At 58.7% G+C, this 102,475-nt stretch carries 76 protein-coding genes and 2 pseudogenes (1 of these 78 running past the window's edge); 37 read left to right on the forward strand and 41 right to left on the reverse strand.

The genetic code is table 11. From position 1 onward, the window contains the following. From SOP97_RS16235 to SOP97_RS16260, 6 genes are all read left to right on the forward strand, one after another. Nucleotides 1-1,264, forward strand: the 3' portion of a protein-coding gene (locus SOP97_RS16235) for an alanine/glycine:cation symporter family protein (protein WP_274086594.1). Its footprint begins 80 nt before the window's first position; 1,264 of the gene's 1,344 nt are visible here — the last part of the coding sequence; its start codon lies beyond the left edge, outside the window; its stop codon occupies nucleotides 1,262-1,264. A 143-nt stretch (nucleotides 1,265-1,407) separates the two neighbouring features. Beyond that, nucleotides 1,408-1,908 (forward strand): thiol peroxidase, encoded by a 501-nt coding sequence (gene tpx, locus SOP97_RS16240; RefSeq protein WP_274086593.1) that lies wholly within the window; start codon nucleotides 1,408-1,410, stop codon nucleotides 1,906-1,908. Nucleotides 1,909-2,132: 224 nt separating this feature from the next. Beyond that, nucleotides 2,133-3,362: an MdtA/MuxA family multidrug efflux RND transporter periplasmic adaptor subunit gene (locus SOP97_RS16245; protein WP_274086592.1), complete on the forward strand. Its 1,230-nt coding sequence runs from the start codon at nucleotides 2,133-2,135 to the stop codon at nucleotides 3,360-3,362. Continuing rightward, the gene (locus SOP97_RS16250; protein ID WP_274086591.1) at nucleotides 3,359-6,457 is read left to right on the forward strand and encodes an MdtB/MuxB family multidrug efflux RND transporter permease subunit; all 3,099 of its coding nucleotides are present in this window, start codon (nucleotides 3,359-3,361) and stop codon (nucleotides 6,455-6,457) included. Before SOP97_RS16245 ends, SOP97_RS16250 begins: the two co-directional genes overlap by 4 nt. After that, nucleotides 6,454-9,561, forward strand: coding sequence for an efflux RND transporter permease subunit (locus SOP97_RS16255; protein ID WP_322950145.1), 3,108 nt, complete (start codon nucleotides 6,454-6,456; stop codon nucleotides 9,559-9,561). Before SOP97_RS16250 ends, SOP97_RS16255 begins: the two co-directional genes overlap by 4 nt. Then, the gene (locus tag SOP97_RS16260; RefSeq protein WP_322950146.1) at nucleotides 9,558-11,057 is read left to right on the forward strand and encodes an efflux transporter outer membrane subunit; all 1,500 of its coding nucleotides are present in this window, start codon (nucleotides 9,558-9,560) and stop codon (nucleotides 11,055-11,057) included. The genes SOP97_RS16255 and SOP97_RS16260 overlap by 4 nt, the downstream gene beginning before the upstream one ends. Here SOP97_RS16260 and SOP97_RS16265 read toward each other — a convergent pair. Further along, nucleotides 11,005-11,856 (reverse strand): annotated as a pseudogene (locus SOP97_RS16265) (LysR family transcriptional regulator). The gene SOP97_RS16260 and the pseudogene SOP97_RS16265 overlap by 53 nt on opposite strands. Nucleotides 11,857-11,964: 108 nt before the next feature. Here SOP97_RS16265 and SOP97_RS16270 point away from each other — a divergent pair. After that, on the forward strand, nucleotides 11,965-12,423 hold the full coding sequence (locus tag SOP97_RS16270) for a nucleoside deaminase (RefSeq protein WP_322950147.1): 459 nt from the start codon (nucleotides 11,965-11,967) through the stop codon (nucleotides 12,421-12,423). After that, entirely contained in the window at nucleotides 12,416-13,648 is a 1,233-nt protein-coding gene (locus SOP97_RS16275; protein ID WP_322950148.1) for a CynX/NimT family MFS transporter, read from the forward strand. Before SOP97_RS16270 ends, SOP97_RS16275 begins: the two co-directional genes overlap by 8 nt. 35 nt (nucleotides 13,649-13,683) lie before the next feature. Here SOP97_RS16275 and SOP97_RS16280 read toward each other — a convergent pair whose 3' ends face one another. Together SOP97_RS16280 and SOP97_RS16285 are read right to left on the reverse strand one after the other, a co-directional pair. Continuing rightward, nucleotides 13,684-14,184 carry a disulfide bond formation protein B gene (locus SOP97_RS16280; protein WP_322950149.1) on the reverse strand — a complete coding sequence of 167 codons (501 nt, stop codon included), beginning with the start codon at nucleotides 14,182-14,184 and terminating at the stop codon, nucleotides 13,684-13,686. A 182-nt stretch (nucleotides 14,185-14,366) separates the two neighbouring features. Beyond that, nucleotides 14,367-14,555: a hypothetical protein gene (locus tag SOP97_RS16285; RefSeq protein WP_322950150.1), complete on the reverse strand. Its 189-nt coding sequence runs from the start codon at nucleotides 14,553-14,555 to the stop codon at nucleotides 14,367-14,369. Between the two features lie 233 nt (nucleotides 14,556-14,788). On the opposite strand from SOP97_RS16285, the gene katG reads away from it, so the two are divergent. Both katG and SOP97_RS16295 read left to right on the forward strand, forming a co-directional pair. Then, complete coding sequence (katG, locus tag SOP97_RS16290) at nucleotides 14,789-16,999, forward strand: catalase/peroxidase HPI (protein WP_322950151.1); 2,211 nt, start codon at nucleotides 14,789-14,791, stop codon at nucleotides 16,997-16,999. A gap of 156 nt (nucleotides 17,000-17,155) precedes the next feature. Further along, complete coding sequence (locus SOP97_RS16295; protein WP_411912078.1) at nucleotides 17,156-17,707, forward strand: ATP-dependent zinc protease family protein; 552 nt, start codon at nucleotides 17,156-17,158, stop codon at nucleotides 17,705-17,707. A 216-nt stretch (nucleotides 17,708-17,923) separates the two neighbouring features. Here SOP97_RS16295 and SOP97_RS16300 read toward each other — a convergent pair whose 3' ends face one another. The 3 genes from SOP97_RS16300 to SOP97_RS16310 form a co-directional block, all read right to left on the reverse strand. Further along, the gene (locus tag SOP97_RS16300) at nucleotides 17,924-19,159 is read right to left on the reverse strand and encodes an OmpP1/FadL family transporter (protein ID WP_322950152.1); all 1,236 of its coding nucleotides are present in this window, start codon (nucleotides 19,157-19,159) and stop codon (nucleotides 17,924-17,926) included. A 164-nt stretch (nucleotides 19,160-19,323) separates the two neighbouring features. Beyond that, on the reverse strand, nucleotides 19,324-19,803 hold the full coding sequence (locus SOP97_RS16305; RefSeq protein ID WP_274086573.1) for a hypothetical protein: 480 nt from the start codon (nucleotides 19,801-19,803) through the stop codon (nucleotides 19,324-19,326). A gap of 230 nt (nucleotides 19,804-20,033) precedes the next feature. Further along, on the reverse strand, nucleotides 20,034-20,888 hold the full coding sequence (locus SOP97_RS16310; RefSeq protein ID WP_322950153.1) for a sulfurtransferase: 855 nt from the start codon (nucleotides 20,886-20,888) through the stop codon (nucleotides 20,034-20,036). 162 nt (nucleotides 20,889-21,050) lie between these two features. Here SOP97_RS16310 and SOP97_RS16315 point away from each other — a divergent pair, with 162 nt between their 5' ends. Next, nucleotides 21,051-21,734, forward strand: a complete 684-nt coding sequence (locus SOP97_RS16315) for a spermidine synthase (protein ID WP_274086571.1) — start codon at nucleotides 21,051-21,053, stop codon at nucleotides 21,732-21,734. Nucleotides 21,735-21,921: 187 nt separating this feature from the next. Here the strand turns inward: SOP97_RS16315 and SOP97_RS16320 are convergent, their stop codons facing one another. Next, nucleotides 21,922-22,983: an SMP-30/gluconolactonase/LRE family protein gene (locus SOP97_RS16320; RefSeq protein WP_322950154.1), complete on the reverse strand. Its 1,062-nt coding sequence runs from the start codon at nucleotides 22,981-22,983 to the stop codon at nucleotides 21,922-21,924. 140 nt (nucleotides 22,984-23,123) lie between these two features. Between SOP97_RS16320 and rnd the strand changes: the two genes are divergently transcribed. The 5 genes from rnd (at nucleotide 23,124) to SOP97_RS16345 (ending at nucleotide 27,336) form a co-directional block, all read left to right on the forward strand. Beyond that, nucleotides 23,124-24,257, forward strand: a complete 1,134-nt coding sequence (gene rnd / locus SOP97_RS16325; protein ID WP_322950155.1) for a ribonuclease D — start codon at nucleotides 23,124-23,126, stop codon at nucleotides 24,255-24,257. After that, nucleotides 24,254-24,547 (forward strand): YcgL domain-containing protein, encoded by a 294-nt coding sequence (locus SOP97_RS16330; RefSeq protein WP_090253148.1) that lies wholly within the window; start codon nucleotides 24,254-24,256, stop codon nucleotides 24,545-24,547. The genes rnd and SOP97_RS16330 overlap by 4 nt, the downstream gene beginning before the upstream one ends. A 29-nt stretch (nucleotides 24,548-24,576) precedes the next feature. Next, entirely contained in the window at nucleotides 24,577-25,509 is a 933-nt protein-coding gene (locus tag SOP97_RS16335) for a D-2-hydroxyacid dehydrogenase (RefSeq protein WP_322950196.1), read from the forward strand. 87 nt (nucleotides 25,510-25,596) lie between these two features. Then, the gene (locus tag SOP97_RS16340) at nucleotides 25,597-26,046 is read left to right on the forward strand and encodes a YcgN family cysteine cluster protein (RefSeq protein WP_322950156.1); all 450 of its coding nucleotides are present in this window, start codon (nucleotides 25,597-25,599) and stop codon (nucleotides 26,044-26,046) included. A gap of 63 nt (nucleotides 26,047-26,109) precedes the next feature. Then, nucleotides 26,110-27,336 carry a hypothetical protein gene (locus tag SOP97_RS16345; RefSeq protein WP_322950157.1) on the forward strand — a complete coding sequence of 409 codons (1,227 nt, stop codon included), beginning with the start codon at nucleotides 26,110-26,112 and terminating at the stop codon, nucleotides 27,334-27,336. Here SOP97_RS16345 and SOP97_RS16350 read toward each other — a convergent pair whose 3' ends face one another. Together SOP97_RS16350 and SOP97_RS16355 are read right to left on the reverse strand one after the other, a co-directional pair. Then, nucleotides 27,337-27,807 carry an RNA methyltransferase gene (locus SOP97_RS16350; protein WP_090241884.1) on the reverse strand — a complete coding sequence of 157 codons (471 nt, stop codon included), beginning with the start codon at nucleotides 27,805-27,807 and terminating at the stop codon, nucleotides 27,337-27,339. It lies immediately after the preceding gene. Nucleotides 27,808-27,882: 75 nt separating this feature from the next. Beyond that, nucleotides 27,883-28,254, reverse strand: a complete 372-nt coding sequence (locus SOP97_RS16355) for a YajD family HNH nuclease (RefSeq protein WP_090241885.1) — start codon at nucleotides 28,252-28,254, stop codon at nucleotides 27,883-27,885. 125 nt (nucleotides 28,255-28,379) lie between these two features. On the opposite strand from SOP97_RS16355, the gene SOP97_RS16360 reads away from it, so the two are divergent. Next, nucleotides 28,380-28,682, forward strand: a complete 303-nt coding sequence (locus SOP97_RS16360; RefSeq protein WP_274086565.1) for a hypothetical protein — start codon at nucleotides 28,380-28,382, stop codon at nucleotides 28,680-28,682. A gap of 34 nt (nucleotides 28,683-28,716) precedes the next feature. Here SOP97_RS16360 and SOP97_RS16365 read toward each other — a convergent pair whose 3' ends face one another. Next, complete coding sequence (locus tag SOP97_RS16365) at nucleotides 28,717-30,747, reverse strand: S9 family peptidase (protein ID WP_322950158.1); 2,031 nt, start codon at nucleotides 30,745-30,747, stop codon at nucleotides 28,717-28,719. A 153-nt stretch (nucleotides 30,748-30,900) separates the two neighbouring features. On the opposite strand from SOP97_RS16365, the gene SOP97_RS16370 reads away from it, so the two are divergent. The 3 genes from SOP97_RS16370 to SOP97_RS16380 all read left to right on the forward strand — a co-directional run bounded on the left by SOP97_RS16370 (nucleotide 30,901) and on the right by SOP97_RS16380 (nucleotide 32,911). Then, nucleotides 30,901-31,374: an MFS transporter gene (locus tag SOP97_RS16370; protein WP_322950159.1), complete on the forward strand. Its 474-nt coding sequence runs from the start codon at nucleotides 30,901-30,903 to the stop codon at nucleotides 31,372-31,374. Nucleotides 31,375-31,567: 193 nt separating this feature from the next. Further along, nucleotides 31,568-32,344, forward strand: coding sequence for a class II glutamine amidotransferase (locus SOP97_RS16375; protein ID WP_322950160.1), 777 nt, complete (start codon nucleotides 31,568-31,570; stop codon nucleotides 32,342-32,344). A 42-nt stretch (nucleotides 32,345-32,386) separates the two neighbouring features. Beyond that, a complete protein-coding gene (locus SOP97_RS16380; RefSeq protein ID WP_322950161.1) occupies nucleotides 32,387-32,911 on the forward strand; it encodes a DUF2937 family protein in 525 nt (174 codons plus the stop codon). 5 nt (nucleotides 32,912-32,916) lie between these two features. Here SOP97_RS16380 and SOP97_RS16385 read toward each other — a convergent pair whose 3' ends face one another. The 3 genes from SOP97_RS16385 to SOP97_RS16395 are packed head-to-tail and all read right to left on the reverse strand — an operon-like array spanning nucleotide 32,917 to nucleotide 37,351. Further along, on the reverse strand, nucleotides 32,917-34,257 hold the full coding sequence (locus tag SOP97_RS16385) for a TolC family outer membrane protein (protein WP_274086561.1): 1,341 nt from the start codon (nucleotides 34,255-34,257) through the stop codon (nucleotides 32,917-32,919). A gap of 1 nt (nucleotide 34,258) precedes the next feature. After that, nucleotides 34,259-35,605 (reverse strand): HlyD family type I secretion periplasmic adaptor subunit, encoded by a 1,347-nt coding sequence (locus SOP97_RS16390; RefSeq protein ID WP_274086560.1) that lies wholly within the window; start codon nucleotides 35,603-35,605, stop codon nucleotides 34,259-34,261. A 6-nt stretch (nucleotides 35,606-35,611) separates the two neighbouring features. After that, on the reverse strand, nucleotides 35,612-37,351 hold the full coding sequence (locus tag SOP97_RS16395) for a type I secretion system permease/ATPase (protein WP_322950162.1): 1,740 nt from the start codon (nucleotides 37,349-37,351) through the stop codon (nucleotides 35,612-35,614). A gap of 645 nt (nucleotides 37,352-37,996) precedes the next feature. On the opposite strand from SOP97_RS16395, the gene SOP97_RS16400 reads away from it, so the two are divergent. After that, on the forward strand, nucleotides 37,997-43,948 hold the full coding sequence (locus SOP97_RS16400) for a peroxidase family protein (protein ID WP_322950163.1): 5,952 nt from the start codon (nucleotides 37,997-37,999) through the stop codon (nucleotides 43,946-43,948). Nucleotides 43,949-44,045: 97 nt separating this feature from the next. On the opposite strand, the gene SOP97_RS16405 is transcribed toward SOP97_RS16400, so the two are convergent. Together SOP97_RS16405 and SOP97_RS16410 are read right to left on the reverse strand one after the other, a co-directional pair. Next, nucleotides 44,046-45,224, reverse strand: a complete 1,179-nt coding sequence (locus SOP97_RS16405; protein ID WP_274086557.1) for a vWA domain-containing protein — start codon at nucleotides 45,222-45,224, stop codon at nucleotides 44,046-44,048. Between the two features lie 250 nt (nucleotides 45,225-45,474). Then, a complete protein-coding gene (locus SOP97_RS16410) occupies nucleotides 45,475-46,320 on the reverse strand; it encodes an AAA family ATPase (RefSeq protein WP_274086556.1) in 846 nt (281 codons plus the stop codon). A 214-nt stretch (nucleotides 46,321-46,534) separates the two neighbouring features. Between SOP97_RS16410 and cysK the strand changes: the two genes are divergently transcribed. The 4 genes from cysK to SOP97_RS16430 all read left to right on the forward strand — a co-directional run bounded on the left by cysK (nucleotide 46,535) and on the right by SOP97_RS16430 (nucleotide 50,203). Continuing rightward, a complete protein-coding gene (gene cysK, locus SOP97_RS16415; protein WP_322950164.1) occupies nucleotides 46,535-47,509 on the forward strand; it encodes a cysteine synthase A in 975 nt (324 codons plus the stop codon). A gap of 420 nt (nucleotides 47,510-47,929) precedes the next feature. Continuing rightward, nucleotides 47,930-48,346 (forward strand): hypothetical protein, encoded by a 417-nt coding sequence (locus SOP97_RS16420; RefSeq protein ID WP_322950165.1) that lies wholly within the window; start codon nucleotides 47,930-47,932, stop codon nucleotides 48,344-48,346. Between the two features lie 37 nt (nucleotides 48,347-48,383). After that, complete coding sequence (locus SOP97_RS16425) at nucleotides 48,384-49,412, forward strand: IS30 family transposase (protein WP_017246483.1); 1,029 nt, start codon at nucleotides 48,384-48,386, stop codon at nucleotides 49,410-49,412. Nucleotides 49,413-49,603: 191 nt separating this feature from the next. Next, nucleotides 49,604-50,203, forward strand: a complete 600-nt coding sequence (locus SOP97_RS16430; protein ID WP_322950166.1) for a hypothetical protein — start codon at nucleotides 49,604-49,606, stop codon at nucleotides 50,201-50,203. Nucleotides 50,204-50,382: 179 nt separating this feature from the next. Here SOP97_RS16430 and SOP97_RS16435 read toward each other — a convergent pair whose 3' ends face one another. After that, a complete protein-coding gene (locus SOP97_RS16435; protein ID WP_322950167.1) occupies nucleotides 50,383-51,708 on the reverse strand; it encodes a leucine-rich repeat-containing protein kinase family protein in 1,326 nt (441 codons plus the stop codon). Nucleotides 51,709-51,832: 124 nt separating this feature from the next. Next, nucleotides 51,833-55,549, reverse strand: coding sequence for a methionine synthase (gene metH / locus SOP97_RS16440; RefSeq protein ID WP_322950168.1), 3,717 nt, complete (start codon nucleotides 55,547-55,549; stop codon nucleotides 51,833-51,835). A gap of 201 nt (nucleotides 55,550-55,750) precedes the next feature. Between metH and SOP97_RS16445 the strand changes: the two genes are divergently transcribed. After that, complete coding sequence (locus tag SOP97_RS16445; RefSeq protein WP_322950169.1) at nucleotides 55,751-57,997, forward strand: fatty acid cis/trans isomerase; 2,247 nt, start codon at nucleotides 55,751-55,753, stop codon at nucleotides 57,995-57,997. A gap of 42 nt (nucleotides 57,998-58,039) precedes the next feature. Here SOP97_RS16445 and SOP97_RS16450 read toward each other — a convergent pair whose 3' ends face one another. Further along, nucleotides 58,040-59,605 (reverse strand): methyl-accepting chemotaxis protein, encoded by a 1,566-nt coding sequence (locus SOP97_RS16450; RefSeq protein WP_322950170.1) that lies wholly within the window; start codon nucleotides 59,603-59,605, stop codon nucleotides 58,040-58,042. Between the two features lie 175 nt (nucleotides 59,606-59,780). Continuing rightward, complete coding sequence (gene acnA / locus SOP97_RS16455) at nucleotides 59,781-62,525, reverse strand: aconitate hydratase AcnA (RefSeq protein ID WP_322950171.1); 2,745 nt, start codon at nucleotides 62,523-62,525, stop codon at nucleotides 59,781-59,783. 232 nt (nucleotides 62,526-62,757) lie between these two features. On the opposite strand from acnA, the gene rlmM reads away from it, so the two are divergent. The 3 genes from rlmM to SOP97_RS16470 all read left to right on the forward strand — a co-directional run bounded on the left by rlmM (nucleotide 62,758) and on the right by SOP97_RS16470 (nucleotide 64,612). Then, nucleotides 62,758-63,813: a 23S rRNA (cytidine(2498)-2'-O)-methyltransferase RlmM gene (rlmM, locus tag SOP97_RS16460; protein ID WP_322950197.1), complete on the forward strand. Its 1,056-nt coding sequence runs from the start codon at nucleotides 62,758-62,760 to the stop codon at nucleotides 63,811-63,813. An 86-nt stretch (nucleotides 63,814-63,899) separates the two neighbouring features. Further along, on the forward strand, nucleotides 63,900-64,151 hold the full coding sequence (tusA, locus tag SOP97_RS16465; RefSeq protein WP_274086548.1) for a sulfurtransferase TusA: 252 nt from the start codon (nucleotides 63,900-63,902) through the stop codon (nucleotides 64,149-64,151). After that, entirely contained in the window at nucleotides 64,151-64,612 is a 462-nt protein-coding gene (locus SOP97_RS16470) for a gamma-glutamylcyclotransferase family protein (RefSeq protein ID WP_274086547.1), read from the forward strand. Before tusA ends, SOP97_RS16470 begins: the two co-directional genes overlap by 1 nt. On the opposite strand, the gene SOP97_RS16475 is transcribed toward SOP97_RS16470, so the two are convergent. Both SOP97_RS16475 and SOP97_RS16480 read right to left on the reverse strand, forming a co-directional pair. Next, complete coding sequence (locus SOP97_RS16475; RefSeq protein WP_322950172.1) at nucleotides 64,570-65,652, reverse strand: DUF3080 family protein; 1,083 nt, start codon at nucleotides 65,650-65,652, stop codon at nucleotides 64,570-64,572. The genes SOP97_RS16470 and SOP97_RS16475 overlap by 43 nt on opposite strands. Continuing rightward, a complete protein-coding gene (locus SOP97_RS16480) occupies nucleotides 65,652-67,031 on the reverse strand; it encodes an MATE family efflux transporter (RefSeq protein WP_322950173.1) in 1,380 nt (459 codons plus the stop codon). Before SOP97_RS16480 ends, SOP97_RS16475 begins: the two co-directional genes overlap by 1 nt. A 154-nt stretch (nucleotides 67,032-67,185) precedes the next feature. Between SOP97_RS16480 and pdxB the strand changes: the two genes are divergently transcribed. Beyond that, nucleotides 67,186-68,334 (forward strand): 4-phosphoerythronate dehydrogenase PdxB, encoded by a 1,149-nt coding sequence (gene pdxB, locus SOP97_RS16485; protein WP_274086544.1) that lies wholly within the window; start codon nucleotides 67,186-67,188, stop codon nucleotides 68,332-68,334. A gap of 33 nt (nucleotides 68,335-68,367) precedes the next feature. On the opposite strand, the gene SOP97_RS16490 is transcribed toward pdxB, so the two are convergent. Next, nucleotides 68,368-68,544, reverse strand: a complete 177-nt coding sequence (locus SOP97_RS16490; protein ID WP_337993291.1) for a PA1571 family protein — start codon at nucleotides 68,542-68,544, stop codon at nucleotides 68,368-68,370. Between the two features lie 139 nt (nucleotides 68,545-68,683). Here SOP97_RS16490 and SOP97_RS16495 point away from each other — a divergent pair, with 139 nt between their 5' ends. The 4 genes from SOP97_RS16495 (at nucleotide 68,684) to SOP97_RS16510 (ending at nucleotide 73,818) form a co-directional block, all read left to right on the forward strand. Beyond that, nucleotides 68,684-69,799, forward strand: coding sequence for an ATP-NAD kinase family protein (locus SOP97_RS16495; protein ID WP_274086542.1), 1,116 nt, complete (start codon nucleotides 68,684-68,686; stop codon nucleotides 69,797-69,799). A 27-nt stretch (nucleotides 69,800-69,826) separates the two neighbouring features. After that, nucleotides 69,827-70,261: a thiol-disulfide oxidoreductase DCC family protein gene (locus SOP97_RS16500; RefSeq protein ID WP_274086541.1), complete on the forward strand. Its 435-nt coding sequence runs from the start codon at nucleotides 69,827-69,829 to the stop codon at nucleotides 70,259-70,261. A 147-nt stretch (nucleotides 70,262-70,408) separates the two neighbouring features. After that, nucleotides 70,409-72,181 carry an ABC transporter transmembrane domain-containing protein gene (locus SOP97_RS16505; protein WP_322950174.1) on the forward strand — a complete coding sequence of 591 codons (1,773 nt, stop codon included), beginning with the start codon at nucleotides 70,409-70,411 and terminating at the stop codon, nucleotides 72,179-72,181. Nucleotides 72,182-72,264: 83 nt separating this feature from the next. Then, a complete protein-coding gene (locus SOP97_RS16510) occupies nucleotides 72,265-73,818 on the forward strand; it encodes a phospholipase D family protein (protein ID WP_322950175.1) in 1,554 nt (517 codons plus the stop codon). Nucleotides 73,819-73,875: 57 nt separating this feature from the next. On the opposite strand, the gene rhtA is transcribed toward SOP97_RS16510, so the two are convergent. The 10 genes from rhtA to puuE form a co-directional block, all read right to left on the reverse strand. After that, nucleotides 73,876-74,748 carry a threonine/homoserine exporter RhtA gene (gene rhtA / locus SOP97_RS16515; RefSeq protein WP_322950176.1) on the reverse strand — a complete coding sequence of 291 codons (873 nt, stop codon included), beginning with the start codon at nucleotides 74,746-74,748 and terminating at the stop codon, nucleotides 73,876-73,878. A gap of 276 nt (nucleotides 74,749-75,024) precedes the next feature. Next, nucleotides 75,025-75,792 carry an SDR family oxidoreductase gene (locus SOP97_RS16520; RefSeq protein ID WP_322950177.1) on the reverse strand — a complete coding sequence of 256 codons (768 nt, stop codon included), beginning with the start codon at nucleotides 75,790-75,792 and terminating at the stop codon, nucleotides 75,025-75,027. 38 nt (nucleotides 75,793-75,830) lie between these two features. Continuing rightward, nucleotides 75,831-76,898, reverse strand: coding sequence for a phosphotransferase family protein (locus SOP97_RS16525; protein ID WP_322950178.1), 1,068 nt, complete (start codon nucleotides 76,896-76,898; stop codon nucleotides 75,831-75,833). 256 nt (nucleotides 76,899-77,154) lie between these two features. Beyond that, nucleotides 77,155-78,006, reverse strand: a complete 852-nt coding sequence (locus SOP97_RS16530) for an outer membrane protein OmpK (RefSeq protein WP_322950179.1) — start codon at nucleotides 78,004-78,006, stop codon at nucleotides 77,155-77,157. 85 nt (nucleotides 78,007-78,091) lie between these two features. Then, on the reverse strand, nucleotides 78,092-79,588 hold the full coding sequence (locus SOP97_RS16535) for a nucleobase:cation symporter-2 family protein (RefSeq protein ID WP_322950180.1): 1,497 nt from the start codon (nucleotides 79,586-79,588) through the stop codon (nucleotides 78,092-78,094). A gap of 295 nt (nucleotides 79,589-79,883) precedes the next feature. Further along, entirely contained in the window at nucleotides 79,884-81,233 is a 1,350-nt protein-coding gene (locus SOP97_RS16540) for a nucleobase:cation symporter-2 family protein (RefSeq protein ID WP_322950181.1), read from the reverse strand. A 142-nt stretch (nucleotides 81,234-81,375) separates the two neighbouring features. Beyond that, the gene (locus SOP97_RS16545) at nucleotides 81,376-82,674 is read right to left on the reverse strand and encodes a urate hydroxylase PuuD (protein ID WP_322950182.1); all 1,299 of its coding nucleotides are present in this window, start codon (nucleotides 82,672-82,674) and stop codon (nucleotides 81,376-81,378) included. 48 nt (nucleotides 82,675-82,722) lie between these two features. Next, a complete protein-coding gene (locus SOP97_RS16550) occupies nucleotides 82,723-83,226 on the reverse strand; it encodes an ureidoglycolate lyase (protein ID WP_274086531.1) in 504 nt (167 codons plus the stop codon). Between the two features lie 145 nt (nucleotides 83,227-83,371). Then, nucleotides 83,372-83,887 carry a 2-oxo-4-hydroxy-4-carboxy-5-ureidoimidazoline decarboxylase gene (gene uraD / locus SOP97_RS16555; protein WP_274086530.1) on the reverse strand — a complete coding sequence of 172 codons (516 nt, stop codon included), beginning with the start codon at nucleotides 83,885-83,887 and terminating at the stop codon, nucleotides 83,372-83,374. Further along, nucleotides 83,884-84,828, reverse strand: a complete 945-nt coding sequence (gene puuE / locus SOP97_RS16560; RefSeq protein ID WP_274086529.1) for an allantoinase PuuE — start codon at nucleotides 84,826-84,828, stop codon at nucleotides 83,884-83,886. The genes uraD and puuE overlap by 4 nt, the downstream gene beginning before the upstream one ends. A 411-nt stretch (nucleotides 84,829-85,239) precedes the next feature. On the opposite strand from puuE, the gene uraH reads away from it, so the two are divergent. Next, complete coding sequence (uraH, locus tag SOP97_RS16565) at nucleotides 85,240-85,593, forward strand: hydroxyisourate hydrolase (protein ID WP_322950183.1); 354 nt, start codon at nucleotides 85,240-85,242, stop codon at nucleotides 85,591-85,593. 144 nt (nucleotides 85,594-85,737) lie between these two features. Here uraH and SOP97_RS16570 read toward each other — a convergent pair whose 3' ends face one another. Both SOP97_RS16570 and SOP97_RS16575 read right to left on the reverse strand, forming a co-directional pair. Further along, nucleotides 85,738-86,364 (reverse strand): LysE family translocator, encoded by a 627-nt coding sequence (locus SOP97_RS16570; RefSeq protein ID WP_322950184.1) that lies wholly within the window; start codon nucleotides 86,362-86,364, stop codon nucleotides 85,738-85,740. Nucleotides 86,365-86,432: 68 nt separating this feature from the next. Beyond that, the gene (locus tag SOP97_RS16575) at nucleotides 86,433-87,797 is read right to left on the reverse strand and encodes an NCS2 family permease (protein ID WP_411912079.1); all 1,365 of its coding nucleotides are present in this window, start codon (nucleotides 87,795-87,797) and stop codon (nucleotides 86,433-86,435) included. 592 nt (nucleotides 87,798-88,389) lie between these two features. Here SOP97_RS16575 and SOP97_RS16580 point away from each other — a divergent pair. Further along, nucleotides 88,390-89,148 (forward strand): GntR family transcriptional regulator, encoded by a 759-nt coding sequence (locus SOP97_RS16580; protein WP_274086525.1) that lies wholly within the window; start codon nucleotides 88,390-88,392, stop codon nucleotides 89,146-89,148. A 166-nt stretch (nucleotides 89,149-89,314) separates the two neighbouring features. On the opposite strand, the gene SOP97_RS16585 is transcribed toward SOP97_RS16580, so the two are convergent. From SOP97_RS16585 to SOP97_RS16600, 4 genes are all read right to left on the reverse strand, one after another. Continuing rightward, nucleotides 89,315-90,718, reverse strand: a complete 1,404-nt coding sequence (locus SOP97_RS16585; RefSeq protein WP_322950185.1) for an efflux transporter outer membrane subunit — start codon at nucleotides 90,716-90,718, stop codon at nucleotides 89,315-89,317. Beyond that, entirely contained in the window at nucleotides 90,715-93,894 is a 3,180-nt protein-coding gene (locus tag SOP97_RS16590) for an efflux RND transporter permease subunit (protein ID WP_322950186.1), read from the reverse strand. Before SOP97_RS16590 ends, SOP97_RS16585 begins: the two co-directional genes overlap by 4 nt. Nucleotides 93,895-93,920: 26 nt before the next feature. Beyond that, on the reverse strand, nucleotides 93,921-95,162 hold the full coding sequence (gene mexE / locus SOP97_RS16595) for a multidrug efflux RND transporter periplasmic adaptor subunit MexE (protein ID WP_322950188.1): 1,242 nt from the start codon (nucleotides 95,160-95,162) through the stop codon (nucleotides 93,921-93,923). Between the two features lie 164 nt (nucleotides 95,163-95,326). Beyond that, nucleotides 95,327-96,244: a LysR family transcriptional regulator gene (locus SOP97_RS16600; RefSeq protein ID WP_322950189.1), complete on the reverse strand. Its 918-nt coding sequence runs from the start codon at nucleotides 96,242-96,244 to the stop codon at nucleotides 95,327-95,329. 262 nt (nucleotides 96,245-96,506) lie between these two features. Here SOP97_RS16600 and SOP97_RS16605 point away from each other — a divergent pair, with 262 nt between their 5' ends. After that, the gene (locus tag SOP97_RS16605) at nucleotides 96,507-97,520 is read left to right on the forward strand and encodes a zinc-dependent alcohol dehydrogenase family protein (RefSeq protein WP_322950190.1); all 1,014 of its coding nucleotides are present in this window, start codon (nucleotides 96,507-96,509) and stop codon (nucleotides 97,518-97,520) included. Between the two features lie 141 nt (nucleotides 97,521-97,661). On the opposite strand, the gene SOP97_RS16610 is transcribed toward SOP97_RS16605, so the two are convergent. The 3 genes and pseudogenes from SOP97_RS16610 to SOP97_RS16625 form a co-directional block, all read right to left on the reverse strand. Continuing rightward, the gene (locus SOP97_RS16610) at nucleotides 97,662-98,912 is read right to left on the reverse strand and encodes a dicarboxylate/amino acid:cation symporter (RefSeq protein WP_322950191.1); all 1,251 of its coding nucleotides are present in this window, start codon (nucleotides 98,910-98,912) and stop codon (nucleotides 97,662-97,664) included. A gap of 1,086 nt (nucleotides 98,913-99,998) precedes the next feature. After that, complete coding sequence (locus SOP97_RS16620; RefSeq protein WP_322950192.1) at nucleotides 99,999-100,985, reverse strand: DUF3644 domain-containing protein; 987 nt, start codon at nucleotides 100,983-100,985, stop codon at nucleotides 99,999-100,001. A gap of 109 nt (nucleotides 100,986-101,094) precedes the next feature. Then, nucleotides 101,095-102,240, reverse strand: a pseudogene (locus SOP97_RS16625) (type I restriction-modification enzyme R subunit C-terminal domain-containing protein); the annotation flags it as partial. Nucleotides 102,241-102,475: the final 235 nt, after the last annotated feature.

A 102,475-nucleotide genomic window follows, 5' to 3' on the forward strand; every position in this document is an offset into this window, starting at 1 on the left:
CGGCCTGTTCCTCATGCTGCGCCTTAAATTTATGCCGCTGAGCAAGATCGGCGCTGGCTTCAAACTGATGTGGCAAGGCCGCAAGAAAGGCGATGAGGAAAGCGGCGAAATCAGCCCCTTCCAGGCGCTGATGACCTGCCTGGCTGCCACTGTGGGTACCGGTAACATCGCCGGTGTGGCCACCGCGATCTTCCTCGGTGGTCCGGGCGCACTGTTCTGGATGTGGTGCACCGCATTGGTCGGCATGGCCACCAAGTACTGCGAAGTGGTACTGGCGGTGCACTACCGTGAGAAGGACAAGCGCGGCGAGCACGTTGGCGGGCCGATGTACGCGATCAAAAACGGCCTGGGCAAAAAGTGGCTGTGGCTGGGTACGGCATTCGCCATTTTCGGCGGCTTTGCTGGTTTCGGTATCGGCAACATGGTGCAGGTCAACAGCATGGCCGCGGCCCTGCAAACCACCTTCAACGTACCGTTGTGGGCCACCGGTTTGGTCACCATGGTCTTTGTTGGCCTGGTGATCCTTGGCGGTATCAAGCGCATCGGTAAGGTCGCTGCGACCCTGGTGCCGTTTATGTGCGTGGCCTACATCATTGCCGCGTTCGTGGTGCTTGTGGTGAACGCCTCTGAGATTCCAGCAGCCTTCGAAATGATCTTCACCTATGCCTTTAGCCCAGCCGCTGCCACCGGTGGTTTTGCCGGTGCAGCAGTTATGGCGGCGATTCGCTTCGGTGTGGCACGCGGTATCTTCTCCAACGAAGCGGGCCTGGGTACTGCTGGTATCGCGCAGGCGGCCGGTACCACCAACAGCCCGGTGCGTTCGGGGATGATCGGCATGCTCGGGACCTTTATCGACACCATCATCATCTGCTCGATGACCGGTCTGGCGATCATCACCTCCGGTGTATGGACCAGCGGTGAAAGCGGTGCGGCACTCTCGGCGGCGGCCTTTGAATCGGCCATGCCGGGCGTCGGTGGCTACATTCTGACCATTGCTCTGGTGGTGTTTGCCTTTACCACCATTCTCGGTTGGAGCTACTTCGGCGAGAAGTGCTGGGAATACATGGTTGGCACCAAGTCGATCATGCCGTTTCGCATTCTCTGGGTGCTGGCGGTGCCGTTCGGTGCGATTGCCCAGCTGGATTTCGCCTGGTTGGTGGCCGATACCCTCAACGGCCTGATGGCGATTCCTAACCTGTTGTCGCTGATACTGCTGAGCCCGATCGTGGTCAAACTGACCAAGGATTATTTCGCTAAAAATTGATGTGCCGTATGACTGAGCAGGGTAGTCTGACTTTCTGGTCAGTTCTCCCTGCCCGTCTTCAAGAGGGCGCGGGCTTGCCATTTGGTGGGTTCGCGCCCTTACTTGTTAACCGTCTCCAATTTCGCTGAAAAAGGATTGTTCCAATGGCACAAGTCACCCTTAAAGGTTCCCCGGTTGAAGTCGCTGGTCAACTGCCACAGGTGGGCCAGCAAGCCCCCGCTTTCAGCCTGGTCGCCGGCGACCTGAGCGATGTGAGCCTGGCCAGTCTGGCCGGTAAGCGCAAAGTGCTGAATATTTTCCCAAGCGTCGATACCCCGACCTGCGCCACGTCCGTGCGTACGTTCAACGCCAATGCCAGCAAGCTGGCCAACACCGTGGTGTTGTGCATCTCCACCGACCTGCCGTTCGCCCAGGCGCGTTTCTGCGGTGCTGAAGGTCTGGAAAACGTGATCAACCTGTCGACCATGCGCGGCGCTGAGTTCCTCAAGGACTACGGCGTGGCCATTGCCAGCGGTCCACTGGTGGGCGTTGCTGCCCGTGCGGTCGTAGTGCTGGATGAAAACGACAAAGTGCTGCACAGCGAGCTGGTTGCTGAAATTGCTGACGAGCCGAACTACGAAGCTGCAATGGCTGTACTCAAGTAAGCGCACACTTCGCATCATCGACGGCCTGCTTTGCAGGCCGTTTTTATTTATGGCTTGTTATCCCGGCGGGTCGTTGCGATGCGAGGCTGAACGCCAATCCGACGATTTTCTATTCGGATCAGATATTTAGTTACGTAAGAGAAAGGTAAATAGGCGGTAAAGAACCTTTGCACGGGAGCTGATAGTCAATATCGTTCAGGCTCCCCAAGGAAGTGATCGTCGCCATGCCTGATACACAGCTCAGCAACCGTACCCGTAACCTGTCGCGCCAATGGCTGATTGGCCTGCTTGCGCTCGCCGCGCTGAGCCTGCTGCTCTGGTGGTTTTGGCCCAGTGCAGAACAAGGCCCGGAAATGGGCCGTGGCCGTTTTGGCGATATGGGCCCGGTACCGGTGCGCGTGGCCAGTGTGAGCCAGGGTGATTTCCCGGTTGAGCTCAAAGCCCTGGGCACGGTCACGGCCTATAACACGGTGAATGTGCGCGGCCGGGTAGATGGCCAATTGGTCAAACTGCTGTTTAAGGATGGTCAGCAGGTCAAGGCGGGTGAGCTGCTCGCGGTGATTGACCCGCGGCCCTATGAAATCGCCCTGCAGCAGGCGCAGGGCGCACTGCAAGAGCGCCAGGCGCAGCTGCGTAATGCCGAGCTGGACCTTAAGCGCTACCGCGGGCTATACGCCGAAGACTCAATAGCCAAGCAGGCGCTCGACACCCAGGAAGCGCTGGTTAACCAGTACCGCGGCAACCTCAAGAGCTTGCAGGCGGATGTCGCCACCGCGCGGCTTAACCTCGATTTCACTCAGGTGCGCGCACCGATCAGCGGCCGCCTGGGTATGCGTCAGGCGGATGTCGGTAACTTGGTTGGTTCCGGCGATACCCTGCCATTGGTAGTCATCACCCAGACCCTGCCCATTGCCGTGATGTTCACCCTGCCGGAAGCCGAACTGCCAGCGGTGGTGCAACAAATGCGTACCGGCAATACCTTGGCTGTCGAGGCCTGGGATCGCAGTGAAAAACTCAAACTGGCCGAAGGCGAGCTGGAAAGCCTCGACAACCTTATCGACACCGCCACCGGCACGATCAAACTCAAGGCGCGCTTCGCCAATGCCGAAGAGCAGCTCTTCCCCAATCAATTCGTCAACGTTCGCTTGCGGGTGAAAACCCTGCAAAACGTCACGCTGATGCCCGCCGCCGCGCTGCAGTTCGGCGCCAGTGGCACCTTCGCCTATGTTGTGGACGAAGAAGACAAGGTGCAGCTGACGCCAATCAGCGTCGGCCCCAGCGATGGTCAACTCAGCGTGGTGGAGCAGGGCCTCAAACCGGGCGATCGCCTGGTGCTGGAAGGCACTGACCGCCTGCGCTCCGGCAACAAGGTCGAGGTAATCGGCGATAAACCGGTTACTGCCCAGAAGGACGTGGCTACGCCTGAGCGCATGGGAGCGCCGCGCGCCCAATGAACGCCTCTCGCCTGTTTATCCTGCGCCCGGTCGCCACCACGCTGATCATGCTGGCGATATTCCTCAGCGGCCTGATCGCTTACCGGATGCTGCCTGTCTCGGCGCTGCCGGAAGTGGATTACCCGACCATTCGGGTGCTGACCCTGTATCCAGGCGCCAGCCCCGATGTGATGACCAGTGCGGTCACCGCGCCGCTTGAGCGCCAGTTCGGCCAGATGGCCGGGCTAAAGCAGATGTCCTCGACCAGCTCCGGCGGCGCCTCGGTGATCAGCCTGCGCTTCAACCTGGAGGTGAAGCTGGATGTCGCTGAGCAGGACGTGCAGGCCGCGATCAACGGCGCGAGTAACCTGCTGCCCAGCGATCTGCCGGCGCCGCCGGTGTACAACAAGGTCAACCCGGCTGACACCCCGGTGCTGACCCTGGCCATCAGCTCGAAAACCCTGCCATTGCCGCAAGTGTTTGACTTGGTCGACACCCGCCTGGCGCAAAAACTCGCGCAAACCAGCGGTGTTGGTCTGGTCACCCTGGCGGGTGGGCAGCGTCCGGCGGTGCGCCTGCGGGTCAACCCTGAGGCCTTGGCGTCCTACGGTTTGAACCTCAGCGATGTGCGCACGCTGATCACCGCCAGTAACGTCAACCAGCCCAAAGGCAACTTCGACGGGCCGACCCGGGTGTCGCAACTGGATGCCAACGACCAGCTGAAATCTGTCGATGAATACCGCGAGCTGATACTGGGCTACAAGGACGGCGCCACGCTGCGCCTGAAAGACGTCGCAGACATCATCGATGGCGCCGAGAACCAGCGCCTAGCCGCCTGGGCCAATCGCAACGAGGCCGTATTGGTTAACGTGCAGCGCCAGCCCGGCGCCAACGTGATTGATGTGGTTGACCGTATCCAAACGCTGCTGCCCCACCTGACCCAGGGCTTGCCGGCCAGTGTTGAGGTCAGCGTGCTGACCGACCGCACCGAGACCATCCGCGCCGCAGTCAAGGGCGTGCAGCATGAACTGCTGCTGGCCATCGCCCTGGTGGTGCTGGTGACCTTTCTGTTTCTGCGCAAGCTCTCGGCCACGCTGATTCCGTCCATTGTCGTGCCGCTGTCGCTGATTGGCACCTTCGGCGTGATGTACCTAGCGGGTTTCACCATCAACAACCTGACGCTGATGGCCCTGACCATCGCCACCGGCTTTGTGGTGGACGATGCCATCGTCATGCTGGAGAACATCGCCCGCCATCTGGAGGAGGGCGAAACGCCGCTGAATGCCGCGTTAAAAGGCGCCAAGCAAATCGGCTTTACCCTGGTGTCGCTGACCATCTCGCTGATTGCAGTGCTGATTCCACTGCTGTTTATGGCCGATGTGGTCGGGCGGCTGTTCCGTGAGTTCGCCATCACCCTGGCGGTGGCCATCCTGATCTCGCTGGTGATTTCCCTGACCCTGACGCCGATGATGTGCGCGCGCTTGCTTAAGGCCGAAAAGCCTGAGGAAGAAGGGCGCTTCTACCGTGCGGCCGGCGCCGTGATTGACCGCATGATCGCGCAATATGGCGTGTGGCTAACCTGGGTGCTCAAGCATCAACCGCTGACGCTTTTAGTCGCCATTGGCACGATGGCGTTGACCGTGCTGTTGTACCTGGCAGTGCCGAAGGGCTTCTTTCCGGTGCAGGACACGGGCGTTATCCAGGGCATTTCCGAGGCGCCGCAGTCGATTTCCTTCAAGGCCATGAGCGAGCGCCAACAGCGCCTGGCCGAGGTGGTTTTGCAGGATCCGGCCGTCGCCAGCCTGTCGTCCTACATCGGCGTAGATGGCGATAACCCCACGCTCAATAGCGGCCGCCTGTTAATCAACCTGACGCCACGGGCCGAGCGCGATGTCAGCGCCAGTCAGATCATCGAACGCCTGCGCCCCGAGTTGGCGCGGATTCCCGGTATCGAGCTGTATCTGCAGCCGGTGCAAGACCTGTCCATCGAGGATCGGGTCAGTCGCACGCAGTTCCAGTTCAGCATGGAGTCGCCGGATATCAGCCTGCTCGAAGAGTGGGTGCCCAAGCTGGTCAGCGCGCTGCGTGAGCAGCCGGAGCTGACTGACGTGGCCAGCGACCTGCAAAACCGTGGCCTGCAGATGTTTCTGCAGATCGATCGCGACATGGCCGGGCGCCTCGGGGTGAGTGTGGCGGACATCGATAACGCCCTGTACGACGCTTTCGGCCAGCGGCAGATCTCGACCATCTACACCCAGGCCAGCCAGTACCGCGTGGTGCTGGAAAGCGAAAACGCCGGCAGCATCGGCCCGGCGGCGCTGCGGCAGATTCACGTCAAGGCTGCTGATGGCCAACAGGTCGCTTTGTCGAGCCTGGCCCAGGTCGAGGAACGTGCGGCCAGCCTGCTGATCAACCATATCGGTCAATTCCCCGCGGCCACCCTGTCATTCAACCTGGCGAGTGGCGTATCGCTGGGTGAGGCGGTGGCGGTGATTGAGCGCATCAAGCAGGAGATCGGCATTCCAGCGGCGGTGCAGACGCGCTTTCAGGGCGCCGCCGAAGCCTTCCGCGCCTCGCTGTCGAGCACCTTGCTGCTGATTCTCGCGGCCATCATCACCATGTACATCGTGCTCGGTGTGCTCTACGAGAGCTATATCCACCCGATCACCATTCTCTCCACCTTGCCCTCGGCGGGAGTCGGCGCGCTGCTGGCGTTGCTGATCAGCGGTAACGAGCTGGGGTTGATTGCGATTATTGGCATCATCTTGCTGATCGGCATCGTCAAGAAGAACGCGATCATGATGATCGACTTCGCCCTCGACGCCGAACGCAACCAGGGCATGCAGCCGGAAGCGGCGATTTACCAGGCGGCGTTGCTGCGTTTCCGGCCGATTCTGATGACCACTCTGGCGGCGCTGTTTGGCGCGATCCCGCTGATGCTGGCGACCGGCTCCGGGGCGGAGCTGCGCCAGCCGCTGGGCTTGGTGATGGTCGGTGGGTTAATGCTGAGCCAGGTACTGACGCTGTTCACCACGCCAGTGATCTACCTGTATTTTGATCGGCTTTCGCGGCGTATCAGTGGTCGCAGCGCGGCCGGGCTTGTGGTCAGCCGATGAACCTTTCTGCGCCCTTTATCCGCCGGCCAGTCGCCACCTTGCTGCTGAGCCTGGCAATTCTGCTGCTCGGCGGCGTCAGCTTCGGCCTGCTGTCGGTAGCGCCGTTGCCGCAGATGGATTTCCCGACCATCACCGTGCAGGCCAGCCTGCCGGGCGCTAGCCCGCAAATCATGGCCTCCAGTGTGGCCACACCGTTGGAACGCTCACTCGGCACCATCGCCGGCATCAGCCAGATGAACAGCCGCAGCAGCCAGGGCAGCACGCGGATCATGATCCAGTTCGATCTGGATCGCGATATCAACGCCGCCGCCCGTGAGGTGCAGGCCGCCATCAACGCCTCGCGCGAGCTGTTGCCCAGCGGTATGCGCAGCATGCCCACCTACGCCAAGGTCAACCCGTCGCAAGCACCGATCATGGTGCTGTCGCTGTCCAGCGATGTACTCGATAAGGGCCAACTGTATGACGTGGCCTCGACCATCCTGGCGCAGAAACTCGCGCAGGTAACCGGCGTGGGTGAAGTGCAAATCGGCGGCAGCTCCTTGCCCGCCGTGCGCGTGGCCCTGGAGCCACGCCTGCTCGATCACTACGGCATTGCCCTGGATGAAGTACGCCAGAGCATCAGCGCGGCCAACGCCAAACGGCCGAAAGGTGCAGTGGAGGATGCCGAGCGGCACTGGCAGGTGCAGGCCAGTGATCAGCTGGAAAAAGCCGCCGATTACCTGCCGCTGATTATTCGCTACCAGGACGGCGCCGCGGTGCGCCTGGGCGATGTGGCGACCGTTACCGATGGCGTAGAGAACCGCTATAACAGCGGCTTTTTCAACGATGAGCAGGCGGTGCTGCTGGTGATTAACCGGCAGACCGGCGCCAATATCATTGAAACAATCGCCGGCATCCGCGAGCAGTTACCGGCGCTGCAAGCGGTGATCCCCGCCAGTATCACCTTGCAGGTGGCCATGGATCGCTCGCCGGTGATCACCGCGACCCTGCATGAGGCCGAGCAAACCCTGCTGATCGCCGTGGTGCTGGTGATTCTGGTGGTGTTCGCCTTCCTCGGGCGTTGGCGCGCCGCACTCATTCCCGCCCTGGCTGTGCCGGTGTCATTGGTCGGCACCTTTGCTGTGATGTACCTGCTGGATTTCTCCCTGAATAACCTGTCGCTGATGGCGCTGATCATCGCCACCGGCCTGGTGGTGGACGATGCCATCGTCGTGCTGGAGAACATCTCGCGGCATATCGAAGCTGGGGAAACGCCCATGGCTGCAGCCTTCAAGGGCGCGCGCGAGGTGGGCTTCACCTTGCTGGCGATGAACCTCTCCTTGGTCGCGGTGTTTATCTCGATCCTGTTTATGGGCGGCATCGTCGAGCGTTTGTTCCGCGAGTTTTCCATCACCCTGGCCGTGGCCATCGTGATTTCCCTGTTAGTGTCGCTGACCCTGACGCCGATGCTCTGCGCACGCTGGCTCAAGGCAGAAACTGCCGAACACCAGCCCAGCGCCATGCAGCGTTGGGGCGGGGCCGTGCAGACGCGCGTGCTGGGGTTCTATCAACGCAGCCTGGACTGGGCGCTAAAGCATTCCTTGCTGATGCTGTTCAGCCTGCTGGCGACCATTGCGCTGAATATCTTTCTGTTTGTCAGCGTGCCAAAGACCTTTATGCCGCAGCAGGACACTGGCCAGCTGATCGGCTTTATTCGCGGCGATGACGGCCTGTCATTCCAGGTCATGCAGCCGAAAATGGAAATCTACCGCCGCGCGGTGCTGGCAGACCCGGCGGTGGACAGCGTGGCGGGCTTTATTGGCGGCAGCGGCGGGATTAATAACGCCTTTATGATCGTGCGCCTCAAGCCCATCGCAGAGCGCAAGATCGGCGCCCAGGCGGTGATCAATCGTCTGCGCAAAGAGGTGCCGAAAGTGCCGGGTGGACGGTTGTTCCTGATGCCCGACCAGGACCTGCAGATCGGTGGCCGGGAAGGGCGCAGCTCGGAAAACGAGTTCATGCTGATGTCCGGTGATCTGGATGAGTTACGCAAGTGGCTGCCGCCCGTGCGCGAGGCGTTACGTGCCTTGCCGGAGCTGACCGACATTGATGCCACGGAGGTTGAAGGTACGCAGCAGATTCGTCTGGTGGTCGAGCGCGATGTGGCCAAGCGCCTGGGCGTGGACATGAACATGATCACCGCCGTGCTCAATAATGCGTTTAGCCAGCGGCAGATTTCGACCATCTATGACAGCCTCAATCAGTACAGCGTGGTCATGGAGATCAATCCGCAGTTTGCCCAGTACCCGGAAACCCTCGAGCAGATTCAGCTGATTACCGCCGACGGTGCGCGGGTGCCGCTGTCCAGTTTCGCCCGCTGGGAGCGCAGCCTGGAAGAAGACCGGGTGAGCCACCAAGGGCAGTTTGCCGTGGAAAACATTGGCTTTTCCCTGGCCGAAGGCGTCAGCCTGGATCAAGCCAGCCAGGCCATTGAACGTGCCATCGCGCGCATCGGGTTACCCACTGACGTACAAGGCGTGCTCGGCGGCACTGGCGGGGCCTTCCAGCAGACCCAGCAAAACCAGCCGTGGATGATTCTGCTGGCCTTGGTGGTGGTGTATATCGTCCTCGGCGTGCTCTACGAGAGCTATGTGCACCCGCTGACCATCCTCTCCACCTTGCCCTCGGCCGGGGTGGGCGCACTGCTGGCGTTGCAGCTGATGAGCATCGAGTTCAGCCTGATTTCGCTGCTCGGGTTATTCCTGCTGATCGGCATCGTTAAGAAGAATGCGATTCTGATGATCGACCTGGCCCTGCAGCTGGAGCGCCAGCAGCACCTGAGCCCGGCGGAGTCGATTCGCCAGGCCTGCCTGCTGCGTTTTCGCCCAATCATGATGACCACCCTGGCGGCGATCCTTGGCGCACTGCCGCTGATGCTCAGCAGCGCCGAAGGCTCGGAAATGCGCCAGCCGCTGGGCATCACCATCGTTGGTGGCTTGGTACTGAGCCAACTGCTGACCCTGTACACCACGCCGGTGATTTACCTGTATTTCGACCGCCTGCGCCACCGGGTTAACCGCTGGCGCGGTGTGCGCACTGACGCTGCTTTGGAAACCCCGTTATGAATGTGTTGACTGCCTACCGCTTACCCGCCTTGTTGGCATTAAGTTTGGCCCTGAGTGCCTGCGCCATCGGCCCGGACTACCAGCGCCCACAGCTGCAAACCCCGGCGCAGTTCAAACAGATTGAAGGCTGGACCCAGGCCCAGCCCGGCGATGTGCTGGCGCGCGGCAGTTGGTGGCAGCTGTATGGCGATGCCGAGCTGAATGCCCTGGTTGAGCGGCTGAATATTTCTAACCAGAACCTGGCCGCCAGCGAAGCGCAGTACCGCCAGGCCCGCGCCCTGGTGCGTGGCGCGCGTGCAGCGTTCTACCCGAGCCTGTCGAGCAGCGCCGGGGCCAGCCGCAGCGGGCAGGGCACTGGCAGCCAGAATGCATCCAGCGGCACCAGTTCGAGCAGCAGCGGTGTATCCACCAACTATGACCTCAGCCTGAATGCGGCCTGGGAGCTGGACATTTGGGGCAAGCTGCGCCGCTCGCTGGAATCCAGCCGCGCCGGTTTTGAGGCCAGTGCCGCCGATCTGGCTGCACTGAAACTCAGCCTGCAATCGGAGCTGGTGCAGAACTACCTGCAATTGCGCGTGCTGGATGATCAGCAGCGCCTGCTCGATGCCACTGTCGCGGCCTATGCGCGCTCGCTGAAGCTCACGGAAAACCAGTACAACGCCGGCATCGTGCCTAAATCCGATGTCAGCCAGGCGCTGACCCAGTTGAAAAGCACCCAAGCCCAGGCGATTGACCTGCAATGGCAGCGCGCCCAGCTGGAACATGCGATTGCCGTGCTGATCGGCGTACCGCCTAGCGAGCTGAGCATCGCCGTGCGTAAGCAATTGCCAGTGCTGCCAACAATCCCCGTGGCGCTGCCATCTCAACTGCTGGAGCGCCGCCCAGATGTGGCCGCCGCCGAACGCCGGGTAATGGCCGCCAACGCCGATATCGGCGTGGCTGAAGCAGCGTGGTACCCAGACCTGACTATCTCCGCCAGCGGCGGCTACCGGGGCAGCAGCTTTGCCGACTGGATTGATCTGCCCAATCGCTTCTGGTCGCTCGGCCCGCAGCTGGCATTGACCCTGTTTGATGGTGGCGCGCGCAGCGCCGAGCTGGAACGCACGGAGGCCGCTTACGATCAGACCGTGGCGCAATACCGCCAGTCCGTACTCGACAGCTTCCGCGAAGTGGAAGACTACCTGGTGCAGCTGCGCGTGCTGCAGCAAGAAGCCGGGGTGCAGCAAGAAGCGCTGGACGCCGCGCGCGAATCCTTGCGCTTGATCGAAAACCAGTACCGCGCCGGCACGGTTGACTTCAACAGCGTGGTCAACGTGCAGGCCACCGCGCTGAATAACGAGCGCAGCAACCTGACGCTGCTAGGCAGCCGCTTAACTGCCAGCGTGCAGCTGATTGCCGCGCTCGGTGGCGGTTGGCAGCAACAGCAGTTGATGGATGAGCCGCCTACGGCTGCGCAGCAGACTGTTCCTGACACAGTTGGTACAGCCGCTCCTTGAGTAGGCTGCCGGCCTGGCCCAGGTTGGGCCGGGCATACAGCACCAGGTGCATGCCCTCAATCGCCGGCAGGCTGTCGATGATCTGGTGGTCAGCCTGCAGGACGCGCCGTGGCAGCAAACTGATGCCCAGGCCTGCCGCCACCGCCGCACAAACGCTGGCCAGGCTGGTACTGGAATAGCCAATACGCCAGTTACGAGCCTGCATCTCCAGCGTCTGGATCATTTCCTGGCGATACAAGCCGCCGGGGGCAAAGACCGCCAGCGCCAACGGCTCACGCGGCCAGGCCGGGCGCTGCCGGCTGTCGACCCAGCACAGCGGCTCCGGCCAGGCGGCCAGGCAATCACTGCCGGGGTTCATTTGTTTACTCAGCAGCAGGTCAAACTGGCCTTCGCGGTATTGCCGCAGCAGCTCCGGGCTGAGCCCGCTGCTCACCTCTAAACGCACACTGGTTTGCGTGTCGGCAAAGTCGGCGAGCAGGGGCATCAGGCGTTCGGCGGCAAAATCCTCCGGAACGCCGAGGCGCAGTACGCCCTCACTTTGCTGATTGCGCAGTACATCGTCGGCCTCATCGTGCAGCGCCAGAATGCGCCGGGCATAGCTGCACAGTTGCTCGCCTTCGGCGGTCATCAGTATCTGCCGGGCGCTGCGATCCAGCAGACGTCAGCCGAGGTTGTCCTCCAGGCGGCGTATTTGCTGGCTAACGGTCGACTGGGTGAGGTGCAGGCGTTCAGCCGCACGGGTGAAATTACCGCAGTCGGCCACGGCAACAAAACTGCGCAAGAGCAGGTGGTCGAGCATTAAAGTATTCCTGAGCCAACTGATAAGCATGCTTATATTTAATTTCAGCATACTTTGCCAGCTCGGGATAATTAGCGGTTTATTGATCAAACTGATGAAGAGTGTGCAATGAGCTATGATCGCGATTTTCTTGAACAGGCCATCCGCCTCGCCGAAGCCAACGTGGCGCAAGGCGGCCGACCCTTTGGCGCGGTGTTGGTTCGTGAAGGCCAGCAGCTGACCGCAGCCAGTAACCAGATGCACGTGAGCTTTGATCCCTCGGCGCATGCCGAGTTGTTGTGTATCCGTCAGGCCAGTCAGCTACTGGCCAGCAACCGCCTGGAGGGCTGCGTGATTTATGCCAGCGGCCAGCCGTGCCCCATGTGCTTGAGCGCTATGCACCTGTGCGGTATCAGCCGGGTGGTGTTTGCCGCCACCAATGCCGAAGGTGAGCCTTTTGGTTTGTCCACGGCGGGGGTTTATCAGCAGCTGAGCTTGCCGTTGGCGCAACAGCGTCTGCGCATCGAGCATGTCGCACACAGCTCGATGACGCCGCTTTATCAACGCTGGTATGCCGAGCATGCTTAAGCAACTGTCGCAACATGCGGGCCCAGGACTGCGTACCTGCGCTTGGGTGGGGGTGTTGGTGATCTTGGCGCTTAACCTGCGGCCGAGCCTGACGTCGATCAGCCCGCTGCTGAATGACATTCGCAGCAGCGTTGGCATGGGGTTTCAGATGGCCGGCCTGCTCACCACCTTGCCGGTGGTGTGCATGGGCTTGGTGGCGCTGCTCAGTGCTCAGGTCGAGGCTCGTCTGGGTGAGGGCAGGGGCATTGCCCTGGGTTTGTTGTGCATCTTGTTGGCCTGTGCGGTTCGCGGTCTCATCGATCACAGCGTGCTGCTGGTGTGCTCGGCCTTGTTGGGCGGCTTGGGCATTGCGCTGATTCAGGTGCTGGTCCCGGGCTTGATCAAACGTCGGTTTGTCGGCCGCGTGGCCCTGGCGATGGGCATTTATTCGGCGGCATTGATGAGCGGCGGCGGCCTTGCCGCCTGGTTTAGCCCGCGCCTGGCGAATAGTTTTGGCCACTGGCATGCAGGGCTGGCGCTATGGGCGTTACCCGCGTTACTCGCCTTGCTGCTCTGGCTGCAAACACCTTGGCGCGCTGCGCAAAGCCTGTCTGTCGAGCAACGGCTTAGTCGGTTTGTCCGCAATAAACGCGCCTGGACCCTGGCGTTGTATTTCGGGTTCAGCAACTGCGGCTATATGGCTGTCGTGGCCTGGCTACCGGCCTATTACCAGCACTTGGGCTGGAGCAGCCAGAACAGTGGCGCGCTATTGGCCTGGATGACGCTGTTTCAGGTGCTGGCCGCGCTTGGCATGCCAGCGCTTGCCCAGCGCACGCGTGAGCGCCGTGGTTTGCTGAGCATTAGCCTGATGGCGCAATTACTCGGTTTTGCCGGGCTGCTGCTCGCGCCGGAACAGGCTGCGCTGCTGTGGGTAGCACTGATCGGTTTCGGTTTGGGCGCCTGCTTTGCCTTGAGCCTGATCCTCACCCTCGACCATTTGCAAGAGCCGAGTGCCGCCGGTCAGCTAGCGGCCTTTGTGCAGGGCTTTGGGTTTTTGATCAATGCGCTTGCGCCCGCCGCCGGTGGTTTGCTGCGCGAAATAACGGGCGGTTTTTCCACGACCTGGCTGTTGATGGTGGTGTGCATTGCATTGATGTTGGCGTTGACGCCGCGCTTTAGCCCATCCAGCTACTGGCGTATTACCACCAACGCGCAGCAACCACCCGCGATAGCCGCTTGCGGGTAAGCGGTTGCGCATGGCCGCTCAGTGCACAACCGCGATTAGCGGCGAATGGCACGCCAGGCCGTAAACAGGCACAGCGCCAATAGCAGGGCGACGCCAGCCAAGGTCCAGTAGGTGAACGAGAGGCCGAGAATGTTGTAGTCGTTCTCGCCACACACGCCGGCGCTCATAAAGACGCTGGGCAGCCACTCATGCAGCGGCAAGTAGAAGGCATAGAAGGGGAAGGGCGAGCAGCTGGAGCTTTCCAGTACGCCGGTTTCGATCAGCAGCAGATGCGTGTTGTCATACACCGCCATGCCGCTTGCAGCCAGTAGCAGCGGCCATAGCAGTAGGCTCAACCAACGCACGCCAAAGGCCTCCAGCGCCAGAATCAGCAAGCTGATAACCCCACCACAGAGCAGCCATAACCGAATCTGAATGCACAGGGTGCAAGGCTCCCAGCCAAGCAGGTGTTGCAGCAGCAGCGCGGCACCAAGCATGGCGAAGCAGGCGAGAGCAATCAGGGTGAGCAGGGGCGTGATTGACGTGGGGCGGGACATCGTAATCTCCGAAGGGAACGGGTGTGTCGGCTAACGCAGAGACGGCGCCGACAGCTCAAATAGTGTGCGCATGACCTGGATTGTCTTTCCATGTAGAGCGTCAGCAGCGCAAGGATGATCGTCAGCGAATAGGCAAACAAGCCTAGATTGATGCCCAGGACCATATTTTCCCTTCACCGAGTTCAGCGTTTCAGCAGTGATGAGTGCAACTGGTTAAAACACTGAACGATGCGCGCATGGCTGACATCGCTAAAGGCCTGCTGCGTGAGGCTGACCAGCACGCTGGGTTTGACCCGACCAGAACCCAACTGACGGTTCATATAGGCCAGCAGTTCCTCGTCGCTGACGTTGTTGGGAGGCAACTGTTCCATAGATCTACGGCCTTTGATGGGTAAACGCACAGGCTGCGTGGGCATCTTACATTTCATCCTATCGAGCTGATGCTCGCGACACATCCGCTTGCTGTTTGGCGAGCGCGACTATTCAGCGGGCGATGCCATACTCACTGAGGACTATAACGCTCATACCGAAATCCTATTGGCTCGTTGACTGCCCAGCCACGAAGCTATGTGCATCCGGTAGGTGAATACAACAGGAGTGAATCATGTCAAACGAAGCGAAGTGCCCATTCTCCAGTGGCGCAGGCAAAAATAGCGTATCTGGCGGCGCACCGAAGAACGCCGATTGGTGGCCGAACCAGCTCAACCTGAAAATTTTGCAGCAGCACTCTTCCAAGTCCGACCCTATGGGGGCTGACTTCAACTATGCCGAAGAATTCAAGAGCCTTGATCTGGATGCCGTGATCAAGGACCTGCACGCGTTTATGACCGACTCGCAAGACTGGTGGCCAGCCGACTGGGGTCACTACGGCGGTCTGATGATCCGCATGGCCTGGCACGCCGCCGGCACCTACCGTATTCATGACGGCCGTGGTGGTGCAGGTACCGGAAACCAGCGTTTTGCGCCCCTCAACAGCTGGCCGGATAACGGCAACCTGGACAAGGCGCGTCGCTTGCTCTGGCCGATCAAGCAGAAGTACGGCCGTAAGCTGTCCTGGGCCGACCTGTTCGTCCTGGCCGGTAACGTGGCACTGGAATCCATGGGCCTCAAGACCTTCGGTTTTGCCGGTGGCCGCGCGGATATCTGGGAGCCAGAAGAAGACACCTACTGGGGTGCGGAAAACGAATGGCTCGCCACCAGCGATAAACCCAACAGCCGTTACACCGGTGATCGCAACCTGGAAAACCCATTGGCGGCTGTGCAAATGGGCCTGATTTACGTCAACCCGGAAGGGCCGGACGGTAACCCTGACCCGCTGGGTTCGGGCCGCGATGTACGCGAAACCTTCGCACGCATGGCCATGAATGATGAAGAAACCGTGGCACTGGTAGCCGGTGGGCACACCTTCGGTAAAGCCCATGGTGCAGGCGACCCGTCGCTGGTGGGCCCGGAGCCGGAAGCGGCACCGATTGAAGAGCAAGGCTTGGGCTGGATCAACAAATTTGGCACTGGCAAAGGCGTACACACCACCACCAGCGGTATTGAAGGCGCCTGGAAGCCTAATCCGACTACTTGGGATAACGGCTATTTCGACATGCTGTTCGGTTATGAGTGGCAGCTGACTAAGAGCCCGGCTGGTGCGCATCAATGGACGCCGATCAACTGCAAGCCTGAGCACCTGATTCCTGATGCCCATGATCCTGCGCTAAAGCATCCGCCGATGATGACCACGGCTGATATGTCACTGCGTATGGACCCGGTCTACGAAAAAATCTCGCGGCACTACCACCAGAACCCGCAAGCGTTCGCCGATGCTTTCGCCCGCGCCTGGTTCAAGCTGACTCACCGTGACATGGGGCCACGTGCACGTTACCTCGGCCCGCTGGTGCCACAGGAAGAGTTGATCTGGCAGGACCCGGTGCCGGCTGTCGAGCACGCCCTGGTTGATGCGCAAGATATTGCCGGCCTCAAGGCCAAGGTACTGGCGTCCGGCCTTTCGATTGCACAGTTGGTCAACACTGCTTGGGCTTCGGCTTCCACCTTCCGTGGCAGCGACAAGCGCGGTGGTGCCAATGGTGCGCGTATTCGCCTCGCCCCGCAGAAAGACTGGGAAGTTAACCAGCCCGCTGAACTGGCTAAGGTACTGGCCAAGCTGGAAGCACTGCAGAAGGACTTCAATGCAACGGCAACCGGCGGTAAGCAAATCTCCCTGGCTGACTTGATTGTTCTGGGCGGTGCGGCAGCGGTTGAAGCGGCGGCGAAGAAGGCTGGTATTGAAGTTGATGTGCCGTTTACCCCAGGCCGTACAGATGCCACGCAGGAACAGACTGATGTCGAGTCCTTCGATGCGTTGGAGCCCAAGGCCGATGGCTTCCGTAACTATGCGAACAAGGGCTACGAAAGCGTTGCTGCCGAGATACTGATCGACAAGGCGCAACTGCTGGACCTGACCGCCCCAGAGATGACCGTGTTGATTGGTGGTCTGCGCGCACTGAATGCCAACGTGGGGCAATCCTCGCATGGGGTGTTGAGCAAGCGTCCAGAAACCCTGAGCAATGACTTCTTCGTCAATCTGCTCGACATGGCGACCAAATGGCAGCCGTCCGCCACCGCCGGCGTGCTGGAAGGTCGAGATCGCAATACCGGTGACTTGAAATGGACCGGCAGCCAGGTGGATCTGGTATTCGGTTCTAACTCGCAGTTGCGCGCTCTGGCTGAGGTCTATGCCACCCGCGACGCACAGGCGAAGTTCGTCAATGACTTCATCGCCGCCTGGGACAAGGTGATGAACCTGGATCGTTTCGACATCAAGTGACCCGTATAGAGGCCTAACCAGCCTCAGATGAAACCACTTCGCCCCGCCATGGTCAGCCATAGCGGGGCGAAGTTTTTTATAAGTGCTTGATTAAGCTTGAGTTCATCCAGCACCGGTAAACTAGCCCAACTTTCTAAACGTTTTTGGAGTCTACCTATGCCAAGCCTTGCCTGCGCACCACTCAAACAGGCTCCGGTCGCATTCGCACTCTGTGCAGCACTGTTCACCACTGGCGCGATGGCCAGCCAACCACAGATCTACGGGCTGCACGAGCAGGTTTCGTTGCATGAACTGGCCCTAGAGTTGCCCGCCAAGCTGGATACCGGCGCCGAAACCGCTTCGCTGAGCGCTAAGAATATTGAAATGTTCAAGCGCGATGGGGGCGAGTGGGTGCGCTTTCAGCTGGGTATGGAAAACGCCAAGCAAGCGCAGGTTATCGAAAAACCACTGGCGCGCATGAGCTACATCAAACGCCGTGCCGACGATCGCAAACCCGGCGACAAGCAGCTGTATACCGCGCGCCCGGTGATTGAGATGGAAGTCTGCGTGGGGGATGAGTTGAAGAACATTGAGGTCAACCTGACCGACCGCAGCGCCTTTGAATTCCCGTTGCTGATTGGCTCATCTGCGCTGAAAGCGTTCAACGCAGCCGTCAGCCCGGGTGTGCACTATTCAGCTGGGCAGCCAAATTGTATGCAAGCGAGCTAACGTGACTGTGGCCTTGCGTGCTTTTACAGGCAGCCTCGGCGTTACCCATATGTACAACAGTGCTGAGAGGCAGGGGCCTGCGAGAAATAGCTGATGCTTATTCGCCCGCAACAGGCTGAGGCGTTCGGGTAAAGGATGTGCAGAGTGCAGAAGTGTCTCGGCGGCATTTTTATTCTTGTGAGCGCCGCGCGAGTGTCACCTATACCAAGTGTTGAATTAGAAGCGGTAGGTCACTTGAGTGCCAAAGCCATGGGCAGTGTTTTTGTAGGTGGAGCTGTAGTCGCTCTTTTGAATCGAGGTATCGGCTTCCTTGAGGTAAGAATAGGCCACATCGATGGTCATATTATCGTTCGGGCTCCACGCAGCGCCTAGGCTGAAGGCTTTGCGATCGCCTGTAGGGATGCGCGGCGAACGATTGGTGTTGTTGGTTGGCGACTGATCCACGGCCAGGCCGGCGCGCAGGGTCCATTGGCGGTTCAACTTGTAGGCGGCGCCAACGGCGTGTGCCCAGGTGTCGTGCCAGTTTTGCGGCTCAACGATATTCCCGATGCGGTTGTTGAGCGGAGCCGGTACGCCTTTGTTGACCGCGCGAATTTCTTCCAGACGGCTCCAGCGTGTCCACGTGCTACCGGCGTACAGGGTCCAGTCGTCGCTCAGCTCGTGGGTGATGGAGAAATCCACCGACTCCGGTGTTTTCAGCGCCAGGGTGGTGTCGTACTTGCTGCCGGAGAAAGGGCCGAAACTACTGCCTTCAATCTGCGTATCACCTTTCAGGGTGTAATCGACCATTGAGTGGTAGGTCATGCCAATACGACTTTGTGGAGTGATCTCAAACAGCACGCCGAGGTTGAAGCCCAACGCAGTGTCATTGCCCTTGATCTTCACCTTACCGTCTGTGGCGCCCGGCGTTGCGGACGTCAGCTCACCGTCAATGCGGTTGATGGTTGGGCCGAACCCCACCGACAGTTGCTCATTGAAGCGATAGCTCAGGGTCGGCTGCAGGGTTATCACCCGTACTTCGCTGCGGTCGCCGTAATAACGCCCCTGGAAGTTGCGCTCATAATCGGTCACCAGACCGAATGGCACATACATGCCTAGGCCGAAGCTCCAGTTGTCGTTCAGCGGCTTGACGTAGTAGCCCATAGGCGCGCCGATAAACGGCACCATGTCGCCGTCATTGCTGCCTGGGAAGCTGCCGCTGGCGTTATCGATATCGGTTTTCGCGTAGATCAGCGCAAGACCGCCACTGACTTGTTCGCGCTTGATGCGTGCCATACCGGCCGGGTTGCCGAACACGGTGCTGGCGTCATCGGCAGAGGAGGAACGGCCGGCGAAGGCGGTGCCCATGCTGCTGATACTTTGTTCGTTGATGGCAAAGCCGCCGGCAACGCTATGGCTGGCGGCAGTTGCAAGGGCAAGAAACAGGCTGGTCTTGACGACTCTTTTGGACACGGAGGAATCCTAGGTTTTAGCGGGACGCGGAAATTAACAACTTTCCCTGACCCTTTCCAGCCTTTGAGGTTCCCGAGATCGAGCAGAACTATGCGTTCAATTAGCCGCTATCGTCGGCTAACTAGAGGCGGATTGTAGGACAACTGCTGTGGCGTGCTCAGGCTTTAGGCCACCTGACTGAGGCTGCCGATGCAGCGTTGCCAGGCGGCGATAAAGTCTTTATTGCGGCCGTGGGGTTTGAACACCCGGCGCCAGACTTGCGCCATGCCGAGCAGGTCGTCGGCTGCAGGCAGTTCGCGCTGTTCGGCCTCGATCAGCATCCAGGCAATGGCTGTGGCGTAGCGCAGGTTAACGGTCAGTTCCAGGTGCGGTGCGCTCAAAAAGGCATGTTGGCTGGCGAGGCCGCGTACCTGGCTGGCGAGTTCCGGGTCCAACGCCAAGTGTTTATCCCAGAGCTGCTGGTGGCGTTGTGCGGTGATGCGATAAAGGCCATGGCCGTGTTTGTCATCAAGGACCGAGCCGAGTTCTGATTGGCTGGCTGCGGCGCCGAGCAACAAGGCTTCGGCGGCGATGGAGTGGCGGCCCAAGTAGAGTAGGGTAGGGCGGATGATGTATTGGCTGATCTCGCAGGCGGCAATTCCCATAAAGCCCTCGATAGCAAATTACCGATGGGGCTGGGGCGCTGGCAGCTTTTGCTTGTTTTGATAAAGGCCCCACCGGAAGCGGGGTTAGCCGCTTAAGTTGAAGTCTAGTGTGAGGTTGTCGTTGTAAAAGACTGTTTTTAAATTGTTATCGGCTTTAGCTCGTTATCAATATTCCAGTTAATGCTAAGCAATGGCTGGCGCTGCCTCGGGGCACGGCCAGCCACAGGGCTTTAGTCGCCGGTAGCTACCGGGCGAGCAGGGTCGGTGATCCACTCACTCCAAGAGCCGGCATACAGAGGGGCCAGTGGATAGCCGGCTAAACACAAGGCGAACAGGTTATGGCAAGCGGTTACGCCTGAGCCGCAGTAGGCTACCAGGTCGTTGGCCGGGCGCTCGTTGAGGAGCGTGGCAAAGCGTTGGCGCAGTTGCGCTGCGCTGAGGAAGTGGCCGTCGCTGTCGAGGTTGTCAGTGAACACCGCACACTGCGCGCCAGGAATATGCCCGGCGACTGGGTCGATTGGCTCCACTTCGCCTTTGAAGCGCGGCAGGCCGCGGGCATCCAGCAAGGTCAGTTGGCTATCGCCCAAACGCTGTTGCAGCTGCGCCGCGCTGACCAGCATGCTGCTATCGGCGCTGCCGTTGAATGTGCCAGGCGCTGGCGTCGGCAGGTCCTGAGTCAACTCCCCGCCAGCCTCGCGCCAGGCTTTCAGGCCGCCGTCTAGCAGGTACACACCGTTACGTTTACCCAGCCAGGCCAGCAGCCACCAAGCCCGCGCAGCAAACGCACCGGGGCCGTCGTCATACAGCACCACCTCGCTGTGTGTATTCAGCCCCCATTCGCGCAGGCGTTGCAGCAGCTGTGCAGGTTCTGGCAGCGGATGGCGACCGGTGATGCCTTTATGGATCGGCCCGGACAGGTCGCGCTCCAAATCGGCGAACTGCGCACCGGGAATATGCCCTTCGGCGTAACTGCGCTGGCCGTAGGCCAGGTCATCCAGCGCAAAGCGGCAATCGAGAATCAGCAGATCGGGTTCAGCGAGGCGTTGTTGCAGTTGGGCGGCGCTGATCAGTTGGGCGAGGGGCATGTCAGTCATCCTGTGGGCAAAGGTGCTGTGCGCATCATAACCTTGGGTTTTAGCGGTCAAGATGGCTTGTGCAGAAGAATTTCTCTCAATAGACGCTGCATCGTGGCCCTTTTATGTGCATGCTGCCTGCCCGTTTTGTTCTGACCTAGGTTGCCGCGCCCCATGAAACGCTTTGTCTTGCTCGATACCGCCCCTATTCCTGATGGCTCTGGCGCACTGTGCCTGTTCGAGTATGGCGAGGACTTTGTGATCAAGATTGCCGGCGGCGATGGCGGTCAGTTGATGAATACACGCATGCACGGCTCCGAAGATGCGCTGGCGGCGATTCCCTGCAAAAAGGTCGCGGGCCGGCCGGATTCGCGGGTGCTGATCGGTGGTCTGGGCATGGGCTTTACCCTGGCTGCGGCGTTGCAGAACCTGGGCAAGACTGCCGAGGTGGAAGTGGCCGAGCTAGTGCCTGGCGTGGTGGAGTGGAACCGTGGTCCGCTGGGCGCCAAGGCCGGTTATCCGATCCTCGATCCGCGTACGCGGGTGATTCAGGACGATGTGGCCAATTGCCTGAAAAACGCCGATCAGCGTTATGACGCGATCATGCTGGATGTGGACAACGGCCCAGAAGGCCTAACCCAGAAGCGCAATAGCTGGCTGTATTCCGCCCAGGGCCTGCAGCGCTGCTACCAGGCTTTGCGTCCAAAGGGCGTATTGGCGGTGTGGTCTGCGAGTGCCGACCGGGTATTCAGCGACAAGGTGCGCAAGGCCGGTTTCAAGGTGGAAGAAGTGCAGGTCTATGCCCACGGCAACAAGGGCACTCGGCACACCATCTGGATCGCGGAAAAGAGCAAATAGGCAAGTCCCGAACATTAAAAAGCCCGCGCAACTAAGCAGTTACGCGGGCTTTTTTACGAGCTTAGAACCTAGTCAACGCTTCGCGAGCTAGGGCCATGCAAGGCAAAAACAGGCGAGGAAGCGGAGTGTACGAGTTGTACATGAGCATCCGAGCCTGTTTTTAACGCAGCAGGCGTTGGGCAGGTTCTTAGCGAATTTTCAGCTTGCCGATGCGGTCATTATCCAGGCTGCCGAAATACAGGTAGTCGCCCACCGGCTTGACCGAGGTGATCATGCGTAAATGCGTGCCGCTGGTGTCGTGCAGGCTCTGGGTGATTTCCCCCTGTTCGTTGAGTGCAATGGCAAAACCATAGGGTACGGCCTTGGGCCAAAGCGCACGCGGCAACTTAGCCATCTGCGTTTTCAGCCATGGATAACGGTGCAGGAAGTCAGCGTCAGCCTTACGCGGAGTTGGCAGGGCCACCCAGAAGGTGCCGTTGCGGTCGCCTTGGAGGTTGTCCGGCAGGCCGGGCAGGTTGTCGATAAAGATGTCGTGGGAGCCGGCCTTATCGCCGCTCAGCCAGTAGCGGGTGATGCGGTAGCGGTAGGTTTCGTTGACCAACACAAAGTCTTCAGCCGCGGACAGCGCCACGCCGTTGGCGAAATACAGATCCTTGAGCAGCACCTTCGTTTCGCCGTTGGCTGGGTTGTAGCTGAGCAGGCGACCATGGGGGCGGGCTTCGAGTAGGTCGAGCAGGTAGTCCGGCTGTTCAAAACGCGCTGAGGCATCGCTGAAATAAATGATGCCGTCGCGGGCAATATCCAGGTCATCGGTGAACTTGAAGGGCACGCCTTCGGCTTCTGTTGTAAGCACGGTGATCTTGCCCTGGCCATCGATACTGAGCAGGCCCTTATAAGCGTCAGCCACGATCAGGTTGCCGCTGGCGTCAAAGTCAATGCCCAGGGGCCGGCCTTGGGTGTTGGCGAAGGTTTCCACGCGGCCATCAAGCGTGATCCGCACGATACGGCCGTCATGCAAGCCGCTGTAGACCTGGCCCAGGGCGTCCACGGCAGTGTCTTCCGGGCCATGCACCTGGCCGCGGCCGAGCAGCTCGGCTTTCATCAACGTGTCGTTAGGCTCCAGCACGCCGGTCATCGCCGGAAGGGCCGGCGCGTCCCAGGCCAACGGGTCAATTGGGCTGGGCGTAATGACGAGGTAGATCGCCATTGCCGCGATCAGGGCCACAAGCAGGCCAAGCAGTTTCTTCATTGTTGTTATTCCCTGTAGTGAAGGTGCTCACATGTATGTGCCGGGCAGAATAACGCTTATGCGCTTTACCGCGCATCGTGAATGCCCGGCTATGGGGTGTGGCGATATATACTGCGCCGCATTCTTGATGGGAGAGCCGTGTGGCGATTGATATTCAGTGGATTGGTGATGACGCCAGCCTGGCGCAGCATTGTGCAACCTGGCGTACGCTGGCGTTTGTGGCGGTTGATACCGAGTTTATGCGGGTCGACACCTTTTACCCGATTGCCGGCTTGCTGCAGGTCAGCGAAGGCGAGCGGGCCTACCTGATTGATCCACTGCTGATCAGCGACTGGACCCCTTTTTCCGATTTGCTGCAAGACCCAGCGGTGGTCAAGGTGCTGCACGCCTGCAGTGAAGACCTGGAAGTCTTCCTACGCCTGACGGGCAGGCTGCCGGCGCCCTTGTTCGATACCCAGCTGGCGGCGGGTTACCTCAACCTCGGCTTCTCCATGGGCTATTCGCGCCTGGTACAGGCCGTGCTGAATATTGATCTGCCCAAAGGTGAGACCCGCTCCGACTGGTTACAGCGGCCGTTATCGGCCAACCAGGTGAGCTATGCGGCCGAAGACGTGGTGCATTTGGCCGAGGTGTATACCCGGCTCAAGGATCAGCTGTCCGCCGAGAAATATGCCTGGGTACTGGAAGACGGCGCTGAACTCGTCGCCAACCTCACCCGTGAGGTCGACCCCGAGTTGGCTTACCGCGAAGCCAAATTGGCCTGGAAACTCTCACGCCAACAGTTGGCCGTGCTTAAAGCGCTGTGCACCTGGCGCGAAGTCCAGGCGCGCCAGCGCAACCAGCCGCGTAACCGCATCCTTCGTGAGCATTCGCTGTGGCCATTGGCCCGTACCCAGCCGGATAACCTGGTGGCCCTGGCACGGATCGAGGACATGCACCCGAAAACCGTACGCCAGGACGGTGAGTTTATTCTGCAATTGATCAAGCAGGCTGCAGCCACGCCAGCCGCAGAATGGCCTGAGGCATTGCCTGAGCCGTTGCCGTTGGAGGTCTCGTCACTGCTGAAGAAGCTGCGGGCCATCGGTCAGCGCGAAGGTGAGCGCCTTAACATCGCCCCCGAACTGATGCTGCGCAAGAAAACCCTCGAAGCCCTGCTGAAAACCGGCTATCCCAATGGGCCCTACCAGTTGCCGGAGTCGCTGCGCGGCTGGCGGCGTGAATTGATGGGCCAGGCGTTGCTGGATTGCCTGGCTGCAAACGGAGAGTCCGCGTGAAACGTATTTGCTCAATCTACAAAAGCCCACGCAAGAACGAGATGTACCTCTACGTGCTGCGCAGCGATGGTCTTAAGCGCGTGCCAGAAAACCTGTTGCTGGCCTTCGGCCCGCCGGCCCTAGCATTTGAAATGGTGCTGACACCCGAGCGCGTCCTGGCCCGCGAAGACATCCACAAGGTGCTAGCCAACCTCGACGAGCAGGGCTATCACCTGCAAATGCCACCGCCGGAAGACGAGTACATCGAGCACCTGCCGGATGAACTGCTGCGCCGTAACGACCCGATGTAAACACCATGCATGCGACTGCGAAGGCCCCACTGCGTGTATTGATTGCTGAAGCGGAGCACGCGCTGTATGCCGAGCTGCTGCGCGAGCAGGCCCCCGAGCTTGAATTGCGTGGCAGTGATCAGCCGGACGCGCTGGCCGAATATGCCGCCGGCGGTGCAGTCTGGCTGGGCCAGCCCGACCTGCTTGTACCGTTACTTCGGCAGGGTTTTCAGCCGCAGTGGCTGCAATCGACCTGGGCCGGTATCACACCGCTGCTGGCGAGGGGCTTGCCGACAAATTATCCGCTGACCCGCGCCGTGGGCATTTTCGGTCAGGTGATGGCCGAGTATGTGCTCTGTCACGTGCTGGCCCATGAGCGCCAGCTGTTAGCCCGGCTGGCGGCGCAGGTCGAGCAGCGTTGGGGCAATCGCCAACCGCAGAGCCTTAATGGGTGTCGCGCATTGATCATCGGCACAGGTGATATTGGCCTGAGCGTGGCGCAGTTCCTCGCGCCATTCGGTATCGAACTGTGCGGCATCGCCAGCCAGCCACGGCATCTGCCACCGTTTCGCCAGGTGGCGGGGCTCGATGATCTGTCGCGCCTGGCGGGCGAGGCCGACTACTTGATCAATCTGCTACCGGACACCCCGGCTACCCGCGACATCTATGACAGGGCGTTCTTTGCCTGCTGCAAACCGAGCGCGCTGTTTATCAATGCCGGACGTGGCGTCGCGGTGGTCGATGCCGATCTGGTCGCAGCGCTGCACCAGGGCCAACTGGCCGGCGCAGTGATTGATGTCTGCCGTGAGGAGCCGCTGCCCGCAGGTCATCCGTTCTGGGATGCGCCGCGCCTGTTGCTGACCGGGCACAGCTCGGCACCCACTGACCCGCGCCTGCTGGTGCAGTTGTTTGTCGACAACCTGGGGCGCTGGCAGGGCGGTAACGCATTGCGCGGGCAGGTGGATTTTGCCCGCGGCTATTAACCCACCCTCCATTCGGCATGCCGCCCTTGGCCGCTGCTGGCCAAGCGGCTAGACTGCCGGCCTTTTCGCCCTTCACGTACCCTCGCCATGGCCGCCAAAGTCGAACCCTTCTGGAAACGCAAAACCCTCGAACAACTGAATCAGGACGAGTGGGAGTCTCTGTGCGATGGCTGCGGCCTGTGCTGCCTGCAAAAACTTGAGGATGAGGACGATGGCAGCATTTATTACACGCGCATCGCCTGCAAACTGCTCGACCTAGACACCTGCCGCTGCACCGACTACAGCAACCGGCGCAAATTTGTCGCCGACTGTATCCAGCTCACTCCAGCCCAGGCCGACCAGTTTCAGTGGCTGCCGCCCACCTGCGCGTATCGCTTGGTGAGCGAAGGTAAGGACCTGTTGCTCTGGCATCACCTCGTATGCGGCGACCCTGAACAGGTGCATAAACAGCGTATTTCCCAGGCCGGGCGCATGCTCAGCGAAAACAGCGTGGCCGAAGAAGATTGGGAAGACCACATGATCTTCCGCTCGGGCTGAACCGCACGTCAGTCACGCTGCCTAAACTCATCTGCGCCAATGAACAGCCTGTGGAGGCCTGCCATGTCGATTCGCCGTGTGTTGTTGTCTGTCGTTTTACTCAGCCTGAGCACACCGCTGTGGGCGAAGAAAGTCGACTTGGATTATCGCGTGCGCTTCCTGCCGGAGACCGAGCAGGCCGAAGTCAGCCTGACCCTGGCCGATGGCGCACCGGTGCTTAGCCTGGCGTTTAATTTAGGCCAGCAGGGCGTCTACAGCGATTTCAAGGCCGATGGCCAGTGGACCCAAGACAAGCCCGAACTCGGTACCTGGCAGCCGACCAAAGGTAAATCGACCCTAACCTATCGCGTGCGCGTCAACCACGAACGCAGCCCAGGCCGCTTCGATGCACGGATGACGAAAGACTGGGCCTTGCTGCGTGGTGACGATCTGGTGCCGGCAGTAACGCTGCGTCAGGAAGACAAAACCGAACTGGTTTCGCGCCTGCTATTCGATCTGCCCAAGGGCTGGAAAAGCGTCGAAACAGGCTGGCCACGTATCGGTAAGAATAAGTTTCGGGTTGATAATCCGCAGCGCAAGTTCGACCGGCCGACAGGCTGGATAGTTGCCGGCAAAGTGGGTACGCGCCGCGCCAAGCTGGGTGAGACTGATGTGGCAATTGCCGCACCCGTGGGCGAGGGCATGCGCCGCATGGACGTGCTGACCCTGTTGACCTTTGTGTGGCCACAAGCTCAGGAAGTGTTCCCGCGCGATCCCGGCAAGCTATTGATTGTCGGGGCTGGCGATCCGATGTGGCGGGGTGGTCTGTCGGCAGCCAACTCCTATTACATGCACAGCGCTCGTCCGCTGGTCAGCGAGAACGGCACCAGCTCCCTGGTGCATGAGCTTGTGCATGTGTTCAGCCGTATCCGTGCCCGTGATCGCAGTGACTGGATCACCGAAGGCATCGCCGAGTATTACGCCATCGAGCTGATGCGCCGCGCGGGCGGCTTGAGCGAGGAACGCTATCAGAAAATTCGCGAACAGCTGATTGGCTGGAGCAAGCCGGTAAAAAGCCTGCGCACCGACAACTCCAGCGGTCCGGTCACCGCACGCGCCGTTCTGTTGCTGCAGGAGCTGGATCGAGAAATCCGCCAAGCCACCAAAGACAGCACCCAGCCGCGCTCGTTAGATGACGTCACCCGCGGCCTTATGCGCCTGGATAAAGCCACTACCAAAGACTTTATCGAAATCAGCGAAAACGTTATGGGCGGCGCCTCCGAAGTGCTGGACAGCAAGCTGTTGCGCTAACTACTTGAGGCCCAATCCGGATTTGGTGTTGAGGCCCTTGGCCATGCGGTCGTAGAGCACCACATTGACGGTGGCCGCGAGGTTCATGCAGCCCTGGGTGGGGATGTAGATCACGTCCTCACACCAATCGAGGACTTCCTTGCTCAGCGAGCCGTCTTCGGGGCCGAAGATGTAGATGGCGCGGTCGGGGTGGGTGTACTGCGGCAATGGGCGTGCACCTTCGACCAGTTCCACTGCGACCGGTGTGCAGCCAATCGGAATGATTTGCTGCAGGTCTTCAACGCCGATCAGCGGAATATCCATATAGATGCGCTGGGTGTCGGTGACAAAGTCGCGGGCACGCGCATAGCGTTTGCCGCTGTAAAACACTGAGGCCGCGCTATAACAGCCTGCTGCACGCATGACCGAACCGACGTTCTCTGGGGATTTTGGGTTGAACAACCCGATGCAGCTGTATCGTTTGTTTGCCACGTGTCCGGCCTTTTCTGTGCCTTGCGGCAACCAAAATTAAAGGCCGGGGATTATACGGGCTGGTCAGGCTGGGGCCTATTCTTTGCTCTTCAACCGTGCCGCCAGGTCAGCAAAGGGGTTGTGCGTGGCCTGAGCCGTCTTCGGCGTGCTGAGCGAGCCTTCACTGAAGTACTGCTGATCGGTGTAGCGCGAATGCTCATTGTCATGGCAGAACAGGCACAGCAGCTCCCAGTTGGAACCGTCCTGCGGGTTGTTGTCATGGTTGTGGTCGCGGTGGTGTACGGTCAACTCGCTCAGGCGCTTACCGGCGAACTCACGGGCACAGCGGCCGCAGACGTGTGGGTACATTTTTAACGCTTTGTCGCGGTAGCCTTCCTCACGCGAGCGCTGGGCATCAGCAAGGATGCGGTCAAGCTTGGCGGTGGCGGGTGATTTATCGCTGCTCATTGGGAGTCTCGTGAATTGTGCCTGTGTGCGCAGTCTAGCCTTGCCGGCGATCAGTGAGAACTGCCAGTTCGGCACTTAAGCGCTTGCGCGTGGCCTAAGTGAATACCTGCTCATGGAGATGCCATATGCGCCCGATCATTTTGCTCGTTGCCCTGACTACCCTGACCAGTACGCCGTTGTTGGCTCAGCAACCTATTGGCAATCCGCTTCCAGAACCGGCGACAGGGGCGCCCGGTACGGCCACACCGCAACCTTATGGCATGCCCGCTGCGCCACGGCCACTGCCGAGCGCGCCGGCTAACAGTGTGCCGCTGCTTAAGCAGCCATCCTTGTTAGAGCCTTCGCAGAACCGCAGCGATCAAGACCTGCAGCTGTTGCGTGAGCAACGCGAGCGCAATGCACAACCGCTGAAAAAGCCTGCCGAGTGACCGTTCCTTGGCTGTGCGAGCACTTTTCGCGGCCTCAGTGCAGGCCGAGGACCTTGAAGATAAAGGCGTACTCCAGGGCGACATCCTTGAGCGCCTGATAGCGCCCGCTCATGCCGCCATGGCCGGCGTCCAGATCAGTCTTCAAAAGCAACAGGTGGCTGTCAGTCTTGTGCGCCCGCAGCTTGGCCACCCATTTGGCAGCTTCCCAATACTGCACGCGGCTGTCGTTGTAGCCGGCCACGGCGAGGACCGCCGGATAAGCCTGAGCCTGGATATTCTCGTAGGGCGCATAACGTTTGATTCGCTCGAATACTTCAGGCTCGCTCGGGTCGCCCCATTCGTCGTATTCGGTGACGGTCAGCGGCAGATCGGGGTTCTGCATGGTGTTGAGCACATCGACAAACGGCACCTCGGCGATGGCCGCAGCGAACAGTTCCGGGCGCTGGTTAAGCACGGCACCGATCAACAGGCCGCCGGCGCTGCCGCCGCTGATAACCAGTTGTTCGGCCTGGGTGTAACCGCTGTTGATCAGGTGTTCGGCGCAGGCAATAAAGTCGCTGAATGAATTGTGCTTGTGTTGCAGCTTGCCGGCGCGGTACCAGGCTTCGCCCAGTTCGCCGCCGCCGCGCACATGAGCAATGGCAAAGACAAAGCCACGTTCGAGCAGCGACAGGCGCGCGTGGGAAAACCACGGGTCGAGGCTTTCGCCGTATGCGCCGTAGCCATACAAGTAGAGCGGGGCGCTGCTGCCCAGTACCTCGCGCTTGGCCACCAGGCTGATCGGCACCTGAGTACCGTCTGCCGCTGTCGCCCACACGCGCTGGCTGACATAGCTGTCAGCATCAAACGGGCCGAGTACCGGGGTTTGCTTGAGCACCTGCTGCGCGCCGCTGGCCAGTTCCAGCTGACGCACTTGCGCCGGACGGTTGAGTGCTTCATAGCGCAGGCGAATCACCGGGCTGTCGAACTCCAGGCTGTCCTGCACATACAGGCTGTAAGCCGCGTCGGGTAACTGCACGCGGTAGGCCGTTTGCCCTTGCGGTTGTACCTCGATGATCGGCAGACCGTTTTCGCGCAGGCTAAGTACCAGCGCGCGCTGATTGAGGCTGACGCCTTCGAGCATCACCTGCGGATCATGCGCGCGCAGCAGGTGCCAGTGCTGGCGAACCGGGTTTGTAGCGGGGGCGCTGAATAGGGCGAAGTTGATCCCGTCTTGGTTACTGCGAATCAGCCAGCACCACTGACCATCGAGCATGCCGTGGTCGATGTCGTATTCATGGCCGTCTTCGCGCGGGGCTACGCAGCTGAAGCTGTCTTGCGGTGTGGCGGCATCCAGTACCCAGGTTTCGCTGGTGGTTTTGCTGCCTAGCTGCAATATCAGCTGACGCTCCGAGCTGCTGCGGTAGCAACTGAGGAAGAAACGCCCATCTGGCTCATTGAACACCAGCTCGGCCGCGTCAGTGCCCAGTGTGTGGCGATAGAGTTTGTGCGGGCGGTGGGTGTCGTCCAGCTCGCCGAAGAACAGGGTCTGGTTGTCATTGGCCCAGGTCATACTGCCGTCGCAGTCGGCGAACGGCAGCTCGATCAAGCTGTCGTCGGCCAGTTCCTTGACGAACAGCTGGTAGGTTTCCTCACCGCTGGTGTCCAGGCTGTAGGCCAGGCGCTGATGATCAGGGCTGATGCTAAATGCCCCCAACGAGATAAACCCGCCCTCGGCCAACGCATTGGGGTCGAGCAGCAATTGCTCGCTGTGTTCATCGACGTTCAGCGTGCCGTCAGCCGGTTTGCGGCAGCGATAATGCCTTGGGTATTCGTCCCCAGCGGTGGTGCGCTGGTAATACAGGTACGGCCCCCAGGGCGAAGGCAGGCTGAGATCCGTTTCACGGATGCGTGCCTTGATCTCCTCAAACAGTGCTTCACGCAGGGGTAGCTGTGCGCTGAGCTGCGCCTCTAAATAAGCGTTTTCAGCCTTGAGGTAATCGAGCACCTCGTCACTGTCGCGGTTTTCCAGCCAACGATAAGGATCAGCAGCGTTATCGGTGCGGGCCACAGGGGCGTGGTGCATGGGGTAACTCCATAGGCTAACAGCCACAGCGGGGACGCCGAAGCAGGCAAAAGCCGTTATCATAAGCGCCACTTCGCCCGTCGGCTGCTGAAATCTGCGCGCTTCTGTATCTGCCAGTCAGCGGCACCATTAATGCCAGAGAATTTGCGTTTTATGACTGAAAACGACTACCTGCTTGCCTGGGGTGCCTATCTAGTTGCAGCACTCGGCTGTCTGTTGGTGTGGTTTCGTCTGACCGGCTGGATGTGGCGCTACCTGCGCGAGCCGCTGCGCGTATTGGTTCTGGTGTTGTTGTTCAGCCCGACCATTGTTGACCCTGGCAAAGAACAGTTCGCCCCGGCGATCGCCATCACCGCCATGGACCTGCTGCTGGATGTGGGTAACAACGCCTGGCGTGCGGTGGCCGACCTGAGCATGTACGGCTTGATCGCGTTTGTCCTGTACCTGCTGTTTGTGGCCATTCGCTGGCCTGTGGAACGCTGGTGGCAGGCGCGTAAAGGCCCCGCGCCGATTGCCGATGACGAACCGACCCTGCGCGAGATGATGGCGCGCGATGCCGATACCCCAGAAGACACCCGCTACGATGCCCGCAGCGACCGCCGTATGCGCGTAGAGCCCCGTCTGTAAGCAGCGCCGTTGGCCTTGCATGTCAGCAGGCCTAATGCTCATACGCCCCGTCTCTGTGCAGCCGGCCCAAGGGCTGTTACGCGAGCGCGCCAATTGTTGTGGCGCGCTCTGATGGGGTTTTTATCATTGGTGCCTAAGCGCCCGGAGGCCAGATTGCGGCTAGATGCTCAACGACTGCGCGAGGCATTGCGCCATGTGTGAATTGCTGGGCATGAGTGCCAATGTGCCGACCGATATCGTCTTCAGCTTCACCGGCCTGATGCAGCGCGGCGGCCGTACCGGGCCGCACCGTGATGGCTGGGGCATCGGCTTCTATGAAGGGCGCGGCCTGCGCCTGTTCCAAGACCCTCGGGCGAGCAGCGAGTCTGAGGTGGCGCAATTGGTGCAACGCTACCCGATCAAGAGTGAAGTGGTGATCGGCCATATCCGGCAGGCCAATGTCGGCCGAGTCTGCCTGGCTAACACTCATCCTTTTATGCGCGAAATGTGGGGCCGCAATTGGTGCTTTGCGCACAACGGCCAGCTGGCCGATTTTGCCCCGCGTCTGGATATATACCGGCCGATTGGTGATACCGACAGCGAAGCAGCCTTTTGTGACCTGCTCAACCGCCTGCGCCACGCTTTTCCTGAGCCAGTTGCGGTAGAGGCGTTGCTGCCAGTCCTGGTCAATGCCTGTGCCGGTTATCGTCAGCAGGGGGTGTTCAACTGCTTGCTCAGCGATGGCGATTGGCTGTTCAGCTTTTGTTCGACCAAGTTGGCACATATCACTCGGCGTGCACCGTTTGGCCCGGCTCATTTGAAAGATGCTGATATGCAGGTGGATTTTCAATCGGAAACCACGCCCAATGATGTGGTCAGCGTACTGGCCACTGAGCCTTTGACCAATAACGAGAGCTGGACGTTGTACCAGCCGGGCGAGTGGCGTTTATGGCGCGGCGGTGAATGTGTCGCGCAGGGCGTGGCTGGCTGAGCAAATGCAGGTTTAGGACGGGTTTACTGGGGGAGGGGAGCAATGTTCAGAAGTTATCTGCGGTTAGCCTTGTTTGCACTGGGGCTGCTGGTCGGGGTCCAGGTGCCGGGCTTTATCGATGACTACAGTAAGCGCGTCGACGCCCATCGTATTGAGGCGGAGCAGGGGCTTAAGGGATTTCGGCAAACTGCTGAGCGGTTCTTTAAAGGCGATTTGGTCGCTTTGGTCGGCCATTACCAGGCCAGCGCTGATCCAGTCATGCGCAGCGATGCGCAGAGCCTCGGTACGTTGGTTGAACGCTCGGCATTTCTTGAGCGCGAAGCCAAGGCCATGCAGGGGGCTTGGTACGCCCAGGTCTGGCACCTGGCCACAGCTGCAGACCATGAATTAATGAAAGAAACCCTCGACGCCTACCGCTACCAAGTGCTGCTGGTGCCCGAAGCCATTGCCTGGGGCATCGCCTGCGCCATGCTGCTGGCCTGGCTGCTGGAAAGCCTGGCGCTGCTGATCGGTATGCTGCTTGGCGTAGGCCGCAGCCAGAAGGTGCAGCAGCGGCATTGGCGTTGATATGCCTAGAAGCTGATGACCAGTTCTGGGCCCAGGTAAGCGTTGGCTTGATTGATATCGTCATCACCGAGCAGGCCAACGGCCGCCGCTAATTGCAGGCGTGCCAGCAGGTAACGCAATTTGGCTTCGAGCAAGTCACGTCGTGCGATGAACACTTGTTCCTCGGCGTTGAGAATGTCGACGTTGGTGCTGGAGCCCGCGAGAAAGCCCTTCTTGGCTGAGTCCTGTGCACGCTTACTCGACGCTACGGCCGTTTCCAGTGCTTTGATGCGGGCCTGACCGCTTTGCACGCCGCGGAACTCGCGGGTGATCGAGGAGAAGACCTCCTCGCGTGCGGCATTCACTTCCTCGCTGGCTTGTTCACGGCTGGCCACTGCCTGGCGCACGCGGGCGCTGACGCCACCGCCGGCAAATAGCGGCATGTTGAACTCCAGCCCTGCGGATGCATAACGGTTTTGTTGATTGATGGTGGACAGTGAGTCGCTCTCACTGTTGGTGTAGCCCAGCACCAGGTCGAGGGTCGGCCAGTGGCCGCTTTTAGCCCGATTAACCTCTTCTTCCGCCACGCTATGGTTAAAGTTACGCGCCTTCAGGGCGGGGTTATGGACCTGCGCTTTGTCCAACCAAGCTTGTAAATTGCCGGGGTGCAGCAGTGTTGTGGTGAACCTGTCGTGCAGGGTCGCGACCTGTTGCGGCGTTTCACCGATCATCTCTTGCAGCAGGCGCAGGGCAACGACTAAGCGGTCCTGCGCTTCAATCAACTCGGCCATGGCCAAATCGCGGCGCGCCGTGGCTTGGTCAACATCGGTGATGGTGCCGTCGCCCAGATCGAAGCGCCGCTGTGAGGCGCTGACTTGTTGCTCGAAGGCCTTGAGTTTGGCGTTCGCTAAATCAATGGTTTCCCGCGCGAGCAACACGTCAAAGTAGCGATTGGCTAAGCGCACCGCGACATTTTGCGCCTTGGCATCAAACACCGCCTCGCTATAGTCAGCGCGGTATTTACCCTGGCGGTATTCAGCCATTTTCTGCCGATTGAACAATGGTTGCCGTAACTGCACAGCAAGGTTTTGCGAGTCGTAATCCAGATCGTTGCTCACGGAGTTGCCGACTATGTTGTCCTGTTCTTGGGTGCCATTAATTTTACTTTTATTGGCGCTGGCATTGATCCGCGGTAATAGGCCTGCTCGTCCCAGCGCGCGGTTTTCCAGGCCTGCATCACGTTCATAAACGGCAGCGCGGTAGGTAGGGCCTTGGAGTTGCATGATTGACCAGGCCTCTTGCAAGTCCAGGGCAACAGCGGGAAGGCTAGCGAGTCCAGCGAGGCACAGAAGCAGTCTGGCGGTCATGTCATTGCTCCTTGAAGGCACCATCAATGCGGTCAAACATCGGTTTCATCAGGTAGCTCATCAGGTTGCGCTCGCCGGTCTTGATGGTGACGGTGGCCGGCATTCCAGGGCGGATCATGCTGTTGCCGAGCTTATCCATGCCTGCGCTCGTCACCTCAACCTGCGCCAGGTAATAAGGTTGTTTGTTGGTTTCGTCGATCAAACGATCTGCCGAAATGGTCATTACCCGGCCGGGAATACTGGGTGTTTGCGCATGGTTGAAAGCGGGGAAGGTGATGTCCACCGGCAGGCCAGGGATCATTTTGTCGATCGCTTGCACCGGAATCATGGCATCCACCTGCAGCGGTTCGCCGGCGGGCACCACATCCATAACGGTTTGGCCGGCCTGAATGACGCCGCCAACCGTTGAGACATTCAAGCCCAGCACCACGCCGTCGATGGGTGAGCGGATCACTGTATTGGTGACTTCGTAATCCAGTGCGCGCAGCCGATCAGCCAGGGCCGTGGCCTCTTTTTGAGTGTCGCTGAGTTGCGATTGCACTTCCTTCTGATAGTCCTGCTCAAGTTGCAAAATTCGCAGCTTAAGTTCGGCAATCTGGTTACGAGTACGGCCTATGTCGGCAATATTTTGCGACAGCGCCGCATTCAAATCGGCGCCGTTGCGCTCCAGTTCCAACAAGCGATTGCGCGTCACATAACCCTCTGCCGCCAGGCTTCGAACGCCTACCATCTCCTGTTTTAAAAAGTTCACCTGGGCGCTACGCGAGCCTTGAATCTGCCGCAGGCCTTTGAGTTGCTCTTCGGCGCCGAGGATGTTTTCGCGCAAAATACCGGCTTCACCGAGCAGAGCCGCGCGACGGGTATTGAATAGGCGTTGCTGCAGTGTCATGGCCGAAATCAGGCGTGGGTCGTCGGCAAAGCGAGTGACCAGTTGCGGGTCAAAGCTGACGGAGCTGGCACCGTCACGTTCGGCCTGCAAACGGTTTTCGACGCTACGCAGCACCACATATTGAGAGCTGACCACGCCTTGCTCGGCGATTGCACGGGTTGAGTCGAGCTCAATCAGTGCTTGACCGCTTTTTACGTGGTCACCTTCACGAACCAGAATGGCTCGTATCGAGCCGCCGGTGAGGTGTTGGATCGTTTTGCGGGCATCGGTCACATTGACTGTGGCAGTGGCCACCACACCCGCATCCAGCGGTGCCAGGCTGGCCCACAACAGAAACCCACCAAAACCGGCAAATACTAACCAGAGGCCCCAGCGGCTGTGACGGCGATCGTCAATGTCGATCACCTGTTCAGGGTTCGCCAGAATGAGGCCCTTATGCTCGTGTTCAAGGTTGGACATGACGTATCACTCCTTGCTCTTGACGGACGCCAGAGTGGGAGCGGTGCCCTGGCTATGCGCGACATTGGCCTGACGCAGGCTGGCGAAGACTTCGTCACGGCTGCCGAATATCTGCACGGCGCCCTCATGTAGCATCAATAGCTTGTCCACCATGTTCAGTACAGCGGGCCGATGAGAGATCAGTACCAGGGTTTTGCCACGGCGTTTAAGGTCTTGCAGCGCCATCACCAGTGCTGCTTCGCCGACGTCATCCAAGCTGGCGTTGGGCTCATCAAGGACAACCAGTGCAGGGTCGCCGTACAGCGCGCGGGCCAGGCCTATACGCTGTTTTTGCCCTCCCGAAAGCGAGCCGCCATCGGTGCTGAGGTAGGTGTCGTAACCTTGCGGCAAATGCAAAATCATCTCGTGCACGCCGGCTTGCTTGGCGGCGAGAATCACCGCTTCGCTGTCGATCTCGCCGAAACGCGCAATATTTTCGGCGATGCTGCCTTCGAACAGCTCCACATCCTGTGGCAGATAGCCGAGCCAGGGGCCGAGCTCCTCTTTATTCCAGAGAAAAATGTCTGCGCCATCAAGACGAACCTTGCCGGCATAGGCAGGCCAGACGCCGACTAACAAGCGTGCGAGGGTCGATTTGCCGGCAGCCGAGGGGCCGATCACGCCGAGTGCCTCTCCTGGCTGCAGGTTAAAACTTACACCGCGCAGAGTCGCATTAGGTGAGCCTGGGGGGCTGGCAAATACCCCGTTTAGGCTGAGCAGGCCGGTCGGTTTGGGCAGCGACATCGAGATCGGTCGGGCAGGGAAGTCATTCAACAGCGTGTTGAGCCGCGCCCAGGCGCTGCGGCTGGAGAGTACTTGCTTCCAGGCAGCAATGACTTGTTCTACCGGGGCGAGTGCGCGCCCGGAAAGAATGGAGCAGGCGATCATCATGCCAGGCGTGATCACGCCTTGAATGGCCAGCAGCGCGCCAGCCCCAAGAATCAGCGATTGCAGGGTGACGCGGACAAAGCGCGTAGCCCCGTTTATATAGGCCGCCCGGTCAGAGGCGAGGGTTTGCATTTCAAGAATTCGCAAGTGATTGCCGAACCAGCGCTTACGGATGGCTGGAAGCATGCCCATGGCTTCAATGACTTCTGAATTGCGCAGGTTGTTGTTGGCAAAACTGCCCGACATTAAGGAGGCCTTATTGGCTTCGCCTAGAGGCTTGCGGGTGGTGACTTCGGTTAGGTAGGCAAGTGCAAACAGTAGTAGTGAGCCAATCAGGGTAATAAGCCCGAGTAGCGGGTGAACCAGGTAAATCACCAGCAGGTAGATGGGGGTCCAGGGGGCATCGAAGAACGCGAACAAACCATTGCCCGTGAGAAACTGCCGCACCATTGCCAAGTCTTGCAGGGCTTGTGCTGGGTTACCGCCGCTGCGCCTGAGGTTACGTTCAAAGGCTGCCGTGAAAACACGTCTGTTGAGCATCATGTCGAGCCGGTTACCGACCCGAATCAATACGCTCGAACGCACCACCTCAAGCAAGGCCATCAACACGTAAAGACCCAGCACCAGCAAGGTGAGCATCAAAAGAGTGGTGACGTTGCTGCTCACCAGGGCGCGGTCGTAAACCTGCAACATGTAAACCGCAGGGGTCAGCATCAATACATTGATCACCCCGCTGAAGGCGGCCAGTACGTAGAACGTTCGACGCAAGCGAAACAACACGTCGGCCAATTCAGTACGCTGGGACGGCAACATGTCCATATAGATTCTCCAATGCGCCGCAGTGTTGAGCAGGCTGACGGTAAGGAGCGTCGATCTGCTGTTTACTCTGGCCGGTAGATATCGCATGTGAAACAGCGCCCATGAACGCCGCTGATAAAAGCGACTTTCACGCTAGGTATAGATGGGGATTAGCAGTTTCTGCAAGGCCGTGGATTGAATGTTTAGTCGCCCTAAATGTTTATTTCAATTTGTTATTTGTTATTTGAACCAGTCACTTATGATTACTAAAGGATTTTTTATTTTAGATAAACGGTATGTTGACAGTTGTTCGTGCCGCGCCTTAAGTCTAAGTGTGGGCAGGGCCTGAAGCAGGCGACGAGACCGTAGAGTCTGCGGCTTCAGGGTATGGAACAGTCAATGCTAGGGAACGAATAATCATGGTCGTTTCACTTCACCTCGTTAGCCGCGTTGCAACGCAAGGGCACTTCCTGCTTGCACGTACATTCCATGGACCACCCGGGTTCGCTGGGTAACGTCAAGCCACAGGCTTGTGCATTGCCCCAAGGCGGCGTAACCGCCAAAAATGAATGTTTAATCAATCGCTAAACACGCGTTCGTCGTGTCGCGAGGGGGACTTTTGGTCTTTATCAGGTATGGGGGAATACTTCATTTGGAGCGTTCATCATGTCTAGCAGCCAATATGATTTCACCGTCACCCAGCAGGACCTCGAGTTCATCCTTAAGCAAATTAAGATATCTGAGGCCAGTACCAACCCGTTGACCGGAGCGGTAGAAAACCTGCCCGAACTGGTTGGCAGCCCCTTGTTGCCATATGGCTTGCGCACGGTGGACGGCTCTTGGAACAGCCTGTTACCCGGGCAAGAGGCCTTGGGCGCTGCCGATAACATCATGCCGCGCCTAGTTGAGGCCAGCTTGCGTGAAGCCGATCTCTCGCCTATCCAGTTCGGACCCCAGGTACAGACGTCTTACACCCAAACCAGTGGCTTCGTATTCGACTCCCAGCCGCGGATTGCCAGTAACTTAATTGTTGATCAAAGCGCCAATAACCCAGCCGCCGTGGCGGCAGCTTTGCAATTGGCGGGGCATGCAGATCCTTATGGCGAGGCCAGTGTTATCGCCACCTTTAATGCGCCGGTGCAAGCGGCCAATGTGCTGATTCAGGCCGCGCAAGCGAGCATCATCGCAGCAGGTAACGACCCCACTCTGTTGGCGGCAGCGCAACAACAGTTAGCTGATGCCAAGGCCGTGCATGCAGCGGCCTTTACGGCGTTGAGAGATGAAATGGAGAATGCGGGCCTGACCGTGTCGGACAACGGCACCATCGGCATCGAAAACCAATCTCCGGACATCGGGTTATCGCCAGCCTTCAACGGTTGGATGACGTTATTCGGCCAGTTTTTTGACCATGGTCTGGACCTGGTAACCAAGGGTGGTAATGGCACCGTGTTTGTTCCGCTGCTACCCGATGACCCGCTGTATGTAGAGGGCAGCCAGACCAACTTCATGGTACTGACCCGCGCCACTCAAGTGGATGGCCCTGGTGCTGACGGCATTATGGGAACCGCCGACGACACCACCCATGAAAGCATCAATACCACCACGCCGTTTGTCGACCAGAACCAAACCTATACCTCGCACCCTTCACATCAGGTCTTCCTGCGTGAATACGTCATGGTCGACGGTAAGCCCATGGCCACAGGGCACTTGCTGAGTGGCGCGCACGGCGCAGGCAACTGGGGTGAGGTCAAGGCTCAGGCCAGCTCGATGCTGGGCATTCAACTGGTGGACATGGATGTACACAACGTGCCTTTGCTGGCCACCGATGCTTATGGTGCGTTCCTGCGCGGCCCCAACGGTTTTGTGCAAATCGTTACGGTCAGTGGGTTGATCGAAGGCGATCCGAGTGCCAATGGTGGGCAGGGCTTGTTGCTGCCTCCCGATACGATCCGCACCAATCATGCCTTCCTGGATGACATCGCACACGGTGCGGCCCCTGGCTTTGCCGACCTGGATAACAACCCACTCACTGCGCCTACTGAGTTGCTGGCGGACTCCGATACGGCCGTGGGTTCAACTCCCAACCCCGATTTCGATCCAACCTTGCCGGTTGGGCCGAACAATATGCCGATTCTGCCTCAAGAGTTCGGTACCTATGACAATGAGCTGCTGGATCGGCACTTCATTACCGGCGACGGTCGCGGTAACGAAAACATTGGTTTGACGGCTGTGCATACGATTTTTCACTCAGAGCACAATCGTCTGGTCGAGGCTTACAAGCAAACCATACTCAACAGCGCCGACCTCAACTTTATCAATGAGTGGCTGTTGACTGACCTGACTACCTTGGATCAAGTGCCAACGACGCCGGCTGACATTGCAGCACTTAACTGGGATGGTGAGCGGCTGTTCCAGGCTGGCCGCTTCGTCACCGAAATGCAGTACCAGCACATGGTGTTCGAAGAGTTTGCCCGTGCTGTCCAGCCGACGATCAACCCCTTCGTGTTCTCCAACTCGCCCGACATTGATCCAGCCATCGTGGCCGAATTCGCCCATGTGGTTTACCGCTTTGGTCACTCGATGTTGACTGAGTCGGTTGATCGTCTGGATATCAATATGCAGTCGGACGATATCGGGTTAATTGCCGCCTTCCTCAACCCATTGGCCTTTGATGGGGATGGCGCGATGAGCGTGGAAGCTGCTGCCGGCGCAATTGTGCGGGGCATGACACGTCAGGCGGGCAACGAGATTGACGAGTTTGTCACCGGAGCACTGCGTAACAACGTGCTGGGCCTGCCCCTCGACCTGGCCACGCTGAATATGGCCCGCGCCCGTGATACCGGGATGCCGAGTTTTAATGAGGCGCGTGCGCAGTTTTATGCCAACACCGGCGACAGCCAATTGGCTCCGTTCACCAGTTGGGCTGGCATGGCCCCGGAGCTGAAGAACCCTGCATCCATCATCAACTTTATTGCCGCCTACGGTACGCACGCCAGTATCACCAGTGCCACGACCTTAGAGGGTAAGCGCGATGCGGCCATGGCATTGGTCTTTGGCGTTGCTGGCCCAGGCGGGGCGGTGCCGACTGACCGCCTGGACTTCCTCAATAGCACCGGCGCCTGGACTGCGGAGAATTCCGGGTTGAATGATGTGGACTTCTGGATCGGAGGCCTGGCGGAGCGCAAAAATGAGTTTGGCGGCATGCTCGGCGCGACGTTCAACTATGTGTTTGAAAGCCAAATGGAGAGCCTGCAGAACGGCGACCGGTTCTACTACCTCAGCCGGGTGCAGGGCACCAACATGCTCAACGCGCTGGAGGCCAATACCTTCTCCAAGTTGATCATGCGCAACACCGACCTGGGCGACGAGGCCTCCTCGCACCTACCGAGCCTGATATTCCACACCCCGGATCTGATCCTGGAGATGGATATCAGCAAGCAAATTGGCGCTGACCCCGTTGAGTCGAATCCAATTCTGCAGATCCTCCATCCCAAGGTTATTCGTGTTGCGCCTGGCGCCGATGTGGACGGTGATGGCAAAGCAGATGGTGGTTATCTGCGCTTTACCGGCGGCGAGCATGTGGTGCTCGGAGGCACGGCTGGCAATGACACCATTATTGGCGGTAATGGCATCGACACGATCTGGGGCGGTGCCGGTAACGACCGCCTGGATGGTGGTAATGAGGCTGACCAGGTGCATGGTGGCGATGGCGACGACATCATTACTGACCTGGGCACGCCGGCTGGTGGTGCAGATTTTCTGCATGGTGACGCCGGCAATGACGTGATCTCGTCGGGTATGGGCAATGACTTGGTGTTTGGCGGTTCCGGCAAGGACTTTGTGATCACCGGCAATGATGCCACTGAGGTATTTGGTGGGCTGGGCGACGACTTCATCCTCGGCGGCAACGATTCGGACTTCCTGCTGGGTAACGAGGGCGATGACTGGATTGAGGGCGGTGAAGGCTTTGATACCCTGGCTGGGGAAAACTCGGAGCTGTTCTTCAATAGCCCGATCATTGGCCACGATGTGCTCAATGGGCAGGGCAACGATACCGACTACGACGGTGAGTCGGGCGATGACATCATGTTCCAAGGCCCCGGTATCCAGCGCAGCAATGGCATGGCCGGGTTTGACTGGGCGGTGCATAAGGGCGACCCCAACGGGGCCGACTCGGACCTGGGTATCCCGATCTTCGTCAACCAGCAGAATCTTATTCTGCGCGACCGCTTTGACTTGGTTGAAGGCCTCTCGGGATGGAACTTCAACGACACCTTGACCGGCCGCGAGGTCGTGACCGGGGCAGCGGCCGCCGATGGCGGTGGTGCGGCGATATTTGATGCCAACAGCCCGCTTGAAAGCTTCGCTAACCTGCTGCAGCAGTCCAGCGTGGACCGTATCAATGGTCTTGATTTGCTGGTCAGCCACCTGGGCCGTGAAACCTTTACCTGGAATGGAAAGGAACACACCGTAGTCGTGATGGACGAAGCGTCTGTGGTGCGCGATGACAACGGCATCGTGACCTTTGTCAGCGATAACCCCTCCGACATCCTGTTGGGCGGCGGTGGCAGCGACACCCTGCAGGGTAAAGCCGGGAATGACATTCTCGATGGCGATGCTTGGCTAAATGTGCGCATCAGTGTGTTGAATGCCGTCCCAACGGCCGGCAACCCTGATCCGGGTGAGTGGTTCAGCGTCGACAGCATGAATGAAATCAAGGCGCGCATGCTCACCGGTGAGATCAACCCCGGTCAGTTGCAGATCGTGCGGGAGATTCTCTACAGCAACAGTCCGGACGACATAGACACCGCTGTGTTTAGCGGGGCCTTTGCCAACTTCGATGTGATTGACAACTTCGACGGCAGTTTCCAAGTGGTGGATAACACCGGCGCCGAAGGCACCGATTGGTTGCGCAATATCGAGCAGGTGCAGTTTGCCGACCACACCCTGTGGTTGGTTGATCGCCCAGCCACTGGCAATGTCACCATTAGCAGCCTGACCCCGGCCGAGGATCAGCTGTTGACCGTCAGTAACACCATCAGTGACCCCAATGGCTTGCTGGATGCGACCATTACCTACACCTGGCAGGCTGAAATAGATGGCGTGTGGACGGATGTCGGCAGTGGGGACAGCTTCCAGCCTGGCGATAACGAAGTGGGCTTGGCGCTCCGGGTGGTGGCGTCGTATGTCGATGACGGCGGTTACCCGGGCTCGGTTATTTCCGAGATTACGGCGACGGTGACTAACGTCAACGATGCACCCACCGGTTTACCGCTGCTCAGCAGTGATACGCCTATTGTCGGGCAGTTGTTGAGTGCCTCGACCATTGGCCTGGCCGATGCCGACGGCTTGGACGGCGTGACCTTTGCCTTTCAATGGCAGTCCGGTGACGGCATCACGTTCAGCGATATCGCCGGTGCCGATGGCGAGACCTTCACCGTGACTGCGGCGCAGGCGAGCCAGCAGATACGGGTAGTGGTGTCGTATACCGATAACCGCGGCACGTTTGAATCCGTCACCTCGGCGGCTACGGCGCTGGTTGCCAGCGCCGTGATCATCGGTACCAACGCTGCCGAAACCCTTACAGGCACCGCGTTTGATGATCAGATATTCGCCCTCGGCGGTAATGACGTACTCAACGGTTTGGACGGTAATGACATGCTGGATGGTGGCGCCGGCAGTGACACACTGGATGGTGGGCTTGGCGCCGATGTAATGCTCGGCGGCACTGGCAACGACACCTACATTGTCGATGATATCGGCGATGTGGTGACTGAGCTGGCCGGGGCGGGCACCGATACCGTGCTGACCTCACTGCTGAGCTACGCGCTCGACGCTAACGTAGAGCGGCTGACCTATACCGGCATGGATAACTTTGCCGGTACCGGTAATGCCTTGAATAACATCCTGACAGGCGGCAATGGCAATGACAGCCTGGATGGTGGCGCTGGCGCTGATCGGCTGGTGGGTGGCTTTGGTGACGACAGCTACTTTGTCGATAACGCCAATGACCTCGTCATCGAAGGGGTTGGCGGGGGAACGGATACCGTCTACTCCACCAGTGACCTGCATAACCTGCGGGCTAACGTGGAGAACCTGGTGCATACCGGTAGCAATGCCACGCTGGTCAACGGCAATGGTCTGGATAACGTAATCCAAGGCGGCATCGGTAACGATACGCTGAATGGCGGTGGCGGCAACGACACCCTGCTGGGGGGCGATGGCAACGACAGCCTTAACGGTGGCAGCGGTGCGGATGTGCTTGCCGGCGGCATGGGCAACGACCTGCTTAATGGTGGAGGGGGCAATGATGTCCTGACGGGGGGTGAAGGCGACGACATCCTGAATGTCAGCCAGGGCAACGACATCCTGGTGTTCGGGGCGAACTTTGGCAACGATACCGTCACGGGCTTCGATGCCAATCCGGTCAATGGCCAGGACTTGTTGAATATTGCTTACTTCAACCTGACAGCGGCGACCTTTAATAGCCGGGTGAGCATCACTGACATTGGTAACGACACTCTGGTGTCAATCAATGGCGCTGATGGTGGGACTATCACCCTGGCTGGGGTCGCCAATGCCAATGCGGTGACAATCGCCGACTTCCAGTTGGCGTGAATGCTGCGATGACGGCCTGCCAGGGACGGCAGGTTTAATACTCGTTACTAAAAAAGCCCCAGTCGAGTGTCGGCTGGGGCTTTTCGTGTGCGCGGCATTATTTAGATAAGAATCTCATGCCTTCTTCCAGCCCGCTCAAGGTCAGCGGATACATCTGATCTTCCAATAGCTCGCGCATGATATTGGTCGAAGCGGTGTAGCCCCAGGTGTCCTTGGGGTAGGGGTTGATCCAGATAAGTTTCTTGTACTTCTCCATAAAGCGCTTGATCCAGACGTAACCCGGCTCCTCGTTCCAGTGCTCGACGCTACCGCCGGCCTGGGTGATCTCGTAGGGCGCCATGGCCGCGTCGCCGACAAACACTACTTTGTAGTCCGCGCCGTACTTGTGCAGCAGATCCTGGGTGGAGAAGCGCTCGGAGGTGCGGCGCAGGTTGTTCTTCCACACCGACTCATACACGCAGTTATGGAAGTAGAAGTACTCCATGTGCTTGAACTCGGTCTTGCAGGCGCTGAACAGCTCTTCGCAGACCTTGACGTGGGCATCCATCGAGCCTCCGATGTCGAACAGAATCAGCAATTTCACTGCGTTACGCCGCTCCGGACGCATCTGGATATTCAGCAGGCCGCCGTCTTTGGCTGTGTGGTCGATGGTGCCGCTGAGATCAAGCTCGTCCTCGGCCCCCTGGCGAGCGAACTTGCGCAGGCGACGCAGGGCTAACTTGATATTGCGCGTGCCCAGTTCGACCTGATCATCGAGGTTTTTGTACTCGCGCTGATCCCAGACCTTCACCGCTTTGCCTTGGCGCTTGCCCGCATCACCGACGCGGATGCCTTCCGGGTTGAAGCCGCCGGAACCGAACGGGCTGGTGCCACCAGTGCCGATCCACTTGTTGCCGCCTTCGTGGCGTTCCTTCTGCTCTTCGAGGCGCTTCTTGAACTCCTCGATCAGCTTGTCCAGGCCGCCGAGGGACTCGATCTTGGCGCGCTCCTCATCGGTCAGCGAGCGTTCGAATTCCTTGCGCAGCCACTCATCGGGGATCAGTGCCTCGATGTGCTGATTAAGGTTTTCCAGACCCTTGAAGTAGGCCCCGAACGCGCGGTCGAACTTGTCGAAATGACGCTCGTCCTTGACCAGAATGGTGCGCGCGAGGAAGTAGAACTCGTCCATATCGGCGAACACCACGTTGTGTTTCAACGCGTTGATCAGGTCTAGCAGCTCACGCACCGACACCGGCACCTTGGCGGCGCGCATTTCATTGAATAGGTTGAGCAGCATGGCTGCATCCTCGTGAATTCATTGGTTCCAGGGCTGAGCCTGTTGTGGTCAGGTCCCTTTGTCACTCGGTGCAAGGGCTTGCGAGCTAGAGCCAGGCAAGGCGGAATCAGGTGAGGAAGCGGAGTTTACGTCTGTAAGCATTACTCGCTTCGCTCGCCCCTTCGGGGCCGCCCTTTGGGCGTTCAGTGGCAAGCCACTGTCCGAACCTGATTCCAACGCAGCATGGCCGACGCGCAGCAGCCCGAATGGGTTAACGCGAAGCGCGGCGGCTCATAAACGCCAGGCGCTCCAGCAACTGCACATCCTGCTCGTTCTTCACCAGCGCACCGGCCAGTGGCGGGATGGCCTTGGTCGGATCGCGCTCACGCAGCACGGCTTCGCCGATATTGTCGGCCATCAGTAGCTTGAGCCAGTCAACCAGTTCGCTGGTGGACGGCTTCTTCTTCAAGCCCGGCACCTTGCGCACGTCGAAGAACACGTCCAGCGCTTCGGCGACCAGATCCTTCTTGATGTTGGGGTAGTGCACGTCGACGATCTTCTGCAGGGTCGCGCGATCCGGGAAGGCGATGTAGTGGAAGAAACAGCGGCGCAGGAAGGCATCCGGCAGCTCTTTTTCATTGTTCGAGGTGATGATGATGATCGGGCGTTTTTTCGCCTTGATCGTCTCGTCGGTCTCGTAAACGTAGAACTCCATCTTGTCGAGTTCTTGCAGAAGGTCGTTGGGGAACTCGATGTCGGCCTTGTCGATTTCGTCGATCAGCAGAATCACCCGATCCTCCGACTCAAAGGCCTCCCAGAGCTTGCCCTTCTTGATGTAGTTGCGCACGTCATGGACTTTGTCCGAATCCAGCTGCGAGTCGCGCAGGCGGCTGACCGCGTCGTACTCGTACAGGCCCTGGTGGGCTTTGGTGGTGGATTTGATGTGCCAGGTGATCAGGCGTGCGCCGAAGGATTCTGCCAATTGTTCCGCCAGCATGGTTTTACCGGTGCCAGGCTCACCCTTGACCAGCAGCGGGCGCTCCAGGGTGATGGCGGCATTGACCGCGAGCTTGAGGTCGTCGGTGGCGACGTAAGACTGGGTGCCTTCGAACTTCATCGGTAAATCCTCGAACGGTAACGCGCAAGGCCGTGCCTGCGGGTTCAGTATGTGAAAAGCCGACTATAACGCGCGGCCCTGGCGACTGTGAACGTAGACGGGCCATTCAGTCACTGAATGGCGGGTCACGCTGCGTTTGTTGCTGCGCTGGACGGGTACGAGCCAGCGTTTTAGTCTGGTGCCTTTCGGCAACCTGCATAACAAGGACTTCGTCATGAGCCGCATCTTCGCTGACAACGCACAAGCTATCGGTAACACGCCGTTGGTTCGAATCAATCGTCTGGGCCCGGCAGGAGTGACCATTCTGGCCAAGATCGAGGGGCGTAACCCGGCGTATTCCGTGAAATGCCGGATCGGCGCTAGCATGATCTGGGATGCCGAAGAGCGTGGCGTGCTCAAGCCCGGCATGACCATTGTTGAGCCCACCTCCGGCAACACCGGCATCGGCCTGGCTTTTGTCGCTGCGGCGCGCGGCTACAAACTGCTGCTGACCATGCCGGCCTCTATGAGCCTGGAGCGGCGCAAGGTGCTCAAGGCCCTAGGCGCTGAGCTGGTGCTGACCGAGCCGGCCAAGGGCATGAAAGGCGCCATCGACAAGGCAGCAGAAATCGCTGCCTCCGATAGCAACACCTACTTTATGCCGCAGCAATTCAATAACCCGGCCAACCCGGCTATTCATGAAAAGACCACCGGCCCGGAAATCTGGAATGACACCGACGGTGCGATTGATGTGTTGGTATCAGGCGTTGGGACCGGCGGCACCATCACTGGTATTTCGCGCTATATCAAGCAGACCCAGGGCAAGCCGATTCTCTCGGTGGCGGTTGAGCCAATCAGCTCGCCGGTGATCAGCCAGACCATCGCCGGTGAAGAGGTCAAACCCAGCCCGCACAAGATTCAGGGTATCGGCGCGGGCTTTGTGCCGGTCAACCTCGACTTGAGCATGGTCGACCGGGTTGAGCTGGTGTCTGACGACGATGCCAAGGCCGTGGCGCTGCGTTTGATGCGCGAGGAAGGGATTCTCTGTGGCATCTCCTGTGGCGCCGCTATGGCCGCCGCGTTGCGCGTAGCGGCCGAGCCGCAGATGCAAGGCAAAACCATCGTGGTGATCCTGCCGGACTCCGGTGAGCGTTACCTGTCGAGCATGTTGTTTAGCGATATGTTTACCGATCAGGAATTGCAGCAGTAAAGTCTACGCCCACAAAAAACCGCCAAAACCTGGCGGTTTTTTGTGAGTGGGAACTGGGTTATTTACGAGCTGGTGTTGTTGATTGATTAGGCCTCGAAATGGTCGAGATGATTGTTCGGCAGATTTCATGATGGGTGGCGAGAGGTTGGTGTCGGCCAGGAGTGGACAAAGGCCCAGTTTTTAAAAAAAATATTGGATTAGAGATAAAATTTATAATGGAGTTTAATAACAGAGAAATCGCAGCGATAATTTGGATTGCGATTTTAGTTTTTGTGGCATCATTCAAGCTCGAGATCAGAAGCTCCTTAATTAGCGTAGTAGGCGCGTTTTTTCAAAGAACTATAATTATATCTGTAACGCTTGCGGTCCTTTGGATATCGCTTTGCGTCTGGCTCTTAAGCGAAAACGGACTTTGGGTGTTTGGCAATCTCAAAACCACTCTATTATGGGGGGGTGGCTTTTGCTTTCGTTACAATGATGGATATAAGCAGAATTAGTGGTGATGACACGTATTTTAAAAAGACGATACGCGACACCATTAACATGACTGTTGTAGTGACCTTCATAGCAGAAGCATATAGTTTTAGCTTATTGATCGAGCTAATCATCCTTCCAATAATAAGCATCGTGGCCATGATGCAGGCGGTTTCAAGCAGATCAGAAGAGCATGTTCAGATACATAAGCTCTGCACGGGAATTTTGACATCTGCGGGTTTAGTATATATAGGGTACGGAATATTTAGGGCCGTGACTGACCTTGGAGGATTTGCAACCATCGAAACCTTCTTAGAACTCACAGTCCCCATAACACTATCAATCGGCGGCCGCGAAAACTGAGTGCAACACCTGACCTTTCCGGTACGGTGCTGCCCCTATGTCCTATTCCGAACTCAGCGTTGAAGAGCGCGCGATCATTCAGCTCAGTCAAGCTCAAGGCTTCACCCTGCGCGGCATTGCTCGCCTGATTGACAGGTCGCCCTCGACCATCAGTCGAGAGCTGAAGCGCAATCGAGGCAGTAGTGGTGCTTACTCGGCCCGCTGCGCCCAGCGACAGATGAGCATTCGGCGCCAGGTTTGTCGCCCTAAACGCAAGCTTCTGCCGGGCAGTGAGCGCTTCGAGTTGGTGACCCATATGTTGCGTGAGCGTTTGTCTCCTGAACAGATTGCCGGCAAGCTGCGCGGCATGAACATTCCCAGCCTCAGAGATGCCTACGTCTGTCGAGAGACGATCTACAACGCGATCTATGCCTTGCCGGTCGGCGAGCTGCGCAAGGAGCTGATCATCTGCCTGCGCCAAAGCAAGGCGACGCGCAGACCGCGCTCTGGCGGCGTGGATCGGCGCGGCCAGATTCCGGAGATGGTCAGCATTCACGTGCGCCCGCCAGAGATCGAAGACCGGCTGATGCCGGGGCATTGGGAGGGCGACCTGATCAAGGGTAAGGCCAACGCCTCGTCGGTAGGCACGTTGGTGGAGCGCACCAGTGGCTACCTGATGCTGGTGAAGATGAACGACGCAACGGCGACCTCGGCGATGGAGGGCTTCAGTGCAGCGCTCAACGGCATGCCGCTGGCGATGCGCAAGAGCATGACCTACGACCAAGGCCGGGAGATGGCGCGGCATGCTGAAATCACCCAGCAGACCGGGGTCGCTATTTATTTTTGTGATCCGCACAGCCCATGGCAGCGCGGCAGTAACGAAAACATCAACGGCCTGATCCGCCAGTACCTGCCCAAGGGGACTGACTTGTCGGTACACAGCCAGGAGCAACTGAATGCCATCGCCCTGCAACTGAATATGCGCCCCCGTAAGCGCTTCGATTTCAAATGCCCGATCGAAGTCATGGGAGAGGTGATGCAGGAAGCCTTGGCTATGCGGCATGATGCTCCGGCTTCAATTCAATAACCGTGTTGCACTCAGCTCCTGCAACCGCCATCCTATTTTTACCTTTTATTTACCTAATGAGTGTCTTTGTAACCTATGAAAATAGGTTTATTGGATTGCAATGGTCAATCAAAGACAAATCGCTACTCAGATACTCCAAGCTAAAGGCCATTTTTAGCTTTGGTTTCAATTTGGAGTTACTGAGGCGTTGGGTGCGTGAAATTCAGTTGCGACAACCAACTAATCGCGCACAAGTAAAAGAGGCAATTTCAGAAGTAAAAAGAAGAAGGAAAATAGAAAAGAATCCTCCTGAAATCGAACCGGACGAAGGCTGGTCGCCTTATGCAGCAAGAGATTTTCTAAGCGATGTAGGACTTAAGACTCAAGACTACTATCACTCCCACAACAATGAGTGGGTAGCCAGCTCTAATATGCAGGAGCTTAATAGTGGCCTTTTGTCGGGCAACATTGCATATTACATTGAAGGCAACGAAAATTCTGCAAAAACGTTAAAGTTAAAGCTAAACATAAACAACCCCTTAAGCGCGACTGACTCAGATAACTACTTCAGAGACATATGTTTCATTTTGTTATATAACGCGCTCGGAGAAGTACCCGCCGAGATAGTAGAGTCGATCGAACACCTCGAGAACTATCTCGGCACGTTCAAAGAGTACAAGCTAAGTATTTCATTCGACGAGTTCTTAGGCGGGGCATCTAAAGGGTACTCGCGTATTTTAGTTATTGCGCACCTTGGGTCGAAGAATTCCACATCGATCAAAAATAGAGCTTATTTACCTCCATCAGCCTGACTGCCAGCTTGGGTAGACCGAGGCCTTTCACGACCGGCTGCTATTCGACCCAAAGCAGTCCTCAGCAAGTAGTCCAAGTAACCATCGCAATGGCGGATGGATAAAGCGTCTCCACTCTACGCTCGGCATCCGTAGGGTGGACAACGCGAAGCTTGTCCACTGGCATGTCAACGCCTTAATTACCAACCTGCGCAATCTTGCAGCCACGCTTGAATCTCGGCAAACAACGGACGCTCGGCAGGTTGCGGGTGGCTGCAGCGCGCATGCAGGTGCCACAAGCGGGTTTGCTGAGCGGGCTGGTCGTCTTTGTTGAAGCGCACTAATAACTCCTCCAGCAAGCAGGCAAAGGCCCGGGCCTCAAGTTGTTGCAGGGCAATCCCGTTGTTGCTCTGTGGGTCAAAAAACGACGCGGCGCCGAAATCGCCCAGGAGGGTGTGCCCGGCTGGATTGACCAGCAGGTTATGGGCATACAAATCGCCATGCAGGATGCCGCGTTGATGTAGGTGAACGACGGCCGCCGCTGTGTCGCACAAAATGCGTAAGGCTTCTGCCACGCTGAAACGCCGCTGCTCGGCATAGCAGTCGCGCGTACAGCTGGCGAGTGAGGGCGGCCCGGCCAGTGTTTGGAAACTTGGCGCAATACGCGCCAGTAGCAGGCCGGGCGGAGCGTCCTGCAGTGGTTGCAGTGGGCCGGCAACGCTGATCAGATTGTTGTGTTCACCGGCTGCTGTACAGGCGGCCATCTCACTGTGAGCAAGGCCGTCGCTGGTTATGTCACCTTTGAACAGTTTGACTGCCATGGCCTGCGCCGGCTGGTTGGGCTGCTGCCAGGTCGCACTGTGGATAATCCCCGAGGCACCCTGGCCGAGTATTTCACCCAGCTCAAGGGTGTCGCGCGCGATGGTTGGCAGTGGGTGTTGCTGGAGAATTTCAGCTTCGCTGGCGTCGCTGAATGGATTGCCGGCAAAGGCCAACCAGCTTAAGGACGGTAATGCCGTGAGCCATGCCGGCAGATGCTCTAGGCGGTTAGCCGCGATGCGCAGCAGCTCCAAGCGCTGCAGATTGGCCATGCTCTCGGGCAGTACGCGCAGCTGGTTGCCCGCCAGCATCAGCTTTTGTAAGTGGGCACAGTCACCTAACTCAGCCGGTAGCTGCTGGAGTTGATTGTCTGTGAGGATCAGCCAGCGCAACTTGGGCGGTAGTGCCGTAGCAGGCAGGTGTTGAATGCGGTTGCTCTTGAATCCGATCATTTCGAGCTGCGTGCAGTTACCCAACACCTCAGGGACTGAGGTGAATAGGTTGTCTGAACAAAACACAATACGCAGCTTGTGTAGGCGCGCTAAGTCAGCGGGGAGTGCGCTGAGGCGGTTGCCCGAGAGGTTGAGCACTTCAAGGCTGTCGGCCAGGGAGAAAATTTCTTCTGGGAAGTCAGTCAGATCGCAGCACAGGTCTAGCCGGGTAATGCCGGCCAGCTCACCGCTGCGAAGTTGTTCAAGGCTGTGCATAAGCAGAGGGGCTCGCGCGCTGGGAGCAATGCCCAGCGGTGTTTGGCTGAGAACGGGCGTAGTCACAACGGCGGAGGGCTAAGCAGCAAGCCCCCAGCTGTCGTGTGCATCCGCAGCAGTGTGTTTAGTTGTCGTAACCCAGGTTTGGTGCCAACCAGCGCTCGCTGACGTTGAGGTCCTGCTGCTTGCGGGCGGTGTAGCTTTCCACCTGGTCTTTGTCGATCTTGCCGACTGCGAAGTACTGCGCCTGTGGGTGGGCAAAGTACCAGCCGGACACGGCAGCCGCCGGGAACATGGCGTAGTGCTCGGTGAGGAACACGCCGCTGTTGCCGGCTTTGTTGAACTCGGCCGCCGGGTCGAGCAGTTCAAACAGGGCTTTTTTCTCGGTGTGGTCCGGGCAGGCTGGGTAGCCGGGGGCAGGGCGGATGCCCTTGTAGGCTTCCTTGATCAGCTCCTCGTTGGACAGCTGCTCCTCCGGATCATAGCCCCAGTAATTCGTCCGCACTTCGCGGTGCAACCATTCAGCGCAGGCTTCGGCCAGACGGTCAGCCAGGGCTTTGACCATGATCGAGTTGTAGTCGTCGCCGGCGTCCTGATAAGCCTTGGCGACTTCCTCGGCACCGATACCTGCGGTGGTGATAAAACCGCCGACGTAATCGGTGATGCCGCTGTCTTTCGGCGCAACAAAGTCGGCCAGGGAGAAGTTCGGCTTGCCATCCGGCTTGATCGTTTGCTGGCGCAAGTGGTGCAGGGTGGCCAGCTTCTCGCCGTTGTCGGCGTAGACATCCAGATCGTCGTCATTCACTTGATTAGCCGGCCAGAAACCAAATGTGGCGCGGGCGCGGATCAGCTTCTCGTCGATCAGCTTCTTGAGCATTTCCTGGGCGTCGGCATACAGCGCGGTGGCGGCTTCGCCCACCACTTCATCGGTGAGGATGCGCGGGAACTTGCCGGCCAGGTCCCAGGAGATAAAGAACGGCGTCCAGTCGATGTATTCGGCCAGAACATTCAGGTCGATATTGTCGAGTACCTTCACACCGGTAAAACTCGGCACGCTCGGCTGATATGTCGCCCAGTCGAACTTGGGTTTGTTCTCGACCGATTTGGCGTAGCTCAGGCGTTCAGTACGGGCGCTGCGGTTGGCGGTGCGCTCGCGTACTTCGATGTAGTCGAGGCGGGTGCGCTCGACAAAATCGGCTTTCAGTTCTTTCGACAGCAACTGCGTGGCCACACCTACGGCGCGCGAGGCGTCGGTGACGTAGATCACCGCATCGTTCTGGTACTTGGGCTCGATCTTCACCGCTGTGTGGGCTTTCGAGGTGGTCGCGCCGCCAATCATCAACGGCAGGCTAAAACCCTGGCGCTGCATTTCGCGGGCGACATGCACCATCTCATCCAGCGATGGAGTAATCAGGCCGGACAGACCGATGATGTCGCACTTCTCGGCAATCGCCGTTTGCAGGATTTTCTCCGCCGGCACCATCACGCCTAGGTCGACAATGTCGTAGCCGTTACAGCCGAGCACCACGCCGACGATGTTCTTGCCAATGTCGTGCACGTCGCCTTTCACCGTGGCCATGAGGATCTTGCCTTTGGCTTCCGGCTTGTCGCCTTTTTCCAGCTCGATAAACGGGATCAGGTGGCCGACCGCCTGCTTCATCACACGGGCAGATTTCACCACTTGTGGCAGGAACATCTTGCCGGCGCCGAACAGGTCGCCGACCACGTTCATCCCGGCCATCAGTGGGCCTTCGATCACCTCAATGGGGCGCGCGCACTGTTGGCGGCATTCCTCGGTGTCTTCAATGATATGGCTGGTGATGCCTTTGACCAGCGAGTGCTTGAGGCGGTCAACCACGCTCCAGGTGCGCCATTCTTCGGTTTCGACTTCCTTGACGCTGCCGTCGCCCTTGTAGTTGTCGGCAATCGCCAGCAGCGCCTCGGTGGCGCCGTCGTGGCGGTTGAGCACCACGTCTTCCACTGCATCGCGCAGCTCTTTGGGAATCTCGTCGTAGATTTCCAACTGGCCGGCGTTAACGATGCCCATGGTCAGGCCGTTCTGGATCGCGTAGTACAAGAACACCGAGTGAATGGCTTCACGCACAGGGTTGTTGCCACGGAAGGAGAACGACACGTTGGACACACCGCCCGAGGTCAGTGCATGCGGCAGGTGATCGCGGATGTAGGCGCAGGCTTCGATAAAGTCGACCGCGTAGTTGTTGTGCTCTTCGATACCGGTGGCCACGGCGAAGATGTTCGGGTCGAAGATGATGTCTTCCGGCGGGAAGCCCACTTCATTCACCAGAATGTCGTAGCTGCGCTGGCAGATCTCGCGCTTGCGCGCGGCGGTATCAGCCTGGCCGGCTTCGTCGAAAGCCATCACCACCACGGCCGCGCCATAGCGCTTGCAAAGCTTGGCGTGGTGCTTGAACTGCTCGACGCCTTCCTTCATCGAGATCGAGTTAACGATGCCCTTGCCCTGGATGCACTTAAGGCCGGCTTCGATCACGTCCCACTTGGAGGAGTCGATCATGATCGGCACGCGGGAAATATCCGGCTCGCCGGCAATCAGATTCAAGAAGGTGACCATAGCCTTCTGTGAATCGAGCATGCCCTCGTCCATGTTGATGTCGATCACCTGCGCGCCGGCTTCCACCTGCTGCAGGGCGACTTCGAGGGCTTCGGTGTAGTTGTCCTCACGGATCAGCCGGGCGAACTTGGCCGAGCCGGTGATATTGGTGCGCTCGCCGACGTTGATAAACAGCGAGTTGCGGTCGATGGTGAACGGCTCAAGCCCAGACAGGCGGCAGGCCTTGGGAATATCCGGAATGGCCCGCGGCGGGTATTTGCTCACCGCTTCAGCAATCGCCTGGATATGCGCGGGCGTGGTGCCGCAGCAGCCACCGACGATATTCAAAAAGCCCGATGCGGCAAATTCTTCAACCACCACCGCCATTTCCGCCGGCGTCTCGTCGTACTCACCAAAAGCGTTCGGCAGGCCGGCGTTTGGGTGGGCGGAGACGTGGGTGCCGGCTTTGGCCGACAACTCTTCGAGGTACGGGCGCAGTTCTTTGGCCCCCAAGGCGCAGTTAAGGCCTACGGAAATCGGCTTGGCGTGGTTGATCGAGTTCCAGAATGCTTCAGTGGTCTGCCCCGACAGGGTGCGGCCAGAGGCGTCGGTGATGGTGCCAGAGATCATGATCGGCAGCTCGACGCCGTCATCCTCGAACACCTGTTGCACGGCGAAGATCGCCGCCTTGGCGTTGAGGGTGTCGAAGATGGTTTCGATCAGGATCATGTCCGCGCCGCCTTCGATCAGGCCGCGGGTGGCTTCGGTGTAGTTTTCCACCAGCTCATCGAAGGTGACGTTGCGATAGCCGGGGTTGTTCACGTCAGGGGAGAGCGAGCAGGTGCGACTTGTAGGACCGAGCACGCCGGCCACAAAGCGCGGTTTGTCCGGGGTTTCCAGGGTCTTGGCATCGGCCACGCGGCGGGCCACGCGAGCGCCTTCGACGTTCAGCTCATACACCAGGCTCTCCATGCCGTAGTCGGCTTGGGACACCTGGGTGGCGTTGAAAGTGTTGGTTTCGAGGATGTCGGCGCCGGCATCGAGGTAGGCTTTCTCGATGGCGCTAATTACGTCCGGGCGGCTGAGGATCAGCAGGTCGTTGTTGCCCTTAACGTCTTGCGGCCAGTCGGCGAAGCGAGCGCCACGGTAGTCTTCTTCCTCCAGCTTGTAGCTCTGGATCATGGTACCCATGCCGCCGTCGAGGATCAGGATACGTTCCTTCAGGGCTTGCTGAAGGGCGTTGAGGCGGGCGCTGCGATCGGACAGAGACATGGGGAGAACTACCTGAGACGCGTGAAAAAAAGATGCGCGATCATAGCAAAGCTGCACGCTTTTGCAGTGCCTTGTGCTTTTCCATGAATTTCATTCATGTTCATGAATTGGCTTTGCTTCGCTGCGGGCAGCTAGAATCGGCGCTCAGACCATTTTAGAGACACTTCCATGCTCGGTCGCTTACTGCTTAGCACGTGTTTAATGTTCATCGGCGCATTACACGCGGCCGAGCCCATCTCCTACAGTCGCGACATTCAACCGATTTTCACCAAGAATTGTGTGGCCTGCCATGCCTGTTACGACGCGGCCTGTCAGCTCAATTTAGGCAGTGCTGAAGGCGTGCAGCGGGGGGCGAGCAAAGCGACGGTTTACGCAGGTACACGCACCGAGGCCCAAGCCACCACCCGGTTGTTTGTCGATGCCCACGGTGCAGCGGCTTGGCAGCGTAAAGGGTTCACCTCTGTGCTGGATCAGCAGGGCGGCCAGGCCGCCTTGCTCGCACGGATGTTGGAGTTAGGCCACCAGCAGCCATTTGCTGCTAATAGCAAGCTGCCGGCTGAGCTGCAGATAAACATCAACCGGCTCAACCAATGCCCATTGCCGCAGGAGTTCGAGACGTTTGCCCGCAACAACCCACAAGCGGGCATGCCGTTCGCGGTGACTGGTTTGACTGAGACCGACTATCAAATGCTGCAGGCTTGGATCGAGCAGGGTGCGCCGATCGATCAACAAGCGTTGCAGGCCAGTGCGGCCGAAGCGCAGCAGATCGCCACCTGGGAAGCCTTTATGAACGCCCCCGGCGCCCGTGAGGCGCTGGTTTCCCGTTGGCTGTATGAGCATCTTTTCCTTGCCCATATGCATTTCACGGGCGGTGAGCCGGGGCATTTCTTTCAGATGGTGCGTTCGCGCACGCCCAGCGGTCAGCCAGTGGACATCATCGCCACGCGCTTGCCCAATTCCGATCCGGGCAGCGAGTTCTACTACCGCCTGACGCCGGTGCAGGGGGTGATTGTGCACAAGACACACATCACCTATGCGCTGAGTGCGGCCAAGCTGGCACGGGTCAAGGAATTATTCTTCACCAGCGACTGGCAGGCCGACGCCGTACCGGGCTATGGCGCCCAGCGCCGCGCCAATCCGTTTGAAACCTTTGCCGCGATTCCGCCGCAGGCGCGTTACCAGTTCATGCTGGATAACGCCGAATATTTTGTGCGCACTTTTATCCGGGGGCCGGTGTGCCGTGGTCAGATTGCCACGGATGTGATTCGCGATAATTTCTGGGCGGTGTTCCAAGACCCGCAGCACGATTTGTACATCACTGACCCGGCGTACCGCGAGCAGGCAAAAGACTTGCTGGCCATACCCGGGCAACTCGACAGCCTTACCGACTTGCTGGGCATTTGGCGCAGCTACCGCAATAAGCGTAATGAGTACGAAGCGTTACGTATGCAGCGTTATGCCGACGCGCCAGCGCCGAGCTGGTCGCACATCTGGGCGGGCAACGATAACGCGCTGCTGTCGATCTTCCGTCAGCATGACAGCGCCTCGGTGCGCAAAGGCCTGATTGGCGAGGTGCCGCAGACGATCTGGTGGCTGGACTTCCCGTTGCTGGAACGCACCTATTACCAGTTGGTGGTGAATTTCGATGTGTTCGGCAATGTCTCTCATCAGGCGCAAACGCGGCTGTATTTCGATTTGATCCGCAATGGTGCGGAGGTCAACTTCCTGCGGTTGATGCCTGCGCAGTCGCGTCAGGCCTATTTAAGCGATTGGTACCAGAGCAGCGGCAAGCTGAAAGTCTGGCTCGATTACCAGGCGATCGATACTAAAACCCCGAGCGCCTTGCGCTTGGCGGACGGCGATGCCAAACGTAGTTTTGTCGAGACCTTACTGGAGCGTTACGGCAGCCTGAATGCGCGTCCGGATCCAATCAATCGCTGCAGCGGTGCGCATTGCCATCGCCCGGGCGTGGCCCCCGAGCTGCAGCGCGCGGAACAATCTTTGAGCCGCTTAACGGCTAAGCCAGCGGGTGCGCTCAAAGTAATCGACCAACTACCCGAGGCCACTCTGCTGCGAGTAGAAATGCCCGGTGGGCAGCGTGAGGTGTATAGCCTGCTGCGTAACCGCGCGCACACCAATGTGGCGTTTATGTTGGGCGAGGAGCTGCGCTACCAGCCCACGCTGGATACCTTGACGGTTTATCCCGGGGTGCTCAGCAGCTACCCGAACTTTATCTTCAATGTTCAGGTTGAGCAGGTGGCGGAGTTTGTCAGTGCGATGGAACAGGCGCGTGATACGCCGGCATTCGAACAGGTGGTTGCGCGCTGGGGGATTCGCCGTACTCATCCTGAGTTCTGGCGCTATTTCCACGATATGTCAGCGTATATCCAGCAAACCGAGCCCATTGAAGCCGGTGTGCTGGACATGAACCGCTACGAGAATTTGTAACCGGGAGGGCGGCGCAGGGCTGGGCAATGCGCCGCTTCAGGATTAGCGGTTGAAGCGCTCGACCAAGGCGTACTGACCTTGAGCGGTGGCGGTTAGAGCCTCACTGAGCATCGCCGTGTCATGCGCCTCACCGGCTGTTTGGTCGGCCAGTTGAGCGATGGTGGTGATGCTGCGGTTGACCTCATCAGCTACCGCGCTCTGTTCCTCAGCCGCCGCGGCAATCTGATCGGCCATACTGGCAATGTTGGCAACAGCCTCACTGATACCCGCCAGTGCATCGTCGGCTTGCTGCACGCGCACAACACCTTCTTCGGCCTGTTTACGGCCGATTTCCATGGTCATGACTGCTTCTTCGGCGGTGCGCTGCAGCTTGGCGATCAGTTGGTGAATCTGCCCGGTGGATTCGGCCGTGCGCTGCGCTAGTGAGCGCACTTCATCAGCCACCACGGCAAAACCCCGGCCCATTTCGCCCGCACGAGCGGCCTCGATGGCGGCGTTGAGCGCGAGCAGGTTGGTCTGGTCGGCGATGCCTTTGATGACATCGACTACACCGCCAATTTCATTGCTGTCTTGGGCCAGGCGGGTCACCGTTTCACCGGTATCACCGACCGATTGCGACAGGCGCTGAATCGCTTGGCGGGTTTCACTGGCAATACTGCGCCCAGCGCTGGTCAGGCGATTTGCATCCTGAGTGGCGATGGCGGTACGCGCCACGTTGCTCGCCACTTCCAGGGTGGTGGCGGCCATTTCATTGATTGCAGTGGCCACCTGATCGGTTTCATTGCGTTGGCGCTCAAGCCCGGCGGAACTGTTATGCGCCAGGGTATCGGCCTGCTTAGCCTGCAGGGTGAGCTGTTCGGCGGTGTCTTGCAGACGGGTCAAACAGGTTTTCAGGCGCGCTTCCTGACTGAGCGTCGCCATTTCCAGGCGCCCTTGAGCACCGCGGCTGTCGGTGTACATCTGCGCGATCAGCGGGTCAGAAGTGGTCTGGTCAGCCAGGCGCAGCAGACGCTTGAGGCCACGTTGTTGCCAGCTCAACCCGGCCAAGCCCAGCGGTATCGACAGTGCAGCCGCGAGGGCAAAGCCCCAGCTGGAATCAAGCCAAATACCGATAAGAAAGCCAATCTGACTGATCAGGATAAACGGTAGCCAGCCCTGCAGAGTTGGTAGCCACTTATCCCTACTCGGGACGGCGGACTTACCGCTGTTGATGCGCTGATACAGGGCTTCTGCGCGACGCACCTGTTCGGCGGTTGGCTTGACCCGTACGGATTCGTAACCCACTACCTGGTTGTTTTCCGTCACGGGCGTGACGTAGGCATTAACCCAGTAATGATCGCCGTTCTTACAACGGTTCTTAACAATCCCCATCCACGGCCGGCCGCTTTTCAGGGTGTCCCACATGTGCTGGAACACCGCAGGCGGTACGTCGGGGTGACGTACCAGATTGTGCGGCGCACGAATCAACTCATCGCGGGTAAAGCCACTGATCTCGACAAACGCGTCATTGCAGTAGCTGATCTGGCCTTTGAGGTCAGTCGTCGAGATCAGTCGTTGCTGAGCAGGGAAGCTACGTTCGCGCTGAGTGACCGGCTGGTTGTTACGCATGGCAATTATCCGTTGTTGTAATGCCCCTACATCGGCCAATGGCGGGCGAAGTTGAGGGAGAAATCCGTGTCGACGAGTTTAACCGCTTTTTGAATGGCGTCACATTTATGCCATGGTCGTGGTCGTACTTGACCTGAGGGTGTTTTTTGCCCGGCGCGTGACGCACTCGGCCAGGCTATTGGCTGGCGATCAACTGCCGCAGCACGTAATGCAGGATGCCGCCGGCCTTGAAGTATTCCACTTCGTTAAGCGTGTCGATGCGGCACAGCACTTCAATGCTGTCGCGGCTGTTGTCCTCGCGCAAGATGTCCAGGGTTAAGGTCATGGACGGGTGGAGTTCAACACCATCCAGGCCGCAGATGTTGAGTGTCTCTTTGCCCGTGAGGTTGAGCGTTTTGCGGTTTTGCCCGGTTTTAAACTGCAGCGGCAAGACGCCCATGCCCACCAGATTAGAGCGGTGGATGCGCTCGAAGCTTTCGGCAATGACCGCTTTGATGCCGAGCAGGTTGGTGCCCTTGGCCGCCCAGTCGCGGCTTGAGCCGGTGCCGTACTCTTTGCCGGCAATGACCACCAGCGGGGTGCCGGCCTCCTGATAGCGCATGGCGGCATCGTAGATCGACAGCTGCTCACCACTTGGCACGTGCAAGGTGTTACCGCCTTCTGCGCCGCCGAGCATCTCGTTGCGGATGCGGATATTGGCGAAGGTGCCGCGCATCATCACGTGATGATTGCCGCGCCGCGAGCCGTAGGAGTTGAAGTCGACCGGCTCTACGCCCTGTTCGCGCAGGTAGCGACCGGCGGGGCTGTCGGCCTTGATATTGCCGGCGGGGGAGATGTGGTCAGTGGTCACCGAATCGCCGAGCAGGGCAAGAATGCGCGCTTGGTGAATGTCACCAATATGCGGTGGCGCCTCGGCGATATTCTCGAAGAACGGTGGATGCTGGATGTAGGTCGAGTCGTCCTGCCAGCTGTAGGTGGCAGTTTGCGGTATGTCGATGGCCTGCCACTCGGCATCCCCGGCGAACACCTCGGCGTATTCCTTGTGGAACATCGCGGTGTCGACCTTGAGGATCGCCTCGGCGATTTCCGCCTGGCTCGGCCAGATGTCTTTGAGGTAAACCGGCTGGCCATCTTTGCCCAGACCCAAGGGTTCAGAGGTTATGTCCATCCGCACCGTGCCGGCCAAAGCATAGGCCACTACCAAGGGCGGTGAGGCCAACCAATTGGTTTTCACCAGCGGATGCACGCGGCCCTCGAAGTTACGGTTACCTGACAGCACCGAGGCGACGCTCAAGTCCGATTGCTGGATGGCTTGTTCGATAGGCTCAAGCAGCGGCCCGGAATTACCAATACAGGTGGTGCAACCGTAGCCCACCAGGTCGAAGCCCAGCTCGTCGAGGTAGTGGGTCAGGCCGGCGGCGTTGAAGTATTCGGTGACCACCTTGGAGCCCGGAGCCAGCGAGCTTTTCACCCACGGCTTGCGCTGCAGGCCTTTCTCCACGGCTTTTTTCGCCAGCAGGCCGGCGGCCATCATCACGCTGGGGTTGGAGGTGTTGGTGCAGGAGGTAATTGCCGCGATGACCACGGCACCGTTTTTCAGGCGATGCGTCTGTCCCTCATGTTCATAGTCCGCCTCGCCAACCTGGGTGGCGCTGCCGATCGCCGCGCCACCACCGCCTTCGTCGAGAAGGCGTGATTCCGCGCCGGGATTGGGCTTGAGTTGCAGCCCAAGAAAGTCATCGAAGGCTTGTTTGACCTGGGGCAGGGCAACCCGGTCCTGTGGGCGCTTGGGCCCGGCCAGGCAGGCCTCGACGCTGCCCATATCCAGCTCCAGGCTATCGGTAAACAACGGCTCAACGCCTGGCTCGCGCCACAGACCTTGGGCTTTGCAGTAGGCCTCGACCAGTTTGACGGTCTGCGGCGACCGGCCGGATAAGCGCAAATAGCCGAGGGTGATCTCGTCGACCGGGAAGAAGCCACAGGTGGCGCCGTATTCCGGGGCCATGTTGGCGATAGTGGCGCGATCCGCCAGCGGCAGATCGGCCAGGCCGTCGCCATAGAACTCAACAAACTTACCGACTACGCCTTTGCTGCGCAGCATTTGCGTGACGGTCAGCACCAGGTCGGTGGCGGTGATGCCTTCCTTGAGTTTGCCGCTGAGCTTGAAGCCGATGACCTCGGGAATCAGCATCGACACGGGCTGGCCGAGCATCGCCGCTTCCGCCTCGATGCCGCCGACGCCCCAGCCGAGAATGCCGAGGCCGTTGATCATGGTGGTGTGTGAGTCGGTACCAACCAAGGTGTCGGGGAAGGCGAAGGTCTGGCCGTCTTCTTCTTTGGTCCAGACGGTGCGGCCGAGGTACTCCAAGTTGACTTGGTGGCAGATGCCGGTGCCCGGCGGCACCACGCTGAAGTTATCGAAGGCATGCTGGCCCCAGCGCAGGAAGGCATAGCGCTCACCGTTGCGCTGCATCTCGATGGCGACGTTCTGTTCGAACGCGTTATGGGTGGCGAATTGGTCGACCATTACCGAGTGGTCGATGACCAAATCGACGGGCGATAGCGGGTTGATCTTCTGCGGGTCGCCGCCAGCCTTGGCCATGGCGTCACGCATGGCCGCGAGGTCGACCACGGCGGGCACGCCGGTGAAGTCCTGCATCAATACGCGGGCGGGGCGGTACTGGATTTCGCGCTCGGAGCTGCGGCTCTTTAGCCAATCGGCCATGGCCTGCAGGTCGTTGCCGGTGACGGTTTTACCGTCTTCCCAGCGCAACAGGTTCTCTAACAGAACCTTCAATGACATCGGTAACGGGTCGATGTTGCCAAGGGATTTGGCGGCTTCAGGGAGGCTGAAGTACTGGTAGCTCTGGCCTTCTACGTCGAGGCTGCGTTGACTATTCAGGCTATCTAAGGAAGGCATTGCGCGTCTCCTGTGGCTTGTCACGGTGCAAGCCGGTTGGTGGCTGCAGACTGTTCACCCTAGCTCTGCTTGTTCTGGCTCGCCATTTAGGGGGCTGGCTGCTTGGCATCTAAGTGTTTCTGGGTGGGCGCAGCGACTATGGCTGTTCACACTGGACAGGTCGCGGGGGCTAAGGGTTCCCGAGTCGGCTATGATGCGCGCCTTGAGGAGAACCCCGATGAATACCCCCGCAATTAATACCCTGCTACTGCACTGCCGTCCCGGTTTCGAGAACGAGGTGTGTGCCGAGATCGCCGAGCATACCGCGCGCCTGGATGTGGCCGGCTATGCCAAGGCCAAGCCGAGTACCGCTTGCGCTGAATTTATCTGCACCGAAGAGGATGGCGCCGAGCGTTTAATGCGTGGGGTTCGCTTCAATCAGCTGATTTTTCCGCGGCAATGGGCGCGAGGTGTGTTTATCGACCTGCCTGAGCTGGATCGTATCAGCGTGCTACTCAGCCACCTGAGCGGTTTCCCGGTGTTTGGCAGCCTGTGGCTGGAAGTGCTGGACACCAACGATGGCAAGGAACTATCGAATTTCTGCAAAAAATTCGAGGCGCCGCTGCGCAACGCCCTGACCAAGGCCGGCAAGCTGGTTGAGGATGCACACAAACCGCGCCTGCTGTTGACCTTCAAGAGCGGCCGCGAGGTGTTTGTCGGCATGGCCGAGACGAATAATTCGGCGTTGTGGCCCATGGGCATTCCACGCTTGAAGTTCCCCCGTGAGGCACCGAGTCGCTCGACCCTCAAGCTGGAAGAGGCCTGGCACACCTTTATCCCCCGCGAGCAGTGGGATGAGCGCCTGTCGGGCGACATGACCGGGGTTGATTTGGGGGCTGCACCAGGTGGCTGGACCTATCAACTGGTCAAACGCGGCATGCTGGTCACCGCCATCGACAACGGCCCAATGGCCGAAAGCCTGATGGATACCGGGTTGGTGCAGCACCTGATGGTTGATGGCTTCACCTGGAAACCCAAGCAGCCGGTGGACTGGATGGTCTGCGACATTGTCGAGAAGCCCGCGCGCAGCGCCGCCTTGCTGGAAGCCTGGATTGGTGAAGGCCACTGCCGTGAAGCGGTGGTCAACCTCAAGTTACCGATGAAGCAGCGTTACGCCGAAGTACGCCGCTTGTTGCAACGTCTGGAAGAGGGCTTTGCCGAGCGTAAGCTCAAGGTCTCGATTGCCTGCAAGCAGCTCTACCACGACCGCGAAGAGGTCACCTGCCACCTGCGTCGCCTGAGTAAATAAACCCGCTGTACTGTTTTTAACCCGCTATTTGCTGACCTTTGGCGTAACGTTGCGCCAAAATAGCGGCCTGCAACTGGAGCCCATTGATGTCTTTGCAATCCACCGCCATTCCTGATGACACCCTCGACGCCACCGGGCTTAACTGCCCGGAGCCGGTGATGATGCTGCACAACAAAGTTCGCAGCCTACAGGCCGGCGGTCTGCTCAAGGTGATCGCCACCGACCCCTCGACCCGTCGCGACATCCCCAAGTTTTGCGTGTTCTTGGGCCATGAGCTGGTCGAGCAAGCCGAAGAGGGCGCGACCTATCTGTACCTGATTCGCAAGAAACTCGACTGATGGATTGGTATTTCGCGTATGGCTCGAACATGAACCCGCTGCGCATGCAGGCGCGCGGGCTCACAGTGTTGGAGGCCCTGCCAGGCCGTCTGCCGGGTTACGGCTTGTGTTTTAACAAGCGCGCGATGGACCGTGCTCCAGGGCGGGCGTACGCCAATATTCGCCACGCGCGTGCAGGGCAGGTCGAAGTCGAAGGGGTGCTTTATCGCCTGCGGGACGCCGGCGAGATCGCCAAGCTGGATCACTTTGAAGGCACCCCGGTCTATTACAGCCGTGAGTGTTTGCCGGTTATCACCGCACATGGCGTGCAGCCGGCGTGGGTGTATATCGCCAACCCGGCCTTTCGCGAAGAGGGTTTGCTGCCCAGTGAGGACTATCTGGCGCATCTGCTCGCCGGCCGCGAGCTGTTGTCTGAGGCTTACTGGTCGGCGCTGGCGGCGTTGCCATTCCATCCCGACTGACCAGGCGCCAGCCCACAGCTGTTGAGCAGATTTTGCCAGCTGCGCACATGCCGCGCTGTCGCCAGCCGGAAATCCGCCCACAACGAGTGCTCATCTGCGCTCAGGCGCTGCAGATAGCCGCGCGTGGCGGGCGGTACCTGCGCCACCTCGCTGAGTTGGCGCAGGCTCTGACTCCAGGCTTGCCCGCGTTGGTCCACCAGCGCCAGGTAGGGCTGCAGACTGCCGGCGTAATACTTGATGAAGATGTTCTGCACAATCCGCCCGCGCGCTGTGGCCTTGCCCGTGGGGCAGATGGGCCTTTGCTGATGGCGACTTTCCAGCATCTGGCTGGCTTGATTGAGGCTGTGGCTCAGGCTGGCCAGGCTGGTGATCAGCTGACCGCCCTGATCACTGGCGTGCAGGGCAAAAAATACCGGATCCAGTTGCGCGGCGCTCGGCGGTAATACGGCGGGCAATGCGCTGCCAATAGTGGCCAGCTGCGTCAGGGCATCAAGCGCCGCAGCGTCTTCAGTGGCATTTGTCGGCAGCGCTTGGTTGGAGAAGCGCAGGTAGCGTTCAACCTCCTGGCTGGCGTTTAGGGCGTTCCAGAATACCCCCGCCAGTTGTGCGCGTTTGTCCTGAGCAAGCTGTTCCAAGGTGCCGCGCAGCTCCTGTTGTTCTTGATCGCGCAAGTAGTCAATGCAGCTGTCGATGGCCCGCAGCAGGTCGCCTTCATAGGCCAGCCGGCTGCTTGGCGTCAGTTGCTTACCCAGGCTGTTATTGCGCAGGCTGATCTGCTGTTGCAGCACCGGGCAGTAACGCGCCTCGACCAGCAGTTCGAGCAGGCTGATACGCAGTTCGGGGATGTCTATAAGGCGCTCGCGGCGCGCTGGGAGTCGATAATCCACCGGCGTGGCGGCTTCGATATTGAGCGGCGGAGCAACATCCAGTGCGTTGCTCAAACGTTTCAGGTAATCGGCCTGCAGCGCCAAACCATCATCAGTTGGCGTGCAGGCGCACAGGCACAGTGCAGTGATCAGAAACAGCAGGCGGGCTTTCATCAGGCCATCTTAGCGGCTCGAATGCGTTTGCGCGCGCTGCCGGCCAGGCGCAAAGCGAGCATGCCGCCGGCACAGGTGAGGCCGACGATTAGACCTTGCCAGAGCCCGCTCGGCCCGGTGGGTTGGCCAAACCAGTCAGTAAGCCCGAGCACATAGCCCACCGGCAAGCCGATACCCCAATAGGCGAACAGGGTCAGGATCATCGTTACTCGGGTGTCCTGATAACCGCGCAACGCACCGGCGGCGGTCACCTGAATAGCGTCGGAAAACTGGAACAACGCCGAATACACCAACAGGGTGGTCGCCACCGCGATCACGGTCGTGTCGGGGGTATAGATCTGCGCAATGTCTTCGCGCAGCAGCAGCATCAGGCTGGCCGACAGGCAGGCATAACCCAGTGCGGCGGCCATGCTCACGCCCGCAGCAAAGCGCGCTTCCCGTGGCTCACCCCGGCCCAGCGCCTGGCCTACGCGCACTGTGGCGGCCATGCCCAGGGAGTAGGGGATCATAAACACCATGGAGCTGAAGTTCAGGGCAATCTGGTGCCCGGCCACCACTGTTGCGCCCAGGCCGCCGATCAGCAGGGCGATCACGGCAAAGATGCTCGACTCGGCAAACACCGCAATACCAATCGGCAGGCCCACCGAGAGCAGGCGCTTGAGTACCTTCCACTGTGGCCATTCGAAATGGCTGAAAATTTTACTCGGCTGGTAGAACGGCGCCCATTTCACCCACCAGAGTATGCTCAGAAACATAAACGTCATTACCAGGCCCGTGGCCCAGCCGCAGCCGACGCCGCCCATGGCCGGCACACCGAGCTTGCCGTAAATGAAGATGTAATTGAGCGGGATATTCAGCGCCAGGCCACACAGACCAATGACCATGCTTGGCCGGGTATGCCCCAGACCGTCACTGAAGCAGCGCAGCACGTGGTACAGCGCCACCGCCGGGAAGCCGCAGCCCACTGCACGCAGGTAGCCCATCGCGGGCTCGATCAGCGCCGGTTCAACATCCATAAGGCGCAGGACAAATTCGGCGTTCCACAGTATCACCGCGGCGGCAACGCCCACACCCAACGCCAGCCAGAGTGCCTGACGCACCAGGGGGCCAATCTCGGTGTGCGCGCCGGAACCGAAGCGTTGCGCGACCTTCGGCGTGGTGGCCAGCAGAATGCCGGTCATCAACAGAAACACCGGTATCCAGATCGAATTGCCCAGCGCCACGGCGGCCAAATCCTGCGGGCTGACCCGTCCCGCCATCACGGTGTCGACGAAGCCCATGGCGGTATTGGCCAACTGGGCAATGATGATTGGCGTTGCCAGCTTCAGCAGGCTGCACAGTTCAGTGCGGGTGCGTTGCAGGCGGGTTTGGGCGAGCATGTCGAATATCCGGAAAATGGGGCAGAAAACCGCGCAGTCTACGCCTTGACGCCTCAGTCAGGAAAGCGTGATTTCACCTGCGCGGCAACCCTGTACAGCCTAGCCAAGTTGCCTCGGCGGGGTAGAATGCCCGACTGATTGATGGAGCCCTGCCATGCGAATAGTTGCCGACGAAAATATCCCCCTGCTGGATGAGTTCTTTGCCGGCTTCGGTGAGATACACCGGCTGCCTGGCCGCAGCATTGACGCCGCCGCTGTTGCCGAGGCCGACCTGCTGCTGGTGCGTTCGGTGACCCGGCTTGACCGTGCCTTGCTGCAAGGCACGGCGGTTAAATTTGTCGGTACGTGCACCATCGGCACCGACCATCTCGACCTCGATTACTTCCAGCAGGCCGGCATCACCTGGGCCAGTGCGCCCGGCTGTAACGCCCGTGGCGTGGTCGACTATGTGCTGGGCAGCCTGTTGCTGCTGGCTGAGCAGCAGGGCGTTGAGCTGGCGACGCGGACCTATGGCGTGATCGGTGCTGGCCAGGTCGGCAGCCGCTTGATCAAGGTGCTGCGCGCTCTGGGCTGGAATGTGTTGGTGTGCGATCCGCCACGCCAGGCGGCGGAAGTGGGAGATTACGTCAGCCTGCAGCAGGTGCTCGATGAATGTGATGTGATCAGCCTGCACACGCCACTTGAGCGCACGGGCGAGCATCCGACCCACCACCTGTTTGATAGCGCCCGTTTGGCCGCACTCAAATCCGGCAGCTGGCTGATCAATGCCAGCCGTGGTGCCGTGGTGGATAACCAGGCCTTGCGCACGTTGCTGGTACAGCGCGCTGATCTGCAGGTGGTGCTGGATGTTTGGGAGGGTGAACCGCAGGTGGATGTTGACCTGGCGGCGTTGTGCCAGATTGCCACTCCACATATCGGCGGCTATAGCCTGGACGGCAAGCTGCGCGGCACTGCGCAGATCTATCAGGCGCTGTGTCAGCACTTGGGCGTTGCAGCCAGTGTGGAACTGGCGCAGCTGATGCCCGCCGCCTGGCTAAAGAGTCTGACCATCGATGCCAGCGCTGATCCGGTCTGGACCTTAGCCAGCATTTGCCGCAGCGTGTATGACCCGCGCCGCGATGATGCGGATTTCCGGCGCAGCTTGCAGGGCGATGCAGGCGCTCGGCGCTTGGCTTTTGACCGGTTGCGCAAGCACTACCCGATGCGGCGGGAAATCGACGGGCTAGAGGTGTGCATACAAGGCAATGCCCCGGCGTTGAGCAGCCTGGTGCAGGCGTTGGGGGCGAAGCTAAATCAGCTGTAGTAAAGGGCAGCGAATGCTGCCCTGAGGGGTAGGTTACTTACGCTTGGCCGCTTGCTGCTGGGCTTTTTCCAGTGCGCTGCAGGCCTGCTGGATCATCTCTTCGGTGATCGGAACTTCCCGGCCCTGCTCGTCGATGACAGCGCCACCAACTGGCACTGGCGCGGTTTTTGGTGGTGTCTGTTGCGTGCTGTGCATGGGTTGTCTCCTCATCGATGAGCGCGATTTTATGAGTGTTAGATGACGGCGCTATGACACTTGCGACGGCATAAAGCTGGCGCAAGACACAGGGCTAAATACCCATAGCAGGTACTGTGCCAGAATGCCGGCAGCAATTGAACATGAGGGAGTTATGGGGCTTTTCCATATTGGCTTGATCATCAATCCCCTGGCGGGGCTGGGCGGCCCAGCTGGGTTCAAGGGCAGTGACGGTATGGCGATGCAGGCCTTGGCCTTGGGGGTTGAGGCCAAGTCTGCGCAGCGTACGCAAACCGCCCTTGAGGTGTTGTTGCCGCTGCGCGAGCGCCTGGAGTTCGTCACATTCCCCGGGCCTATGGGGGCTGATTTGCTCACTGTGATGGGCTTTGCCCACCGTGTGGTCGGTGAACTGGCAGCCGAGACGAGCAGCGCTGCTGACACCCACCAGGCTGTGGCGCTGCTGCAGGACGCTGGCGTGGCGCTGATTCTGTTTGCCGGTGGCGATGGCACCGCGCGCGATATCTGCGCGGCCGTGCGTGAAGGCCAGCCGGTACTTGGGATCCCTGCCGGGGTGAAGATTCAATCTGGCGTTTATGCCATTAGCCCGCGCGCCGCTGGCGAACTGACTGCCCGTTTGGTCGAAGGCGGCCTGGTGCGCTTGAGCAGCGGTGAAGTGCGCGATATTGATGAAAGCGCTTTGCGTGAAGGTCGGGTGACCGCGCGCTGGTATGGCGAACTGACGGTGCCGCAGGAAGGCGGCTATGTGCAGCAGGTCAAGCAGGGCGGAGTGGAATCCGAAGAACTGGTGCTCGGCGACCTGGCAGATTGGCTGCAGGACAGCTGGGAAAGCGATGTGCGCTATGTGTTCGGCCCGGGCTCGACCCTGCACGGTCTAGCGCAGAACCTCGGTTTGACCACCACGCTACTTGGCGTGGATGTGATCGAGAACGGTCAGCTACTGGCCAGCGATGTAACCGAGGCGCAACTGTTTGAACTGGTTAATGGCCATCCAACACGTCTGTTGGTCACGGCCATTGGCGGGCAGGGCCATATCATCGGCCGGGGTAATCAGCAGATCAGCCCGCGGGTGTTACGTGCCATCGGCCTTGAGCACCTGCGGGTAGTCGCCACCAAACGCAAGCTCGGCACGCTCGAAGGCCGGCCGTTGTTGGTGGACAGTGGCGACGTGCAATTGGATGCGGCTTTCCCCGATGTGGTGCGCGTATGGGCAGGCTATAAGGAAGAGCTGCTCTACCCGGTGGGGCTGTAACCGCTGCAGTAATCGGCTGAGGTGAACATGACCGATCAAGTGCCGCCACCGTCCATCCAGAACGGCGAACGAGTGGTGCTGTTTGATGGCGTGTGCAAGCTGTGCAATGGCTGGGTGAAGTTTTTAATTCGCCATGATCCGCAGCAACAGTTTCGTCTGGCGAGTGTGCAGTCCGCTGAAGGGCAGGCGCTGTTGCGCTGGTTTGCGCTGCCCACCGAGCGGTTTGGGAGCATGGTCTATGTCGAGTCTGGCGTGTTGTACCTGCGCACCGATGCATTGCTGCGCATCGTCGGCCAACTCCCCGGTTATTGGCGCTTGCTGGCCTGGTTACGGCTGATTCCGCGGGCGTTACGTAACGCCTGTTACGAGCGCATTGCCCGTAACCGGTATCGGTTATTCGGGCGCTATGACACCTGCCTGCTGCCCAGCGCTGAGCAAGCTCGACGTTTTCTGCATGACTGAGGGTCGCTGTTGCTTGATGCGGCTCTGACCCGGCCCCATCTTCTGTTATAAGCGTCTAATTCGCGGTGTGGCCACGTCCTCTGTGGGCTGGCTTAAACGCTATGCGTGTCCTTGTCTAATCGGCGTCAGCGCCCGCAGTGAGTGTCTATGCCCTCTATTCTGTCTTCCCGTCAGCGCACGGCCTTACGCATGGCTTGGCGCTTTATCGCGCCGTACCGTGGGCGCGTGCTCGGTGCCTTACTGGCGCTGATGTTCACGGCCGCGATCACCCTGTCTATGGGGCAGGGCATCAAACTGCTGGTGGATCAGGGGCTGGCAACCCAGTCGCCGGCCGCTTTGCAGCACTCCATCGGGCTGTTTTTTGTGCTGGTGTTGGCCTTGGCCATTGGCACGTTTACGCGCTTTTACCTGGTGTCGTGGATCGGTGAGCGCTTTGTCGCCGATATCCGTAAGCGCGTCTTCAATCACCTGATCGAGCTGCACCCAGGCTTTTATGAGAGCAACCGCAGCTCAGAGATTCAGTCGCGCTTAACCGCCGACACCACGCTGCTGCAATCGGTGATTGGCTCCTCACTGTCGATGGCGCTGCGTAACCTGATCATGCTGATTGGCGGCAGTGTCTTGCTGGTGGTGACCAACGCCAAACTCAGCGGCATCGTGCTGATGGCCTTGCCCCTGGTGGTGGCGCCGATTCTGATTTTTGGCCGCCGCGTGCGTGCGCTCTCGCGGCAGAGCCAGGACCGCGTCGCCGATGTCGGCAGCTATGTGGGCGAAGTGCTCGGGCAAATCAAAACCGTGCAGGCCTACAACCACCAAGCGGAAGATAAGCGGCGCTTTGGCCTGTCCGCCGAGGCCGCCTTCGACACAGCCCGTAAACGCATTGCCCAGCGTGCCTGGCTGATTACTGTGGTCATCGTGCTGGTATTGGGCGCGGTGGGGGTGATGCTCTGGGTCGGCGGCATGGACGTGATTGCCGGGCGGATTTCCGGCGGTGAGCTGGCCGCCTTCGTGTTTTACAGCCTGATTGTCGGCTCGGCCTTCGGCACCCTCAGTGAAGTGATCGGCGAGCTGCAAAGGGCCGCCGGTGCTGCCGAACGGATTGCCGAGTTGCTCCAGGCACGCAATGAAATCACCCCGCCTGCCGTTGATGGCGTGCAGCTGGCTCAGCCGGTGCAGGGCCGTATTGAGCTGCAAGGGCTGCGCTTTGCTTATCCCTCGCGCCCCGACAGCTTCGCCATTGACGGTATTGACCTGGACGTCGCACCGGGAGAAACCCTGGCCCTGGTTGGTCCGTCTGGGGCAGGCAAGTCCACGTTGTTTGATTTGCTACTACGGTTTTTCGACCCGCAAGAGGGGCGGATTCTGATTGATGGTCAGCCGATCAAGCAGCTGGATCCCGCCGACCTGCGCCGCAGCTTTGCCCTGGTGTCACAAAACCCAGCGCTGTTCTTCGGCAGCGTCGAGGACAATATCCGCTACGGCCGCACAGACGCGACGCTGGCTGAAGTGCAAGCCGCCGCCAAAGCCGCGCATGCCCACGGCTTTATCATGAAGCTGCCGGACGGCTACCAAACCCACCTTGGCGATGCCGGCTTGGGGCTCTCTGGTGGCCAGCGTCAGCGTTTGGCGATTGCCCGGGCGCTGCTGGTGGACGCGCCGATTCTGCTGCTGGATGAAGCCACCAGCGCGCTGGATGCGGAAAGTGAATACCTGATCCAGCAAGCGCTGCCGCTGCTGATGCAGGGGCGCACCACGCTGGTGATCGCCCACCGCTTGGCCACGGTAAAAAGCGCCGACCGCATCGCGGTGATTGAGCACGGCAAACTGGCGGCCATTGGCAGCCATAACGAACTGGTAATCAGCAACCCCCTGTATGCGCGCCTGGCGGAGCTGCAGTTCAGCCATGAAGCTGAGGCTTAGTGCGCGCTCACTAGGCGGCACGATTTCATCCTGCCGCCTAGTTCGGTAGGCTGCAGAACTGGATTTACGCTGAGGACGCTACGATGGCCGGGATGACAAAACGCTGCAAAGCCGCGGCCACGCTAGGCATATCGCTCTTGTTGGGTGGTTGTAGCTTGCCAACCCTGGAAGGCCGCCCGGCATCCTTTGCCCTGGCGCCCGAGCTGGCGGCGCAGACTACCTTGGGCCGCGGTATTACCCCGGTGCTTGAGCAGCGCGGTAAGTTGAGTGGGTTTTATACCCTGGCCGACCCGCAGGATGCGTTCGCCGCCCGTGCACTGCTTAGCCACACCGCCGAGAAAACGCTGGATGTGCAGTACTACATCTGGCGCGATGACATCACTGGCACCTTGTTGCTCGAAGAACTGCACGCTGCCGCGCAGCGGGGTGTGCGTGTACGCCTGCTGCTGGATGACAACGGTACATCGGGGCTCGACTCATGGCTGGCGGCGCTGGACAGTCATCCGCTGATTGAAGTGCGTCTGTTCAATCCCTTTTCGCTGCGCAGCCCTAAGTCTTTGGGGTTTATCACGCACTTTTCACGCGCCAACCGGCGTATGCACAATAAATCGCTGACGGCCGACAACAGCGCCACCATTGTCGGGGGGCGCAATATCGGCGATGAGTATTTCGGCGCCAGCGATGGCGTGGTGTTCGCTGACCTTGATGTGCTGGCCATCGGCCCGGTGGTGAAGGCCACCTCGAATGATTTTGACCGCTATTGGGCGAGCGCCAGTGCTTACCCTGTCTCCGGTTTTTTGCCTGCGGCTCCGCCTGAGCGTCTGCAGCAGTTGCAAGCACGCTCCAGCCAGGTCGAGCAGGAACCCGCCGCCGCACAGTACCTGCAGGCCTTGCGCCAATTGCCGTTTATCCAGCAACTGGTGGACGGTCAATTACCGATGGAGTGGGCGTCCGCGACCATCGTCAGCGATGACCCGGCCAAGGGCCTGGGGCAGGCTGTTGATCAAGGCTTACTGAGCAAACAGTTGGCGGTGATCCTTGGTCAACCCCAGCAGCATGTTGAGCTGGTATCGCCGTATTTCGTGCCCACAGCCGCTGGCGTTAAAGCCTTTACCGAGCTGACGGAGCAGGGCGTGAGCGTGCGTATTTTGACCAATGCGCTGGAGGCCACGGATGTCGCGGCCGTGCATTCGGGTTACGCCAAGCGCCGCAAGGCATTGCTCGAAGCCGGTGTTGAACTGTTCGAAATGCGCCGCGATTCGCCAACAGCAAAACCTCGGGGAAAAGCTGGCCCTTTTGGCAGCTCCGGCTCCAGCCTGCACGCCAAGACGTTTGCCGTGGACGGCGAGCAGATGTTTGTCGGTTCGTTCAATTTTGACCCGCGCTCGGTAAGCCTTAATACCGAGCTGGGCTTCGTGATTCAGAGCCCCAAGTTCGCCCAGCAGATCCAGGCCGTATTTGACGAGGGGCTGCTGCAAAGTGCCTATCAGGTGCAGTTGTCGGAGGATGGCCAGGTGTATTGGCTAGCGCAGCGGGGCGAGCAGGTTGAGCGCCTGGATAAAGAGCCTGGGACCGGCTTTTGGCAACGCGCCGGGGTCAAACTGCTGAGTTGGCTACCGATCGAGTGGCTGCTTTAGCCGTAGCTTCTGCACATTCACCACGTTATGCGGTAGCCAAACCGGCGCCCGGCTGGTCTAAAGCGCTTTGGCTTGCGGCTTGATGGTCGCCGCGGCGCCGGCTGAGGCCAAGATAATGGCGCTGATCGCCAGCCATTGGGTGAGCGTCAGGCGCTCGCTGAGAAACAACAGCCCAGAGAGCGCGGCGATAGCCGGCTCCATGCTCATCAAGATGCTGAAGGTGCGGGCTGGCAAGCGGGTCAGGGCGACCATCTCCAGGCTGTAAGGCAGGGCTGAAGACAGCACCGCCACGCCGAGGGCAACCGGCAGAAGGTCGACAGAAAACATACTGCTGCCGGCCTGCCACAGGCCAATCGGGAACACCAGCAGCGCCGCGACGATGGTGCCCAGAGCCACGGTCTGTTTGCCGTGCTCGGCCCCGGCTTTTTGCCCGAACACGATATACAGCGCCCAGCACAGCCCCGCTGCCAAAGCCAGGGCCATGCCCACGGGGTCAAGTGCCACCTGGTTTAGGCCACTGGGCAAAAGCAGCCAGAGGCCGAAAACAGCCAGGGCGACCCAAACAAAGTCCAGCAGGCGGCGTGACGACAGCAGGGCCAACCCCAGTGGCCCAGTAAATTCCAGGGCGACGGCGATACCCAGCGGGATGGTTTTCAGCGAGAGGTAGAACAGCAGGTTCATGCCGCCCAGCGACAGCCCGTAGGCCAGCAGCGAACGGCAGGACTTCAAGGTCAGCTGCGCTTGCCAGGGGCGCATCAGTACGCAGAGAATCAGTGCGCCCAGCCCCAGTCGCAGGGCGGTGGTGCCGGTTGCGCCGATTTCCGGGAACAGGCCTTTAGCCAGGGAGGCGCCGCTCTGGATCGATGTCATGGCGACCAATAGCAACAGGATTGGCAGGATCACCAGAGAGAATTGAGTTGAGCGCGGCATGCGGGACCTTATGTCTACGGTATCAATTTAGGCTTAAACCTGTGGGCGCGAGGATCATTAGGTCGCGCGACAAAGCGGATCACGCCAACGCAGCGCACCTTTCGACGTGAACAGCACACACCATAGGCCCGCCATGCATCATTGTCAGAACGGCACGCATAAAAAATCCGCTGCCAACACAGGCAGCGGATTCTGATTTGTTACGCCAAAAGGTCAAGCCATAGTGCTTATCTAAAAGGCACTAGCCCCTCTGGTGAGGTGTTGGCCGCTGAATCCTCAGGAGAGGAAACCGCCATCGACATTTAGCGCTACGCCTGTGGTGTAGCTGGACGCATCGCTCGCCAGGTACAGCACCGCGCCGGCCATTTCGCTCGGGTCGGCTACGCGCTTGAGTGGAATACGCTGCAGGGCGAGGTTGAGAATGGCGTCGTTCTTCACCAGTGCCGAGGCGAACTTGGTGTCAGTCAGGCCCGGCAGCAGGGCGTTGCAGCGGATACCAAACTGCGCACATTCCTTGGCGAAAACCTTGGTCATGCTGATCACCGCGGCCTTGGTCACCGAGTAGATGCCCTGGAACTCGCCCGGCGAAACGCCATTGATCGAGGCCACGTTGATGATGCTGCCGCCACCGTTGGCTTTCATCAGCTTGCCGCCCTCGATGGACATAAAGTAGTAGCCGCGAATATTCACATCGACGGTCTTCTGGAATGCGCCCAGGTCGGTGTCCAGTACGTTGCAGAACTGCGGGTTGGTGGCGGCGTTGTTCACCAGAATGTCGAGACGGCCGAACTGCTCCTTGATGTGCGCGAAGACGTTGGTGATTTGCTCCATTTCACCAATGTGGCAAGCCACGGCTGTAGCCTTGCCGCCATCGGCGATGATCGCGTCAGCCACTTTCTGGCAGTCGTCGATTTTGCGGCTGGAGACAATCACATGGGCGCCTTGTTGCGCCAGCAGCTTGGCTATGGCTTCGCCGATACCACGGCTGGCACCGGAGACAAAGGCGATCTTGCCGTCGAGGTCGAACAGATTCGTTTTGGACATGCGCTTTTCCCTTCTTATTAAGAGGCCTGTTCGGCCATTTACAGCTGCGATTTATGGATGACCTGCAGGCTCATTTGCTCCAGTAGCTTGTTCATTTGAATGAACTGCGCGAAGCGTTTGTCCTGAGTCTGGCCATGGAAGTAGCGGTAGTAGATCTGCTGCACAATGCCGGCCAGACGGAACAGACCGTAGGTGTAGTAGAAGTCGATGCTTTTGATCTCAATGCCTGAACGTTCGGCGTAGTAGTCGGCAAACTGCTGGCGAGTCAGCATGCCCGGGGCATTGCTCGGCTGGCGGCGCATCAGTTGCACCGGGGCCGGGTCGGCGGCTTCGATCCAGTAGGCGAGGGTGTTGCCCAGGTCCATCAGCGGATCGCCAATGGTGGTCAGCTCCCAGTCCAGCACACCGATAATCTCACTCGGGTTTTGCGGGTTGAGAATCACGTTATCGAAGCGGTAGTCGTTGTGCACGATGCCGGGCTTGTAGTGATCGGTGGGCATCTTGTCCTTGAGCCAGGCCTTGACCGGCTCCCACAGCGGCGCATCAGGCGTCAGGGCTTTGTCGTAGCGGTCACTCCAACCGCTGATTTGCCGCTGCACATAGCCCTCGGGCTTGCCCAGGTCGCCCAGACCGCAGGCCTGATAGTCGACGTTGTGCAGTTCAACCATCTTGTCGATAAAACTTTTGCACAGGTTGCGGGTTTGCTCTTCGCTGAAGTTCAGCTCAGCCGGCATCTCGGAACGCAGGATGATGCCGTTGACCCGTTCCATCACATAAAACTCACCGCCGATCAGCGACTCGTCCGTGCAGTGCACATAGGCTTTCGGGCAGTAGGGGAAGCCGGCGTTGAGCTGATTGAGGATGCGGTATTCACGGCCCATGTCGTGGGCGGATTTGGCCTTGTGACCAAACGGCGGGCGACGCAGCACGAGTTCCTGATTTGGGTATTCGATCAGGTAGGTCAGGTTCGATGCCCCGCCCGGGAACTGGCTGATGCGTGGCTCGCCGGTGAGGCCTGGGATATGCGCCTTGAGGTACTGGTCGATGACCGCAGCGTCGAGTTCTTCGCCTTCGCGGATACGGGTGGACTGGTCAGTAAGCGCCATGTTTATCCCTTCTGCTTATGATGGGTGCCTAACATAATTAGCTAATCTAATGCGCCAAGGCATCACTCACAACCATTATGGGATGTTATAGGCCACCGTGTTGCTGCCTAATCAAGCGGCCTGATTGATCCTCTTATGACGTTTGCTGCAGGCCGGCCCGCTGAACGTTCGGGCCGCACAATAAAAAAGGGGATGGCTGTTATGCCATCCCCTTTTTGTTCAGGTTGCCGCCTACCCGGCAACCCGCGTTAAGTGCTTAGAAGTGGTACTTCACCAGCGCCTGGAATGCGGTTTGATCAAACCCATGACCGGAGCCATCAAGCGGCTTGGCGCCGTAGCGATTGCGCCACATATTGACCTCGGTACCGACGTACAGTTTACGGCCCTCGCCAAACAAGGCTTTGCCCGCATCCCATTTAACCTGAATCGAAGAGCCGACCGAGGTGCGGGTGTTGGAGGTCGACGTGCCGGCGCGCCAGTCAATAAAACCATCAACCAGGAAGTCCTGATCACCGACAGCGAAGGGCACCGCGCCAGAGAGGGTCAGTTGGTAAGTGTGTGCGTTGTGGTTGCCACGCGAATTGTCGAAATAGACGTTGTTGTTGGCTTTAACCCGGTACAGGTTGGCATTGAAGTAAGCAAAGCCTGGGACATTCCAGGCCGAGCCGATGCCGTACAGGTAGTTTTCTGTACCCGCGCCGCCATTGCCTTTCTCATAGGTAAAGGCGGCGTAGACATCCTTCAACGGGCCGGCAGCAAGCTTCTGACCGCTCAACCAGCTGAGGCTCACGCGTGGCGAAAACTCGACGTAATAGAAGTTGTCTTTCTCGTGATTGAAATCACCCCGGCGCGACTGCTTGTTATCGGCCAGCACGTAGTCGGCAAAACCGAATACATCGCCCCACACCCAGCCACTGGCATGTTCTGCTGTGAAGGTGGTTTGGGTTTTCTGCTGTTCGGCGTTGTATTGACCTCTGTTGAAGTTTTCGCCGTACAGGTAAGAAAGGCTGTTGTTCTGCCAAAGCAGGGCGTCAGCGGCGACCGCCTGCTGACAGCCGACAATACCGGCAGACAGCGCGATTAAGCGGGCTAGATACGTTGAGTTCATGCGATTTTCCTTATTATTGGGACGTGCATCGTTTCTCTGCACCCGGCAGCGAGCTGCCGGGTGTGTCTGGCGCGAACTAAGTCGCTCAGCCGGCGTTGTGAGCGCGGCCCGCGTGGTCGCGCAAGGCATGCGCAAGCGGTTCATGCTCATCGTTATGTGGGTTCTGCAGCACCGTGTGCAGATGCGCTTCGGGGTCGTAGAGATTGTCTTCTTGCGGAGCGTCTTCTTCGGGCAGGAACACGTTGAGCAGGATGGCGCTCAGGGCACCGATGGTGATCGGCGAGCCGAAGATGTTCTTCAGGAAGTCCGGCATCTGCGACAGCACACCTGGTACCGCGGCCACGCCCAGGCCGAGCCCGAGGGAAATAGCCACGATCAATACGTTGCGACGATGCAGGCCCGCCTCAGCCAGAATGCGGATGCCGGCCACTGCGACCGTGCCGAACATGATCAGCGTGGCACCGCCGAGTACGGGCTTGGGCATCAGTTGCAGCACGGCGCCGAGGGCGGGGAACAAGCCCAGCAGGACGAAGATCCCTGCGATGTAATAGCCCACGTGACGACTGGCAACACCGGTAAGTTGGATCACTCCGTTGTTCTGGCTAAAGGTGGTCATCGGCAGGCTGTTGAAGACCGCTGCCATTGCCGAGTTGCAGCCATCAGCCAGTACGCCGGACTTGATCCGTCGTAGATACAGCGGGCCTTGTACCGGCTGCTTGGAAATGATCGAGTTGGCCGTCAGGTCGCCGGCGGTTTCCAGCGGTGTGATCAGGAAGATTACGGCGATGGGTACAAACGCCAGCCAGTCGAAGCTGAAGCCGAACTTGAAGGGCACCGGTACGCTGACCAGCGGCACATCCGCCATATTGGCGAAGTCGACGCGGCCGGTGTACCAGGCTACGACGAAACCAAGAGCCAAACCGACAATCACCGCCGAGAGACGCACTACCTGCGATTTGAAACGGTTAAGTATGATGATTGTGCACAATACCAGCGCCGCCAGCCCCAGGTGATGCAAGCCGCCCAGGTCTGGCGCGCCGTAGCCACCGGCGATGTCGGTCATGGCCACTTTGATCAGCGACAAGCCAATCAGGCAAATAATGGTGCCGGTCACCACCGGGGTAACGATTTTGCGCAATTTGGTCATCACCTGGCTAAAGGCGATTTCCACGAAGGCCGCGCAGAAGCACACGCCAAATAAGGTCGAGAGAATTTCCTCGGGGCTACCGCCGCGGGATTTGACGATCATCCCCGCACTGAGAATCGCACTCAAAAAGGCGAAGCTGGTGCCCTGCAAGCACAACAGGCCGGAGCCAATCGGGCCAATACGCTTGGCTTGAACGAAGGTGCCGAGGCCCGACACAAACAACGCCATGCTCACCAGGTAGGGCACGTAGGCACCTAGGCCAAGCACGCTTCCGACAATCAGGGTGGGGGTGATGACGCCAACGAAACTCGCTAGCACGTGTTGCAGCGCAGCAAAGAGGGCGGGGCCAAAGGAGGGGCGATCATCCAGCTGGTAGATCAGGTCGTTGCTGCGAGCAGACGGCGCTGCGGCGCTAGGGGTTCTAGTCGTGGTCATATTTGAGCCTGCCAGTTGTTTTTATATGGTCATGGGCTTGGCGAGGCTTCGCGGCGCCTCCGCTCTGGAGGCGAAAACAGTGTCCGCGCGCTCAGAGTGGTTCGACTATAGCAACCTGTGTACACATGAGAAAACAATTTATTTGATGATTGTGCACATAAAATGAATCAGCAGTCAGGCAGTCGCGTGCACAGTTAGTGCTCATGACGTGGTTGGTTGATCAGTATGGATTGGCACTATCTGCGCACAGCAAACCGCCCGGAAAACCGGGCTGTGGGTGCCTACAAACGAGGGGTTAGTGGTGCGGGTGAGGGTTGAGCAACGCGGCGCGTTCCGGCCCGCCGAGGATGTTGAAGAGCAGGTTGAGTAGCACTGCGCTGATGGTCGCCAAGGCGATACCGCTGTGTGTGATGGGTTCTAACCACAGCGGCATGTGCGCGAAAAACTCCGGCCGCACAATCGGCGCCAGGCCCATGCCAATACTCACCGCCACCAGCAACTGGTTGCGACGGTCGGCAATATCCGCCTCTTGCAGAATCTTGATGCCCGTAGCAGCCACCATGCCAAACATGGCAATGCCCGCACCACCCAGTACAGCAGGAGGGATCGAGGCCACCAGGTAGGCGGCTTTAGGCAGCAGGCTCAAGCCAATCAGCAAGCACCCAGCGGCGGCCGTGACATAACGGCTGCGCACGCCCGTCATCTGCACCAGACCGATGTTCTGTGCAAAGGATGAGTGGGTGAAGGTGTTGAAGAAACCCGCGAAGAACGAGGCGCCGGCATCACACATCAGCCCACGACGGAGCATTTCAGGGGTGATTTCTTTACCTATGACCTTACCGAGGGCAAGAAACATCCCGGTGGACTCAACAAAGATAATCACCACCACCAGGCACATGGAGAGAATCGGCGCCAGGTGAAACTCCGGCATACCGAAATGCATCGGTTTGACCACTGCAACCCAGGCGCTTTGCTCCAGGCCGCTGAGGTCAACCATACCCAGGCCACCCGCCACCACGTAGCCGATCAGCATGCCAATCAGCACGGAGACGTTGACCCAAAAACCGCGTAAAAACCGGTTGATCAACAAGATGCTTCCCAGCACCAGAGCGGCAATTGCCAGGTACTGCAAACCGCCGAACTCAGTGGCCGCGCTACCGCCACCTGCCCAGTTAAGCGCCACGGGGAATAGTGATAAACCGATGGCGGTAATCACCGTACCGGTTACCAGCGGTGGAAAGAAATGCACGATGCGCGACATAAACGGCGCAATCAGCATGCCGAAGAAGCCCGCGGCAATGGTTGCGCCGAAAATTCCCGGCAAGCCAATACCGGGCGAGCCGGCCATGGCCACCATGCTGCCGACAGCGGCAAAACTGGCGCCCATCATCACCGGCATACGAATGCCCATGGGGCCGATGCCGAGTGACTGCACGAGGGTGGCAATACCCGCGACCAAGAGGTCGGCGGTGATTAGAAAAGCGATGTCTTCACGGGACAGACCGACGGCTTCACCGATGATCAGCGGCACCGCCACTGCGCCGCCATACATCAGCAGCACATGTTGAAAACTCACCAGAATCATTTGGAGCAAGGGCAGGCGTTGATCGACCGCGCAGGTCGAAGTTGAACTCAACTGGGTCATGCAAATACCTCAGGCGCTTTTATTGTTGTAAGTCGCTATTCGGTGCAGGCGTCTGTGCGCCTATGCCGGGTCAATCTTATTCGTTACACACGCACGGCAAAAAAAATGCCGCGCTCATTGCTGAGCGCGGCATTTACATGGATCAGTTTATCTGCGCGCCCTGATCAATCCAGGCGCCGATCAGATCGCGTTCTTCCTGGGTCATCTGGGTGATGTTGCCCAGTGGCATGATCTGCGAAGCAACGCTCTGTGCGTGGATCTTCGCCGCCTGGCCCTTGATCTGCTCAGGCGTATCGAGCATGAAACCCAAGGGTGCAACACTAAACATCGGGCTGCTTGGTGTAGCCGAGTGGCACACGCTGCAGCGTTCCTGAATCACGCTGTTGACCTTGGCAAACTCAACGCCCGCAACGGCTGTGGCAACAGGCTCTGCAACTCTGCTGGCCGGCTCTGCAGTTTCAGTCGCAGGGTTAGCACTAACCGCTGTAGCCGGGACCGGAGCGTACGTGATCTCAGCCGCTTTTGGCGCGGGCGCCGGGGCAGCCTTCATGCTTGGGCCAGTAACAAACGCCAGGCAGATCATACCCAGTGCAGCAGCGGGCAGGGTCCAGACGTATTTGTTGCTGTCATGACGGGTGTTGAAGTAGTGACGCACCAATACTGCCAGAATCGCGATGCCCGCCAGGATCAACCAGTTGTACTGGCTGCCGTAGGTGCTCGGGAAGTGGTTGCTGATCATGATGAACAACACTGGCAGGGTGAAATAGTTGTTGTGGCGCGAACGCAGCAGGCCTTTGGCGGGCAGCTTGGGGTCCGGGGTGGTGCCATCTTCGATGGCTTTCACCAGTGCGCGCTGTGCCGGCATGATGGTGAAGAACACGTTGCCAACCATGATGGTGCCGATGATGGCGCCAACGTGGATGTAGGCAGCGCGGCCGCTGAAGATATGGCTGAAGCCATAGGCCGCCGCAATCAGCAGGATGAACAGCACGGCACCCAGAAGTGCTGGGCGCTTGCCCAAGGCCGAATCACAGAGGAAGTGGTAAGCCACATAGCCGCAAATCATCGAGCCGAAGCCAATGACAATCGCCAGTTCCGGGGCCAGGTCAACGCCAGGCTTGACCAGATACAGGCTTGGGTTGAGGTAGTACACCACCAGCATCAGGGCTACGCCCGACAGCCAGGTGAAATAGGCTTCCCATTTGAACCAGTGCAGGTTCTCCGGCATTTTAGGCGGGGCCAGTTTGTATTTTTCCAGGTGGTAGATACCGCCACCGTGGATCGCCCATAAGTCGCCGGACAGGCCGTCCCTCGGGTTGCTGCGGTTTAAGTTGTTTTCCAGCCAGACGAAATAGAAGGATGCGCCGATCCAGGCCACGCCGGTGATCATATGGATCCAGCGAATGCTCAGGTTGAGCCACTCAGTCAAATGTGCTTCCACAATCAGTACCTCTTTCCCAGTGCCGACACGCCGGCGTCTGGGCTTCTCTTATTGGTGGGGGGCGAGGAGCAGTTGCTCGTCGTCGGTGAAGAAATGCTCATCGCAGTTGTTACCAGAACCACTGCGATCAACCACCAGGAAGTCATCCCGCTTTTCGATCGTCAGCACCGGGTGGTGCCAAACGCCGCGATGGTAATTGACGCCTTGCCGACCATTACTACGGAAGGCACGGACTAACCCTGATACAGGTGCATCGCCAGCGGGCGCGACCACGATCAGAAAGGGGTTGCCGAGCAGCGGTATAAACGCTTGGCTGCCCTGCGGATGTCGCTCCAGCATGCGCACAGTCAATGGCATCGGCACTTGTTCGGCACTGAAAATGCTAATGATCGCCTTATCGTCTGGCTGTGCGGTCTCGACCGTAGCCAGTTTGTGATAGCGGCGAGTCGAGCCATTGTTGATCATGAAAAATTCGCTGCCTTCGGTTTCGATGACATCACCAAAGGGGGCGAACGCTTCTTTGCTTAATGGCTCAATGATCAAATTGCGCATGTGGGTCTTCTTATCGGTTGCGTATAAACCATACCTGTTGCCAGGCGTGGGCTTTATGTCGGCTGGCCGCCGGCGTGATTAACGTCACTAGACCGGTAGCAGAGTCCGACGGTGCTTACTCGACTACGCGCAGGACCTCTGCGGTTTACAGCTGTTGCAGACGGAACAGCGCGATCTTGTTGATCTCAGCCAGGGCGCAGGCGAACTCTTGCTCTGGGGAGTTATGAATACGCTCCTCGAATGCCGCCAGGATCTGGTGCCGATTGCTGCCTTTCACCGCCATGATGAAGGGGAAACCGAACTTGGCTTTGTAAGCATCATTCAGCGTGGTGAAGCGGACAAACTCCTCGGCGGTGCATTCATGGATGCCCGCGCCGGCCTGTTCTGATGTCGACGAGGCGGTCAATTCACCCTGGACTGCGGCTTTGCCGGCGAGGTCCGGGTGAGCATTGATCAGGGCCAGTTGGTCAGCATGGCTGGCACTGAGCAGCAGGTCGGCCATGCGCTGATGCAAACCGTCGATTTCGTTGATGCTGTCATCCAGGCCCAGGTCATAGGCTTTTTCGGCGACCCAGGGTGAATGCTCATAGATGTCGGCAAATACGCTGACGAATTCTTCCCGGCTGAGTTGCGACGGGGTCAGGGTTTGAAAACGGTTCATTGCGAGAGCTCCTTGCTAGCCTGCTCGTTAAAGGGGTGGGTCGCATGCCAGTGCTTGGCAATGTCGACGCGGCGGGCGCACCAGACTTGCTCGTGGCTCTGTACGTATTCGATAAACCGCGCCAGCGATGCCAGGCGAGCTGGGCGGCCGAGCAAGCGGCAGTGCATGCCGATGGTGAGCATCTTCGGCGCGCCGGCAACGCCTTCGGCGTAGAGCACATCGAAGGCATCTTTGAGGTATTGGAAGAAATCGTCGCCGGTATTGAATCCCTGCACCTGGGTAAAGCGCATGTCGTTGGTGTCCAGGGTGTAAGGGATCACCAAGTGCGGGTTGGCCGCGGTGCTGGCCGGGTCCCAGTAGGGCAGGTCATCGTCGTAGGTGTCGCTGTCATACAGGAAGCCACCTTCCTCACGCACCAGGCGACGGGTATTCGGGCCAGTACGGCCGGTGTACCAGCCCAGCGGCCGCTCACCGGTCAGCTCAGTCAGGATGCGGATGGCTTCGTGCATGTGCTCACGCTCTTGCGCTTCGTCCATGTACTGGTAGTCAATCCAGCGGTAACCGTGGCTGCAAATCTCGTAGCCGGCAGCAACCATGGCCTTGATCACATCCGGGTGACGTTGCGCGGCCATGGCCACAGCAAAGATCGTCAGCGGAATGTTGTGCTTCTGGAACAGGCTGAGCAGGCGCCACACGCCGGCGCGGCTGCCGTATTCGTACAGCGACTCCATGCTCATGTTGCGTGCGCCTTGCAGCGGCTGCGCAGAGACCATCTCGGACAGGAACGCCTCGGACTCTTTATCGCCATGCAGCACATTGCGCTCGCCGCCTTCCTCGTAGTTGAGGACAAACGACAGGGCGATGCGTGCATTGTTGGGCCAGTGCGGGTGGGGCGGGTTGTTGGCGTAACCGATCAGGTCGCGAGGGTAGTCAGCGCTCACTGCAGTCTTCCTTCTTGCTATGTGTGGCGGTCATTGGGCAGGCATAAATGCATGGCGCGACCGTGATGGGGTAATTGTATACAAAACACATTGCATCTTGTAAATCTAAAAATCACTTATTTTTCTAAATCTTGCCGAAAGGTAAAAACTGTCCAGTGCGCCAGCTCTTGCTGCACAAAAGCAGCATCTATATAGCTTAGAGCCTGTCTTCTGACCGCATAGGAGGTGGTTAAAACACTGATTGCGCATAATATTGTGTACAGTTTTTTATAAAACTGTCTTATTTTAGTTTTTCTGCATGCTATGCTTCAGCTCAGTCAAGGCTGCTTAGCCTGATAAATCTGCCGAATTCCATAAAGTAGAGGAGGAGTGGCGTCTGTGCTGGCTTGTCTGCGCAGGTGCCCACACGCGATGGGACGATTGACCACACACGTACTGGATGCTGCCCATGGTTGCCCTGGCAGCGAACTGAAAATCGAGCTGTATCGCGTTGCCGGCAATCAGCTTGAACTGCTTAACAGCGTTGTCACCAACCACGACGGCCGTTGTGATGCCCCCGTGTTGCAGGGTGATGACTACCGCAGCGGTGTGTATCAGCTGCATTTTCACGCCGGCGATTACTACCGTGCGCGCGGCGTTACCTTGCCCGAGCAGGCTTTTCTCGATGTTGTTGTGCTGCGTTTTGGCATTGATGCCGGGCAGGAGCACTACCACGTCCCGCTGCTGATTTCCCCTTACAGCTACTCCACCTACCGCGGTAGCTGAACCGAATGCTTGTCACCCTCTGACTCAATTTAAGAGTCCCTAGCCCGCCCACACTGCGGGCTTTTTTTCGTCTGCAATTTGCCTCAATCGTAAACCGCCTCATGTGCAGGCCAGACGCCTCAGCGTGCTCGCCCGCACCGGTACTTAGCGGCTGAGGAGCGAGGCAGCGCCCGCGCCACCGAATAATGCAGCGCTGGTACGGTTGAACCATACCTGGCCATTACCCGAACGCAGGTAACGCGCAGCACCTTGGGCGCTCAGGGCATAGAGCAATTTGCAGGCTAGATCCAGCACCGCCCAGGTGGCGATCATCACCAGCAACTGGTTAAGCAGGGAGCGCTCAGCGCTGAGAAACTGCGGCAGGAGAGCCGCGAAGAACAAAATATCCTTGGGGTTACTGGCCCCCAGCCCGAAGGCTTTCCAGAACATGCCGCGATAACTCGGGTTGACCGGCAGCTCATCGGTAACAACAGGCTTAAAGGCCTGGCGCGAGGCTTGCCAACTGTGCCAAGCGAGATAGAAAAGGTACAGCGCACCGAGTAGTTTCAGCAGGCTAAAAAGCTGCTCCGAAGCCAGTAGCAGGGCACCAAGGCCAAGTGCCGAGGCGCTCAACAGGCAGATCGACGCCAATACACCGCCGATAAACGCTGGCACCGAGCGGCGCAGGCCAACGTTCAAGCTGTTGCTCACCATCAGCAGCGACAGCGGCCCTGGAATCAAAATCACCACCAGTGCAGTGCTTGCAAACAACAGCCAGGTATCCAGGCTCATTATCCATTCTCCAGTTGATGAAAAGCCCCAGCATAAAGTGCCGGGGCTTAGGTGTTAGCCCGCGAGCCTTAGAGGAAGGCGAACTTGGCAATAAAGATGATGCACAGCACATACAGGCTGACTGACACTTTATCGCGCTGACCGGTTAGCAGCTTCAGGGTTGCATAGGTCAGGAAGCCCAAGGCAATGCCGTTAGCGATGGAGAAGGTCAGCGGCATCATCACTACGGTAACGATGGCGGGAATGCTATCGGTGCTGTCTTTCCAGTCGATATGCGCCATCCCGCTCATCATCAGCATGGCCACATAAATCAGCGCGCCAGCGGTGGCATAGGCGGGGATCATCCCGGCCAATGGCGCAAAGAACATCGCCGCCAGAAACAGCACACCAACCGTTACCGCCGTCAGCCCGGTACGGCCACCCGCGGCTACGCCGGCAGCACTTTCTACATAACTGGTGACCGGCGGGCAACCCACCAGAGAGCCAATCACGCTGGAGGTACTGTCGGCTTTCAGCGCCTGCGAGAGGTTCTGAATCTTGCCGTCTTCATCGACCAGATTGGCGCGGTGAGCAACGCCCATAAGGGTGCCGGCAGTGTCGAACATGTTCACGAAGAGGAACGACAGCACCACGCTGATCATCGAAATCTGGAACGCGCCGGCAATGTCCATCGCCAGGAAGGTTGGTGCCAAGCTTGGTGGCATCGAAACCAGGCCGGTGTACTCAACCATACCCATGGCCATGCCAATCCCCGTAACCGCCAGCATGCTGAACAAGATCGCGCCGAACACATTGCGGTGACTTAAGACCGCAATCAGCAGGAAGCAGATGGCGGCCAGCAGTGCATTCGGATTGGCAAAGCTGCCCATGGTCAGCAACGTGGCCTGGCTGTCGACAACGATCCCGGCGGTTTTCAAGCCAATCAGCCCGAGGAACAAACCAACCCCAGCGCCCATGGCAAAGCGTAGGCTCATGGGGATGCTATTGAGCAGCCATTCACGAATGCGCGACAGGCTCATGATCATAAACAGGATGCCGGAAAGAAATACTGCACCCAGGGCGGTTTCCCAGCTGTAGCCCATGTCGCCGACGACAGTGAAGGTAAAAAACGCGTTCAAGCCCATGCCGGGCGCCAGGCCGACTGGCCAGTTGGCGTAGAGGCCCATGAGGAAACAGCCTAGGGCCGCGCCAACGCAGGTCGCGACAAACGCGGCCCCCTGATCAACCCCGGCGATTGCCATGATGCTGGGGTTAACGAAGATGATGTAAACCATGGTAAAGAACGTGGTGATGCCGGCAATCACCTCGGTTTTGAGGCTAGTGCGGTGTTCGGTCAGCTTGAAGAAGCGGTCAAGCAAGCCAGGTTTGCTCAGGCCTTGTAGCGGTGTTGCCGATTTTTCTTGTTTAGCGCTTTCCACAGGGGTATTCCTCATTTCTTGTTGTGTGCCACCCAAAGCCTTTACCGCGCACTGTTCGGCCCTCTGAGGTAGGTGGTGTTTTTTGTTTTTGGCGCACTTAGCTGACCATCAGGTCAAGAAATCGCGCTGAGGCCGATTATGATGTTGTATACAAAAAAAGCAAACACTGATTCTGGTAAAGGCGAAGGCGTGTACTGCTCGCTTATTCAAGCCTAAACAGCTGTTTCACTGAGGCCCATAGAGCGCATTAAGTTGTTTGTTTCGGTAGGTTTTTCAGGCTATTGAGCGATGCAATTACGCCATGGCGAAATACCATCGACGGGGCTTAGCCGCGTTTTGTTTGTGTAGCGATTTAGCAAAAAAATGACATACGGCTCTGTCTCGGAAAAATTGGCCTGGCCTCTGCACAGGGGAATGCTCCTGAAAGCAGATTTACATGCATGTTCGCAGGCTTGTTATGCTTTGGTGGATATGCATGCATTGGTTACATTGTGTACAATGCAAGGACTTTTTATCTGTAACTTTTCACTGACTGCTGCTTGCCAAGGATGGCAACATCCAGGGGAGTTGCATGAGCAACCGCCGAACCTTGACCACGCGAGCCACAATGAACGAACAATTGCAGCCTCTTAAGAAGCAGACGCGCGAGGGTAAAACCACTCGTAGCGGGACTCAGGACGATGTCGTGTACGCCCATATCTTCGATGCCATTCTTGAGCAGCGCCTGGCGCCTGGTACCAAGCTCAGCGAAGAAGCCCTCGGTGAAATTTTCGGCGTCAGCCGCACCATTATTCGTCGCGCGTTGTCGCGCCTGGCCCACGAAGGTGTGGTGCTACTGCGCCCTAACCGTGGCGCGGTTGTGGCCAGCCCTGGCGCAGAAGAAGCGCGGCAGATCTTCTATGTGCGCCGCATGATTGAGCGCGCCATTACCGAGCTGGCCTGCAAAAACGCCAAGCCCGAGCACATCGCTGCGTTGCGTCAGATGGTCATAGATGAGCGCGAGTGCTTCGCCCGTGGTGATCGCGGTATGGGCATTCGTCTGTCGGGTGAGTTCCATCTCAAACTCGCAGAAGCCGCTGGCAATCTGACCCTGCTTGGTTTTCTGCGCAGCCTGATTTCGCAGACTTCGCTGATCATCGCCCTGTATGAAAGCAACAGCCGTGCGCATTGCTCGGATGCCGAGCACGACCAGGTGATTGATGCCATCGAGGCCGGCAATGTGGATGTGGCCGTAGACCTGATGATGCGCCACATGGACAGCGTTGACGCCAAACTCAACCTAGACGGCGATACCGCATCAGATGATTTGCACGCGGTGTTCTCACACCTGCTACCAAACACCAAGAAAAAAACTGCCAGCCGCTAAGCAACCTGGCGCAGAGAGGCCAAAGGCGATTGAAGCGGCTTAACGCGTGAAGTCGCTGCAGCTGTAGACCGCTCTGTTCAGCGCCAATAAAAACCCCCACGGCAAGGAGCAACTGCCTTGGGGCGAGAAATTGGCTGGCTTAGCCAGCCAATTCTGAAAAACAGTGTTAAGCGTTAGGCTCCCAGCCCCCGCCAAGCGCCTTGTAAATAGCGACAATCGCGCGATACAGCTCGACCTCCGCCTGTGCTTGGGCGTCTTCGGCGCTGAGGCGTTCACGTTCGGCATCCAGCAGTACCAAGAAATCCACTTCACCTTCGCGGTAGCGCACGCGGGCTTGTTCGGCTGCGGCGCGGCTTGCGTCTGATTGGCGTAGCAGGGCGAGCAGCCGCTGTTGGCGTTTGCCGTAATCACTGAATGCGTTAGCGGACTCCTCCAGAGCCAGCAGCACCTGCTGTTCATAGTTGGCCAGCGCGCCATCAGCTTCGGCTTCGGCCCCACGCAGGCGTGCACGCACGCTGCCCAAGTCAAACGCTGCCCAGCTGATGGTCGGGGCGATACCCCAGGCTCGCGCCGCCGATGAACCCAGCTGCGAACCACGCCCGGCGGTAAAGCCGAGGAAGCCGGACAAACTCACCCGTGGAAACAGATCCGCCGTGGCCACGCCAATATTGGCGGTAGCGGCGGCCAGTTGCCGTTCGGCGGCGCGGATATCTGGACGGCGACGCAGCAACTCGCCGGGGTCGCCAACCGGTAGTGCTTTGGCAATGGCAGGCAGGTCCTGAGCAGAGAGGTCCACGCTCAATTGATCAGGGCGCTGGCCGAGCAGGGTGGCGATGCGGTGCTTGGCGCGCTGCTGTTCGGCCTGCAGTTGCGGCAGGCTGGCTTCAGTGCCGGCCAGACGCGCATCGCTGCGTAGCACATCCAGCTGACTACCGACGCCGGCCTCACGCAGTTGCTCGGTAATGGCGCGGGATTCCTGCTGGTTTTTCAGGTTGTCGCGGGCAATGCGTTCGCGCAGTTGCGCGCCGCGCAGGCTGCCGTAGGCATCCACCAGCTCGGCAATCAGGCTGACCTGCAGTTGCTGATAGTCGGCTTCGGCCACGTCCAATTCGGCGTCGCTGGCTTCCAGTTGTCGCTGGATGCGGCCAAACAGATCCAGCTCCCAGAGCATGTCCAGACCCAGGTCATAACGCTCGCCGCGCACGCGCTGCTCGGTTACGCCGGGTTGCTGGGCTTTTCCGAAATCACCGCTGGCGCGGCTGGTGATGGTCGGCAACTGGTCGTTGCCGAGGTCATCACGGATAGCCTGAGCCGCACGCAGGCGGGCAAAGGCCACGCGTAGCTGGCGGTTTTCCTGCAGGGACTGCTGCACCAACTGGTTGAGGGTCGGCTCATCGAACTGCTGCCACCAACTGACTTCGAAGCGCGAACGATCGTAGTTGCTGCTTTGCGCCGCGCTCAGCTGGGCAGCCTCCGTTTGCGGTTTCTGGTAGTCAGGGCCGACGGCGCAGGCTGTCAGCGCAAAGCTCAGCAGGCTAATGGCCAGCGGCTTGGCATTGAGTGTTTTCATGCCTGCACCTCCTGCAAGCGCGCCACTTTCTTCGCTTCACGCTTCTCCACAAAAGCACGGATCAGCACATAGAACAGCGGGGTCAGCAGCAGGCCGAAGAAGGTCACCCCAAGCATGCCGCTGAATACCGCAACGCCCATGGCGTGGCGCATTTCCGCACCGGCACCGGAGGACAGCACCAGTGGCACCACACCCATAATGAAGGCGAAGCTGGTCATCAGAATCGGCCGCAGACGCAGGCGGCAGGCTTCCAATACGGCGCTGACGCGGTCCATGCCTTCTTCCTGTTTTTCCTTGGCGAACTCGACGATCAGGATGGCGTTCTTACAGGCCAACCCCACCAGTACGATCAGTCCGATCTGGGTAAAGATGTTGTTGTCGCCTCCCGCCAGGATGACCCCGGTAATGGCCGACAGCAGGGTCATCGGCACGATCAGGATCACCGCCAGCGGCAGGCTCCAGCTTTCGTACTGAGCGGCCAGTACCAGGAAGGCAAGCAGTACGCAGAGCGGGAAGACGAAGATCGCGCTGTTACCGGCGAGGATCTGTTGGTAGGTCAGGTCGGTCCACTCGAAGCTCATGCCGTTGGGCAGTTCCTCCTTGAGCAACTTGGCCATCGCCGCCTCGGCCTGGCCGGAGCTGTAGCCAGGGGCTGCAGCTCCGTTGATTTCGGCGGTGAGGAAGCCGTTGTAGTGCATCACCCGATCCGGCCCGGAACTGGCGCTGACTTTAAGGAACGCTGACAGCGGCACCATTTCGCCACGATTGTTGCGCACCTTGAGCTGGCCGATCTGCTCCGGCTCCAGGCGGAACTGCTGCTCGGCTTGCACGTTGACCTGATAGGTACGGCCAAAACGGTTGAAGTCGTTGGCGTACAGCGAGCCCAGGTAGATCTGCATGGTGTCGAAGATGTCGCTGATCGCCACGCCGTGGGTCTTGGCCTTTTCGCGGTCGATGGCGGCATCGATCTGCGGCACATTCACCTGGTAACTGGTGAATACCGACATCGGGTCCAGCTCCGGCAGCGCGCGGGCCTTGGCGATGACGTTCTGGGTTTGCACGTACAGCTCGTCGTAACCCAAGTTGCCACGGTCCTGCACCTGCAGGCGGAAGCCGCCGATGGTGCCCAGGCCTTGTACCGGAGGTGGCGGGAAGATCGCCAGGTAGGCTTCCTGAATGCCTGAGAACTGGCCGTTAAGCTCAGCAGCAATGGCCCCGGCGGACAGGCTTTCGTCTTTGCGCTGGTCGAAGTCTTTCAGCGCGACGAAGACAATGCCGCTGTTCGGGCTGTTGGTGAAGCCGTTGATCGACAGGCCAGGGAAGGCAATGGTGTTGGCCACGCCTGGATGCTTGCCGGCGATTTCCGACATATCTTTCATCACCGCTTCGGTGCGATCCAGGGTCGCGGCGTCCGGCAGCTGAGCAAAGGCCACCAGGTACTGCTTGTCCTGCGCCGGTACGAAACCGCTTGGTGTCGTGGCGAAGCCCAGGTAGGTCAGGCCCATCAGCCCGGCATAGACGAACAGGGCGATGCCGCTGCCGCGCAGCACGCGCTTCACGGTACCGACATAGCCATGGCTGGCGCGGTCGAACGCGCGGTTGAACGGCTTGAACAACCAGCCGTCGAACAGCTTATCGAGCAGTGTGGAGAAGCGGTCCTTGGGCGCATCGTGGCTTTTCAGCAACACGGCGGCCAGGGCAGGGGACAGGGTCAGCGAGTTGAAGGCCGAGATTACCGTGGAGATGGCAATGGTCAGCGCAAACTGCTGATAGAACTGTCCGCTCAGCCCGGAGATAAAGGCCGTAGGGATAAACACCGCACACAGCACCAGGGCCGTGGCCACGATGGGGCCGGTGACTTCCTTCATCGCCTGTTTGGTGGCTTCCACCGGGGTTTTGCCCAGGCCGATATTGCGTTCGACGTTTTCCACCACGACGATGGCGTCGTCCACCACGATGCCGATAGCCAGCACCAGGCCGAACAGCGATAGGGCGTTGAGCGAGAAGCCGAACATATGCATCACAGCGAAGGTACCGATCAACGACACCGGCACGGCCGCCAGCGGGATGATCGAGGCGCGCCAGGTCTGCAGGAACAGAATCACCACCAGCACCACCAGGATGATGGCTTCGAGCAGGGTATGTACCACCGCCTCGATGGAGCCACGCACGAAGATGGTCGGGTCATAGACGATTTCGTAGTCCACGCCTTGCGGGAAGCTCTGCTTCAGCTCGGCCATGCGAACGCGCACCGCATCGGAAATCTCGATGGCGTTGGAACCAGGGCGCTGGAATACCGGGATGGCGACTGCGGGTTTGTTATTCAGCAGGGAGCGTAAGGCGTATTGGCTGGAGCCCAGTTCGATTCGCGCAATGTCTTTCAAACGGGTGATTTCGCCGTTATCACCGGCGCGGATAATGATGTTTTCGAACTCTTCCTCGGTGACCAAACGGCCTTGCGTATTGATCGATAGCTGGAAGCTGTTACCCGCATCCGACGGCGGAGCACCGAGCGAGCCAGCAGCGACCTGGCGGTTTTGCTCACGGATAGCGTTGACTACGTCAGAAGCAGTCAGGTTGCGCGAGGCGACCTTGTTTGGATCCAACCACACACGCAGCGAGTAGTTGCCCAGACCGAAAAGCTGCACATCGCCAATACCGTCCAGGCGCGCCAGCTCATCCTTGATATTCAGCGCGGCGTAGTTGGACAGATACAGCATGTCGTATCGGTCGTCCGGCGAGGTCAAGTGCACAACCATGGTCAGGTCGGGTGAGGCCTTGTCGACCGTCACGCCGAGACGCTGCACTTCGGTGGGCAGGGTCGGCATGGTACGGGTAACGCGGTTCTGCACCTGCACTTGGGCCTTGTCCAGATCGGTGCCCAAGGCGAAAGTCAGAGTCAGGGTCATCTTGCCGTCGGCCGTGCCCTGCGAGGACATATACAACATGCCCTCTACGCCGGTAATGGCCTGCTCGAGTGGCGAGGCGACGGTCTCACCGATCACCTTGGGGTTAGCACCGGGGAAGGTGGCGCGTACCACTACGGTAGGTGGCACCACTTCCGGGTATTCGCTGATGGGCAGCTGGAACAGCGAAATGGCACCGCCGATCAGGATCAGCAAGGACAACACCGCGGCGAAGATCGGCCGCTGAATAAAGTATTGCGAAAAATTCATCGTCGTTTTACCTATATAACAGCGTATTAGCCGCGTGGCGCAGTGTTGGCAGGGCTACTTTCTGCAGCAACTCGGCGGCTGTTCTGGCGTTCGATGGCCTGACGTTGCTCGGTCAGCAGCGACTGGGTCTTTTCATCGGCCATGGGCACGCTTTGCGGATCAACGATGGAGCCGGGGAAGGCGCGCTGCAGACCGTTGACTACGATCTTCTCGCCCTCGGCCAGACCGCTGCGCACGATGCGCAGGCCTGCCAGCTTTGGCCCCAGTTCAATGGCGCGGTACTGCACGGCGTTGTCCTTATCGAGTACCAGGACGTACTTCTTACCGAGGTCGGTGCCGACCGCTTCATCCTTGATCAACGCGGCGGCGTACTGGCCACTGCCGACCAATTTGAGGCGCGCATAGAGGCCTGGCGTGAAACGCCCATCACGGTTATCAAATACCGCTCGGCCACGGATGGTGCCGGTCTGCGGGTTGACCTGGTTGTCGAGAAAGTCCAGCTGCCCAAGGTGTGGATGGCCTTCTTCGCTGGACAGGCCCAGGTACACCGGGCTGGCATCGCGCGTCTGGCCACCGGCCTGGCGTGCCAGCTCGACATACTTGAGGAATACGCGCTCATCAGCATCGAAATAGGCGTAGACCTTGTCGGTGCTGACCAGCGTGGTGAGGTGGCTTTGCCCGGCATTCACCAGGTTGCCTTCGGTGATTTCCGCACGGCTGACGCGACCATCAATCGGCGCTGTGACGCGGGTAAAGCTGAGGTTGAGGCGGGCGTTATCCAGTTCTGCCTGGATGCCCTCTACAGCGGCCTTGGCCTCTGCCGCAGCGCTTGCGCGGGCATCGGCGAGCTCGGCAGAGATGGCGTTGCTCTGGCGCAAACGCTCGCCGCGACGGGCTTCACTTTGGGTGCGCGCAAAACTGGCGCGGGCTTGTTGCAGTTGCGCCTCAAGGCGTTTGACTTCGGCTTGGAACGGCCGCGGGTCGATCTGGAACAGTAGGTCGCCTTTCTTCACCAGGCTGCCTTCGTTGAAGGCTACGCGGTCAACGAAACCGGATACACGTGGGCGAATATCGACTGATTCTGGCGCTTCCAGTCGGCCGGTGAACTCGTCCCACTCATTGATCGGTTGTTCGATAACGTCGGCCACGCTGACTTTGGCTGCAGGCATTTGCTGTGCACTTTCAGGTGCTTTGCCACAGGCGCTCACTACCAGCACCGCGGCAAGGGCGAGGGGGAAATGCCAGAGGTTCTTATTGGACTGTTCCATGTGTACTTCCGCCAGAGGGTGTTTTGAGGAGGCGGAGTCTGCAGCGAGGGCTCTATTGCGACGAATCGAACGATTCGAAGGTATGTATCAATCAGATTGATTATCTACAGGCTTGTATCGACAAACGCATATGTGAGCAATGCCGTGGTCTGTGCTTAGCCGACCTACTCAACGCTATCGGGGTCGCCGCAGAACATCTGGATACGCGAGCGCAGCCAACGTTCGGCCGGGTCATTGTCTTGGGCGCCGCGCCAGGCCATGTGCAGTTCAAAAGTTTGCGCCGGTATGGGCAGTTCTTCAGCGCGCACACCACCCGCCGCACTGAGGGCTGCCGCGGTGTAGTCCGGTACGGTGGCGATAATGTCGGTGCCGGCGAGCAGGGTGCCCAGGCCATTGAACTGGGGGAGGGCGATCACCACGCGGCGCTTGCGCCCGAGTTTTTCCAGTTCCACATCGATAAAACCACTGAGGTCGCCGGCAAACGACACCAGCGCGTGCGGGCGCTCACAGTAATCATCCAGGCTAAGCGCGCTCGGGGCGCTGTCGGCGCGCAGCAATTTCGGTTTGCTACGGCGCAGGACCTTGCGCTTGGCGTTGGCCGGCAACTCTTCGGTATAGGCAACGCCGACGGAAATTTCGCCGGAGGCCAGCAGAGCCGGCATCAGCAAGTAATTGGTGCGGCGAATTACCAGCACCACACCTGGCGCTTCAGCCCGTAGGCGCTTGATCAGCGGCGGCAGCAGGCCAAACTCGACGTCATCCGACAGGCCAATGCGAAACACTGCATTACTGGTGGCCGGGTGAAATTCAGCAGCGCGGCTGACGGCGGTGGAAATTGAATCCAGCGCCGGTGAGAGCAGGGCGGCAATTTCCATGGCCCGTGCAGTCGGTTCCATGCTGCGGCCAGTTCGCACGAACAACGGATCATCAAACAAGCTGCGAAGACGGGCGAGGGCGGCACTGATGGCCGGCTGACCGAGAAACAGTTTTTCCGCCGCACGGGTCACGCTGCGTTCATGCATCAGCGTTTCAAAGACGATCAGCAGGTTGAGATCGACGCGGCGAAGATCGTTACGGTTCATCCGGTGTCCATTAGTGAGTGGCTGCGGTTTTACAAGCGAGTCAGGCTAATGCTGAATGCCGCTTACAGGCAATATGCAGACGCAAATCAAGCGCGGGCATTGCATCATCATCGACAAGCATGGTGAATATCAGCCCCGAGCGGTGGAATTGCTGGCCAGGCCCGGATAAAGTCCGTGGCCATAAGCGGTCGCCTGTAATTGTTTAGCGCACACCTGCGTACCAGTTACCACGACCTGAATGGGTCAACCGAAGAGGTTTGCGATGTCCCGCATAGTGCGTTTCCATGAGTTTGGTGAGGCTGATGTCCTCAAGATCGAAGAGCGTAACGTCCCTGCACCGGCAGCGGGTGAAGTGCTTGTCGGTGTTGAAGCCGTGGGCGTCAGCTGGCACGACGTACTCTGGCGGCAGAACCTGGCACCGACGCTGGCACAGTTGCCTGCAGGCCTCGGCCATGAAGCTGCCGGTGTGGTGTTGGCGCTTGGCGAGGGGGTCAGTGATCTGGCCGTGGGTGATCGGGTTGCCAGCTTCCCAGGGCACAGCCCCAATCGCTATCCCAGCTACGCCGAGCAAGTGGTTTTACCGCGCAGCTCTCTGGTCCGTTACCCTGCCAATCTGACCGCGCAACAGGCGGCCGTGCACTATCTGCCATCGATGGTGGGCTGGTTCGGTTTTGTCGAACTCGCGCATCTGCAGCCGGGTGAAACGGTCTTGGTCACTGCCGCCAGCCGCTGCTGGGGCCCCTATATTGTGCAGATGGGCAAAGCCTTGGGGGCCCACGTTATCGCCGCCACGGCCTATGCCGAAGACAGCGCGTTTCTTAAACAGCTGGGCGCCGATCACATCATCCTTACCGAAGAGCAGGATCTGGTGAGCCGCGTCAGTAAGCTCACCGATGGGCGTGGCGTTAATGTGGTGATGGACGCCTTGGGTGGGCCACAAATGTGCCTGCTGGGTGATGCCATCGCACCGCGTGGTCGGTTGATTTTATTCGATCTGCAAGGCGGCAATGAAACACCATTCCCAGCCTGCGCGGCGTTCCAGAAGAATATTCAGTTCTTCGTCCATTGCATCGGTAACTTTACAGGCAAGGAGGAGCTGAATATTCCGCAAGATCAGGTGGCGGTGGCCAAAGCAGTGCAAGGCATTAATCAGCTGACAGCCGATGGTTTAATCAAGCCACTGATCGACAAGGTCTTCAGCTTCGACAATGTGATCGACGCCCATCGCTATATGGAAACCTGCCCGAGCCGTGGCCGAGTGCTCTTGCAGGTTTAACCATTGCCTGGTGGAAAAACGCCAGAATCTGGAGTAGGGCACGCCACTCTAAACAAGGGTTGAGCTTCAACCCCTCTTGCGTTTAAAGCTGCTCTTGCTTGGCTTGCAGCTTCAGGCCAAGCCAACTCCTTTTAAGTACCTTCAAACCGCTGAACGCTCAGCCTCTTCATGGTCAGGCGTCACTGCATGACGGCCATCCAGGCGCTCAAGCAAGGCGGCGTTGGCGCAGTTACCCATCACGTTGAGCGCGGTACGCAGCCCATCCGTAAAGCGATCAACCCCCGCGACAACCGCGACGCCTTCCAGCGGCAGGCCGGCAGCGCCCAGAACGGTCGTCATGGCCACCAGTCCGGCACCAGGCACACCGGCGGTGGAGAAACTGACCAACAGCCCCGTGGTGAACACCGTGATCAACAACGAGGTGGTGATGTCGATGTTGAACAACTGGGCAACAAATAACGCATTAAAGCCCTGTAGTACGGCTGCGCCATCGCGTTTGAGGGCGGTACCAAAGGGCAGGGCAAAGCTGGCTAAGGATTCACTCATGCCGTAGCTGCGCGCATTGCCAAGCGCCAATGGCAAGGTCGCGCCGGAGCTGGCCGTGCCAAAAGCAAAGCCCAGGCTCTGGCCAAAATGCTTGACGAAGTCCAGCGGGCGGGCGCCCGTGATGCCCAGCAGCAGCAAATACAGAACCGCCATGAGCGCCAGTGCCAGCGTCAGCCCGGCCACATACATACCGAGGCGCAGAAGCAGGTCCAGCCCCTGGCTGGCAATCACCGAGGTGATCAGCGCAAACACCCCATAGGGAGCCAGTTTGAGTACGAATTCCAGCACCTTGAGCGTGACGGTATAACCACTCTGAATCAGCCGGCGTAACGGTGCGCTGTCATCCGGTAACGCCCGCATAGCAATACCAATTAGCGCTGCGGCGAAGATAACCTGCAACAAACCGCCACTGCCCAAGGCCGTGAATGGGTTATTCGGCACCAACCCGACCAGCCACTGACTCAGACTATCGGCATGACGACCTAAAGGGGCTTGGCTGACAAGGCTTACCGCGCCAGTACCCGGGCTCAACCATTGGGCGACCAGCATGCCAAGTGCGAGCGCTATAGCGCTGGTGAGCAGGTAGCCAACCAGCAGGCGACCGGCGTGGCGGCCAACAGCAGCGCCGTGCTCGTGATTTGTCAGGCTCAGGATAAGAGCACCGAACACCATTGGTACGACCACGAACTGCAGCAAGCGCAGGAAGATGCTGCCCACCGGGGTCAATAAATGAATGTCCAGCCAGGCCACGCTGCCATCAGGCAGTGCACCGGCGCAGGTATTCAACACCAGGCCGGTAATGATGCCGAATGCGAGGGCAAACAAGATCTGGCGTGTAACGGACATGCGACCTCCAAAACAGTCAAAAGCGCGGCAAGCAAGTCGCATGAAATGGGATTAGCGAGGCGCATTCTGATTACCGAAAAGCCCTATATCAATGAAATCATTAATAATTTTATGGAATAAGCTTAGAAGCGACGTGGCAGGCGGATGAGTTTACGCAGCGACTGCACAGGCAATGAGCCTCGTGCAGATGCGATGTTCATCGCCAAACCGAACACGATGGCATTGTCAGTTGAACTTACAGCGGCGTGGCATTAGTGCGGTGTGATTTAGCTGGGGAGGTTACTGAATGCATGCCCCGAAACGCTAAGCGTTTAATTTTCGGTCCTAAGTGTTTTTCTCTAAACCGTAAGCTCGATAGCAGATTGTGTATGGCGCAAAGCACAGCGGAGTACGCTTGCCTTCCTATCTAGAGGTTTCGCATAATGTATATTATGTTAAATAATAGCTATGCAGGGTGTGTTCGTTTGCTGTGACTCCTGTCGTACACCAGCTAAATGGAGAATTCCGTCAAGGATGAGAACCCTAAAATTCTTTACGAATCAGTCATCTACGGTTAGTGCCTGCGCAACAATAACCAGCTAGGACTATTTTCATCGCAACCGGATTGGCTGCTTTTTGCCGATATGGATGATCTGATTGAGTGGAATTGACGCTGTTTATGGAAAATCACTCAGGAGATAAGCCTAGAGTTCCGCCAGCACTGATTGATTCAGTTCTTTACGCAGTGCTCGCCATTGCGGCGAATGCTAGTCAAGCAGCCCTGTAAACCGATTTCTCACCCATCCGTGGTCACGCCGTGTTCGGTAACCGAGATGGGCGCTTTACCCGTGGCTTCCTCGCACGCCTCAAACTGGTAGGCAGCAGCCAATACATGGCCGTCCTAATCAAGGACGAAGCGGTCGGATTTATAATTTGCCCGCGATGAAAACTTTGTTTCCAGTTTGATGCTAAGAGTACACACGAACAGATTCAATTTCGCACATCTAAAATTAGATAGGAGCCCCCTTCTCAAGGGGAATAATCAGACATCAGGACTAAAAATATATTTACTTTCGGGAGAGACTCGGATCGAAATAAATAAAATCTCTAGCGAAATTTTTGTCCTTGCGCCTCACATTCCCCGATCACTTTTTCAAGCCAAGTCCCATACCAATACCATGTGTTTGCCACTAATACGCCATATCCTCTTCCTTGTGACTTGGCATTTGAATCTTTCCAAATTCTTGTATGATCAACCATGTTAAATCTGGCAAAGCCAGCAGCTTTAACTAATTCAACTATTTTTGTCGGCAGATACTTAGGGCGTTCAGTTTCCTTAATTTGAATATATTTAGTATTCATGCCTTCAGCCATTTCAGAGCCAGGCTTAATGAACTCAATGACTTGGTCTGCTTGACCTTTATGGTTAGCTGTTTTGGGAACGAAGAAAACCCTATAAGAAAATCTCGGATCGTTAAACTCTTCAGCTGTTAGTTCTAGATCAAAAGCTGTAATATACGCTCGTATATTCTCAGGCAGGCCCTCTGCTTGGGATAGCATCTCGACCTGACCTTTGTTTAGTGATGAGAACTGCAAGCTAAATGACAAATGCTTATCGATGCCAAACTCATCCCCAAATAGCCTTTTAATTAAGTCATTGTAATTTAAGCAGCAAGCTTGAAATCGAGCACTCAAAAATTGGTCTATTCGGCTTGTCATTTGATGTTCAATTTCATGCCTAAGTCCAATTAAGAAGCGTAAATTTTTTGCTGCACTTGCATCAACTGGTGAGTTTTCGTCATTCAGGCACCGCTCTAGCTCCCAGTGCTTGATAGCCCCTTTTGCTGTCTTATGAAAACTTTTTCTACTACCTGTCATTTTAAAGTAGCGATACTCAACCTTGCTCTTACGATAGTGCGCATGGAGTAAGTAAGTCCATGAAATCATCATAAGAACAATAAATATTTCTGATTTGAATGTCAAAGCTGGATTGTTAAATATCTGCACAGAAGCTAAGGCAGCTTCTCTAGATTTTTTTATTAGCTCGCTCGCTATAGAGCCTACCGCACGTACTCTTTTCGCTTGTAGTGCCATGACGCATCATTCCCAATAATTAAATTTTATTGATAGTGTCACCTAGGATTATCTTTATAAAATAACAGAATTCGCAATGTAATATAAATTCTAGAGCCCCTAAAAAATGTCATAGCACCGCATTCGATTGATACAAATACTTCTGAAAGCCTACAAACACACTCTTGATCAACTCTGGCTTGCCAAGGTCGGCGATGGCATCGGCTATCGCGTTGTTATATTTAAGCTTTAGCAGCGGCGTGAGTTTTTCAGATTCCAGCTCATCCACTCCTTCTTTGACGTAATGCGCCAAAACGAAGTCGATGAAGGCATCCTGCTTAACGTTGAAGTGACCATGAATCTCGATGCGAGCTTTGTTCGCGCGCTCCTCACGGGTGACGGGCTCCATCGCAAAGGCCACGAAGGCCAGCACATCAAATAAATCGCTCTTTTCTGCCTCGATAATGCTCTGCATCTCAGCTAACACGTCCTTGCTGAAACCGCGTTCCGTCAAGCCATCCAGCAATGATTTACGCGTATCCGGCACGCACCAGATGCTGCGCAACTCATCCTCATCTTTGAAGAACTCCGGCAGATTGCCAAATAAGCTTTCCAAAAACTGCGCAGCAGACATTGGCTTACCGTCAGCGCCGAGAAACAGTGTTGATGTCATGCTTCTGATTCGGCGCACCGAACCATCACTTAGAGCCACCTCAATTACGGGTGGCCGTGGTGGCGGTGTCGGCCTTGGTGGGAGAGTTGTTCCACCACCCTCGCCTTCATCCTCTCCATCGCCACTACCACCACCGCCTTTGCCACCGCCTGTTGTTAGCTCTTCCGGCTCGCCATCCCATGCAGGGTCACTGAATAGATGATGGGCTTTTACGAAGTCATAAACGGTGAAGTAATCCTTGCCGTCGAATAGTCGCGTACCACGGCCAATGATCTGCTTGAACTCAATCATATTGGTCACAGGTCGCAGCAGCACAATATTGCGCACGTTGCGCGCATCTACGCCGGTCGAAAGCTTTTGCGAGGTGGTCAGGATGGTCGGGATGGTCTTCTCGTTATCCTGAAAATCACGCAGGTATTGTTCGCCACGTGCACCATCATCAGCGGTCACACGTACGCAGTAATCTGGCTCAGTGCTGGTCTTCATTTGGTTGATCAGGTTGCGAATTTCCAGTGCGTGCTCTTGCTTGGCGCAAAACACGATGGTCTTTTCACTGTGTTTGATCATCTCCATCAGCTTCTGAACCCGGTACTGTTGGCGCTGATGGAAAATTGACCCACCCTGCCGATTGAAATTTGACCCAGGGCGGATTGCTGATTTTGTTACCAGCAACTGTGGATAAGTCTACCAGCGCAGCTGCTGTTGCCCCCACTCCTTCGCTAGCCCAGTTCAGTTGTTTAAGACCTGCCACACGCAGCCATGTAGCAGGCCGTCGTCGCCATGAAATCAGAACGGCTCATCGTCCTCCGGTTCTTGGCCGCCCTTACGCTTTCGCTCC

Origin of the sequence: Pseudomonas spirodelae (assembly GCF_034653255.1) — a bacterium.
Lineage (GTDB): Bacteria > Pseudomonadota > Gammaproteobacteria > Pseudomonadales > Pseudomonadaceae > Aquipseudomonas > Aquipseudomonas spirodelae.

Coding starts and splice junctions, on each gene's coding strand:
- tpx (WP_274086593.1), top strand. CDS start 1,408: ATGGCACAAGTCACCCTTAAAGGTTCCCCGGTTGAAGTCGCTGGTCAA.
- SOP97_RS16245 (WP_274086592.1), top strand. CDS start 2,133: ATGCCTGATACACAGCTCAGCAACCGTACCCGTAACCTGTCGCGCCAA.
- SOP97_RS16250 (WP_274086591.1), top strand. CDS start 3,359: ATGAACGCCTCTCGCCTGTTTATCCTGCGCCCGGTCGCCACCACGCTG.
- SOP97_RS16255 (WP_322950145.1), top strand. CDS start 6,454: ATGAACCTTTCTGCGCCCTTTATCCGCCGGCCAGTCGCCACCTTGCTG.
- SOP97_RS16260 (WP_322950146.1), top strand. CDS start 9,558: ATGAATGTGTTGACTGCCTACCGCTTACCCGCCTTGTTGGCATTAAGT.
- SOP97_RS16270 (WP_322950147.1), top strand. CDS start 11,965: ATGAGCTATGATCGCGATTTTCTTGAACAGGCCATCCGCCTCGCCGAA.
- SOP97_RS16275 (WP_322950148.1), top strand. CDS start 12,416: ATGCTTAAGCAACTGTCGCAACATGCGGGCCCAGGACTGCGTACCTGC.
- SOP97_RS16280 (WP_322950149.1), bottom strand. CDS start 14,184: ATGTCCCGCCCCACGTCAATCACGCCCCTGCTCACCCTGATTGCTCTC.
- SOP97_RS16285 (WP_322950150.1), bottom strand. CDS start 14,555: ATGGAACAGTTGCCTCCCAACAACGTCAGCGACGAGGAACTGCTGGCC.
- katG (WP_322950151.1), top strand. CDS start 14,789: ATGTCAAACGAAGCGAAGTGCCCATTCTCCAGTGGCGCAGGCAAAAAT.
- SOP97_RS16295 (WP_411912078.1), top strand. CDS start 17,156: ATGCCAAGCCTTGCCTGCGCACCACTCAAACAGGCTCCGGTCGCATTC.
- SOP97_RS16305 (WP_274086573.1), bottom strand. CDS start 19,803: ATGGGAATTGCCGCCTGCGAGATCAGCCAATACATCATCCGCCCTACC.
- SOP97_RS16310 (WP_322950153.1), bottom strand. CDS start 20,888: ATGCCCCTCGCCCAACTGATCAGCGCCGCCCAACTGCAACAACGCCTC.
- SOP97_RS16315 (WP_274086571.1), top strand. CDS start 21,051: ATGAAACGCTTTGTCTTGCTCGATACCGCCCCTATTCCTGATGGCTCT.
- SOP97_RS16320 (WP_322950154.1), bottom strand. CDS start 22,983: ATGAAGAAACTGCTTGGCCTGCTTGTGGCCCTGATCGCGGCAATGGCG.
- SOP97_RS16340 (WP_322950156.1), top strand. CDS start 25,597: ATGGCCGCCAAAGTCGAACCCTTCTGGAAACGCAAAACCCTCGAACAA.
- SOP97_RS16345 (WP_322950157.1), top strand. CDS start 26,110: ATGTCGATTCGCCGTGTGTTGTTGTCTGTCGTTTTACTCAGCCTGAGC.
- SOP97_RS16355 (WP_090241885.1), bottom strand. CDS start 28,254: ATGAGCAGCGATAAATCACCCGCCACCGCCAAGCTTGACCGCATCCTT.
- SOP97_RS16360 (WP_274086565.1), top strand. CDS start 28,380: ATGCGCCCGATCATTTTGCTCGTTGCCCTGACTACCCTGACCAGTACG.
- SOP97_RS16365 (WP_322950158.1), bottom strand. CDS start 30,747: ATGCACCACGCCCCTGTGGCCCGCACCGATAACGCTGCTGATCCTTAT.
- SOP97_RS16370 (WP_322950159.1), top strand. CDS start 30,901: ATGACTGAAAACGACTACCTGCTTGCCTGGGGTGCCTATCTAGTTGCA.
- SOP97_RS16375 (WP_322950160.1), top strand. CDS start 31,568: ATGTGTGAATTGCTGGGCATGAGTGCCAATGTGCCGACCGATATCGTC.
- SOP97_RS16380 (WP_322950161.1), top strand. CDS start 32,387: ATGTTCAGAAGTTATCTGCGGTTAGCCTTGTTTGCACTGGGGCTGCTG.
- SOP97_RS16385 (WP_274086561.1), bottom strand. CDS start 34,257: ATGACCGCCAGACTGCTTCTGTGCCTCGCTGGACTCGCTAGCCTTCCC.
- SOP97_RS16390 (WP_274086560.1), bottom strand. CDS start 35,605: ATGTCCAACCTTGAACACGAGCATAAGGGCCTCATTCTGGCGAACCCT.
- SOP97_RS16395 (WP_322950162.1), bottom strand. CDS start 37,351: ATGGACATGTTGCCGTCCCAGCGTACTGAATTGGCCGACGTGTTGTTT.
- SOP97_RS16400 (WP_322950163.1), top strand. CDS start 37,997: ATGTCTAGCAGCCAATATGATTTCACCGTCACCCAGCAGGACCTCGAG.
- SOP97_RS16405 (WP_274086557.1), bottom strand. CDS start 45,224: ATGCTGCTCAACCTATTCAATGAAATGCGCGCCGCCAAGGTGCCGGTG.
- SOP97_RS16410 (WP_274086556.1), bottom strand. CDS start 46,320: ATGAAGTTCGAAGGCACCCAGTCTTACGTCGCCACCGACGACCTCAAG.
- cysK (WP_322950164.1), top strand. CDS start 46,535: ATGAGCCGCATCTTCGCTGACAACGCACAAGCTATCGGTAACACGCCG.
- SOP97_RS16425 (WP_017246483.1), top strand. CDS start 48,384: ATGTCCTATTCCGAACTCAGCGTTGAAGAGCGCGCGATCATTCAGCTC.
- SOP97_RS16435 (WP_322950167.1), bottom strand. CDS start 51,708: ATGCACAGCCTTGAACAACTTCGCAGCGGTGAGCTGGCCGGCATTACC.
- metH (WP_322950168.1), bottom strand. CDS start 55,549: ATGTCTCTGTCCGATCGCAGCGCCCGCCTCAACGCCCTTCAGCAAGCC.
- SOP97_RS16445 (WP_322950169.1), top strand. CDS start 55,751: ATGTTCATCGGCGCATTACACGCGGCCGAGCCCATCTCCTACAGTCGC.
- SOP97_RS16450 (WP_322950170.1), bottom strand. CDS start 59,605: ATGCGTAACAACCAGCCGGTCACTCAGCGCGAACGTAGCTTCCCTGCT.
- acnA (WP_322950171.1), bottom strand. CDS start 62,525: ATGCCTTCCTTAGATAGCCTGAATAGTCAACGCAGCCTCGACGTAGAA.
- tusA (WP_274086548.1), top strand. CDS start 63,900: ATGTCTTTGCAATCCACCGCCATTCCTGATGACACCCTCGACGCCACC.
- SOP97_RS16470 (WP_274086547.1), top strand. CDS start 64,151: ATGGATTGGTATTTCGCGTATGGCTCGAACATGAACCCGCTGCGCATG.
- SOP97_RS16475 (WP_322950172.1), bottom strand. CDS start 65,652: ATGAAAGCCCGCCTGCTGTTTCTGATCACTGCACTGTGCCTGTGCGCC.
- SOP97_RS16480 (WP_322950173.1), bottom strand. CDS start 67,031: ATGCTCGCCCAAACCCGCCTGCAACGCACCCGCACTGAACTGTGCAGC.
- pdxB (WP_274086544.1), top strand. CDS start 67,186: ATGCGAATAGTTGCCGACGAAAATATCCCCCTGCTGGATGAGTTCTTT.
- SOP97_RS16490 (WP_337993291.1), bottom strand. CDS start 68,544: ATGAGGAGACAACCCATGCACAGCACGCAACAGACACCACCAAAAACC.
- SOP97_RS16495 (WP_274086542.1), top strand. CDS start 68,684: ATGGGGCTTTTCCATATTGGCTTGATCATCAATCCCCTGGCGGGGCTG.
- SOP97_RS16500 (WP_274086541.1), top strand. CDS start 69,827: ATGACCGATCAAGTGCCGCCACCGTCCATCCAGAACGGCGAACGAGTG.
- SOP97_RS16505 (WP_322950174.1), top strand. CDS start 70,409: ATGCCCTCTATTCTGTCTTCCCGTCAGCGCACGGCCTTACGCATGGCT.
- SOP97_RS16510 (WP_322950175.1), top strand. CDS start 72,265: ATGGCCGGGATGACAAAACGCTGCAAAGCCGCGGCCACGCTAGGCATA.
- rhtA (WP_322950176.1), bottom strand. CDS start 74,748: ATGCCGCGCTCAACTCAATTCTCTCTGGTGATCCTGCCAATCCTGTTG.
- SOP97_RS16520 (WP_322950177.1), bottom strand. CDS start 75,792: ATGTCCAAAACGAATCTGTTCGACCTCGACGGCAAGATCGCCTTTGTC.
- SOP97_RS16525 (WP_322950178.1), bottom strand. CDS start 76,898: ATGGCGCTTACTGACCAGTCCACCCGTATCCGCGAAGGCGAAGAACTC.
- SOP97_RS16530 (WP_322950179.1), bottom strand. CDS start 78,006: ATGAACTCAACGTATCTAGCCCGCTTAATCGCGCTGTCTGCCGGTATT.
- SOP97_RS16535 (WP_322950180.1), bottom strand. CDS start 79,588: ATGACCACGACTAGAACCCCTAGCGCCGCAGCGCCGTCTGCTCGCAGC.
- SOP97_RS16540 (WP_322950181.1), bottom strand. CDS start 81,233: ATGACCCAGTTGAGTTCAACTTCGACCTGCGCGGTCGATCAACGCCTG.
- SOP97_RS16550 (WP_274086531.1), bottom strand. CDS start 83,226: ATGCGCAATTTGATCATTGAGCCATTAAGCAAAGAAGCGTTCGCCCCC.
- uraD (WP_274086530.1), bottom strand. CDS start 83,887: ATGAACCGTTTTCAAACCCTGACCCCGTCGCAACTCAGCCGGGAAGAA.
- uraH (WP_322950183.1), top strand. CDS start 85,240: ATGGGACGATTGACCACACACGTACTGGATGCTGCCCATGGTTGCCCT.
- SOP97_RS16570 (WP_322950184.1), bottom strand. CDS start 86,364: ATGAGCCTGGATACCTGGCTGTTGTTTGCAAGCACTGCACTGGTGGTG.
- SOP97_RS16575 (WP_411912079.1), bottom strand. CDS start 87,797: ATGAGGAATACCCCTGTGGAAAGCGCTAAACAAGAAAAATCGGCAACA.
- SOP97_RS16580 (WP_274086525.1), top strand. CDS start 88,390: ATGAACGAACAATTGCAGCCTCTTAAGAAGCAGACGCGCGAGGGTAAA.
- SOP97_RS16585 (WP_322950185.1), bottom strand. CDS start 90,718: ATGAAAACACTCAATGCCAAGCCGCTGGCCATTAGCCTGCTGAGCTTT.
- SOP97_RS16590 (WP_322950186.1), bottom strand. CDS start 93,894: ATGAATTTTTCGCAATACTTTATTCAGCGGCCGATCTTCGCCGCGGTG.
- mexE (WP_322950188.1), bottom strand. CDS start 95,162: ATGGAACAGTCCAATAAGAACCTCTGGCATTTCCCCCTCGCCCTTGCC.
- SOP97_RS16600 (WP_322950189.1), bottom strand. CDS start 96,244: ATGAACCGTAACGATCTTCGCCGCGTCGATCTCAACCTGCTGATCGTC.
- SOP97_RS16605 (WP_322950190.1), top strand. CDS start 96,507: ATGTCCCGCATAGTGCGTTTCCATGAGTTTGGTGAGGCTGATGTCCTC.
- SOP97_RS16610 (WP_322950191.1), bottom strand. CDS start 98,912: ATGTCCGTTACACGCCAGATCTTGTTTGCCCTCGCATTCGGCATCATT.
- SOP97_RS16620 (WP_322950192.1), bottom strand. CDS start 100,985: ATGGCACTACAAGCGAAAAGAGTACGTGCGGTAGGCTCTATAGCGAGC.